This window comes from Flavobacterium panacagri (assembly GCF_030378165.1).
Taxonomy (GTDB): Bacteria; Bacteroidota; Bacteroidia; order Flavobacteriales; family Flavobacteriaceae; genus Flavobacterium; species Flavobacterium panacagri.
Map to the genome: position 1 here is coordinate 1,095,756 of NZ_CP119766.1, position 115,343 is coordinate 1,211,098.

Below are 115,343 nucleotides of genomic sequence, written 5' to 3' on the forward strand. Positions count from 1 at the left end.
GAAGGGTCTTTAATTTCTTCTTTTTTAAGAGAAAAACTTCTCCGAGAGAATAAAAGTTTTTGTTTTGAAACAGTTATGAGTCATGTTTCAAAATTAGATGACATCAAAGAAGCAAATTTTCTAGGATACACTACATACTTATATTTTGTTTGTATTGATGATCCCGAAGTGAATATCTCTCGTGTAGAAAATAGAGTACAAAAAGGTGGGCACACTGTTGATGCTGAAATCATAAAAAATAGATACACAAGAACTTTAAACAACTTATTTCCTGCTATAGAGATTTCAAACAAAGCTTATTTATTTGACAATTCTGGAGAAAAACTTACTTTAATAGCAGAAATTTACGATGCAAAAACTTTAAAACTTCATATCAATGAAGAAGAATTTCCAAACTGGTTTAAAGAATTTGTATTAAATCATTTCATTTAAAAATGAACTTCAATTACCCTAAAAACGAGCGTTTAAAAAGCAAAACTACTATTGGATTACTGTTTTCTGAAGGAAAATCGGTTTCCAAATATCCGCTTCGTTTGGTTTACCGTCAAGCGGAAGAAAATTCAGAAGAACAGACTAAAGTTGGTGTTTCAGTTTCTAAGAAGTATTTCAAAAAAGCCGTTGACCGCAATTATTTTAAAAGAGTGTTGAGAGAAACCTATCGTTTAAACAAACATTTGCTTTTGGATAATCTAAATGAAAAGTATTCGATTATGCTTTTTTATCAGACCAAAGACCGATTATCTTACGAAGAAATCAATACCAAAACGATTCAGTTATTTGAGAAGTTTACTGCTCAGATAAACAAAACACCGGATTCTGAACCGAAAACCGAATCGTAAATCCCAAAACGTAAGATTAATAATCAAATTAGACAAAAAAATCGTAGTTTTAGCTCTAAATTGAAATTTTATGCGTCGACTTTTCTTTTTATTGGTTTTGGTTTTAATTCTTTTAGGTTGTAGTAAATCTTCTGCTTCAGCAGAAGAAAATTATGCTATCGCAACAGTCCAGCTTCCTCCAAAAAGCAGTTCGGATTCTTATGAAAAAAATGCAGATCCAAAAGCTCCGCCAGTTCCAAAAGAGAAAGAACAAATCGAGCAAAAAATCATAAAAGAAGCAACTTTAAAATTTGAAACTGATAATTTAGAAAATTCATTCAGTCAAATTCAAAAAGCCGTTGCGAATAGTAAAGCAAGAATTATAAACGATTCTGAAGGAAAAGATTTTGCAACTCTTTTTAGAAATCTTACTATAAAAGTACCAAGTCAGAATTTTGACCGTTTTATAAATGATGTTTCTAAAGGTGTTTCGTATTTTGAAGTTAAAAATATCTCTGCACAAGATGTAACAGAAGAATATATCGATCTGACTTCACGATTAAAAACCAAGAAAAAACTCGAAGAACGTTACCTTGAAATTTTAAAGAAAGCCAATAAAGTAAGTGAGATTTTAGAAATCGAAGAACAAATTTCAACTATCCGTGAAGAAATAGAATCAAAAGAAGGTCAGCTGAAATATTTGGAAAGCCGAGTTTCTGAAAGCACGATCACCATAGAATTTTATAAAACAATTGCCGAAAAAGAAGGCATTAAAATATCATACGGTTCCAAACTTTGGACAGCCATAAAATCTGGATTTTTTAGTTTATCCGATTTTTTAATTTCATTACTCAGTGTTTGGCCGTTTGTCATTATATTTTGTGTATTTGCCTATTTTATTAGAAGAAGATTAAAAAGAAGAAAAAAAGAATAATCATGTATCCGTATTTCAAAAAGAAATTTATTATACCAGTCGCTGCGGCGGGAATGTTGTTTGTTGGAACCAGTTTTAAAGAAGATTTCTTTGAAATTGCCAAGCAGATTGAGATTTTCACAACCTTGTTCAAGGCCGTAAACACCAATTATGTAGACGACACCAATCCAGGCGATTTGATGGATAAAGCCATCAAAAGCATGCTGGCAAGTTTAGATCCTTACACCGTTTATTTTAACGAACAGGATGTTGTCAACTTCAAAATCAATAATACGGGAGAATATACAGGAATCGGGGCTTTGATTTCCAGAAAAAAAGATCGTTTGGTTGTTCGCGAACCTTATAAAAACTATCCTGCTGACAAAGCCGGACTAAAAGCAGGCGACGAAATTATCCAAATTGGAGATGTTTTAATTGCCGATTTTAAAGACGATGCTTCTCAGTTATTGAAAGGAACCAAAAACACTAAAATCAATATCAAATATCTACGTCAGGGAAAACCGAATACTACTGTTTTGGTTTTGGATGAAGTCGATATTAAATCGGTTCCTTTTTATGGGAAAATTGATGATAAAACAGGATATATTGTTTTGGCACATTTTAGCAGAAAAGCTTCCGCTGAAGTAAAAGAAGCTTTAGAGAAATTAAAAGCAGACGGCGCAACACAGATCGTTTTGGATTTAAGAGGAAATCCTGGAGGTTTATTAAACGAAGCCATTGATATCTGTAATTTATTTGTTCCGAAGAATGAAGTTATAGTAACCACTAAATCGAGAATCGAAAAACACAACAATACATACAAAACACAAAAAGAACCGATTGACACTCAAATTCCGTTAGCGATTTTAGTAAACGGAAGAAGTGCTTCGGCATCTGAAATTGTTTCGGGCGCTTTGCAGGATTTGGATCGTGCCGTGGTTTTAGGAAGCAGAAGTTTCGGAAAAGGTCTAGTACAGCGTTCTGTAGATTTGACTTATGGAACTCAGTTAAAAGTAACTATTTCGAGATATTACACTCCGTCTGGCAGATGTATTCAAGCTTTGGATTATGCGCATAAAGACAAAAACGGTGTAGCACAAAAAACAGATGCTAAAAATTATAATGCTTTTAAAACCAGAAAAGGCAGAACGGTTTATGACGGTGGCGGCGTTTTACCAGACATCGAATTGGAAGAAGCTAAAACCAGTGCAATTGCAACAGCTTTAATTAAAAACGATGGTGTATTCGATTATGCTACATCCTATTATTACAAAAATCCAAATCTTGGCAATAAAATCCCAACGATAACAGATGCAGATTATTCGGCTTTTAAACAATATTTGAAAACCAACAAAATTACATTTGACACTGAGACTGAAGTGGCTTTGAAAAATACTTTAGCTGCAGCTAAAAATGAAAAAATCGACGAAACTATTGCTCCAGAATATCAGCAATTATTGGCTGCTTTAGAAAAAAGCGAAACTACTTTGCTGGACAAAAACCAAAAAGAAATCAAAAACATGATTCAAGAAGAACTGATTAAAAGATATCAATATCAGGAAGGTTTGTATCAGTTTTACATCAAAAACAATTCAGAAATTAAAAGAGCAGTAAGTGTATTAAATAACCAGACAGAATATAAAACGATTTTAAAAATGTAGTGAATGAAGCTATCCCTAGCCATACTTCTTCTTTCATTTTATACAGTATCGGCGCAGCAAAAACCTGTTGAAACTATCTATTTTGAATTTGACAGATATGATTTAACAGATAAGCAAAAAACAGTTGTTTCGAGCTTTATAAAAAATATAGACACCTCTAAGGTCGAGTCTATACAGATTTATGGGTATTGCGATGACAGAGGGACAGATTCATACAATTTTAAATTATCTAATAAACGCGCATTTACAATACAAAACCTACTGGTTCGTTACGGTTTCAAAAAGAATAAAATTGTTATTCTGGAAGGACGCGGACGTATTAAAGTAAAAACAGATACAGTAAAAAATCTTCATGAAACCCGTCTTCTAAATCGGCGGGTTGATTTAATTGTTGTCAAAAAACATAATTTCGGAAAGGATGTCCATACTTCCTTTAAAGACAAACTAAAAGTTGGAGACCGAGTTTATCTCGAAACCATTCTCTTCAATATTGGAAGTGCCAAACTTACCAGCACTGCAAAAAAAGAGCTAGATAATATTGCTGCAACGCTTCAAAATCATTCAAATCTAAACTTTGAAATACGCGGCCATGTCTGCTGTACACCAGAAATTTACAGCGACGGCATTGACCGGGATACCAAAGAAAGAAGACTTTCGTGGAATCGCGCTAAAACGGTTTTTCATTATTTAATAAATAAAAAAATATCTAAAAGCCGTATGACTTACGTTGGATGCGGGAATAAATATCCGCTCCATCATGGAGATAAATACGATCGGCGGGTGGAGTTTTTAATTACTAAGATTTAAAGTTTTTTTTTGCCCGTTTTTTTGCCACGAAGGCGCTAAGGCACAAAGGTTTTTTCTTTTTTGTCTGGTGAAAACTAATCTCACAAAGTTGCGGAAAAATATAGTTTTAACCCCATTTTGTCATCCTTTGTTCCTCAGGATGACAAAAACATAACCTCTGCTCCTTTTTACAAAAAAAACCATAAAAAACCGCTAAAAAATACTTCCTAGCGGTATTAAAAATACAATGGTTTTGGTTAGAAAAATTAGCTTATTTAAAACTATTAGTGTTGAAAAATTACTTAATTCAAAGGAACATCGTATTGTCTAATATTTCCTCCCATATAAGTTTTAAAAATGATAGATGAAGACAAAATTTTTAAGTGCCCTTGTTCTTGAGCTCTAGTTCCAGATTCTCAATATACTTCTTTTGCAGTTCAATGGTATATTTCGCTTCTTCATACAAAACCTTATAATCCAGTTCCCGTTTTTCTGTAGAAGTAATTGGTTCTTCTGCCGCTTTAACGGGCACTTTTAGCATTTCTCCTTTTCCTGTTAGGAGCCATTCTGGATTCACATCAACAAATGTTTTAGTAATAGCAAATAACACTTCGAAGCTTGGATTACTCTTTCTCCCAGAAACAATATTTGAAATTACTTGTGCTGAATATCCAATACTTTTAGCAAATTTTCTTTTATTATCGTTGCTTTGATTTTCAATCAACAATAAAACTCTCTCGTTAATGGTTGACATTTTTATCATCATTGGTTGTTTTTTATAAACATTTGTTTATATATTTGTTGAGCTAAAGAATATTAAAACAAAGATATCCTTTTACAGCTATTAAAATATCCCCATCACTTTTTTTAGCAATCTCTTCCAAAAACTTTTAAAGTAGTAAATTATTCCATTCTTATGCGAAATATATTTGCATAAGAATGAATAAGAAAAAACTTACCCATGCAATAGTTTTGCATTTTTAATTTTAAAATGTTATGAGAAAGTATATCAGAGCAATTTTTTTATCTTATTGTTTTACAAGTTTAGGCATCTATGCACAAGTTGGCATGATTGGAAATAATCCGAACAAAAATGCCATACTAGATTTAAACAAAACTAATGGCACAAATGACAAAGGATTATTATTACCAAAAGTAACTTTAACTTCTACTACTGCTGCTTCGCCTATGAGTGCTCATGTCGCGGGGATGCATGTATATAATACAGCAACCGCAGGTACAGGTGTAGCCGCCGTAACACCTGGAGAATATTATAATGATGGATCAAAATGGATAAGACTAATAACCGATCTTGAACCTTGGTTTAATTCATCCACAAAAACAAGTGCTACTTCCAACACACAAAATATTTACCAAATGGGCAAAGTAGGTATCGGGATTAATTCACCTGCTGCGCCATTACATATAGATGGCAAACAAACTTTAGGAATTCTAGTAAATTATACAAATGCCGCCTTTACAGGAAATATATGGGATGGTACTGCATCTGCTGATGGTGTTGACATAAGTAACAACAGTGTAAGAATTCAAAAAGGAAGCGGAGGTTCCGGAACACCTCTAATGCTGAGTAAAGGAAAAGGTTACACTTCAGCAAATATGACTGAATATTATGTTGCTGGAAATCGTGTTGGAAGTGTTGTTACTACAGGTACGTCAGTTGTATACAATACGACAAGTGATAGTCGCCTTAAAGAAAATATTAAACCCACCCATTACGGTTTATCGGATATTATGAAAATAAAAGTAGATGATTACAACTACAAAGCTGACGAGAAAAAGACATTATGTACTGGTTTTTTGGCACAGGAACTTTATAAAGTTTATCCTCAAGCAGTAACCGTAGGTGGAGAAAATGAAAAGACAGATCCTTGGCAGGTAGATTACAGTAAACTGACTCCACTTTTATTAAAGGCTATCCAAGATCAGCAAATGCAGATTGAAGTGCTAAAAAATAAAATAGAAATACTTGAAACTAAAAGATAAAATCTGCGCTAAATGAAAATCTTATAACAAGAGATTGTTTTATTTAATTCATTAAAAACAAAACAAAGATGACTAAAACAAAACTCACCAATGCAAGGCTTGCCAAAGGCATTTCTCAAGAAGAACTCGCAGATTTAATTGGCATGACACAATCCAATTATAGCAGAAGGGAAAATGGTCACAAGAAAATCTCTGAAGTTGAATGGGTTAAAATTGCAAAAGTATTGGGAGTTGAAAAAGAAGTTATTTATGAACCTGATGAAGAAATAAACCTAAAAAATACAACAGTAAAAATGCTCCAGTTTAATATACCAAATTTTGTACTGGAGCATATTGAGCTGTTGAAAAAAGAAAATAAGATCCTGAAAGAAAAACTCAAACAGTTTAAAAATCAAAATCTTAATTCCTGAACTTTTAAATACTACGAATCTATTTATTTAACAACTGGTGGAGGTGGTCTGTTCGAAACTGTATGATCTGATTCCAGAATTTCTTTTCCTTCAAGAAACTTCGTAATTACAGTATCATTAATCGTATAAGGTACGCCAATCCATCTTACAATTCCTTTATTATCAATTAAAATAGTTTTTGGAAGAGCAATAGTTCCTTTGTCATCAATCACAAAATCGTTTAAAGCTTTTTTAGTCTGATCGCTTACTACAATAGAATTAAACTTTACTCTTTCTAAAGTTTTCTTTGTTTTTGCTGGAGACTCGTATGTAATAGAAACAAAAACTAAGTCCTTTTGATTCTTAAACCTTTCCTGCATTTGGTTTAATTTTGGAACTTCTTCTAAACAGGTTGTACACCAAGTTGCCCAAAATTCCAGTAACATAAACTTTTTATCAAAATTTTTATCTTCAGGAACATTTTGCAGATAATCTGTAATAGTGAGCTTTGGAGCTGTTTCACCAACTTTCAATTTGTTTTGACTGAAATTATACTGCGACAAAATCAATACAAAAATGGTTAGAAGAATCTTTTTCATAGTTTTTTTCTTCTAAAATTAAATAAATATCGAATTCAAAAAACAATCAAATAAAAAAACTTTCCTCAAAAAAACGAATAAATAACTGAAATCTAGACCTTTATTCTAATCATGAAATTCTCCTGATTTGTTTATGAAAAATACTTTACTCTCGAATCATCTCAATATGTGGGATATCATCTTCCAGATACATTTCGCTTGTCTGCACAAATCCGTGGCTTTCGTAGAACTTCTTTAAATATAATTGCGCGCCAATAGTAATTTTATCTTTTCCAAAGTTAGCTTTAATTCCGGCAATGGCTTCTCGCATTAATTCGTGTCCCCATTTTTTATCTCTGTAATTGGCATCTACCACTACTCTTCCTATCGAGGCATTATCAAAACTAATTCCAGCATCGAACAAACGAGAATAGGCTACAATTTTGCCTTCATATTCGCCAATTAGATGCAAGGCTTTCTTGTCTTTGCCATCAAGATCCAAATAAACGCAGTTTTGCTCGACTACAAAGATTTCACTTCTTAGTTTGAGTAAATCATATAGCTCATTTACATTTAATGCCTCAAAAGGCTTTATTTTCCATTTTAACATTTTTATCGTTTATTGTTTTTGGTTTGTTGTTTATTGTTCATGGAACAAAATTACATGAAATAGAAATCCCAATCGCAAAACTGCAATTGGGATTCTTAAAAACTGTACAGAATGAAGAAGCTATTTTTTCTTCATTAAAATTTCCATGCTTTTATATTCGGTACCATTTTTTATATCGTACATTTCCATTTTACGTGTTTTGGGATCTACGATAGTATATACTTCTCTGTACGGGTTCTTTTTTCCAGTAGCAGGATCTACAAATTCGCCTTTGAATTCTGCACTTTTGGTACTTTCGTCATATTTACCAATTCCAACCATCATTCCGGTTCCCATATTGTCAATAAAAGTAGAGGTATATTCTTTACTGGCATTATTGAAAGCTAAGGTACTTTTACCTTCAAATGGCGCACCCATTATTTTTCCAACATAATTTGCTTCCTGATAGCGTCCGCCTAAAATCATTTTGATGGTGGCTACTGACGATGCTTTTTCGGGTTTTCCATTTGGTTCGTACCAAAAGGTCATTTCACAATTCCATGTTCCTACTTCTTCGGCCATCCATTTATGTGGTTCACCTGGCGTTGCAAAATCTTGCCATGCTTTGGCTACTGCTGCAGAGTCTGCTGGTTTTTCGGCTACTGGCTCTTCTGTCTTAATGCTGTCTGAAACTTTTGGTTCGGTTACTGTTTCAGTTTTTACTTCTTTTTTACAAGAAATAAAACAGAGTACAAACAATACTAGTGTTGCTGTTAATTTTTTCATAACTATTTGTTTTTATGTTTGTTATAAAAACAAAAGTAAGAAATATATTAAAATGATTTGTTTCAGGTTTATGCGAATGTTTGTTTAACCGCAAAGGGCGCTAAGGTTTACGCAAAACACGCTAAGTTATTTGTTATACATTATTGGGTATAAAAGTAAAGTTCGCAAAGCTTTAAACATAACTCATGTATTTGGAAAAATGCCAATTGATGCAGAAATTTATTACCACAGATTAAAGGGATTTTCTTTTTTTCTTTTGCCACGAATTACACAAATTCGCACAAATTATTTTTTTTAAATTTAAGACTATAGATTAGCGTGAATTCGTGTAATTCGTGGCAAAAAAAACTTATATAATGCCAATAATCTCTGGCTAACTTTTTGAAAATGGCAGATGTACATAGATAAATTTATAACCACAAATTACACAGATTCGCACAAATTATTTTTTTAAAATTTAAGACTATAGATTAGCATTAATTCGTATAATTCGTGGAAAAAAAAACTCTTATAATGCCAATAATCTCTGGCTAACTTTTTGAAAATGGCGGATGTACATAGATAAATTTATAACCACAAATTACATAAATTCGCACAAATTATTTTTTAAAATTTAAGACTATAGATTAGCGTGAATTCGTGAATTTGTGGCGAAACAATAATCTTTATGTCCTTTGCGTAAAACCTTGCGTTCTTTGCGGTTAGGAAAAAACTACCTCTTCTCCACTTTAACCGATTTGATAATAGCTTCCAGCTCTAGCATTAAATCCCGTTCTTGATTGGAAGGAGAATAACAGAACCCTTCTATAACCAAAAGACGGTTATACATTTTATCTACAATAGCATAATTGATAAAAGGCCCAGCCATAAAATCATTCTTCAATTCCCAAGTTCCTTTGGTTTCAAAAGCATCTTTCTTGTCTAAAGTTACTTTAGAGAAATAAGGCGCATAAGCTTCACTGGTAATCATAGGCGTATTAGGTTCGCGACCTTTGATGTAACGACCAACGGAGTCACGCATGCGAACGATGGAATTGACAATGTCTTTTTTCTTCTCAAAATTACGAAGCGGTATTTGATAAAACAATAAACTGGTATTACCACTGATAATTTCTTTTTTCAGCCAAATAAAATTCTTCTTATGGAGCATGTATTCATAGCCTATCGGAATCTCAATATTGATGTGAAATTTATTTTTAAGTATTGCAGGGTTCAAAAGTGATTTTCTATTATCCTCTTGTAGCTTTTGGATTTCTGAATTTCGAATTTGTCTGATGATTTCTGCCGAATTATCTTCAATACTGCAGATAAGATCGTCGACAGATTTTTCGTAAATGCGGAAAGTGTTGTGTGGTAAATCTTTGCTGTGAATTATTTCGAATTTCTCAGCAGCCGTTTTTTTAACGACAATAATACTTCGGCTGTCTGTGACAAAACCTTCCAGTAATCGGGCAGGATATTGATTGATGGTAAAAAGCGGTTCTTCTTGTGTAAGTCCAAGAACCGGCGAAGCAAATTTATTTCGAATACTATCCCCAACTTCTCCATACCATAACTGATCATCGATAATGATCGAAATAGTATTGGTTTTTCCTGAAACTGGATCGTTCTGTTTTTCACCTTTAAAACAGGAAATCAGGAAAAATGGAAGTAATAGCAATAAAAAATGGGTTTTATTCATTTTCTTAATTTATGAAATAAAACCCAAATTTAAATAAGATTTTTCTTTTATCCGTTTATTTTAAGTTTCATTCCCGGTTTAATATCTTCATCTTTAATATCATTCCATTTTTTAATATCTGAAATAGTTACTCCAGGATATTTTTTAGAAATGCTGTATAAAGAATCTCCTTTTTTAACGTAATAATCTTCACTAACGTTTTTAGAAGGTGCTTTTTTCTTGAATGAATCAACCGAGTTTGATGCAATTGCTGTTGAAGCAGGTTCTTCTATCACTATCGCTGCTTTAGAAATAATCAATGTTTTTCCTAAACCAATGTTATTTGAAGTTAAATTGTTAAGTTCTTTTAACTCCGCAATAGTCGTACCGAATTTCTTTGCAATGCTTCCTAAATTGTCTCCAGCTGCTACAACATAGTCCATATCTACAGCTGTTTTCTCTTTATTTTCAACAGATGCAACAGCTTGTTCTTTTTCTACAGCTTGAATTGATTTAACAGGAGCTTCCTCTTCTGCTTTGATTTTCAAGCTTCTTCCAATTGCTACGGCATTTGTTTTTAAGTTATTCCATTTTTTAATATCAGAAATGCTAACATCATATTTAGATGCAATTGCTCCTAAATTATCTCCTTTTCTAACTTTATAAAATTCGAAATCCCCTTTTTCAATTGCTGCTGGTTTCGTTGCTGCTGGTTTTGCTTTTGGAGCGTATTTTACAGCAAGTCTAGAAGAAGTTGATCTAAACTCTGTATCATGTTTCACATAAGCATAAATCTGTTCTTCATTGGAAACAAAGGTTGCGATTTTATCTTTTGGAAGTCTAATAAAGTGCTGTTCTCCTTGATAATAAGGAACCACATTCATTTTATAAGATGGATTTAAAAGCTGAATTTGAGATTGTGGCATGTCTAACAAATCGGCAATCTGTTTGAAAGACATTTGATTTTTGATTGCTACCGTATCGGTTTCAAAGTTTTTAACGACAGCTCTTTCTGGGTTAATTCCATGTTCTTTATGATATTCAAAAAGATACATTGTTGCTAAGAAAGCAGGAACGTAACCTTGAGTTTCTTTTGGAAGATAATTACGAATGTCCCAATATTTTGTTTTTCCGCCAGAACGACGAATTGCTTTAGTAACATTTCCTGGACCTGAGTTGTAAGAAGCTAAAACCAGTTCCCAGTCACCAAAAATATTGAACATTTTGGTCATGTATTCAGAACAGGCTGCAGTGGCTTTAAGAGGATCGCTTCTTTCATCAATATAAGAATCAATTTTTAAAGCGTATTGTTTTCCGGTTCCGTACATGAACTGCCAAATTCCCGTGGCACCCATTTTAGAAACTGCTTTAGGGTTTAAAGCAGATTCTACAACGGCTAAATATTTTATTTCCAAAGGAACGTTTTGTTTGGCAAAAGCGTCCTCGAAGATTGGGAAATAATATTCTGATAAAGCCATTAATCGAGAAAACGATTTTTTACGGTTCTTAAGAAATGACTTTATTATATTTTCTAAACCTTGATTGTATTCAATCTCAAAAGGTGATTTCTCATTCATCGCTGCCAAACGCTGTTTAAGCAATTCGGTCGGCAGTTCTTCATCAACTGTAACATCTTTGTTGATGGTTTGAATGTCTTTAGTCAGGTCTTCATAAATATCGAGACTTACTAATTCATTCATCCACAAACTATCTACTTTTGTAGCAAGATCGTTTTTTTTGAATGTTCCCTTAATAGAGTCTAAATATGAAAGCTTAACTTCTGGCTTAACTTGTAATTCTGTCTTTGCCAATTCTTGAGCCGAGACCGCTAACGAAAAGAAAGCCGAAACCACTAATGATATTTTCCTTACAATCATATAACATTATTTTAAAATTCTGTAATTCAAACAATTACAACAAGTGTACTTTTGCAAAAATAAGCCCTTTATCGAAGAAAACTAATTAAAAAAATGTTAATTGTGATATTTTACTCCAAAATCGCCGCGATTCCAGGTAAAGTTCTTCCCTCTAACATTTCAAGCATAGCCCCGCCACCAGTAGAAACGTAGCTCATTTTATCTTCAAATCCGAACTGTTTTACAGCCGCAACAGAATCTCCACCTCCAACTAATGAAAATGCTCCATTTTCTGTAGCTTCTGCAATATAATCTCCCAAAGCGATTGTTCCTTTAGAGAAAGTTTCCATTTCAAAAACGCCTAATGGACCATTCCAAAGAATTGTTTTTGACTCTAAAATTACTTTTTTGAAGTTCTCCAAAGATTTTGGACCGGCATCTAAACCTTGCCATCCGTCTGGAATTGCAGTTACATCTACAATTTGAGTATTTGCTGTATTTGAGAAATCATCTGCAGCAACCACATCAACAGGAATATGAATCTGAACGTTTTTCTCTTTTGCTAGTCTTAAGATTTCTAAAGCTAAATCTAGTTTGTCATCTTCGCAGATTGACTCACCAATTTTTCCACCTTGCGCTTTAATGAAAGTAAATGTCATACCTCCACCAATAATCATGTGATCTACTTTATCTAAGATATTTTCGATAACCGTGATTTTAGAAGAAACTTTAGAACCTCCAAGAACCGCTGTTACGGGTTTTACGCTGTTATTTAAAACTTTATTTAAACTGTCAATTTCTTTTGCCAATAATGTTCCGAAACATTTTTTGTCTTCAAAGAATTGTGCAATAATTGTAGTCGATGCGTGTGCTCTGTGAGCTGTACCAAATGCATCGTTTACATAAATATCTCCAAGAGAAGCTAATTCTTTAGCAAAAACTACATTTCCTTCTTCTTCTTCAGCGTGGAAACGTAAATTTTCTAATAAAAGAACTTCACCTGGCTGTAAATTTTTAGCAGCTGTCTGAGCTGGCTCTCCAATACAGTTTTCAGCAAACTTAACTTCAACTCCTAAAATTTCAGAAGCTGTTTTTAAAATATGTTTTAAAGAGTATTTTTCTTCAGCACCTTTTGGTCTTCCTAAATGCGACATTAAGATTACACTCCCGCCTTGAGCTAAAATAGCATCAATAGTTGGTTTTGCAGCTTCAATACGTGTAGTATCCGTTACATTAAAATTCTCATCCAACGGCACATTAAAGTCTACACGGATAATTGCTTTTTTATTTTTAAAATCGAAATCGTTTAAAGTTTTCATCTTGATAATTTTTAGTTTTTTTTAGAAAGAAAAACAAATATAGGACTTTTAGACTTCTAAAAAATTGGAATAAACTAAAAAAGAAGCAAGAAAAAGAACGAAAACGTTATAAATTTACAAAAAAAATGGTTTATTTAAGAATAAAAACAATTTTAGGAAGTAATTCAATACTGTGTGTTTATAAAAAACCTTTCCTGTCAACAGAAAAACAGGAAAGGCAAAAAAAGAATTAGGATCTATTTTTTGTTTTTGGAGGATAACTTAGTCTTCTGTCTGAATATAACAAATAGACAAATTGTTCTGAACTGGAAACATGATGGTTTCGTATTCGTTTTGGCTTTCAACGTTTTTAGAAACCAAATAATTTCCTTCCATAATTCCGAAATAATTTAATAAAGGCGAATAAAAAGTAATTCCAATTTTATGTTTTGATGAATCGGTTATATCTGTATTTATAATATCCAACTGATAATTGATAAAAGGGAAATAGTTGTTGCCTAAAACATCTGCAACTCTATGAAAATTTCCTTTTAATTGCTCTACATAACCGTTTGCCGCAATTCCTGTTAAGAAATGCAGTTGATTGGCTTTCTCATTTTCACTCAATAATTCTCGAAAGGTATTCTTCGGATTGGTTCCTGAATTGAACTGCTGGCTCTGCATTTGATATTCTTTGAAGGTATCTTCAAAAACATATTTATCCCACAAAAAGGACGACGAATTATCAATTACAATTCGATATGCCAGTTTTATTTTAGTGATTTTCATAAATTAAGCGTTTTAAAGGGACTTCAATAACCATTAAAATAGCATTTTCTGAAAGAGCTTCCCATTCAATTTTTCCTGTTTCTTTTAAGGCTAATCCGTCTTTGGATTCCAAAAGTCGGTCTTCTACTTCAAAAGCGCCATTGAGTACAAATACAAAAACACCATTTTTGGAGTTTCTCAAAGTAAACGACCCGTGTTTTCTTCCATCGTATATTCCGATAAATCCAAGCGCTCTTTCTACTTCAAACAAAGAATAAAGTTTGTTGTGTAAACTAAAATCAAATTTGTACTGTTGGAAATAGTTCTTGAAATACTGTTTTCCCATATCAAATTCGATTTCCAGATAGCTCACATTCTCATTTTCATACGGATTAAAGATTTCGACATTTAATTCGTCATCAGCCGCCAGAACCCGAATTTGATCTACACGCAGAAACTCGGCATTGCCAATACTATCTTTATATTCGATTCCGCCAAACAAAGGCAGAATAATGACATTTGTTTTTAAGTTTATAAGTCGGGTAATCTGTTGTTTTGGTGCCAATATTACTTCATTAAAAATCTTTAAAGATCCAAATGCATTTCTAGATAAATCTTGATATTGTTCAAAATTAAAAGTCGCAAAACAATTGTGCTTTCCTGAATTGAAAACGCCTCTTAAATCTGACTTATAAATTTGGGCTGGAATCTGCGCTATCATGGTAAACTATTTTTAAAAACTAACTGGCAACGTTGATAGTATGTGTTAAAACATATCCTTCACTGATACTTCCTGTAACTGTTCCTAATTCATTTGCCACCGAATCTGAAAATACATTATCTGAAGCATTATAGGTATAACCCGACAATCCTTTGGTATAACCATTTGCCGTTGATGCGTTTACTGTAGCCACCGCACTATTTGTTCCTTCTGGAAAAGCAATTTGTGTTACCAAAAGAGAAGTCCCGCTTGCATTGTAAATATGAACGTGAATATGAGTGGCACGACCTGAATACCATCCTGGAAAAATTGAAGTAAAAGTCACTAACCCGTTTTCGTCTGTTGTTTGTCTTCCTCTTAAAAAATGGTAAGAAGTATAATTGACAGACTGCATTGATGTTCCTCCGTATTCTGAATAATATCCATCTTTATCACAATGCCAAATATCTACAATTGCATCTTTTAAAACAGCACAATTAGCTTTGGTGTTTTTAATTGTAATTTTAATAGTAAAAGCCACTCCAGTTCTATCCATCACAATATTTGATTTTACTAAAGATGATGGCGTAATGGTTGGAAACGGCCCTGCTGTTTCAGATAGTGTTACCGAACAGCTGCTTGAAGATGATCCAGACCCAGAACCTGAATCGGTTCCAGTAGATGACTCCGATGAGTCACCATCTTTACTGCATGCGTTTATGATTGGAATTGCCAAAGTACCAATTCCTACTAAACCCAAACCTCTTAAAAACTCTTTTCTTTCCATTTTTTTGTCTTTTTAAATGTTATTCAATGAAATGATTAACAGTTATTTTGAGGTAAAATTATTGGAAATTGAAGCGTAGTAAAAAGTTTGAGGTAAACGTTATTATTTATGAGGTAAACAGATGAAATATATTTTTTTGTAGTAAAATTTACCTATAAAAATTGTTCCATTTTATATTTATGTAATCAATGAAAAGCATTATCGCATAATGCCGATGTAGTATGAAAGAAGTAGTTTGAAAAGTACAATAGAAAAAATCTACTTCGGATACTATAACAATTAAAATAACCTGCTAGAATTTAAAGCTCTGACGGAGTGGCACAAAATCAAACATCCTCAAAAAGATATTCATTTTTGAAGTCAATATTGAATAATTTTAGAAATGCAATATATTCTTCTCTGAATGTTTTGGTTTTGTGATGTTCTTCCTGATTTTCAATATATTTTATAGCATTAGTTAATTGTGAATGTCCATATGAAAAAGCACCAAAACCATTCTGCCATTCAAATTTTCCATTTATCCATTTTTGTTCATTAATGAATTTGGATGAACACGATTTAATATCTCTTACTAAATCTGATAATGATATATTCGGTTTTATTCCAACTAAGATGTGAATATGATCCGGCATTCCGTTAATTGCAATCAATTTTTGTTTTTGATTGGTGACAATTCCAGTAATGTATTTGTAAATTTCGTCTTTCCGGTTTTTAGAAATTAGGTTTTTCCTTCCCTTAACAGCAAAAACAATTTGAACATAAAGTTGCGAATAAGTATCAGCCATGTTTTCATTAAATTTATTGAGTAGTAAATCTAATTAATAAATTTAATTGTAAGATAAATATTTCTTTTTTGTTTAAAATATTTATGTCACCCCTCCGGGGCTTTATGTGGAGGTTACTAAATTATACTATAAATATTGTGCTTCTCCGAAGCCATTTTAAGAGCTTTTGTAAAGTTTTGAAGAGATGAATATTTGTATCAAAATTTGACAAATGTTATTTAAAATCCCAATTGTACGAAATGAAAATTTTAGGAAACAAAAAAAGAGCTTCGGAGAAGCCCAATATTTATAGCAAAATTTTATAGATATGTTTCAAAAGCTCCAGCGGAGCGACATATTTTTTACAATGGTAGTAGATTTCGATCCGCTAGAGCTATTTTATATTGACGTAATTGAAGTTCTATAAATATTTTGCTCCTCTAGAAGCTTAGAAAAATAAATAGAGATAAAACAGAAAAGATTGTCTAATACTGGACAGTCTGACTTAATATATAATCGGTAGTATATTAATTCCCTTCGAAAAGAGTAAAAAATGCTTCTTCGTAACTTGCACTAATTGGAATTTCGACCTGATCAATGTATATGATTTTGTTTCTTATTTTAGAAACCTTAGAAATGGGAATAATAAAGGAACGATGCACACGCACAAATTCTGTCTCAGGCAATTTTTGAATGATTGCTTTTAAGGTCATCCGTGCAACAACCGTTTTTTGATCTTTGATATGAATCTTTACATAATCATCCAAACCTTCAATATACAAGATATCTGAAAATAATATTTTAATCAAACTGTAATCGGCACGAATGAAAAGATACTGTTGCTCGATGTTTTGGTTTTGCAGTTTCCATTGCGAATAGGCTTTTTCGGCTGCGAGTTGAAATCTTGAAAGGGAAATTGGTTTTAATAAATAGTCGGTTGCACTCAACGTGAAACCTTCAACAGCAAATTCGGAATAAGCTGTTGTAAAAATGACCATGGTTTTATGTGGGAGTTTTTTGTAGAAATCCAATCCAGAAATCGATGGCATGTTGATATCCAGAAAAAGTAAATCGACAGGATATTTTTTTAGATATTTAAATGCTTCATCCGATTTTGTAAAAGTCCGTTCCAAATCTATGTAATCAATAGTATCACATAAACTTTGAAGGATTTCTAATGCTAAAGGTTCATCATCTAAGGCTATTGCTTTTATCATCGTATTTTAACGCTCAAATTTACGACATACTTTTCTGCTGTATCTTCAATCATTAAAGCATGCTTGTTAGGATATACCAACTTTAATCTCTCAACGGTATTCTGAAGTCCAATACCGGAATCGGACTGAACTGAAAATGTTTTTTTATTCGAAACGTATAAAGTTAGTATTTCTTCTTCAATATCAATTTTTATATAAATTTCGGAAGTCTGATCGGGATTCACACCATATTTGAAAGCATTTTCTATGAAGGAAATTAAAATAAGCGGGGTTATTACTTTTCCGTGTGTACTTCCTATTACCGAATAATTAATATTTACGGTGTTTCCTAAACGTGTTTTTTGGAGCGAAATAAAATTGCTGATGTAATTGATTTCTTTGGTTAAGTCGATTACCTCATCATTAGAATTGACCATAATATAGCGCATGAGCTCGGATAACTGTACTACAGCATCTGGCGTTTTATCATCTTTTTTTAAGGCAAGTGCATAAATACTATTCAAAGTGTTAAATAGAAAATGAGGATTGATCTGTGCTTTTAAAAAAGCTAATTCGGATTTTACTTTTTCTTTTTCTACACTTTGCAGTCTTCCTGAAATAGCAAAAAGCAAACTAGAGATTACTCCAATCAAATAGACAAGAGTGGTGTGTCCGTATTGAGTTGGTGGCCCGCCATTAAGTCCAAAAGAAATTGGATGTCTGCCATGCGGTGGAGGCGGAAATCTAGCATCAAATGGTTTAGGATGACCTGCAAACTTTTCAGAATGGTATTCGAAATCTAAAAAGTTTCGGCTTGGATGATCCAAAACTGTTGAAATCCAAAGAAAGAATAAAAGAAAAACAATTATGAGTAAGTAGTATAAAACCTTTTTATCTGAAAAGTAAAGCTTCGGAATTAAGTAATAATAATTAAAGTAAAAGAAACAAAGAAGCGTGAAATAGATAAAAAAGTAAATCCTGTCATGCGCATCACTATACAAATGCGGTAATGAAAAAACTGTATGGGTTGACGTAAATGCATACGGCAAAAATAAAAAAGCGAGGCACAATACTATATGTTTCGCATAAACTGAAAATTTTGCTTTCATGGTTCAAATTTGGTTTATACCTTTTTGAAAAACAAAACGATAAAACTCAAATTTAATGTTATTGAAGCTTTCTTTCAAATTATTGCGGTAAAAACACCTAATGTTGCGACTCGCTTTAAAATGTTAGCCTTTTTCGGGCTTTTATTATAATCGTCATTATACGATTAATCGTGAACTGGACTCTGCGTACAAGGACAGTTACTAATAGATTGTAAGAAATCAAATCCGATGGTGATCGAATGTGTTCCTGTATTATAAGTACCAAGACCGTTAAACATGAATTGATACGAATAGGCAAAATAAAATTTAGATTTCATGAAACCTGCCATTGGCCCTGCAGCTAATGGTTTTGGAAACTGGTCGTTTAAGAAACGATACGAAACCCCGATCCAATAATAATCTTCATAACGATTGTAACGTCTGTATTTGAAGTTAAAATCGGTTGTAGAACGCTGGTCACTAGCAAAATACTGCAAGAAAACTGATGGTTCGTATTCGATACGTCTGTTTTCTCCGTCTCTAAAAGTAAATCCAGAATATACCTGAAAATTAGAAAGTAAATCTGGCTCTACTCCTCTGTACTTATCTGTATTTTTCTTTAAAACGTTGTTGGCATTAAAACTAAAATAAAATCCTTTATGACGGTACAAAGCACTAAGGTCAAAGTTATTATTTGAATTGTAACGATTGTCTGTAATCGAAGGATCTAAAGGTACTGGAACACCATTTACATCTCCAGTAAAGTTTCCTGTTTCTAAACGAAAACTATTGAAGTTGTATGAAATACCAAATGATAGATATTTTTCAGAATAATAATCTAAAATAAGGTGGTGAGCAAACGAAACTTTAGCTCCGGTTTGTCTTGTATTACCATTGCTATCATTATACAACGAAATACCCACCCCAGAACGATCTAGCACACGAAAATCTGCGTACAAAGATTGGTTGTCTGGTGCATCTTTAATTCCGACCCACTGTGTTAAGCCATTGGCTCTAATACGGAGGTTATCTCCAATACCGGCATAAGCAGGCGAAAGAATAAAAGGGTTATCAGCTAAATACTGCGTAAACACTGGTAGGTTTAACTCTTGGCTGTAACTTGTTGTTACAGCCATGAGTACTAAGGATAAAATAAGCTTTTTCATTGTAATAATTTTTTTAGATAACATCATTGGGGCTATAATTTTGTTATCTGTATAATGTGAAATGTCCAACAAACTCTCTAGGATCTTTAGGATCATTCAGTTTAAGAACATACCAATAATCTCCTGTTGGCAATTCATTTCCGTGGTATCTACCATCCCATTTTCCTCCAACTCTGTATTTACCAACTACTCTACCGTATCTGTCGTAAACATCGAATGTTAGATCTTTGTAAGCCAATGCACCACAATCAGGACCAATAGTATTATTAGAACCGATACCATCTGGTGTAAAGTAGTTTGGCATACAGAAGTCATAGAATTTACCTTCAACATCTATTGTAGCCTCACAACCATTTTTGTCTCTTACAATCACTTTATAAATACCTGATTTATAAATTCTATAAGTGTTTGATGATGAGAATGGCTCTCCATTGAAACTATACTCGTAAGGAGCAAAACCACCAGAAGCTTTCACTGATATCGTATTGATTTCATTACTTTGTTTAGTTATGTCTATTAGAGTTACTGGATCTACTGGTTTAACAGAGAAAACAACAGTTGGCACCTCACATCCATTAGTATGTCTTGCAACGATGAAGTGATCACCAGCAGGAACATTTGTAAAGATGTTACTTGGCTGATATACTCCATTGTTATCTAATGAGTAATCAACATCTGCAAGATTGTTAGATGAATCAACAGTTACTACTACTCTATTAGCTTGTGCATTATCGACACAGTCATATGTTACCTCAGCCGTTGGGTTAAGAATTACTGCACCTGGCATATTCTCAACGAACTCAACAGGACAACCTTTTGCATCTTTCACATAAACGGTATGTGTTCCACCTTTAAGATTTCTAAAATCGAAAATTGTTTGTGTGGCATCACCTTGAGTGAATGGTCCATTTGCATTATCTAAACTTACACTATATGGTAATGTACCACCTCTAACTTCGATACTAAACGCACCGTCATTATCTCCGTCACAAACTTCAGGAATCATAGAGTTTGGAACTTCTGTAACGATTACTGGTCTTGGTTCATGAATTGTAAAGTCATACAATACATAACATCCGTTTTCGTCTTGAGCAATAGCCTGATAATCTCCAGGAGCTAGTCTATCATATTTAACTTTTGTATCGAACTGGCTCATGTTAGGAGAGACTGCATATTTAATTACACCAGTTCCTCCAGATGCTACAATTTCTAATTTTCCGTTATTCTCACCAAAACAAGTAACATCTGTTGGGAAGAACTCCGCTTGTAGTGCTCTACTAGGTTCAGTTATAACAATTTCTTCCGAAGTGATATCACAATCAACGCTATTTACTATTACTCTGTAAGTACCAATTGCAAGATTTTCAAATATACCGTTATCCTGAGCTGGACGTGTCTCACTACCTGTAAGAGTATAAGTATAATTTCCTAATCCTCCGAAAGCCTCAACAATGATCGCTCCTGTTGCCTGACCCGTACATTTAACTACCGCGCTTTCTTTATCAATTTCAAGTCTTAACGGTTCTAAAGGATCAACCTCAACACTATTAGAAGCAAAACTGTTACATCCGTTAGCATCTCTTACAAAGTATTTATAAGATCCCACTGGAACTTCAAAAGAAACTGTTGAAGCAAATGGTGCGCTATAGTTTGTTCCGTCTGCACTATAAGTATATGGAGGAGTTCCTCCTTCTACAGTTAAAGTCAATTCAGTCAATGTTTGACATGTTTGCGCTCTTGACTGTTTCAACATAGGCGTAACCAAAGTTGGTTCTTCGATCAGAATTTCATTTGTTGTGCCTTGGCAAGTAAATCCATCAGTCACCGTAACACTATATCTTCCCGCTGCTAAACCACTGAAAACAGGAGATACCATTGGTCCAGAACTAATTACTGGATTTTCAGAAAGATAGTTTAAAGTGTATAGATAATTACTTCCTTGTCCACCTGTTGGAGGAGCAACTGTAATTACACCTGTTTTATCTCCATAACAAGCAAGCATAGTTAAATTCACTGTTGCTGTTGCTGTGATTGGATCTGGAATAACCAAAGTTTGTGTACTACTAGCAATACAACCATTAAAATCTCTAACATTAACTGTATATACACCTTCTGTTAAACCAGGGAATGTAGTCTGACTAGAGTAATCTACTACAATTGTAGATCCTTTCACTAATTGATATTCGTATGTAGTCCATCCACCTGTTGCAGTTGCATAAATTACACCATCGTTATTATCCGTTACACACGTAATATCATCTTTGGTTGTCGTTACAACTAATTCATTAACCGGCTGGTTAATAGTAAAGATGGTTGTAACAGTACAATATGGTTTTCCAAATAAAGTTGCTGTTACATTGTACACACCTGCTGCAAGATTAGAAATCAATACAGGTCCTGCATCTGCTGATCTAGCAGCAACCATAAATCCATTTGGACCAGTAATTACATAATCGAATACACCTGCTTCATTTAATGGCGTAGGCTGATTGTCAATAAAAGTCAATTCTACGCTTCCGTTTGTAGCTCCGTAACAAATTTCTCTATTAATAGCCACCGCTCTGATTTGGAAACTATTTGGATTGTTTACATAATGCGGCGTCACAATAGAACATCCTGTTGCTGGGTTTGTAACCGTTACAAGATAATTTCCAATTGGTAAATCTGTAAATATACCTGTTTGATTATTCGGATTACCTGGTACAGCATTTCCAGCTGCATCTGTAATTACGAAATCTAAAACTGGATTTACTCCTGGAGTTGTTGTAACTTCAACTAAGATGTCTTCATTATTTCTACAAGTAATCTCGTCTGTAACTCTAATTACTACCTTATCTAAATTAATGTATGGGTTTACTGGTACACTAACTACAGCTGTACCCACACAGTTATTTTCATCGTATACATTCACAACATAGTTACCTCCTAAAAGATCTCTTTCTGTGTATACATTACGAGGTCCTTTGTAAACCACAACACCGTCTCTCACAAATTCATAATTTGGATATGAATTTTCTGTACCACCTGTAACACCTGTAACTGTAATCGTTGCTGCATTACTATTGTTTCCAGCTGCACAGCCATACTGAACAACAACTGGATCTGGTACAACAATTAATGCAGGCTCTGTAACAACAACAGTAACTGAAGCAGGACAATTTCTTCCAGAAACAACAGATACGATGTAAGTTCCTTGCGTTAATCCTGTAAATACTGGACTATCCTGCGGAGTTCCTCCGTTGATGCTGTACATATATTTCGGATTATCATTTACGCCAGGACTTGTTGGATCCATACTAGCTGTAATGGTACCGTCGCTTCCTCCGTTACATGTTACTGGAGTAGGAACTGCTTTAAATCCTGTAACTTCAGTAGCTTTCTCTAATTCGAATGTTACTGTATCTGTACAGTTATTAGGTGTGCCTAGATCTGTCACAATAATTGTATGAGGACCTGATCCTACAGCATTAAATATTGCTGGAGTAGTCGTTAAAGTTGTTACTCCATCAAGAGTATAACTAAAGTTACCTGTTCCTCCTGTTGCAGTTGCAGTTACTTGACCATCACCATCTGTACAAGTTGGCTGCATGTCTTTTATTACATCTAAAACTACTGGCTGTAAAATAGTAACCGCAGCTGGGAATGTAGCTGTACAACCAAATGTATCTCTTACTACTAAATCGTAAGCTTTAGGTACATTTACAGTAAATGTAAGCTCTGATTGGAATCCTCCACCAATGCTGTAAGTAAATGGTCCTACTCCTATTGTACCTGGAGTTACTACAATTTCATAGTTTCCATTAGTATCAGAACAATTAGATGTTACTGCCGCTGTAAATCCTAATGGCAGTGGACTAGTTGTAATATTTACAAGTAAAGGATCAGAAGTACATCCGTTGATGTCTCTAGCATAAATATGCCATGCAGAAACTGTTGGATCTAACTCTCTTCTTGTTTCAGCATCAAATACACCTGGACCTGTTGCACTTGCATCTACAAATGAATAGGTATATCCTGGGTTTCCACCTTTACCAAGAACCTCTACTATTGCACCTCTGTTACAGTTTGCATCTAGGTTTTCTATTAAATCAACTTCAACAATAGTTGGTTGTTTTACTTCTGCAGAAGCTTTAATATCACAACCTGTAATATCATCTACAGCTGTTATTTCATAAACTCCAAAAGCTAAATTAGTTAACTCAATTGAAGCGTCTGATGTTACAGTTGATCCTGTAAAAGGAGCACCATCTTTGGTAATTGTATAAGTATAAGTTCCTGCGAAACCAGAAACTGTAAAGGTTACTTTTCCATCATTTGTAGTGTTACAAGACATATCTGCAACTGGCTGGCCATCTGCATTTATTCTAATAACATCTTTGATAGTTAATAACTCATCATAAGAACATGTGTTACTATCTGTAACTCTGAATAGATAATCTCCAAATGGTAAACCATTGAATACTGCAGCAATTGTATTATCTGCAACTACTTGCGGTGTATAAGCTACTGCTGGAGCAGCGCCATTAAATTCAATAATTTCAAATGTTAATTGTCCAACACCATTTGTTGCTCTAACTGTCACATCACTGCTGTTTCCTGTAATACAAGTAATAGCTGTTGGTGTGAATGCTAAGTCTGTTGGTTTGTTCAATGGTACGATTGGCACCGTTACTACAGGAGTTTCACATCCGTTAGCATCTTTTACTGTATAAGTAACATTGGCAACTGAACCATCATTTGCAACTGATATTTTATTAGCTCCTTCTACATAGCCTTTACCATTGAAATTATAGTAATAAGGCTGTGTTCCTCCTGCAGGGTTTACAACAATTTCTGTTGTAGTATAACAACCTGCATTTGGTGTAATAGCGTGAGGAGCTGTAAGCTCAACTGGCTCATCTATAATTACATTAACTGGCGCAGAAGTACATCCTTTAGAATCTGTAATTACTACAGAATATGAACCTGCCTCTAATCCAGTATAGATTCCTGTTGTATCTCCTGATGTATTTGCCGCACCAGAAAGAACAAAAGTATACGGACCAACTCCATCTGATGGTGTTATTGTTAAACTACCATCACTTAAACTTTCACAAGTTACATCAATATGAGCTTCTAAACCTGTTGGATTAATTGGAGTCGTTATCGTTACAGGCTCTGTTTGTACAGAACATGTTGGTGAATTACTATCTGTAATTACAAAATAGTAATCTCCAGCAGCAGTAACTGTTTCCGTAAAGTCTCCTGTTGCAGGTTTTACTGGTCCTTCTGGAGCACTATTGTGATACATTTGATAATTGTATGATCCTACACCACCAGTAATTGTAACGTCAATTACTGCATTAGCAGGAACACAATATAAATCTTGTGCAATAGTTGCATTTGCTATTAATTGCTCTTGAATGATATAATCTACATCATCGGTACATCCGTTACTATCTGTTAAGATAATTTTGTATGTTCCTGGTTTTGTAAATGTTGCTGTAGAACCTGTTGGCACTCCATCAATAGTAAATGTTTTAGTACTACCAGTATAAACTGTAGAAAGAGCATCAAGATCTACTGTTAAATCTGCTCCTACAAAACATTGCTGCGCAGGCATATTAAGATTTGGAGCAACATCGTGAGTAATATCAACACGAACTGGCTCAGAAATACATAAGTTACTATCCTGAACGTAAACATCCCAAGCTAGGTTTGTTAAGTCAGTGTCTACAGTAAGAACTGCATCATCACCAAAAACAGTTGGTCTTGGCGAACCAGCTAGCACTACTGCATATTTATAATTACCAGCACCACCTGCTACAGCACTAACTGTAATATCAGAAAGATCTTTAGTACAGAATACTTTAGTTGAAGCTGCTGTAAAAGTAATCGCCGTTGGTGCAACAAAAGTTACAGTGGCATTATCTGTACACTGTGTCGTTCTATCTGTAACAGAAACTGTATAGCTACCCGCTCTAAGACCTGTTAAAGTAATTACATCACCAGCATCAACTCTCGTGTAGGTCAATGTTGTTGGATTAGTTGTTATTACAACATCATAATTTTGTGTTGTGCTAAAACCTGTAACCGTAAATTTAGCACTTCCGTTATTGTCAGTACCGTTAAGTACGTTACAAGAAATCTCTGTTAATTTCTCTTCTGCAATTTCAATTGGCACTACATCTTTAACCGTATGGTAAGCTGTAATAGCACAATCATGAGCATCAGTTACTTTAAATAAATAAGTATTAGCTGTTAATCCAGTGAAAATATTATTGGTACCGTTATCTGTAGCTAAAGCTGCTGGTTCAATAATTTCATATTTTTTCATTGGCCCGTAACCACCTGTAACAATAAGTTCTACAGATTCTACATTAGTAGGACATACTGGAGCTGCTGTTACATTGATCACAAGACTTAATGGCTGATAAGCGCTTACTGCTTGAGAACCTGTGAACGTACAATCATTGCTGTCTTTCACAGTATAATTTATAGTTTGTGCATTTAAATTATTAACTACAAATGTGTTATCATCTGAATAGTCTGTATAACCTGGGAACAAATATTTATATGGTCCAGTACCAGTAGTGGTATCAACATTTACGACAACGGTTGCCATATGCTGTTCGTTAGTAACAGGATCACAAGCAAAATCAATTACTGAAGATGTCGCTGCTAACTCAGCTGGCTGTGTAATTTCTATAGCCGCAGTTGTGTATTCACATTCTTTAGAATCTTTAACTATAACTTGGTAATCATCCGCAGCTGGTAAACCAGTAAATTGGTTAGAACCAGGGAATGGTACAATTATAGTAGTCCCTCGCATTAATTGGTAAGTATAACCACCAACTCCACCAGAAACAGAAACAGAAATTGTTCCATCTGAATCACTATAACAGCTTACGTTAGTATTGCTTGGCGTAATTGTCGGTAATGGAATAGGATCTAATTTAAATTGTGCTGTTGCTTGACAAGTCGTTACATTGTTAGCGTCTGTTACTCTGAATGTATAGGTATCAATTGTATTACCAGTTGTTAATTGGTTTGTGGTCATTGTTGTCCAAGGTCCAGTTACACCAGTAGTAGAATACTCATATACATAATTTGGAGCTGGTAAAATATTTCCACCCGCAGCTGTTAATGTAATTATAGCATTTGGAATTGTTGCAGAACAAGTCAACTCTCTAGTCATCTCTGCTTTAAGCGTTAACTTAGGATATACGACAAAATCAAAGTCAGCTGTACATCCGTTACCATCTTTAATTACTAAGTTGTAAGTACCCGCTGCACTAATTTCAAATGTAGGATCTGTACCGAAAGTACTTCCGTTTACACTATAAGTCGCTCCTCCAATAATTGCAGGATCAACAGTTCCAGTTATTGTAATATTAAATGGTTGATCATCAAAACAAATAGACGCTATAGGATTGATCGTAGGATCATCATCTTTGTCTAATGTTACAGGGAAATCTTTAATACATCCGTAAGCATCTAATGCATAAGCAATGTAACTTCCCGCATCTTCAAAGAATGTATTAGGTGTATCCCATCTAGAATCTGTTTTAGTAGGAGCTGCATCTGTAGCCAACAATAACATATACTTGTAATATGCTGGTCCTGTTGCTGGTGCAACTGGGACAAAAGCAGTTCCGTCTTTTGCTGTAACCGTAATTACACCTGACTTAGCATTACAATTTGCATTTTTAGAAACAGATCCATCAAGCAACAACATTTTTGGTGACTCTTTTATATTAAAGTTGTCAGAAGATTTACCACAACCCGCATTAGCTCCAGAAGTTTCTCTTACTAAAACATAATAAGTTCCTACTGGTAATGGTGTAAATAATGCCGCTGGATCAATAGTAACTGACCCACCTGCTGGGATTGTTCTTGAACCTGTATTTCCAGTCTCAATATTAGTATATGCATTAATAATACTGTAAGTAACATCAACAGCATATCCATAAGAATTTGCAATTTCAAAACTTACATTTCCATCATTTGCTCCTTTACAAGAGATGTTCTGAGGAACAAAGTTGTTGATCTGTAAAGTCGAACTACTAGGAATTGGTCCATCTGAAGTTTGGAAATAATAACATTTTGTATCCTCATCATATATAATAAAAGTATATGTTTTTCCAGGAACAAGACCAGTAAATACGGTTGATTTACTGTTTGGCGGAATTTCACCAATCCATCCATTTGCTGTAGGATTAAGAGGATCCCAATTTTGAACAGTTCCATCATAAATATTGAAGTGGAATGGTCCATTTCCTGCAAAAGCAGATAAAATTGTTACTGTTGCTGAACCTCCTCCAGAACAAGTAGCCGAAGTATTTACTTCAATGTCAAGCTGATCTACTGGTGCTGCAATTAAAATATCATCAACCGTAGCAAAACAGCCGTTTTGATCCTCTACTCTAATTTGATAGAAACCAAAGTCCACAATATCAAATACTGCACTGATACCATTTCCTCCTGGTAAAGACTTGCTGTAATTATTAATACCTGTTACATGGTAAGTATAATTTGGAGTACCACCCGTTACACCATTAATAGTAATACGTCCTCTAGTAATTCCCCCTCCAACACATTGTAAAGATTCTGGAGTAAAAGTAATATGAATTGGATCTGGTTGAGTAATTCGAATTTCTTCAGTATCAAAACATGCTTTTGAATCTGTTACCGTAATTACATAATATCCTGCTGGAAGACCTGAAGTTTGAGTTCCGAAATCTTTTACAAGAGATGTATGAGCCAAATCATTATATTGTTTTACGTTGATTACAAATGGACCTACTCCTTTTGTATCATCGAATACTACACTAATTGCCGCTGTACTTTCACCATTACAACCAATTGATTGTGTTTGAGTAACAGAAGTAATTTCCGGATCAACCTTCGGAATAATATTTATTGCCTGTGTGGTTGATACCGTACAATTATTGGCATCTCTTACTGTAAAAGTATAAGAACCAGGGGTATCTGTAGTAAATACGCTACCTGTAAATGATCCCGTTGCTGGAGTACTTGTATAAGTATACCCTGTTCTTCCTCCGCCTGCTGTTAAAGTAATTACTGCATCCTCATTTCCTGGATCACAAGTAATGTTTTTGTCTAATTTAGCTGATAATGTTAGTACATTATAAACGGTAACTACACCACTATCTGCTGTACAGCCATTTCCATCTTTAATAGTTACTTTATAAGGTCCCGCAACAGTAACATCAAAAGTATTACCTGCTTGGAAATTACCTCCGTTAAGGCTATATGATAATGGCGTTACTAATCCAGTTCCTGGAGTAGCAGTAATGGTATACGTACCATTTCCTAAACATTGACCAGTTGCTGAAGCAGTAACTGATGGCGATACAGCATTATCAATTGTAATGTCTAATTTAACTTGACATCCATTAGCATCGACCACATATACATCCCAATCTCTGCTTACTGCTGGATTAAGGTTTGCTACTGGAGATGGTGTCAATGTACCAATTCCTGCACCATCTTGAACAAATGAATATTTGTATGAAGGTGTTCCGTTAGATGCTGTAATGGTAACCTCTGCTGTTGCAATTTTACAATTTGCATTAACAACTTTAGCTACTGCTGCTAAATCTGCCGCTGGCTCACCAATAATTACATCTTCATTAGCTGTACAACCTGTTGTTAAATCGGTTACCCTAACATTATAAGTTCCTTTTACAAGATCTGACAATGTAATAACATCGCCTAAAGCTGCTTGTGTAAAAGGTAATCCAGCTGGAGTAGAAGTAACAGCAACTGTATAATTTTGAGTCGTGCTAAATTTAGTTACAGTATATTTTGCAACACCACTATTACCTCCATGACATAAAACATTAGAGAATGTCTGTCCTTTAATTTCAATCTGAGTTGCTTTATTTATCTTATAATCTTCAGAATAATAACATCCATTAGCATCCGTTACTCTAAATACATAATCTCCAGGAAGTAATCCTGTAAATAATCCATTAGAAGCTCCTGTAGTATTAATAGTTGTACCAGAAACGATCGTATAAGTTAATGGCGCTACACCGTTTGTAGCTGTCAATTGAACAGATGTAGTTGTAGCCAAACATGTAATAGTCGCTGGTGTTCCAAAATCTAAATCACTTGGAGAATTCAGTGGTGCTATTACTACAGTTTGCGGTACTGAAAGACAGCCGTTTGCATCTTTTACAATAATAGTAAAACTTTGTGACACTCCAGTATTTGAAACAGGGATACTATTTCCTAAAACGTAAGTTGAACCATTATTAAAACTATAAGTATATCCTCCGATACCTCCACCAGCAGCAACTGAAATAGTAGTTCCTGTTGGATTATTAGTAGTAGGATTACAAGTTAATTTACCTGCCGTAACATTTGCAGTTACAACTGGATTTTCGTTGATCGTCACTTGTGCAGTACCGGTACATCCGATTGCATCAGTAACAACAATATCATAAACTCCCGCAGTTAAACCTGTAGTCGAAGCCGTTGTAGAAACTTCTACTGTTGCTTTACTTACACTGTAAGTATAAGGAGCTTTACCTGCTGTTGTTGTAATAGAAATAGCTCCTGTAGCGGCACCATTACATTTTACATCTGTTTTATTAGTATTAATTGCAAAAGTAGTTGCATTTAAAGTAACTGGAATATCAGCTGTGTAAGCATAACAAACTGGATTCGCAGTATCATTAACTCTAAATTTATAAGTTCCCGCTGCTGTTGCAGTATAAGGACTTGTAACTGCTGAATATCCACCTCCATTAAATGAAACCGCATATGCTCGAGTTCCAGTACCGCCTGTAGAAGATAAACTAATTGTTACGTTTGGTGTACAAGTAGTATTTGCTACAACTGTAGGCGTAATTGTTAATTGCTGTGGCACTATATAAACAACACTATCTTCACAACCAAATTTATCTTTTAAAGTTAAATTATAAGTTCCAGGAGTCAAACTAAAAGTTGGCGATGATACAAAAGTAGTACCATCTTTACTGAACGTTGCTGGCCCTTGATAAGTACCTGTGATAGTCACGCTAACTGGTGATCCTGTATAACATTGCGCTGCAGGAGTATCAATTTGTGGAGCATCTTCTGTTGCGATAGAAACTGTTTTCTTAACCACACAACCATTTATATCTTTTACATATACATCAACTGTTGTTGTTAAAGATGCCGTATCTACTGTTAAAACAGTTCCATAAGGGGTTGTTGGAGCAGTAGAACCACTTGCTGCATAAGCATAAGTATATCCTGGCGCACCACCTGTAATTCCTGTAATGCTTAATGTAGAAATTTTATTATTACAAGTAATTTTTGAAGCATTAACTGTAAAGTCAATTTGAGTCGCCGCATTAATAGTTACTGATTCTGTATTTGATGTACATCCAGTTGCATTATCTCTAACTACTAAAGTATAAGTACCAGCTGCTAAACCAGTAACTGTTATCGTATTATTATTTTTAGTTAAAGTTCCTGCAGTTGGAGAGAATGTATAAGTGTAAGCTCCTACAGTTCTTGCGCCAACAATATTAAATGTTGCAGTTCCATTGTGTGCATTATAACATAATTCATTTGTAAGGTCACCAGAAACTGTAATAGATGGTGCTGCATCAATAGTTTTAGAATCAGATATTGTACATCCGTTTGCATCTGTAACTCTAAAAGTATAAGTTCCAGGAACTAATCCTGTAAATGTACCTGAAGTAGTTTGAGTTGGTGAATTTGGACCAGCTGTTACTGCATAAGTAAATGGTGCCACACCTCCCACAGCTGTTACAGTAAGACTAGTTGTTGTAGCGTTACATGTAATACCTGCCGGTGTTGAAAAATTAAGTCCTGTAGGCGGATTGTATGCCGGAACTTCAATAGTTTTTGTATCAGTACAACCGTTACTATCTCTTACGTTAAACGTAATAGTCTGAGCACTGCTTGTATTTGTAACTGTTATTGTTCTTGTTCCGTTGTAAGTTGTATTTCCTGCTCCAAAACTGTACGTATATGTTCCTGTACCACCTGCAGCAGAAACAGTAATTACTGTTGTAGTGCTACAAGTTGTATTAGGTGTAAAGTTTGCAGAAGCCACAACTTCTGTTGGGTTTCCTAATGTAATATCATATACAGGAGAAAGACATCCTTTTGAGTCTTTTACTTGGTATTTATAAGCACCTGCACTTAAATTAGAAAGTGTAGCAGATGTACCAAAAGTTGTACTTCCATTAAAACTATACGTATAAGCCGCACCATTTCCTCCTGCTGGAGTTACAGTAAAACTTCCATCAGAACCATTATGACATTTAGGATCTGTTCCTTTAGCCGATGCAGTAGGTTCTAATTTTGCGCTTACAGTTACCGCAGTAGTAAGTGCTGTACAACCTTTAGAATCTGTTACTCTAAAGATATATGATCTAGCAGTATCTGCAGAATAAACATTAGATGCTATTGATGCAAAAGAAGTTCCTCCATTAGTTGATACTTCATAAGTATAATTAGGAGTTCCTTGAGATGCTGTAATTGTAATTTGCGCGTTTGGCGAATTAGTACAATCTAAAGTTTTAGTTACTTCTGCACTTGCAAGTAATTGTTCGGCAATAATAATATCTTTTATTTCAACCGTACAGCCATTTCCATCCGTAACTACAATTGTATGCGTTCCAGTACCAACACCAGTAAAGGTATTAGAGTTTTGTCCTTGACCACCATCTAAACTATAGCTATATGGTAATTTACCATCAGAAGCTGTTACAACCAAAGTTGCTTTATCTTTAGTATCATAACATAAATCTGAATTAGAAGCCAACACCGCTTTTGGTGGAACTGGTGCAATAACTGTTATTGGATCAGAAGCTGCAGACTCGCAACCTCCTGAATCTCTTACATAAACTCTATACGTTCCAACTGGAATGTTACTTCCGTCAGCTAATTTTGTAAATACATTATTAGCTTGATACGCAATTATAACATTAGTACCTTGACGTAATTCGTACTGGTAACCTGGTTTACCTCCACCTGCAGTTGCTGTAATAATAGCACCCTCAATACAAGTAGGCTGTTTTGTTACAGATGCAACAGATGTTACAGTTGCTGGAGCTGTAATATCTATATCGAATGACTCTGAACAAGCTCCAGTAGCATCGCTTCTGATAATAATCTTGTAGTTTCCAACAGTCAAGTTATTAAGTTCAAGTGTAGCTGCGGTAGAAGGAGTCCATGACCCGTTATTTATTTTATATTCATATCCACTAGCAAAATTCTTTACTTGGTAGATAATGCTTCCTGTATTTCCTCCAGTACAAGTAACATTGTTAATTTCTGGATCAGAAACATCAAAGCCTTTTCCGCTTTCAATCACAATAGGAAACTCTGTTATTCCACCGCAAGATTCAGGAATCTGACGTACCCAGATATCATCAATAAGAACGTCATTACCGTTAAACTCATTACTGTAAGATCTAATAACAAAACTTAAATTATTAAAAGCTTTAGGATCCAATGATAATTCTTTGTACTCCCATTGTTCTGTTTTTGGAACTACCCAAGGATTGTTAGTGTCAGTCGTAGCTACAATTGTCTCTGTTCCTCCAACACCATTTAAATTATTTACTAACTGAATTGTCAGTTTTGGGTCATCATGTGAAGTCGATGTTTTTACGATTAGGTTTTCTGCCCATAATGAAATAATTACAGGCTGATTTGGAATTACATCAGAAATAGGTTTACTGTATAAAATACCACCAATACCTGCTGTACCACCTACGTTAACGCATAAAAATCTTCCTAACGGATGTTGCGGAACCGTATGGTCTTTTGCAACAATCCAAGAGTTATCAAATCGTGTTCTGATTGAACTTGCAACTGCATATTCACCGTCATTGATCCATTCGTCTCTATTACATTTATAATCTGGAGCTAAGTGTGTAGAAGTTTCGTCTTCGAAACAATATCCTGGATTAATACCTGGCGTAGTAGTATAACCTCCTCTTCCAAAATCTTCAATTAACAAGTTACTGTAAGTTGGAACCTGAATTGCTTTATATTTAACTTTAACCGTATAACTTCCTGATTTAACACCAGTAAATACATTATTTGTAATTGGTACGTTTGGTTCATCGTCTAAATAATACTCATAGGTATATTGAGAGTCTCCAGTTGATACAGGAGTACTAACCACTACTGTACTCGTCGCTAAACCGTCACAGCCGTATACCGTATTTACAGTATTGATAATTGGGTTTGCTGGTATCGCATCTAATTTGACAACATAAGGAATAGTAAAGGTACAACCATTATCGTCCCTCACAATCAGTTGGTATTCTCCTGGTCTAGCATCTATTTCTCTTGCTGGTCCAAAATGGCCTCCATTATCAAAACTAAATTCATATGGTTCTTTACCTCCTTCAACATTATTAAATCTGATTATTCCACCATCTTTAATTCCGTCTCCATCAGGATCTGTACAACCAGCTAATGCTGCAACACCAGCCGAAGCTGTCAATGCAGCTGTTGGTCCTGTAATTATTACGTTTTCTGTATCGCTATAACAATGTTTTGTATCTGTATAAGGCCAGTTTGTTATAGCATAAGTAATTGAATATCTAACTTTAACTTTATAAGTACCTGGCTCTAAATTTAAAAAGTTAGGATTGGTCTGATAAGTTGCTCCGTCATTAATACTGTAAGCCATAGTATTCCCATTTGGAACTACATTTTCAATTTTAATTGAAGAAGTACCATCATAACATAAACTGCTTGTAGCATTTACTGTATAAGTTGGTTTTGAAACTACAGGAACATTAATAGAAGTTTCTGCTTTACAACCTGCATCGTCAATAACAACAATATTATATTGCCCACCTTCTGTTACAGCGAAAGGATTTTCACTAATATAACTGCTAGCACCATTTACAAAATAATGATAAGGAGCTCTTCCGTTTGATGCAGATAAAAAAATCTGACCAGGACTACAAGCCGTTAGTGGCTCTCTCAAAGTTGCTGTAACTCTTAATTGATTATTTGGTGGATTTATCCTGAAATAAACAGATCTATCACAACTTGGCTGCGGGTTATTGCCTCCTATTGGACTACTGGTAACTCTCACCCTGTAATCAATACCATTTGTACCATAACTTAATGACGCAAAAGTGTATTCAGGATCTGAAATAGGCCCTGCACTTCTTTCTATTGTATTGCCATTATATAAATAAATATAATACTGAGCATTATAATCTCTAACTCCAATTTTAATACTTCCTGTATCTCCAACACAAACTGGCTGAGTTTGCTCATTACGCAAATTCATGTCCCTATTTCTTATCTGAATGTTATCTATTCTAAAAATACAAGGAATTGAAGTTACACCTTGTTGCTTAATAAAAACCGTATAAGAGCCTGCATTGTAAATTGGAAAAGTATTACTAGTCTGCCACTCCCAATTCTCGATAGTTGCATTTGGATCTGTTTTAATAGCGTATACGTAACCACTCGGAACATCAAGTATCTTTATACTTCCACTTTGTCCACAAAGACGATCAACATGCTCTTCTCTAGGATTTAGTGGGTTTGTAAATACGTTAAAGTAAAATCTGCTAAAACAACCGCCTGCATAATTAATGGTTAAACGGTACTGTCCTGCATCTTTTACATCATAATCTGGTCCAGAAGCTACAGGCTGCCATCCACATGCTTCATTTTCATTAGCACATCTCTCATTGCTCACCGCAGGACAACTAGCTGTATCTAATCTTTCCCAAACAATATTAGAACTATCTGTTATTCCTGTCTTAATTAATTTTGAAGCATTTGCCCCGCATAAAAATATTTTAGGCAATTGCTTTCCATCATTAGGACAAGTAACGATTTCACTAGCAAAATCATTAACAGGATTATTGACTGTCGTTCCAAATCTTGTAACAGTAAAGGCTTCATAAATAGATCTACATGGTGCAGGAGCAAGATTATAAACATAATAGGTTCCTGGCTCTTTAGCCACAAAAGTCTGACCTCTTCCTATTTCTCTTGTTCTGGCTTCATCACTATACCAGGTGTAAGTAGAATAACCATCAGCTGCAACTAAGTTAACACTTGCAGTACACAATGTAACATTTCTATTATATCTACACCCTTGAACACCAACTAAAAAGTTAGTTGCTTTAGGAACTAAAATACATCCTGTGTTGGTATTCACACTCGGATCATCAGAAATCGTAAATGTAGTATTCTGTGTTCCTTTGTAGGTAGCATAGGCAGAGTTATCAATACTATCAGAGCAAGCCTCATCAAGCATGGTACAATCAGGAATTACTCGAACTTTTAATTCAATTTCTGTTTCTGTTAGACGTCCCGCTTTAAGAAGAGCTGGGTCTGTAACTTCAAAAACAATATTACGTGTTGCCGGAGTCCAAGATTTAACTCGCACACCTGCTGGCAGCACTACGTCTCCAGGATAATTAAAAATTACGTTTATTGGCAATTGATCACGAATCGTAAACTCTGTCGCATCATCATTACCTGTATTTCTAAAACCAATAACATAATTTAAATACTGTCCTAATGTTACATTTTGACCACCAATATTATCTCCCTTGTCATTCTCAACAATTTTAGTAAGAACAATTTTTGGCTCGATAATTTCAACATTAAATGCATTAAAGAATAGACCATATCCATCACCACTGGTCTTTAACTTTAATGTTGCCTTAGTGTCACCATTTTTAATAATGACATTATTAACCGTATTCTCTAATTTAATAATCCCAGAATCATAACCAAGAGTATTTGAACTATTAGGTCTTCTATCATTTACACCATCAAAAGCGCCATCAACATTATTAATTGAACTATTAAAGAAATTGTTTATTGGTCTTTGATTTGTAAAAAGATCTGTACCATTTAGAGAGTAACGGTCTCCTGTAGTCTTTTGATCCCCTTCTATAGCTGCAAAAGCTAGCTTTACTTTAACCTCTCCATTTGGTATGGTTTTAAATCCAGAAATGTCATAATTAACATCAGGACTATTTGCTTTAATAAAACGGAAACCATCAAACGATGTAATATACTTAGCGCTTAATTTAGGGTCTTCATAAATCACAAATAAAGACCATCCTGCAGCAAATCCACCATCAATTTGACCATTAGTAGCTATAACATTTGCAAGCGTATAACTCCCCTCAGGATTATCTAAATCCTGTATTAATTTTGTTACATTAGAATAGTAAGCATAGATGACCTGTGATCCATTAGCCGTATTTGGAGTATTTTCATAATAATCATAGATCTTCTGACCTTCTATTTTTTCGTAAGTATTGGTATTGGCAAGTTTGAACTCCACAGATCCGAGCTTTGTACGATCCACAACTCTGTTTCTAACATCTGCTACACTGTAAATACCTGTCCAATAAAGACCTGCATAAGCAATCTTATAACATTCTTTACTTACATCTGGTATTCTTAATGTTGCAGAACTTGAACTAAATCGTCCTCCTCCTGGATCAACATTAATATATTCCATAGTGAAATTATTATTGTCGTCTCCGCCAGTGTATGCAGTATTTGGACGATCATTGTTTTTATTTCGATTCAAAATATTATTACCAATCAAAAGCATATCTCCTTTTAAACTCGTATCGTAACGAGGAGTAAAATCCTTTTGAGCAAAAGCAATAAAAGTTTGTATAAAAAATAATACAACTAAAACTGATTTTAAAGTAGTAGGTTTCTTCATATGTTTAGGGTTTCAGTTTAACTAATTGTCTCTTGAAGGGGCTTTCAAAAAACAACATGTAATCTTATTTATTTTTAATTCTCTTGAATATATTTTTATTAATTCTCCACTTTTACAATGGCCATTTTGCCGTTGTATGGTTTATTTCCTTTTGCCTCTAATGCTTTTGTTGCGTCTTGTAAACCATCATATTTCTCGTAATAGATATAATATTTACTTGTTGCTACATTATAAAAGAAATTAATATCTGTACGTCCTGCTGCAACTGCTTTAGTCAAGAACTCATCACGTTTCTCTACACTGCTGTGAACAGCGACGATTAAATAATAACCGTTGTCAGAATTTTTAATATTCTTGATAATCTGCATATTTGACTGCTCTTCTCCAAAATCAAAATCATTTGCTGTCATTGGCGCATTGCTCAATTTTGTGGTTTCCTTAATACGTTTAAGAGCGGCAACGTCTTGTGCATATCTTCCTTGATCATTTTCATAAGCCGCACGTTTAATTCTACGTTTGCGCTCAATTTCAGTCTCTGCTTTGATACGCTCTAAATCGGCTATTAAAGCTGCTCCTTCACTTTCCATTTTCAATTGAGCCGCTTTCAATTCGTTGATCTTATCCAGATACGCTTTATTTAACGGATCGTTTTTAGGGAACTTTTTAAGTCTGTCATTATACAGAGCTGTTAATCTGTCAATCTCATTCTTCATGCTCTTATTTGCATCCGCAATCTGAAGTTTTAATGCTTCTATTTGACTGTTTTCTGCTGCTACACTCTTAAATGGTTTTGGCTCTCTGTAAATTCCTCTTTCACTTAAATCATTCTCTTCTTTTAAATCATTTAAGTCTTTTTGTTTATTCGCAACAGTCGCTTTAAACTGACTTAATAAATCGCTTTGGACTTTACTTGTATTTTCAACAGACTGAGTCAAACTTTCAATCGCTTTTCCTGTATCATCTTTTGCTTTCGCTGCAAGTGCTGCTGCTTCCGCGTCAGCTTTTGCTTTTTCTGCTGCTAATCTTGCTTGACGCTCTTCCTCTTCTTTCAATAAACGAGTTTCTTCTTCAGCTCTTAATTTTTCCGTTGCTTCTGCATCGGCTTTCGCTTTCGCATCAGCTAAAAGTTTCGCCTGAAGCGCTTCCATATCTGCTTTAGCTTTTGCATCAGCTGCCAATTTTGCTTGAAGCGCCTCTGCATCCGCTTTTGCTTTTGCGTCTGCTGCTAATTTTGCCAAACGAGCTTCTTCTTCAACTTTTGCTTTTGCGTCTGCAGCTTGTTTTTCTTTTAGTGCTTCTGCATCCGCTTTTGCTTTAGCATCGGCAGCAAGTTTAGCCTGACGTTCTTCTTCAACTCTTGCTTTTTCGTCTGCAGCTTGTTTTGCTTGTAATGCTGCGGCATCTGCTTTCGCTTTTGCTTCTGCTGCTAATCTTGTTTTTTCGGCTTCTGCATCAGCCTTAGCTTTTGCATCAGCTGCCAATTTAGCTTGGCGAGCATCTTCCTCTTCTTGTAATTTTTTCGCTTCTGCTTCCGCTTTTGCTTTTGCAGTAGCTTCAGCATCGGCTTTCACTTTTGCATCTGCTAATAGTTTTGCTTGTAAAGCGACCATATCAGCCTTAGCTTTTGCATCAGCTGCAAGTTTCGCTTCTAAAGCCTCTGCGTCCGCTTTTGCTTTCGCATCTGCAGCTAATTTCGCTTGACGAGCTTCTTCTTCCACTCGTGCTTTTTCATCAGCAGCTTGTTTTATTCTTAATGCTTCTGCATCCGCTTTTGCTTTTGCATCAGCCGCAAGTTTAGCCTGACGTTCCTCTTCAACTCTAGCTTTTTCGTCTGCTGCTTGTTTTATTCTTAATGCTTCTGCATCCGCTTTTGCTTTTGCATCGGCTGCTAATTTCGCCTGACGAGCCTCTTCTTCAACTCTAGCTTTCTCATCTGCTGCTTGTTTCGCTTGTAAAGCTGCAGCATCCACTTTTGCTTTTGCATCAGCTGCTAATCTTGCTTTTTCAGCTTCTGCATCCGCTTTCGCTTTGGCATCTGCAGCTAATTTCGCTTGACGAGCATCTTCAGCTTCTTGTAATTTTTTCGCTTCCGCTTCCGCTTTTGCTTTTGCCGTAGCTTCTGCATCGGCTTTAACTCTTGCATCAGCTATTAACTTCGCTTGTAAAGCTTCCATATCCGCTTTTGCTTTTGCATCGGCTGCTAGTCTTGCTTTTTCAGCTTCTGCATCGGCTTTCGCTTTAGCATCTGCAGCCAATCTTGCTTTTTCAGCTTCTGCATCCGCCTTCGCTTTATTTTCAGCCGCTAATTTGGCTTTTGCCGCAGCTTCTGCATCCGCTTTCGCTTTGGCATCTGCAACCAATTTAGCTTGAAGAGCTTCTGCATCCGCTTTTGCTTTTGCCTCAGCATCTAATTGCGCCTGACGAGCATCTTCTGCTTGTTTCAATTTCAATGCCTCAGCATCTGCTTTTGCTTTTGCTTCAGCAGCAATAATTGCTTGTCTTGCCTCTTCGTCTGCTTTAACTTTAGCTTCAGCCGCTAATTTTTCTTTAAGAGCCGCTTCTTCAGCCGCTTTTGCTTTCGCATCAGCTGCTAGTTTGGCTTTGTTAGCTGCATCAATAGAAACTTTTGTTTTTGTTTCTGCCGCCGCTTTAGCTTTAGCTTCAGCTGCTAATCTTGCTTGTAAAGCATCTGAATCTGCTTTTGCTTTTGCATCTGCCGCTAAAATAGATTGCATATCTGCCGCCTCAGCTTTTGCTTTTGCATCTGCTCTACGTTTTTCTTCTGCAGCATCTGCTTTCGCTTTATTGTCTGCAATTAATTTTATTCTGCGTTCCTCTGCATCAGCCTTAGCTTTCTCTGCTGCTGCAAGTCTTGCTTGTCTTGCCGCTTCAGCATCTGCTTTTGCTTTTTCTGCTGCTGCTAATCTAGCTTTCGCTGCAGCTTCAGAATTTGCTCTAGCTCTTTCTACCGCAAGCTGAGCCGCTGTTTTTTGCTGTGTAGGTGTAGCTGCATTTGCAGCAGCTGCTTTCGCTTTTGCAGCATCAGCATCCGCTTTCGCCTTATCTGCTGTCGCTACTTTTGCTTGTAAAGCTTCTGCATCTGCTTTTGCTTTTGCATCAGCAGCTAATTTTATTTTTAATGCTTCTGCATCAGCCTGTGCCTTATCTGCCGCTAACTGCTCTGGTGTTTTCTGTTCAACCGGTTCAGATTTATTTGCCGCCGCTTTTGCTCTCGCTGCTGCTGCCGCATCTACTCTAGCTTTATTGTCAGCAGCTAGTTTTATTCTGCGTTCCTCAGCATCTGCTCTTGCCTTATCAGCAGCTAACTGTGCTTGTGTTTTTTGTGTTTCAGCTACAGCTCTGTTTGCTGCTGCCGTTTGTGCTCTTGCCGCAGCTGCTGCATCTGCTTTCGCTTTTGTCTCTGCTGCTAATTTTATTTTGATAGCTTCGGCATCTGCCTTCGCTTTGTTATCTGCATCTAGTTTAGCTTTTGCTTTCGCTTCGGCATCTGCTTTCGCTTTATTATCTGCTTCTAATCTGGCTTTTGCTTTTGCTTCTGCATCCGCTTTTGCTCTGTTGTCAGCCTCTAATTTAGCTTTCGCTTTTGCCTCTGCATCTGCCTTCACTTTTTCTGCTGCCAAAAGTTTTGCTTGTTTTGCTTCAGCATCTGCTTGTGCTTTTGCTTCGGCAGCCAATCTGTTTTTTTCAGCAATTTCAGCTCTGTTTACTTGAGTTGCTTCTGAATTTGGTTTAGCTGGAACTCGTTTTGGCTTAGCCGGATCTATTAATGATCCCTCATCATCATCTCCGTAATAATAATTTCTATTTTTGAATTTGTAGGCAATAGCAAATTCATGAGAACCTCCTAAGTTCGTAAAATTGCCCATTCCTCTTTCGTAATTGTATTCAATAGCAATACTTGGAGAAATGTTAATTCCAAGTCCTGCCGAAACTCCATATAATGTATTATATCCTGCTTGAGCCCAAACTCCTTGCTGAAGAGTCAGCATAGCCAAACCAGAAATAACTGTTTTATCTTTTTTTAATTCTGTCCTTACAATTCCAGAGAATTTACTTCTGTCAAAAAAACCATAGCTGTCAATATACCCCGTGTACATTGCGTGAAGCTGAATGGCTCTTTCTGGATCTTCTTTAACCATTCCCGATCCGAAATTGTAAAGCACTAAGTTGTTAATCGCTAATCCAAAATCTAAAAATTCTGTACCGTAATTAATTCCAGGATTTACGGTAAGTAATGTACTTTTTGGAAAATCTCCCTGTCCGATAGTAGTATCATCAGAAATGATTTTTCCTGTGTTTAAACCACTTTGATAAGCACCTACATTTAAACCAAAAGTCAAATTACTATCCTGTTCTAAAACTATATTATGAGCAAAGTTTCCGATAACTCCGAACACAGTCATTAATCCGTAATTCTGCTGAAAAACACCTGCAGCAAAAGCCTCATTTTCTCTAAATCGTCCAGAATAATTAAACAAATAGGTTTGCGGTGCATTTTCAAACTGTACCCATTGCCTTTTATTATAAAAACTTACATATGGGTTCGATTCACGAACAAAACTAAATGCGGGGTTAATTATATATTTATTAAACTTTAAAGAATTTCTGATAGGTAATGAAAACGAAACAACTCCATCATCAGAACCGTTCTGAGCATAGAGTACACTTGATAAACCATAAAATAAAGTGATGAATAGTAGGATTTTCTTCATATTATTTTATAACAGTTATTGATCCTTTTTTTTCACCAGCATCGCCTTTAATGACATAGTAATAAACCGGATTTACATTCTTAAAATCTATATTGCTTTGAGGCCAATCGCCTTGATAATTTACTACGTCCAAAACTTTATCTCCATTTGAACTTATAATAATAACTTGGGTGCTTGCATTCTTGTATTCGTCAGGAATATTCCAATAGGGGTTCATTCCGCTTAATTTTATGATATTGGGAACAACGGTTGATGGCCCGGAATCTCCATTGATTCTAAATGAAAATTCTTTGGTGGCAACACAACCAGCCGTCTGAGATATTTTTACTTTATAATTACCTTTAACTGAAACCGTATAAGATCTTGAAGTCTCTCCAGAAATCAAATTATTGTTTAAGTACCATTCGTAAGAAGCGTTTGTAGCATCTGTAGTAACAGAAACATTTAAAGTTTCTCCTTCACTTAATTTATATCCATCTTCAACATCAATACTTGCATCAAAACCATTACTTTGAAGATTAATGCTTCCCGTTGCTTTACATCCTCCAAAATCAACTTCGACAGTATACAAACCAGATTCATTTGTTGAGTAAGTTCTATTTGTTGCTCCAGCTATTACGGTACCATCTTTTTTCCAAACATAGGCATTTCCTGAAGTAGCTGTTAAAACAGTTCCTGCACCACTTGCACAAAAAGGATTTCCTAAACTTGAATCTATCGTGGCTGCAGATCCACTGCTTGACGAAGTAACATTAACACGATTAGAACTAAAATTCACATCTGAACATTGTCCATAATCGATTTCAGCATAATATTTTCCTGTGCTGTTAACAACTATATCTTTAGAACTTTGTCCCGCAATAAGAACATCATCTTTATACCATTTGTATTTTATACCTGAAATAGTTAATGGTGATGGGGTTTCTGCGCTAATAGAAAGTGTTAAACTGCCGCCAGAACAAATCATGGCAACGTCGCTTTTGTTATTAATGAAAAAAGAGTTTTCGTATGGCTTAAAATAAGCTGGAAAAGAAGTATTGCCTAAAGAATTTCTAAATCTTGAACTAGTAACTCCTGTGGAGCTTTTCACTCTCAGACTATAAGTATCAGAACCTACTAGATTTGTTGGAACTGCGTATTTTATTGTTTTCTGTGTAGCAGAAACATCAGTTGTTTGAAGTAGTGTTGTAGCAATTGGAGAAGTAAAATTTCCCGCAGCGTCTGAAAGCTCAACTACGAAAGTAGTACCTGCGGGAAAATCTATATAACTAAAAGTTGCAAAAAATTCATTGAATGAATTACCAGCACAAAGTTTTTCTAATCCGTCGAATGTCTGTGGCACTATTGTTTGGGCATAGGCATTCGATCTAGCAAAAAACAAGATGCTAAATAAAAATAAAAATTTGGTAAAAGATAAAGTAATTTTTTGAATCATATAGTGCGTGTTCTGGCTAAATCTATACGCTCAAAAAACAGAATATCTATGAATGTTTCTGAAAAATCATATTTATAGTTTTCGATTATATCTTTTGCAAGAATCGAAGTTGCTGTAAGAGATGAATCTTCTTTACAATCGTTTAATACCGAATTTGATTCAGCGGCAATAGTAAGGCTATCCTTGGGGGTGGACATCCTTACTATTAACTGATTAAAATTATCTGTACTGCTGTTTTCAACTACAGCATTATTAGTATTGTTTTGGTTATTTGCCAACGTTACACAACTATCAGAACCAGAGGCCATAGTAGGTTTCCCTGCTGTATTCTGTGCATATAGAGTTAACGATATAGGCGAAACCAAAAATATTATATATAAAAAATATTTTTTCGTAGATACCATTATGTTTTGATCTTTATTTGGTCCGCTTAAGACGATACATAAATTGTGTCTGGGGACTTAATTAATAAAATTTACGCGTGGAAATAAAAATCGAAATCTATTTATCTATTGCCGCTTGAAGCCGTGATTTTTCCTAATTGTAATCTGTAATCTGGTTTTTTAGGATTTGCGATATCAATGAATGTTTCATTGTTACTGCTTTGAGAATAAACATTAAAGAATACACTGTTACCATACCAGCTCTCTAAATCTTCGTTGTTAGAATTGTACTCTGTAAAGATGTTTCCGTTACATAAGTTGAAGTACATTTCTTCAAATTTGATTTTTTTAAGATTAGCATCGTTGATCTCAATTTTACTGTCTAATAAAACAGCAGGATTAAATCCAGAGATTACACTGCGTTTCAATTCAAGAGAGGCAGCTTCAGCAACATAAACACATTCTTTTACTAATCCAGCTTGGATATCAGCTTTAATGTTTTCACTATCATTAAGCATAGTAATATTTGTAGCAGCTACAAGAGTTTGTTTTTTTGTAAAATCTGTTTCGTTCTTTTTCTCATAAGATTTCACCTCCATACAACGAGATCCATCTTTATTACTTGATAAGTAAGAAGATCTAACGGCTAAAGAGTTGAATAAACGACATTGAACACCTTGTGTAAATTTGAAGTCGTCGTTGATAGATTTATAAGAAACTAATTTAGATGCATTCACGTCACCTCCGAAGAAAGCAAATGAATCTCCTCCAGAGAAGCTTACCATTACATTGTCAATAACCGTTTTGCTACCAACTCCAGCAATAGTTAAACCATTGAAAGTATCTGCACCTTTAACTTTTTTACCTGCAAATTCGATTCTAACGAATCTTAAAATTCCAGAGTTTGAAGCTACGTTGTCTCCACCATAAGTAGTAAGGGTTGGATCTAAATCAAGGTTGTAAGAACCTACATTTCCAAATTTATTAATTGGAGCATCTCCAAGAATTACCACTCCACCCCAGTCTCCAGCTTTTTTCATGCTGCGGTTTGAAGTAAATACGATTGGATCTGTTTCTAAACCGTCTGCAATAATTTGAGCACCTTTTGTAACTACCAATGTTCCTTTTGTTTCGAAATCACCAATAATTAAAGTTCCTGGCTCAATTGTTAAAACGGCGTTGTTTGTAACATATACGTTTCCTTGCAAAACGTAGATATTTCTTTTCAGCAATTTAGTATTAACAGAAATGTTTCCTGCTAAAATTTGGTTTGCTTCTCCATAGTCCACTTTATTAGGCTTAAATTCGGTCCAATTATTTAACCAATTGTTGTAGCCCATAATTCCTTTCTCTTGTTGAGCACTCATACTCGTAACTGTCAAAAGAACGCAGATTAATTGAGTAATTTTTTTCATGATTAGGGGGTATTAGGGTTAATAATAAATTTGGGTATGCGTAAATGAAAAAACTCCTCTCGAATTTTCTGAAATGATCAGAACATTCGAGAATGAGTCTTTTTTTATTTTGTTTTTCAAAAGCATCCACTTAGATTTTATCCATCTACGTAAAGACTTCGAAAAAGGTTTTAAAAAAAATTAATCAATATTACATTTCGTTCAAATCGTTGAACTCGTGTAATGATTTCAATGTACTTTCGTAAAATAAAATAGCCGCAATTAGATTTCCTTTATCAGAGTAAGGCATCATCTTTCTTTGGAATTCTACTGTTGTATCCAAAAATGTTGATGTACCCACTGCTTGAGCATCTAATATTTTTTTGTGATCGCCATCGTCTGGAATACCAAGATCGGCCATAGTAACTCCAGGTTTTGTAACCAAAGCAATGTATGGAAGAGTTTTCACTAAAACTTTGATACGCTCAATGTATAGCTCCAAAAGTTCCCCTTTTTGCATACCACTCAATTCTTTTTGATCATGGTATTTACGAATAAGAGCTGTTGTACTAATAATACTTCTTGGCGCGTTTTTAGCCTGTGCCGAAACGGCTGCAGTAGTTAAGATAAAAAGTGCACTTAGCAGAGTAATTTTCCCTTTCATAGATTCTTATTTATAATTGGTTCTTGATAAAAACAAAAATATAGAAATTAACTTAAACTCCAAGAGTAATGATTTATTTTTTCAAAAAAAAACCTTAAAAAAACCTTAAAAATCAGTCTTATGTCGAGAAAATGTGCGTTTTAACGGGCTTTTTGTTAAATTCGTTAAATCTAAAACCGTAAGATTATAACTATAAAAAATGAAGTTTTTTTCTTTTAAATAATAAAAAAAAACTTACGTTTACGAACTTTCCTAAAAAAAATATTAACAAAAACATCTTGATATACACTCATATTGAGCCATTTATTAACAAAATTATTCTCGATAACGACCAAAAAAAATCTTAAAGAGCACCTCTTTTTTTAAAATTATGAGTATCAAATAATCTTTATCCTGAAAATTTTTGACTACATCATTTTCTTCTATCTTTGCTCCATGCAATTTTCTCAAATTTTAGGTCAAGATTACATCAAAAGCCACTTGACAAAAAGTGCTGCTTCTGGTAGAATTCCACATGCCCAATTATTCGTTGGTCCAGAAGGAAGTGGTACGTTAATAACTGCCATTGCTTATGCACAATATATTTTATGTGGCAATACAGGCGATGAAAATTCAAACGGAAACGATTCCTGCAATCTAAAGTTTGATAACATATCCCATCCTGATCTCCATTTTATTTATCCAACTGTTACTACCGAAGATGTAAAAACAAAACCAAAAAGTTTAGATTTTATACAAGACTGGCGCAGTTTCATTCAGGAAATGCCCTATGGCGGTTTGTTTGACTGGTATAAAATTCTGGGTGTTCAAAACAAACAGGGAGAAATTCGTGTTGAAGATGCACAGGAAGTTTTAAAGTCGCTTTCGCTGAAATCTTACGAAGGCGGTTATAAAATTATGATTATTTGGATGGCAGATAAAATGAATATCGCCGCTTCGAATAAACTGCTAAAACTTTTAGAAGAACCTTCAGATAAAACTATGTTTATTCTGATTTCTGAAAATGAGGAAGATATTATACAAACCATACGTTCTCGCTGTCAGGTAATTCATTTTAATGCACTTCCGGAAAAAATCATTGCAGAGGCTTTAGTAGCTCGTGAAAATACTGATCCCAATTTAGCCAAAAAAATTGCGCATCAGGCACAGGGCAATTTTAGCAAAGCTTTGCATTTGTTAAAAGAAGACGATGACGATTTACCGTTTGAACAATGGTTTGTTAACTGGGTTCGTGCTGCCTTTAGAGCAAAAGGAAATGCGGCCGCTATTCAAGACTTAATTTCTTGGAGCGAGCAAATAGCTGCGTTGGGACGCGAAAGTCAGAAAAAATTTATTCAGTACTGTATAGAAATGTTTCGTCAAGCTCTTATGCTGAATTATCAAGCTTCTAGCCTGGTGTACATTGAACCAAAAGTAGATAAATTTAAACTGGAAAATTTTGCACCGTTTGTCAACGGAAATAATATTCATGAAATATTCAAGGAACTTTCAGATGCTATGTATCATATTGAAAGAAACGGAAATGCAAAAATTATCCTAACCGATTTATCAATAAAATTAACTCGTTTAATTCATAAAAAATAGATTTCAAATGAACAATATTGCCTCAATTTTAATTTTAGCTTTTTTAGCTTTAACTTTCTTACAGTCAGGTTACGAAAAAATATTTTATTGGAATGATAATGTGACTTGGCTCAAAGAGCATTTTTCTAAAACGAGATTAAAAAACCATGTTCCACTGGCATTAGCACATTTGTTAATTGTAGAGTTAATTTCTGGAATTTTATGTGTTGTTGGCGGTATCCAATTATTCACAAATAACGGACGAGAATTTGGTTTATATGGAGCTATATTTTCATGCATCTCTTTGTTAATGATGCTTTTCGGACAAAGATTAGCAAAAGATTACGATGGCGCGAGAACTATTGTAATTTACTTTATACCAGCTGTAATGGCGGTTTACTGGTTGAATTAAGACAACCACAATTTTTAAATTTTTAGATCAAAAAAATGAATCCAAAACATCCTTCAGAATCTCTAACTATTTTAACTGATTTAGTTTTACCGAGCGAAACTAATCCTTTAAACAATCTTTTTGGTGGCGAATTATTAGCCCGAATGGATCGCGCTGCAAGTATTGCTGCCCGAAGACATTCGCGCCGAATTGTAGTTACAGCTTCTGTAAATCACGTTGCTTTTAATAGAGCTATTTCGCTTGGAAGCGTTGTAACAGTCGAAGCAAAAGTTTCAAGATCTTTCAAAAGTTCTATGGAAGTATTTATAGACGTTTGGGTAGAAGACCGCGAATCTGGAAACAGAACAAAAGCCAACGAAGCTATTTATACATTTGTCGCTGTAGATGATACTGGAAGACCAGTCGAAGTACCGCCAATTGTACCAGAAACTGAACTAGAAATCCAACGTTTTGATGCAGCTTTGCGCCGTAAACAACTTAGTTTGCTTTTGGCTGGCAAAATAAAACCTTCAGATGCCACAGAATTAAAGGCATTATTTTTATAGTCTAATTTTGTGACAATTTGGAACAATTGGAAATAATGAAACTTCAAAAAAAGAAGTAATTTTACAAATTATAAATCTGATTAATAAAATTAAGAAGGAATTTTCTTAATTTTATCCAGAAAGGCAAATAACAAATTAGATAATTTAAGATAAAGATGAGTTCAGACAAAGAAGCCAAATTAAAAGCATTACAGTTAACACTAGATAAACTTGACAAAACCTACGGAAAAGGAACCGTAATGAAAATGGGCGACAGAGCCATTGTGGAGGTAGAAACGATTTCTTCAGGTTCGCTTGGTGTTGATTTAGCTCTTGGAGTTAATGGTTATCCAAAAGGAAGAATTATTGAAATATATGGTCCAGAATCTTCTGGAAAAACTACTTTGACGCTTCACGCTATTGCAGAAGCTCAAAAAGCCGGAGGTATTGCTGCTTTTATTGATGCGGAGCACGCTTTTGATAGAAACTACGCTGAAAAATTAAATGTTGATATTGAGAATTTAATCATTTCTCAACCAGACAACGGAGAACAAGCTTTAGAAATTGCCGAAAACTTAATTCGCTCTGGAGCAATTGATATAGTAGTAATTGACTCGGTTGCTGCCTTGACCCCAAAAAGTGAAATCGAAGGTGAAATGGGAGATTCTAAAATGGGTCTTCACGCACGTTTGATGTCCCAGGCATTGAGAAAACTTACTGGAACTATCAGTAAAACAAATTGTACTGTATTCTTTATCAACCAGCTTCGTGAAAAAATCGGTGTAATGTTCGGAAATCCGGAGACTACAACGGGAGGTAACGCCTTAAAATTCTACGCTTCTGTACGTTTGGATATTCGTCGATCTGCTCAAATTAAAGACGGTGAAAACGTAATTGGTAATAGAACAAAAGTAAAAATTGTTAAAAACAAAGTGGCGCCGCCTTTTAAAACTGCCGAATTTGATATTATGTACGGAGAAGGTGTTTCTAAAACTGGTGAAATCTTAGATTTAGCAGTAGAATTTGACATCGTTAAAAAAGCAGGATCTTGGTTTAGCTATGGTGACACCAAATTAGGGCAAGGTCGTGATGCCGTTAAAGCTTTGATTAAAGACAATCCTGAACTTGCTGAAGAATTGGAAGTAAAAATTAAAGAACAAATAAAAGAATTAGCAGACGCTTAATTCATTTCCATAAATAAAAAATACTGATTTTGAGTCCGATAGATTCTAAAATTCTATCGGACTTTTTATTTTTTAGAAAAATTTAAAATCTACGCGCAACCATTTCAGTAAATCATAATCTTATAAAAAAGCAAGTTTCCAAAATTGATATGCCATACATCAATTTGGATTTTTTTAGAATTTACATTGGTTGGTTATTTGAACAAAAATCCGTTAGTTATTGGGTACTAACGGATTTTTTATCATTTTTTTACTTTTTTGACGCAACCTTTTCCGCTTTTCCGTATCTATACTAATGTGACGTTAACTTGAGTTATGATTAAACTCTTTATTATCAACCATTAATATTTTTAACCATGAAAGAAAAAATAGAATTGTTGTACAGTAAAAACCGAAGAAAAACCAAATTGAAATTTAAAAAAGTATTACGTTTTATTTCCGAAAAGATAATTCACAGATAATAACTTTTGAATAAAAATAGGGGGTTTTTAATTCAAAGAAAAGCCGGTAGATTTTAAGAAATCTACCGGCTTTTATATTTTAAATTATCTTGGTTAATTCTTTTTTTGAAAATCAATTAATCCATTATAAATCATAGTTCTAACTTGATCCCTCAACTCTTTTCTGTGATCGATTGTTAAATCTTTTGTTTCAATGAAAGGAAGAATTCTCGCTCTCATTTTCCCAGGACTTCCGCTCAAAAAGGTATACGAAAAACGTTCTTTATTATCTGGAAAAACAATTGGTACAATTGGAATCTGGTGATCGATTGCTAGTCTAAAAGCACCGTCTTTAAATTCGTCCAGCAAAATACTTTCATCATCTGGAACACCGCCTTCAGGGAAAATACAAATACTTAAACCTTGGTTTAAACGGCTTTGAGCTCTTTTAAAAACTTCATTTTTGCTTCTTGAAGAATTTCGGTCAACCAAAATACAAGTTCGTTTATAGAAAAATCCAAAAAGCGGAATCTTCACCAACTCTTTTTTTCCAACAAAAACAAACGGATTTTTAATTAGGGCCAACATAAGCATAATATCTGTCATCGAGGTATGATTAGCAACAATCATGTAACTTTTGCCTTTAATGAGCTTCTGTTCGCGTTTTACGGTATAGTAAAACCCCATTCCGAAAAGGATAAATTTCGCCCAAATTCGAGCCATTTTAAAAAAATAAGGATATCCTTTCTCTGAAGCAATAGAAATCAGTAAAAATGGCAACATAATCAAGATTGGAACCGCCATTACAACGTAAAACCAAACACGCCAAAGAATCCAAAAAGCAATTTTAAGTATTTTCATAGCTTCAAATGTAATAAAACGGAAATGAATTTTAAACAAGAATTTGACTGGTCTATTATTCAACGCAAAGAACACAAAGGATTTTCGCAAAGTTTTAAAGTTTTTTTGCTTTGCAATAAGTTCACAAAGCTATGTCGTTAAATTATTTGCAACTCTTCTAATGCCGTTCTTTAAAAGACTTTCGTTGAAATTTATAAGTAGACCGAGTTTAAAATTTCCAAGTTTTAAGTATGTTAATGTTTGAGCCAAATGGTTAACAGTGAGTGATTCTACGCTTTTTATTTCGACTAATAATTTGCTTTCTACAAGTATATCAATACGATATCCACAATCAAGCTTAACTTCTTCAAAAACCAATGGCAAAGCTTTTTCTTTTTCAACAAAAAGCCCACGTTGACTTATTTTATAAAACAAACATTCTTTATAGACATGCTCTAACAAACCCGGCCCAAGTTTTTTATGAATTTCAATGGCAAGTCCGATTACAATATTTGAAATTTCGTTTTCTGTCATACTAAAAAAAATATCAAATTTATAAATATTTTCCTATATTTAAAAAACGGTGAGTATTAAACATAAAAGTTTTCATTGAAGACCTCTTCATTAAAGATAAAGCTTTGTGAACTTCTAGCAAGGCTATCTGCTTCAAGAGAAACAACTTCTTTACTTTGCGAAAATCCTTTGCGCTCTTTGCGTTAGAATAAGCTCACAAAATCTGCTTAAACACCACGTTCCAAAGAAAAACATATCCAACTTTGCGGTTAGAAAAAACATCACGACATTTGCAATTCAGAAAAAATTGAGAATGGCAAAAATACTTACGGGTGTTCAAAGTACTGGAACGCCGCATTTAGGAAATTTATTAGGAGCAATTATTCCAGCAATCGAATTATCAAACGATCCGACTAACGAATCTTTTTTGTTTATTGCTGATTTACATTCAATCACTCAGATTAAAGACGGAAAAACTTTAAGAGAGAATACCTACAGCACTGCTGCAGCATGGCTTGCTTGTGGTTTAAATCCAGATAAAGTGACGTTTTACAGACAATCTGATGTGGTGCAGACTACTGAATTGACTTGGTATTTAAGCTGTTTTTTTCCTTTTCAGAGATTGACTTTGGCACATTCTTTCAAAGATAAAGCTGATCGTCTGGACGATGTTAATGCAGGACTTTTCACTTATCCAATGTTAATGGCAGCAGATATTTTATTGTATGATGCTGAATTTGTTCCTGTTGGAAAAGATCAGTTGCAGCATTTAGAAATTACACGTGATGTAGCTTCTCGTTTTAATCACCAAATGGGAGAAACATTTGTACTTCCAGAAGCAAAAATTCAGGAAAACATCATGTTGATTCCGGGAACAAATGGAGGAAAAATGAGTAAATCTGCCAATAACATTATCAATATTTTCTTGGATGATAAGACCTTACGCAAACAAGTAATGAGTATCGAAACAGATTCGACACCACTTGAAGATCCAAAAAATCCTGATACTTGCAACGCATTTGCAATCTATTCCCTTTTAGCAAATGAAGAGCAAATCGCTCAGATGAGAGCTAATTATCTTGGCGGAAATTATGGATACGGCCATGCAAAACAAGCTCTATTTGAATTGATTACAGAAAAATTCAAAACAGAAAGAGAGAAATATAATTACTACATCAACAACCTTGAAGAAGTAGATGCCTTATTGAAAAAAGGCGCAACTAAAGCTTCTGTAATTGCTGATGGTGTTTTGGCAAAAGTTAGAGAAGTTTTAGGGTTTTCGAAATAATTTTCTAACTCTTGACATATTTTAAAATCAAACGTTGATTGGTTTCAAAACTGATCAACGTTTTTTTTAATTCAACAATTATATATAGGATTTTCTGCGTTAAATTGATTCAAAAAGTTTTCCAGGAAGTGGTCTTATTAAGCCTTTTAATTCCATATTTAAGAGAATTCCAGACATTTTGAAAATCGGAAAATCACATTCAATGGCAATAATATCAAGTAATTCCTTTCCGTTAACTTGGAGAAAATCATATACTTTTTGTTCTTCTGGTTCCAAGTCAACAAAAAGTAGTTTCTGGATTGGCTTTTGTTTTTCTTTAATATCCCAATTCAGCATATAAATCAAATCTGCGGCATTGGTTAATACGCTAGCTTTTTGAGTTTTAATCAAATTATTACAGCCTTGACTATATTTATCTGTTACTCTACCCGGCACTGCAAAAACATCACGATTGTATTCATTGGCCATGTTCGCTGTGATTAATGAGCCACCTTTGTCAGCAGATTCAATTACAATTGTAGCTTCACTCATTCCAGCAACAATGCGATTTCTGCGTACAAATTTTTCTTTATCAGGATTAGAATCACTCCAAAATTCAGTAATAAAACCCCCATTCTCTTCGATCTTTGCCATATACTTTTTATGTGTTTTCGGATATATCTGATTTAATCCGTGAGCCAAAACACCAATGGTCTGCAAATTATGATCTATAGCGGCTTGATTCGCCACGATATCTACGCCATAAGCAAATCCGCTTACGATTACAGGATCTAGTGGAGCTAAATCTTCAATCAATTTTCTGCAGAATTCTGTTCCATAAGAGGTAATCTGTCTAGTTCCGACAATGCTGATTATTTTCCTGTTTTTAAAATCTAATTTTCCAGCCGTAAAAATTAAAATAGGCCCATCAAGACAATGTTTTAGCCTTTCAGGATAACTTTCGTCTTGAAAAAAAGAAGTTTGAAGGGTATTATTTTTAATAAAAAACAATTCTTTTTCAGCTTTATCAAAAACGCTTTTATCTTTTAGGTTTTTCAATAAGACACTTCCAATTCCGTCAACTGTTGCGAGTTGGCTATTTTTTGCCTTAAAAATAGATTCGGCATCACCAAAAGAATGCAATAACTTCTTTCCCATAATATCTCCTACTCCATCGACTTTTAGAAGCGCAAGCAAATAAAACAACTCTTGATCATTCATCTTTTATAATATTATGTAAAATAGAATTTTTATTTTATCATTTTAAAAGCGCAAATATCAATAAAACAAAGTAAATTCTTAATAATTTTTACTGTTAAATTTTAAAATCATTTCTAGAATTACATAAACACTGGCATATATATTTGAAAATGAATTATCTAAAAATAAAACTCAATTGTTAATAAAAATTGTGAATAAAATTTTGATAACTATAAGCGATGCATAACTTTGTGACTATGAAAATCGAAGTATACATCTCACAGTTATTGTATCGTTATCAGTGTGTAACGGTTCCAGGATTTGGTGCGTTTTTAACCGAAACACATTCGGCGCAGCTTAATCCAAACACTAATTCGTTTTTTCCTCCTAAAAAAACCGTTTCTTTCAACAGTCGTATCAAAAATAACGACGGATTGTTAGCAAATCATATCGCGCAAGCTGAAAAAACCTCTTATGGTTTTGCTGTAAGTGCAATTGCTTTTGAAGTTTTAAGCTGGAAAAAAACATTAGAAGAAAATGGCGTAATTCTTTTGAAAAATATTGGAGAACTACGTTTAAACTCTGAAAGTAATATCGTTTTCACACCAAACGATCAAAGCAATTATCAAGCAAATTCTTTTGGATTAAGTCCTTTTGTTTCTCCAATTGTGAAAAAAGAGATTTTCGAGAAAAAAATCGAAAAAATCGCTGCAAAAGAAAAAGATGCTGTTTTGTTATATGAAAATGAAGAACAGGCAAAATCCTCAAATCCATTCTTGAAATATGCAGCGATAATTGTTCTTGGACTTGGAATTACAGGAAGTATTGGTTATCCATTATATCAAAATCAGATTGACAACCAAACTCTTATGGTTGAAAAATCCGTTCAGAAAAAAGTGCAGAACAAAATACAAGAGGCCACTTTCTTTATCAAAAGTCCGCTTCCAGCAGTAACGCTTTCTGTAGATTCTGCTAAAGTTGAAACTGTTGAGCCAACTATGCCTTATCACATTATAGCTGGCGCATTCAGAAGTGAAGCAAATGCAAGAAAAGCTTACAATCAACTCATTAAAGATGGTTTCAAAGCTAGAATGCTGAAAGAAAACAAACACGGATTATTTCCGGTTTTATACGGAAGCTACGCTACAATGCAAGAAGCTGAACAAGCGAAAAGAGAAATACAAAAAGGCGAAAATCCAGACGCTTGGATATTAGTCGAAAATCTATAAAACTATTGAAAATCCTATTCTTCTGAATAGGATTTTTTTTTGCTTTTTACTGATTATAAACATCCTATAAAAATTATATTTTTGAGCTTATTTAACTGTACCGATAGCAATTGAAGAAAAATCAACTTCACAAAAAATCTGAAATAAATCGTAAAAAGGAAATATGCTTTTGTTAATTCATTTTCTTCCGTTTCACGTGGAAAAGATTCATTGTTAAATCAACAAGAACGAAATCGTATTAGATTCTTAAAAAGAGAAAAATCGATGAGCTATAAAGAAATAAAGCCAACTGAAATTCTAAGCAATTTTGTGCAATCCTTCTGGTATTATGAAACTTCAGAAACAGCAATAAACCACACTATTCTGCCCGATGGTTATTTTGATCTTATTGCCGAATTTGAAAACCAAGCCTTATCCAAAGTAAAACTGACTGGAATTTGGACAACACCAAAAGATATCCAAATACCCAAGAATACTACTTTTTTTGCCATCAGATTTAAACTCCTAGCACTCGAGTATTTTTTTAAAACAGAAATCAAATCTATTTTAGATACCACACAAAATTTACCGTTATCGTTCTGGAATATAGACTCTTTCGCCTTTGATGAATTCGAAAAATTTGCAACCGTCGTTTCTGAAAACCTGAACTTCAAAATCAGCAGATTTAATGCGATTGACAACCGAAAACTAAAACTATTCGATTTTGTATACCAACATCAGGTAAAAACAGTTTCAGAAATTTCTACTCAAATTTTCTGGAGTAGCCGGCAGATCAATCGCTATTTTAATTCGCAGTTTGGAATTCCGCTTAAAGAATTCCTGAAAATTATTCGTTGCAATGCTGCTTATCAAGAGATATCAAATGGAAATCTTAAACCGCAGATTGATTTCTTTGATCAAGCACATTTCATAAAAGAAATTAAAAAATACACTGGCGCTACACCAAAGGAACTTCACAAAAATAAAAACGACCGATTTTTACAATTATCAACACGGGAAGAAAAATAATTTTGAGGCTTAATTTTTAATTTCATTCAAATGAAAATAAGCAAACTATCTCCCAATTTTGAAGTAAGAGACATCAGAAAAAGTGTCGAATTTTACATCCAGCATTTTGGCTTTAAATTAATTATGGCGGTTCCCGAAAGTCAAGACGGCGTTGACAATGTAATTCATTCCGATAAAGAATATGTCTATGCCATGATACAGCAAGATGCTGTCGAAATTATGCTCCAGCGCTCGGATACTTTTAAGACAGATGTTCCTTTTTCTTCGGGAATGAAGATTGGAGCTACTGTATCTTTTTATATGGAAGTCAAAGGCATACAAAATTTGCATCAAAGCCTTAAAAATGAAAAACTTGAAATTACAGAACTCCAAAAAACCTGGTACGGAATGCGGGAGTTTTACGTAAAAGATCTGGATGGCTACATCTTGGCTTTTGCTGAAAAAGCGGCATAAATAAAAAACACTTTCTCTATCAACTCAAGAGAAAGTGTTTTTTAAGTTTGGATTTTACTGCCTCACAATCTTTGCATCCTGAGACAAAATTTTTTTTCCAGATTGATAAACCGTTAGAATTGCAGGCGGTGAATCTGATCGGCCCAAAACAATGATATAACAATTGTATGTGAAATTTCCTTTTTTAAATTCATAGTAATGATTTCCTCCAGTTCCATCCGCTTGATGAACTCCTTTTTCAATCACCAAATCTGGTTTGTCTGTCATTTTCTGTCTAACCGACCATGAAGCATATCTGTAATTGTCATTTCCGAGATCATCAATTCTGATTCTGAATTTTGAAGTTTCCAAAACAGCAACCGGTTCTTCAAATTTTGAAAGAGAAACGTTTACTTCTTTTTTCTGCGCCGCAATCAATTCTTTTTTTAATTTCAGTTCTTCATCAGATTGATGAAGAATACTCGTAATTCTTCCATCGGTATCAATCCACAAATCGCCTCTGTTCAGCATAATTCCTCTCCACCCTACTTCTGACCAATCTTTTGCCGGATCTGATTTCGTTATTTTTTCAATCAAAACTTTATCAAAAATCTGGTTGTATCTTTTTATAAAATCTTGTTTATCTTTCACAAAAGGAATTGGATATACTCGTTTAAACGGAAACTTAAAATGTTTTGAAACGGCTTTTTTATCTCCTTTTTTCACTTCCAAAATAAACTTCGAAATGAATTTCTGGTATTCGGGTTTCAAATCTTGTGCATTTACAAATGACGAACAAAAGATTAAAAACGCTAGAAAAAATTTATATGTTTTCATGCCAAAATTGATTTAATATATTATAAACTATAATTTTAAGAAACACAAACAATGTTTCACGTGGGACGTTCAAATACAATTAATTAATGCTCGCTTTGAACATTTTTAATTCGTCCCAAGTAAATTCATCACCGTGTTTTTCTTTCAGACCGCTTAACGATTCTTCCTGATAAAACTGAAACGCTTCTCTTAGTGCTAAAATTTTATCGTATGGTAAAACATCCGTAATTTCGATTTTTTTAGATTGAATCAGTCTGATCAAATGTCCTTCGATAGTTTGAACATTCAATTTACGCATTCTTGCAATATCTTCTACAGAATTTTTCTCGATCCACAAATCGTACGTTTCTTCAATTGTCGTTTTTTTAGCCGTTTTAAGCTCGGTTTTCTCCACTTTAGTTGATTTGTATCGAACAACGGGTTCTTCTGTCCTGAAAATGTCTGTATTTACTGTTTTCAGCTCTTCTCGGATTCTTTCCGCTTTGTTGATTTTATAATTTCGAATAACTGGCGATGATAATTTTTCTTTAGAGATTGCTTCGCCCGAAACCACAACTTCAATCAGTAATTTGGCTTTCATCAATCGCAAAACGGCTTTTGTTTGGAGATCTTCCAAAAAGTTTAGTTCTTCATAGAATTCCTTGACTTTTTTAAATTTCTGAATTTCATTTATTTTATAAATCAAATCATCAACCAACTTGTCCATTGGTTTAAAGAAATAATCATACGCAGCTTCTACCCTTTCTTTCACAAAAAACAAATCAACTGTTTCTTTGATGAAAATTTTATTGAGCTGTGCAATGAATTTCTGCGAAGGGTCCAAAAGCTGCTCGATGATTTCCATTCGCTTATTCGCCCAAGCCGCGTGTTTCGATTTTTCTGATCCAGTAGCATTTTCGTTATAACTAAAACGATGATTTCGCCATTCTTGCGCCAATTCTCCCCAATTAAAACTGTTAATCAAATAGTTATGAATAAAATTTTTGGTTTCAAAGTGAAGTGAAGTTTTCAAAACTTCTTCCGTTGCTCTGTTCAGAGCGTAATCCATCACATCTTGGTCGTTCGAAATACCATTCATCTGCATCGGAGAAAGCAAAATAAGCCCGTTTAAGGAACGCAAACGCGAAAGTGCTACATAGGCCTGCCCGGGCAGAAAAACTTGCGATACATCAAGCGCTGCTTTGTCAAAAGTCAAACCTTGGCTTTTGTGCACCGTAATCGCCCATGCGAGCTTGATTGGATAATGCGCAAAGGTTCCTAAAACCTCTTCCTCGATATCTTTGGTTTGTTCGTTGACTTTGTAACGGATATTCTTCCATTCGTACTTTTCTACTTCCAGAGTCATGTTCTCTTCAGGGAAGTGAACAAAAATTTCTTCATCCGAAAGCGATTTGATTACACCCATCTTTCCATTGAAATATCTCTTTTCAAAAGATAAGTCATTCTTAACGAACATGATCTGCGCCCCGACCTTCAATTTCAGTTCTTCTTCAACTGGGAAAATCTTCTCTGGAAAGTCTCCAACTACAAATGGTGTATAAATGTATTCTTTACCATCTAAATCATTGATTGACTGATTGTTAATAGAATCAGCTTTGGCATTATGCGTTGTAAGCGTTATATAACCTTTGTTTTCCTTGAAGTCAAAATCAGGCTTAACATAATGATTTAGAATGGCTATATCTTCTGGGGTGATCTGATTATTTCGAAGATTGTTCAAAACCGAGATAAAAGCATCATCGGTCTGACGATAGATTTTTGACAATTCAATATAAATCGGCGGATATGTTTGAAGAACATGGGAATGGAAAAAAAACTTTCCGCGGTAATAGTTTTTTAGCGTTCGCCATTCTTCATCCCGAATAACCGGTGGCAACTGAAGCAAATCTCCAATAAACAAAACTTGAACTCCACCAAAAGGCTGCGTGTTTCTTCGAACAGTCTGCATCATAAAATCGACAGCATCCAGCAAATCAGCTCGCATCATACTCACTTCATCAATAACTAGAAGCTCCATGTTTTTGATTACATTTCGCTTGACGTTATTCATTTTGAAATGGCGTCGCAGCGATTCCTTGTTTTCGAACTTAACCGTATCGGTAAATTGTGCACTTGCTTCATATGACGGAATAAATGCAGAAAACGGAAGCTGGAACATAGAGTGAATCGTAACACCGCCTGCATTCAAAGCCGCAATTCCAGTTGGCGCGACAACCACAGTATTTTTGTGAGTAGTTGCAATGATTTCGCGCAAAAGCGTAGTTTTTCCTGTTCCCGCTTTACCAGTAAGGAAAATAGATTTTTGCGTCTGATTGATGAATTGTAAAGTGTAAGCTGCCGCTTCTGAAACGTTTTGCATTGGGCTTGTATTAAAAACTAAAATTACCGCATTTTTATAAAAAGAAAAAACCTAAATCTTAGTGGATTTAGGTTTTTAGTAATTTAGTTAGTTTGGTAGTTTTTATTTTTTTGCTTCGCCTTCTTTTGCTTCAGCTGCTGGTTTTGCATCTGCTTTAGGAGAAGCTTTGTATTTTTCGTTCAATTCTTTGATAATCTCTTTTGTGATATCATATTTGTCTTCAGCATATAAAACAGTTGCAGCATCTCCTGTACCGTAGATGTAAGAGTAACCGTTTTTCTTTCCGTAGTCTTTGATGAATTTTTTAACTCCACTAACAAGAGAATCCATTTCAACTCCACTTTCTTGCTGTAATTGTTGAGCCAATGCTTGTTGAGCATATCCTAATTGCTGCTCTCTTTTTTGTAATTCTGCACCTCTTTGCTGTGCCCAAGCTTGACCATTTGCTTGTGCTTGACTTTGGAAGCTAGCAGCATCTTGTTTAAAACGTGAAATTTCAGCTTGTAATTGTCTCCCTTTTTCTTCCGCTTGAGCTTTATACTTTGCCTCTAGATCTTTTGCCTCAGTGTACTCTTTCATCAAAACCGAAGTATCCACGTAAGCTGTTTTTACTTCCTTTACCTCTGCTGTTTTGTTACAAGAAACTGCGAAAACTGAAAGTGCGATAATAACTAATGCTTTTTTCATTTTTTTTAATTCTAATTTTTTTAAGTGATTGAAGACAAAAATATAAAAAAATCAATAGCATCAGCATAAACTTTAAAAAATGCGTAAATTTTATCATATTGTTTTTATTTATAGAAAGAAAAATAACTATAAATCAACACTATTACTATAAAATCGATGTTTTTTGATCTTTTTCTAATACAAAAAGCCATTTCATCCTTTTTGGAAAAAATAGCTTTTAGATATTTTTATTTATTTTTTAAAACGTAAATATGTGACGAATATTCTTTTGTTGCTTTAGCTTTCCAATTTGATTTTAATCCAACAAAAAAAGCTTTGATATAATTCATTTTTCCCGTTTTATATTTTTCTGATAAAAGGCTAACATAAAACGAATCAAATTTCATTGGAAGTATTTTTTCCAATTTCATCTCTACTTTTTCAAAAAGCAGCTGAATTGATTTTTTAGAGAAATGCCAAAAATGAATTGGTACATCATAGGCTGCCCAAAAAGTTTCATAATGATTGGCATCAAACGATTTGTAATTTGGAACCGCAACAATTAATGTTCCAGTTGGTTTTAACAAACGCTTCAATTCTTGGATTTGATGTTCTAAATCTGGAACGTGTTCCAAAACATGCCACATCGTAATTACATCCAAAGAATTATTTTCTAAAGAGCTAATTTCTTCAACAAAAGAAATTCCTTTTTGTTTGGCACTATTTTTTGCTCTTTCACTTGGTTCAACTCCAATGGTCTCCCAACCGTTGTTTTTTGCTGTTAATAGAAAATCTCCAGTTCCAGCTCCAATATCCAGTAATTTACCTTTTTGTGGTTGTTCGCTATTAATTAAATTCAATTTATTCTGAAGCGCTATATTTTTTACAAAATGATAAGCTTTTTCAAATAAGGAACGTTTGTTGTCTGTATGCGAAATATAATCTTCACTTTCGTAGTATTTACCTAAATTTTGAAGTTCAGGTTGTGGAGAAGTAATCAGCATATCTAATTCTTCATCATAATACAAATCGAAAATTTCTTTTGAAACAGAATGGTCTTTTACCGTAAGAAAGTGTTTTTTGTTTAAAACGTCCATTTTTAAAATTATAGATATTTGGGTTTAATTTATAGCAAATCCTAAAAACGAAATTTCATCATTTTTAGGATTTTTAGTTTTTATTATTTGTTATTTTTCCAATTGATCTTCACAGCCGATATCTTTTCATTTTCTAATCTGATATCTGCTAAAACATCAAAACCATTTAGAACATAAAATTCTAATGGCGATTTGTATTTTTTATTATTTCGTTTGATATCATTTTCATGATCGATTACCCAGCCATTCAAATCTTCATTATTCTTTTTGATTTCTTCCAATAAAATTCTGCCGTATCCTTTTCCCTGAATTTGATAATTCAACATTATTGCAAACCAAACTTCGCTATCTCGTAAAAAAGTATAAGCCCAACCTTGAATAACATTTCCAGAGTCAATTAGAACGTAATTTTCTGTTTTTACTAAAGCATTGCAATACGACTCAAATTCCTGAAAAGTTTCATGACCAAATTGAACTGGATATTCATTATTTCGAAGTTGCCACAATGTTTCTTTTTCCTTTTCTGAAAAACTATTTTGATGTACAACTTTCATTTTTTGATCATTTTTTATTAAAACGTTTCACGTGGAACATTTGTTTAGTGATCAGTGTTCAGTTTTAAAGTGTTCAGTATAACTGCTAACTAAAAAACTGAACACTGATCTCTACAAATCTATCTTCCCATATAAATTAAAAGCACGGAAATATCACTTGGTGATACTCCACTTATTCTTGAAGCCTGTGAAATGGTTACAGGACGAATCTTGCTTAATTTTTGTTTTGCTTCAATCGACATTGATTTGATTTTGTTATAATCGAAATTGTCTGGAATTTTTACTTCTTCCAAACGATTTAATTTATCTGCATTATTTCGTTCCTTTTCGATATAACCCGAATATTTTACTTGAATTACCGCTTGTTCTACAATTTCTTCATCCAATTTATTTTCTTCGATATAAGAAGAAACTTTTTCAAATTTCAACATATCTTCTAGTTCAATCTGCGGACGAGAAAAAATCTTAAACATTTTATCTCCCTGCGAAATTGGTGCAGATTCTTTTGCTTCCAAAATCGGATTTGTTTCTCCAATCGTTACACTAGTTTCTTTAAAGAATTGAACCATCTTTTCAGATTCATTTAATTTCTTTTCCATTCTTCGTAGACGATCTTCAGAAGCTAAACCAATTTCGTATGACATTGGCGTCAATCTGAAATCAGCGTTATCTTGTCGCAACAAAGTTCTATACTCTGCTCTTGATGTAAACATACGATAAGGTTCTTCTGTTCCTTTGGTAATCAAATCATCAATTAGAACTCCAATGTACGCTTCATCACGTTTTAAAATCAATGGCTCTTTTTCGTGCACTTTTAAATGCGCATTGATTCCGGCCATCAAACCTTGAGAAGCTGCTTCTTCATATCCTGTTGTTCCGTTAATCTGTCCAGCGAAATATAATCCTTCAACTAATTTAGTTTCCAACGTATGTTTCAATTGTGTCGGTGGAAAGAAATCATATTCGATTGCATAACCAGGTCTAAAGAATTTTACATTTTCAAAACCTGCTACCGAACGAAGCGCTTTGAATTGAATATCCTCAGGAAGTGAAGTTGAAAATCCGTTTACATAAACTTCACAAGTATTCCATCCTTCCGGCTCCACAAATAATTGATGACGCTCTTTATCTGCAAAACGATTAATCTTATCTTCGATAGAAGGGCAATATCTTGGACCTAAACTTTTGATCCTTCCGTTAAACATTGGAGAACGATCAAAACCTTCTCTCAAAATATCATGAACATCCAAAGACGTATACGTCATATGACAAGAACGCTGATGAATTAATGGAGAAGTCACATCTGAATAAGAAAACTTAGCTGGTTTCGCATCTCCTTTTTCTTCGTTCATTTTAGAATAATCTAAAGAACGTCCATCTACTCGAGGTGGCGTTCCTGTTTTCATTCTTCCTGCTTCAAAACCTGCTTTGATCAAATCTTCGGTAATTCCGGTTGCAGCACTTTCGCCTGCTCTTCCTCCACCAAATTGTTTTTCTCCGATATGAATTAAACCATTCAAAAAAGTACCATTTGTCAAAACCACAGATTTGGAACGAATCTCCACACCAAGCGAAGTTCTAATTCCCTTTATCTTTCCATCTTCGATTATCAGTCCTTTTACCATCTCTTGATAAAAATCAAGATTTGGAGTTGCCTCCAACATCATTCTCCATTCTTCTGCAAAACGCATTCTATCACTTTGAACCCTCGGCGACCACATTGCAGGTCCTTTTGATTTATTCAGCATTTTGAACTGGATCGCAGTTTTATCTGAAACGATTCCTGAATATCCACCAAGTGCATCAATTTCACGAACGATCTGTCCTTTTGCAATTCCACCCATCGCAGGATTACAAGACATCTGTGCTATGTTTTGCAAACTCATTGTAACCAATAAAGTTTTCGATCCCAAATTTGCAGCCGCAGCTGCAGCTTCTGATCCAGCATGGCCAGCACCAACCACAATAACATCGTATTCTTCTAAAAACATTTTGTTTTATTATTCTCCAAAAGCCGCTAACGCAGTTTCTAGAATTACTTTTACATTTTCCTTGTTCCACGTGGAACGTATTTATTTTGTTTCAAGTTTCAGGTTTCAAGTTTCAGGTTTCAGGTTTCAGGTTCAAACTGGAATTTTCAAACTGGAATTTTCAAACTGGAATTTTCAAACTGGAATCTTTAAAATAAAATTGTTTCACGTGAAACAATTTTATTTAACTTCAAACAGAACTTCAAACAGAACTTCAAACAGAACTTCAAACAGAACTTCAAACAGAACTTCAAACAGAACTTCCAAATCAGAACTTCCAAATCAGAACTTCCAAATCAGAACTTCCAAATCAGAACTTCCAAATCAGAACTTTCAAATCAGAACTTTCAAATCAGAACTTTCAAATCAGAACTTTCAAATCAGAACTTTCAAATCAGAACTTTCAAATCAGAACTTTCAAATCAGAACTTTCAAATCAGAACTTTCAAATCAGAACTTTCAAACTAGAACTTTCAAAACAAAACGTTTCACGTGAAACATTTGTAAACTTCCATTCTAAACTTCCATTCTAAACTTCCATTCTAAACTTCCATTCTAAACTTCCATTCTAAACTTCCATTCTAAACTTCCATTCTAAACTTCCATTCTAAACTTCCATTCTAAACTTCCATTCTAAACTTCCATTCTAAACTTCCATTCTAAACTTCCATTCTAAACTTCCATTCTAAACTTCCATTCTAAACTTCCATTCTAAACTTCCATTCTAAACTTCCATTCTAAACTTCCATTATAAACTTCCATTATAAACTTCCATTATAAACTTCCATTATAAACTTCCATTATAAACTTCCATTATAAACTTCCATTATAAACTTCCATTATAAACTTCCATTATAAACTTCCATTCTAAACTTTCGAAGAACATTTTAAAATCATGTTCCACGTGAAACATCTTATGCTTTTCTTTTAAATTCAAACTTAAAAAATCGTTCCACGTGGAACGATTTAATCTTTTATTCAAACTCTTTACATTAACGTTCCACGTGGAACGTTGTAAATTCTTTTACTTTTTTTTTAAATATGTTTCACGTGGAACGTTATAAAAATTTTAAACAAAAATAAAAAACGTTTCACGTGGAACATATACATTCAAAAGTTATTTAATTACTGTTCCACGTGAAACATCTTCATCTTCTCTTCTTCCTTAGCTCTCATTAATTGAGCATCTTCATCGGTCTTATCTTTATATCCACAGTAATGTAGTATACCATGAGATAACACTCTCTTAAGTTCTTCAGCAAATGAAACATTGAAGTCTTTTGCATTGTCTGCAACTCGCTCTACAGAAACAAAAATATCTCCATTTAACTCGTTACCAACTGAATAATCAAAACTAATTATATCAGTTAAAGTGTCGTGATCTAAATATTCTACATTGATTTTATGAAGATACTCATCATCACAAAATATATAATTGATTTCACCTTCATTCTTGTTTTCAGAAACAATTACAGCACTAAGCCAGTCACTAAAAACCTGCTCGTCTCCTAAAGTAAAATCTGTTTCGTAATTAAAATTTATCATTTTGTATTAAAGTATTCTTGAACTTTTTGATTAAAATTCGAGCGCAAAGGTAGTGATTGTCTGTTTAATATCTCCACACTGTTTAAATATTCCAACAACGAACTTGGTAAAGCATTGGATCGATTCGTAAATTCAGCCTTATTTGTTTCAGATTGTCTTTGCGTATCTTGACCTTGTTGCTGTACTGCATTGTTTAATTTCCATAATTCTTGCTGAATATTTAAGATACGCTGCAAGTTCTCATTCTTAAAACCTTTATTCAAAATCTGCTTCTCAGATTGTTTCATTTGGTCAATAACAGATTTCCCTTGAGAGTCTAAACCTTTCTTTGCTAACTCTTTTTGTAGTGCTTCACGAAGCTTAACTTGCTCTTTATAAATTTCCATTATTGCTTCTGCATCGCCTTCTCCATCTTCTCCTTCATTACCGTTCTTCTCTCCTTTTCCATTCTTTCCATCTTTACCCGAAGAACCTTTATCTCCACTTTTGTTACCTTGTCCTTCCTTACCCTGACCATCTTTACCTTGACCATTTTGTCCTTGTCCAGACTTTCCATCTTTGCCATCACCAGCTTTATCTCCGGGTTGCTGACCTGGTTTCATTCCTTCTTTCATTTTATCAGCAAGACCTTTTTGTTTCTGAATAATATCTGGCAATTGCATTCCCTGCCCGTCACCCGGTTTAGGTTTTCCCATGCCTGGTTTAGACATAGACATCTGCATATTGTTTAATAAATCACTTAAAAAATCGGCTAACTTATTAGCAGATGAAACTGCATATTGTTGGTGTGAAACTCCTCTTGGAATTTGAACATCGGTTAAAGTTTCTATAGCCTTGTCCATATTGTATTGCACATTTCCAATTTCTTTGGTTACTTCTTCAGCTACTTTTGGATTACGCAATGAAAGTGCAAACAAACTATCATCAACATGTCGGAACTGCTGTTTCAAATTCTGCTGAATCTTGATGTTTTTTGTGAATGCAGAAGAACCTAATTTCATTGCTTTGAACTGTTTCATCACATCTTCTTGTGACAATGAATAAGCCAAAAGATTATCTAGAATCTGACGAAGCATTGCTACATCTTCTTCTAATTGCTCTTGTTCTCCACCTTCCATTTCACTCTGCATTTCCTGAGCCATAGACTTCATTTTCTTTGCAGCACTTTTCTGTTTTGGTTTAGCTCCAGAAGTATTCTTTTTACTCAATTCTTCAGAAGCTTTATTCAAATCATTATCTACTTCTTTCTCTTTTGAAGCATCAGATGGAATGTCTAAAGGCTTCTTTAAAGTCTTGTTTTCCTCTTTCAAGTCTTTTAAATCTTCTTGAATCTTATCAAAAGATTTATTGATTTCATCCTGCTTCTCTTTAGTGTTTTCTTTTTCTTTATTTGATAACTGTTCCTGTTGTTCTGACAGTTTATTTAGTTTCTCTGCAACCTGTTCTGCTTTCTTAGAAACATAAAAACGCTTGGTCAACTCAACCAATTGTTCTAAATTACGAGATTGATTTTTACTGATTTGTTTGAACTTTTCCATCTTATCAAACAGTTCCTCACTGTTTAATTTATCATTCAGGTTCTTCAATTCATCTAATAATTTCTGATTCTTTTCTAAATCTTTCTGTGCATTATCTAAACGCTTTTGTAAATCATCAGCAGTTTTATCCTTCTTATCATCTTTGAATTTGTCTAAATTCTGATTCATTTTCTCAGAGAATTGTTTCATCATTTCGTCTTGTTGTTTCTGACGTTTGATAAAATCATTGATCTTCTGCTGATCTTTAAACTCTAAATTATCCTTTTCTTTTCCTGTATTCTGAAGTTTATCCATTTCTGAAATCTGCTTCGTTTGGTTCTTCAAAGACTTAGATAAACTATTGATGTTTTGATTTTGTTGTTGTAATTCCTGATCCTGAATTTCATCTGTCGTAGCTACACGATCTGAAAATGTAGAAGACTTTGTGCTCTTAAATCCGTGTGGCGCATCGTTATCAAAAACTTCAAAATAGTATTCGTATGAAACACCTTCTTCTACTGGAAGGTTACTTGGAAAATTAAAAACAAACTGATCGAATACTCCAGCCTTCACAGGAATGTTTCCACGCTTAGCAGATTGTGGTTTGTTACGTTCATAGTATACAATTTGTAATTTCGAAAGCCCGTAATCATCACCCAATCTTCCAAGAATATAGTTCTTATCCAACTTCAAACTATCAGGTGCAGGACCAACATTGATCGTTGGAAACTGATCTTTAATCACAGACAGCTGATAATCTAGTTTTTCATAGTTTTTCACCTTATCATTAGACGTAAGTATTTGATATTCGGTATTTTGACTTATATTTTTAGCTAATTTAAACTCATTTTCTTCCTTATTGAACTTAAATACTTCATTATCTCTTTTCCACACCACTTCTTGTGTAGATTTGGTATTCATTTTCCAGGTTACAGTCGTTCCTTCTGGTACAATTGCATTTCCAGTTCCCTGAATTGTTTCTGATTTTTTCTTTAGATAAGAAGGGAAATTCAAAACCATTTCGAAGTTAGCAATTGATGGAACAGTGATTACTTTTAATTCATATTCTTCTGAAACAACTGAATTTCCTTCAAAAGAAAATTGAATATTTTCGGAAGGTTTTTCAATTTTAAATTCAAACTTTCCGGCTTGAGGAGATTCCATAAAATAGCTTTCATTACCAATATGAATCATCACATTTTCAGGAACAACGTTTCCAACAGATTCCATTTTGATCACAAAATCTTTGTTCTGTTCTGCCTGCAAATTCGAATTTAAAACCACAAACTTGAAAGGAGCTGGTGGTAAAAATGCAGCATTGAAATGCACTACTCTATTCAAACTCTGAGAAATAATATTACTATTTCCAGAAATATAAAACACAGCAAAAAGTAAAATTGGAACTAAAGCTAATGGCAGATATTTTTTGTTAGCTTTAAAATTGATGGCATTTCCAAAAGGAATTGGCTGCAAAGAATTTGCTTTTTGTTCTATCGAAGCCAAAACCAATTCTGAACTTTCATTATTATTTTCAGAAGACAATTGCAAAAAGTTAGTCAACTTATCGCTTACTTCTGTGAAATGACTTCCAATAATTTTTGAAGCCTGAGTATAATCAATTCCTTTTTGAAGTTTGAATAACTTAAATAATGGGAAAAGAATTAAACGGACTAAAAGGAAAACTTCAACTCCAATAAATAACCAAAACAGAAAAGTTCTTCCTAAAGGTTTTAGCCAAAGAAAGTACTCTACAAAAAGCGTAAATAGAAAATATAATAAACCAAAACCGGTAAAAAGTAATACGCCTTTTATCAATTCGTTGGTATAATATTTCTTAATGAAAGCCTCTAACTTTTGATATATTGCAGATGATGTTTTCAAAATAAATCTGTTTTAATTATAACCTATAAAAGTAGTAATTATAATAATACCTTTTTAAGATTCTAAGTTACTAAGACGCTAAGGTTCTAAGATTGAAAATCTAAAATCAACATTCTGAAATCTAAAATCATAAAACGTATCTTTGCATCAAAATTTTAAACAAATGTCAAAGCAAGTTCGTGTGCGTTTTGCACCAAGTCCAACTGGACCATTACATATTGGCGGAGTTCGTACTGCCCTATTTAATTATTTATTTGCAAAAAAACATAACGGTGTTTTTTATCTAAGAATTGAAGATACAGATCAGACTCGTTTTGTTCCAGGTGCAGAGGCTTACATTATGGAAGCTTTAGAATGGTTAGGAATTGCTCCTGAAGAAACAGTTGGAAAAAATGAAAAATTTGGTCCGTACAGACAAAGCGAACGCAAAGATTTATACCAGCAATATGCAGATCAACTGATCAATTCTGGTTGGGCATATTATGCTTTTGATACTCCCGAATCTTTGGATACTTTGAGAAAAGAACATGAAGCAGAAGGAAAAACATTTATTTACAATCACCACAATCGTGAAAAATTAGATACTTCTTTAGTAATTTCTGCTGATGAAGTTGCTAAAAGAATTGCAAATGGAGAAAATTATGTAATCCGTTTTAAAACTCCAGTTGATGAAACTTTACATTTAAAAGATATCATTCGTGGCGATGTGAAGTTTGAAACTAATCTTTTGGATGATAAAATTCTTTTCAAAAGTGACGGAATGCCAACGTATCATTTAGCTAATATTGTGGATGATCATTTGATGGAAACATCACATGTAATTCGTGGAGAAGAATGGTTGCCATCTATGCCTCTTCACGTTTTATTATACAAAGCATTTGGTTGGGAAGCTCCAGAATTTGCACACTTACCTTTGATTTTGAAACCAGTTGGAAATGGTAAATTATCAAAAAGAGATGGAGACAAAATGGGATTCCCAGTATTTCCTTTAGAATGGAAAACTAAAGAAGGTGTTTCATCTGGTTATAGAGAGAATGGATTTTTCCCAGAAGCAGTTGTAAACTTCCTTGCTTTACTAGGATGGAATGATGGAACTGAAAAAGAATTATTTTCTTTAGAAGAATTAGCAGAAGCTTTTGACTTGAATAGAGTTCACAAAGCTGGAGCTAAATTTGATCCAGAGAAAAACAAATGGTTCAACCACCAATATTTAGTAAAACAAAATGATGCTGATTTAGCCAAAACCTTCTCTCCTATTTTAGAAGAAAAAGGCTTCTCTACTCCTATCGAAGTAACAACTCGCATTGTATCACTTATCAAAGAAAGAGCTAATTTCGTATCTGAATTTTGGGAACTTACTGATTTCTTTTTCCAAGCTCCAACAGCTTACGATGAAAAAGCAAGTAAAAATTGGAAAGAAGAAACTCCAGCATTAATGAAGGAATTGATTTCTGTTTTAGAAAATATTGAAGATTTTACTTCTGCAAATATTGAGACATTTGTAAAGGATTGGTTAACTAAAAACGAAATCGGAATGGGTAAAGTAATGCAACCTTTCCGTTTAAGTTTGGTTGGAGCTTTAAAAGGGCCTCACCTATTTGACATTGTTGAAATCATTGGAAAAGAAGAAACTATCTCTAGAATCCACAAAGCAATTGAAACATTGTAATTAAAATTTCACTTAAAAATAGAAACGCTAAGTAACATCTCTAAAATGTTCTTAGCGTTTTTTTAATATTTAATAATTTTATTTTAGAAGAATTTTCGTAATTTACCAAAATCATAAATATAAATTAAATAACCATGGGTACAGCATTTATTATCTTATTAGTATTCGCATTCTTCATTTTAATGTCTTCATTTTTTACAGTGAAGCAGCAAACTTCTATCGTGATCGAAAGATTTGGAAAATTTCTTAGTGTTAGAAATTCAGGATTACAATTAAAAATTCCTATTGTTGATAGAATTGCAGGACGTGTAAATCTTAAAATTCAACAGCTAGATGTTATCATCGAAACCAAAACAAGAGACAACGTTTTTATCAAAATGAAAGTTTCAGTACAGTTCAAAGTAATTCAGGAAAAAGTATACGAAGCTTTTTATAAATTAGAATATCCACACGATCAAATTACTTCTTATGTTTTTGATGTCGTTCGCGCTGAAGTACCGAAACTAAAATTGGATGATGTTTTTGAAAGAAAAGACGATATTGCAGTTGCAGTAAAACGTGAATTGAACGAAGCAATGTCAACTTACGGATATGATATCATCAATACTTTGGTTACTGATATTGATCCGGACATCCAGGTAAAAAATGCCATGAACAGAATCAACGCTGCTGACAGAGAAAAAACAGCAGCAGAATTTGAAGCAGAAAGTTCAAGAATTAGAATCGTTGCAAAAGCAAAAGCTGAAGCAGAAAGTAAACGTTTACAAGGACAAGGTATTGCAGATCAACGTCGTGAAATTGCAAGAGGTTTGGTTGAAAGTGTTGAAGTTTTGAACAATGTTGGAATTAATTCTCAAGAAGCTTCTGCCTTAATTGTCGTTACGCAGCATTATGACACTTTACAATCTATTGGATCTGATTCAAACTCAAACTTAATTCTTCTTCCAAATTCTCCACAAGCTGGAAGTGATATGTTAAACAATATGGTGGCATCATTCTCAGCTTCAAATCAAGTTGGAGAAATGATGAAGAAAAACAATAAAAAAGTGGAAAAACCAAAACAAGCACCAAGACAATCTGGTTATGAAGATGACATTCAACCAGATGTTCAATAATAATTACAAATAAAAAAGAGGCTTAACTGCCTCTTTTTTTATTCATAAACCAATTGATTACAAATGGAATAATTGATTGTAAAATTTGTGGATATGATTTTTTAAAATAATCTGTGTACGAAGAAACAAATCCGTTTACTATATTTTGTGGTGTAATGCTTTCTTTAGTTCTCTGAAAACTCAAAACTAATTTCTGATAATTGATCTCTTTTTCTAATTTCAAGATTTCTAAATCTCTGTCGATTTCAGCATAAGAAGAGTATTTTTTCTTTTCCATAAGTCTTAGTCATTAAAAAATATTTCTGAAAATTTCTCCAATATTGGCCCTTCCACCATTTTGTCTTTTATGAAGAAAAGTAAAATAGTAAATAAAAGATAGATCCCTCCTACTGTTAAAAATCCTAAAGCATTACTTTCGAATAAAGATCCAAAAGCGTACGCTGCTGCAAAAGATCCAAAAATTAAAACCATCGTGAAACACAACAAGATCAAAGTAAATTTGAAAATCAAGGTTGTAGATTTCATTGCCACTTTAAATCCCCAAAGTTTATAGTAAGCCAAATGACTGTCAATATAAATCTTAGTTTGATCCTGAATTTTCTCACTGTTTTCTTTTAACTCTTCAAAAGCCATAATTATAAATTTAAAATAAAAAAAAAGCACAAAACTTTCCTATAAAAATAAGCAAGTTATGTGCTTTTAAAAAATTATTATTTCTGAAGTTTAGCGTTCTGTGCTTTCAATTCAGCCAATTTAGTTTCTAAAAAAGTAATTACTTCTTCTGTTTTATGGCTTACATTAGAAAGTAAATCATTCAAAGTTCCATCAAAATTTTGAGTAGCACTTGTAAATTTTTCACGAAGAACTTCCGAGCTGGCATCAAAAGAATCTTTGATATTATGTTTGGCATCATCGATACCTTCTTTAATTTTTGCTCGAGTTTTGGATCCTTTATCCGGAGCAAACAAAATTCCGATTGCTGCTCCTGCCGCTGCAGCCGCTAAAATTGCAGCCGCTGTATTTAAATTCTTAGACATGATGTTACAATTTTTAAATTATTATTAAAGATACTCATTTTTAAAATGATAAAACTTTGATTAATTGTTATTTACTATAAATTAACAATCTTATTAATACACATAAGTTGTAGCTTCATATTTACCATCACCTTTGTCTACAATACTAACAAAAGGAGATCCGTTTGAAGCCGACTTCGTTTTGATTCTCATAGCAGTCTGTTTTTGATTTGCAATTGGCGGTTCTCCTTTTGTCCTTGTCGAGACACCTGTAAAACTTGCTGCTTGTTTCAGTCCAATTGTTTTTTCCTGAGGCAAAACAGTTACCATTTTGAAATCGTCTTTTGAATCTACTACTATTTTATCAGAAACTTTTTGAGTTGTTTTTGTTTGTTTGTTCGTAATAGATGAAACAGCATGTTTGCTAATTTTTACTTCTTCAGAACTTCCGTTCAATGAATAGTAAATTAAACCATTTTCGTTTTTTATGAAATTAACATCAAGTTGTTCACCATTGTGTTTTGTAATTTGATGTGTTTGTGAAATTGCAACATTTGCAAATAACATCGCTAGCGTAAAATATAAAATTTTCATGATTATTAGATTTAAATTAAAAATGATCAGATTTGAAATTTTAAACTAAAGCTTCACACAAATTCAATGTTATGGAATTTTGTACATTATGAAATAATTTGAAAAATACCTTTTACGCGAAATATTATCAAAATTACATCACAATAAAAATGAGAACATAAAATTGTCTTTTCGGGAAATCAATTTTGAAAATTCACTGCTATAAAAATTACGAGTTTTTAAAAACAGTAAAATCCAGTTTAGTTTCCGTCACGGCAAATTTTAATTTTTCTTAAATCATCTCTGATTTCTGGTATTGAGTTAAAAATAGCAACTTTATAAACAATTGTGTGTTAACAAGCCGTTAAACTGACTAAAATAACAGCCAAAAGTTAAATAAAAGCTTCAAATAAACAATTATTTAAAAAATGAGTAATCTATCAACTACCTTTTAAAAACGCCTTAAAATCGATTTATGAAGGTTAAAATTAATATATTAAAACTATTATTTTATAAATTACTATCAATTTTACAAATAATAAATAAAAACTAAAATTTTAAAAAATCAATAATAATAATTTATAAACATAAAATTAAAATCAAGACCTTAAAAAAATAACAAAAAACTATAGATATAAATTTTATAGTAATTTTTATAAATAATAATTACAAACTAAATTTAAATCTATAACAATAATAAAAACTTATAATTGTAAAAATTGAAGTCAAAAAAATAAAAAATAAGAAAAAACTTTAATTTAAGTTTTTTTAGAAGAAAATTGGAAACAAAAAAGCTAAAAATTAAAATAAAGAGTTATAATGAATGAAAAATAAAAAAAGGTCTTCTCTATTCAACTATTTTTTATTCGCCTTTAAAATTAAATTATAAAAGTCACTTTTAATATATAAAATAAATAAAAATAACAAATTTAATAGATTTTATAAATAATAGATAAAATATTTAAAATAATAAATTTAAAATAAATAAAATTTATTATTAAGGTTTTAAAATAAACACTGAATCAAAAAAAAGTAAAAAATTAAAATAAAGCTTTCTAATAGATTTAAATTAAAAAAATGAATTCCTTATCCAATAAAATTTTATTTTCGATTAAATTAAACTTATGAAAGTTACTTTTGATTTATAAAAATTATAAAATTTAAATTTTTAATAGTTAATCTATATAATAAAAAAAAGCGCTTATAAAAGCGCTTTTAATAAATTTATCTGATATTACTTCTTCACCATTTCAGAAAGAATTTCAATTTCTCTTTCAGAAGCATTTTTTGGAGGATTTGAATATAATTTCAAAATTTCATCATCAAACTGATTTTTGAAACTTTCACTTTCAATATCTCTTAAATTTAAAAGTGCTTTTGATCTTACATAAGTCGATTCACTTTTTAAAGACATTGAATATAATTTCTTAATATCTTCTTCTTCAAAATCTGTAGATTTCCAGTTTGAATATTTCAAAATAAACTGAGAAAACAACAGCGAAGCCTTATTATTGTTGATATTCTTCTTTAAAGAATTCTGTAAAAGAGAAAAAGTAGAGATATTTTTGATGTTCTCCCCTATTGCACTTTCAATTGCAATTCTTTCTGGTTTAGTCTCAACTTTGAAATATTTGTTGATATCTTTCAAAGAATTATTGATACTGTTTTCTTCTTTTTTACCCTTTTCTTCCCAGGCATCTTTTAGTCCAACAGTTTTGTTAAATACTAATTTTGAAGGAGTTGAGTCTTTATCAACAGTAAAATAACCTAAACGTTGAAACTGAAATTTATCTTCATTTTGAGCTGTTGATAAACTTGGTTCAACATATCCAGTTACAATTTCTAATGAATTTGGATTCACAAAATCTAAGAAATTTTTGTCTTTATAACTGTCCGGAGCTTCATCTGTAAACAAACGATCGTACAAACGAACTTCAGCTTCCAATGCATGTGAAATAGAAACCCAATGTAATGTTCCTGACACTTTTCTTTGGCTTGCTTCTGTTCCGCTTCCGCTTAAAGAATCAGTATCATAAGTTACATGAATTTCTGTAATATTCCCATTTTCATCTTTTACAACTGATTCACCTTTAATGATATAAGCATTTTTAAGACGAACTTCTTTTCCTAAAGTCAAACGAAAAAATTTAGCCGGAGCTTCTTCTAAAAAGTCTTCTCTTTCAATGTATAATTCACGTGAAAAAGGCACTTTTCTGAAACCAGCACTTTCATCTTCCTGATTGTTTTCAGCTTCTAACCACTCTTCTTTTCCTTCTGGATAATTGGTAATTACCAATTTAACTGGATCTAAAACAGCCATTACACGAGGTGCAATTTTGTTCAAATCTTCACGAATACAGAATTCCAAAACCGATACATTGATCAAATTATCACGTTTTGCAATACCAATTGTGTTAGCAAAATTACGTAAAGAAGCAGCTGTATAACCACGTCTTCTTAACCCAGAAATAGTTGACATTCTAGGATCATCCCAACCGTTAACATGCTTTTCTTTAACTAGTTGCTGTAATTTTCTTTTACTCACAACAGTATGTGATAAGTTACGTCTGGCAAATTCTCTTTGTTTTGGACGAAGCTTATTATCATCAAAAATCTGATCTAAAAACCAATCGTATAATTCACGGTGAGGCAAAAATTCAAGTGTACAAAATGAGTGTGAAATTTGTTCTAAATAATCACTTTGTCCATGCGCCCAGTCGTACATTGGATAGATTTTCCAAGCATCTCCAGTTCTATGGTGATGTTTGTGTAAAATTCTGTACATAATTGGATCACGCATTAACATGTTTGTTGATTTCATGTCAATTTTAGCACGAAGAATATGCGTACCAGCCTCAAATTCACCGTTTTTCATTCTTTCGAATAAATCTAAGTTTTCTTCAACAGAACGATTTCTGTATGGACTATCAGTTCCTGGAGTTGTTGGAGTTCCTTTCTGGATCGCCATTTCTTCAGAAGATTGACTGTCAACATACGCTTTATCTTTTTTAATTAAGAAAACGGCCCAATCATACAATTGTTGGAAATAATCTGATGCATAACATTCTTCAGCCCATTTGTAACCCAGCCATTCTACATCTTTTTTAATAGCATCCACAAATTCCTGCTCTTCTTTTTCAGGGTTTGTATCATCAAAACGTAAATTCACAGGAGATTGATAATCAATTCCTAAACCAAAATTTAGCGCAATAGAACTCGCGTGCCCAATGTGCAAATAACCATTTGGTTCTGGTGGAAAACGAAAGCGAAGTTTAGTATTTGAAAGACCTGATTTTACGTCTTCCTCTATGATTTGTTCAATAAAATTGAGTGATTTCTCTTCTGATGCCATTATTTTATAGTAATTTTAGCAAAGATAAAAAAGTTTATAGTTTATAGTTTATGGTTTATAGTTTTCTTTGGAAACTTACTGAAAACATGAAACGTTAAACTCAAAATCTTTAATTAATTTATTTAGTATTTTTGTCTAAATATTCAGAATTATGAGACAATTAACTGTTACAATCCCAGACGATTTCTACGAGACTTTTATTAGTTTTTTCAAACATGTTCCAGACGTTACTATAGATGAAAATGTTGAGAATGAAATTCCATTATGGCAACAAGAAATGGTTTTGGATCGTATAAAAAATGCTAAACCAGAGGATTTTATTAGTTGGGAAGAATCTAAAAAAAGACTCAATGCTAAATGGAATAAGAAGTAATGTTCAAAATAAATATTCTTTTAAGAGCTGAATTAGAAGTAGATGAAATTGTTGAATATTATGAATCTCTTTCTGATGGTTTAGGAACAAAATTTTTTAATGAATATCAAAAGTATGTAGATACTTTAAATACATTTCCATTTTTTGAAGAAAAGTATAATATAATTAGAACCTTACCTTTGAAAAAATTCCCATACACTATTCATTTTACAGTTGATTAAATTAACAAAATAGTTACAGTATATGCTGTAACATCCAATTATCAAAATCCAAACACTACAAGAATAAAATTATAAAAATGGGAGTCATTAAACTTAAAAACATACGCACTTTTTCGTACCACGGATGTTTAATTGAAGAAGGAAAAATTGGATCTGATTACACAGTAGATCTAAAAATTAAAACCAATTTACAGAAATCAGCCGAAACAGATCATCTTTTAGATACTGTTGACTACGTACATTTGAACAAAATTGTGACAGAAGAAATGGCAATTCGTTCGCATTTATTGGAACATGTAGCCAAAAGAATCAATATTCGAGTGCTGGCAGAGATAGAAACAGTAGAAAAAACAACAGTTTGGGTTTCTAAAATTAATCCGCCTATTGGTGGTGATGTTGAGTCAGTTACTATAAAAATGACGGAAATTAGGAAGTAATGTTTAAAATTAAAACCCTAAAATTTTAAAATAGTTTGTGTGAAACTTTTGAAATTTAAAGATTTTAGTTACTTTTGCCAACCGTTCAAGTAATGGCGTCGTGGCCGAGCGGCTAGGCTGGGCTCTGCAAAAGCTCCTACTCCGGTTCGAATCCGGACGATGCCTCAAAAAGAGATACAGAAATGTGTCTCTTTTTTTTATGTTTAATTTTTAGGATTTCATAAGCAAACCCGACAGGTTTTTAAAACCTGTCGAATTTATATATTTACATTATAAACATAAAAAAACCTCTGAAATTCAGAGGTTTAATTTTATATATTTGAGTTATTAACAATTACTTTTCAATCTTCTCAAAAGCGTTTCTAACCATTTCTTTTTCTTTTGGAAACCATCCTTGAACCATTAAAGCAACTCCAAAAACCATTAAAACAATACTTATTCCTTTTTTAATTTTTAGAATATTAGTTGGTGTCATTTTCGATTTTAACTGCTTAGCTAATACTATTTTAAGACAATCAACCAATAAATAAGTTATGATTACGGCCGTAAAAAATGTAAACATTCTAGAATTTTGCATTTCTAATTTTGGTCCGATAGAAATAATTACTGCAAGCCAGAAACCTAAAACACCAATGTTAATAACGTTAAGTAAAAAGCCTTTTACAAATAAACTTCCATAGTTTCTTTTGATAATATCGCGGTCGATTTCTTCATCATTTATTTTTTCTTCTTTTTTTAATCTCACAAAAGAAATTATACCATAGGCCAGCATTATGATTCCACCAAAAATAAAGAGTGCAGGTTTATCTTTTAAACTGGAAATCAATCTATAACTTCCCAAATAGGCGATTGCTATAAAAAATATATCACCTAAAACTACACCAAAATCAAAAACAATTGCTGCTCTGAATCCTTTAGTAATACTGGTTTCTAATAGTATAAAAAATACCGGACCTACCATAAAACTTAGAAAAAGTCCCCATGGCAGTCCAGCCAGAATATCATTTATCATCAAAATACGACTTGATTATTTTACTTCTTCGATTTTACCTCCAAAAACGGTTTTCTGATTAATCTGCTTTGGTTTTCCATAAATGTAAATAGAGCCTCCTGCGCTTACTTTTGCATCGACAAGGGTAGAAGCATTAACATCGGCTTTTCCGCCCGCAGAAACGCTTACTTTCGTCTGAGAAGTGGCTAATTTACTTCCAAGGAAATAACCACCGGCTCCTAAACTTGCATCAAGGTTATCTGCCTTACCAGTTGCTGTGATTTCTCCGCCCGAAACTGAACTTACTTTAAGTTTATCAACATTCAAATCTACATTAATTTTTCCGCCTTCTTGTGCGCTTACTTTAAATGAAGTTGCTTTTAAAGTTTCTTTACTTACTACTTCTGCTCCTTCATTAACATCAATCAGTTCTAAATGTTTATAGTACAAAGTAACTTCAAGATCATTTCCTGATAACAATTTAGGAAAAGGCATTCTTAATTTTAAAACACCGTTTTTATTAACAGCTTCTAATTCTGTTTCTCTTGTTCCTTTTATAACTACTTTATTTTCAGAAGACTGAACTAATTTTACACTTAATTTATCGTAAACTTTTACGGTATCAAAATCTCCTAATTCTTTGGTAACCTGACCAAAAGACATTTGTACAAATAAAATTGCTGCTCCAATAATTAGCTTTTTCATACTTTTATTTTTTTAATTAATACTTTATTCTGCTCGTCGCAAAAAATGAAAATCTAGTTGTTTCTTCACTAAATCGGCATTTTTTACTTTAACATAAATTTCGTCTCCCAATTGCAAAATACTGTTTGAAGTAGCTCCAACCAAGGCATATTGTTTTTCATCGAAAGTATAATAATCATCTTTTATTTCTCTGATTCTTACCATTCCTTCGCATTTATTAGAAACGATTTCAACATAAATTCCCCATTCGGTAACACCAGAAATAACGCCAAGGAATTCTTCGTCTTGATGATCCTGCATGTATTTAACCTGCATGTATTTGATACTATCACGTTCAGCATTAGTTGCTAAACTTTCCATGTTAGAACAATGCAGACATTTGGTTTCATAAGTTTCTTCGTCTACAGAAGCTCCTCCGTCTAAATAAAATTGTAACAAACGGTGTACCATAACGTCTGGATAACGACGAATTGGCGATGTAAAATGGCTGTAATAATCAAAAGCTAAACCATAATGACCAATATTATCTGTTGAATATTTGGCTTTACTCATACTTCTAATTGCAAGGGTATCAATCAAGTTTTGCTCTTTTTTACCGTTTACTTCTTCCATCAATGCATTTAAAGACTTAGAAATATCGCCTTTGTTACGGAAATCAATTTTATAACCAAATTTAGCAATTACAGTCTGCATTGCAATTAATTTATCTTCATTTGGTTCGTCGTGAATACGATACACAAAGGTTTTCTTTTGTTTTCCAATGTATTCCGCCACTTTTCTGTTAGCCAAAAGCATAAATTCTTCAATCAAATGATTGGCATCTTTTGATATTTTAAAATACACTCCTTCCGGTTCTCCTTCAGCATCGAGATTGAACTTCACTTCTACTTTATCAAAAGAAATAGCACCTTGCTGCATTCTTTTCTTTCTTAAAATCTTCGCTAATTCATCTAGTTTTAAAGTCGCTTCAGTAATTTCATCTGAAACAACATACGATTCTCCAGTAATAGAAACATCAACTGGAATGGTATTATCTTTTGTTTCAATGATATATTGCGCTTCTTCATAAGCAAAACGCTGATCGGAATAAATTACAGTTCTTCCAAACCATTGGTTAATAACTTGAGCTGTTGGAGAAACTTCGAATATTGCAGAGAATGTATATTTCTCCTCATTCGGACGTAATGAACAAGCAAAGTTAGACAATACTTCTGGGAGCATTGGCACTACTCTATCTACCAAATAAACCGAAGTAGCTCTTTGATACGCTTCATCATCCAGAATTGTACCTTCTTCAAGATAATAGGAAACATCGGCAATGTGAATACCTATTTCAAAGTTTCCATTTTCTAATTTTTTGAAAGACAACGCATCATCAAAATCTTTTGCATCTTTTGGATCGATTGTAAACGTAAGCGTATCACGCATATCACGACGTTTTGCAATCTCAGATTCCTGAATTGAAGTATCCAGCTTTTGTGCAAATACCTCTACTTCTACCGGAAACTCTGAAGGCAAACCGTATTCAGCCAAAATAGCGTGAATCTCAGTATTATGTTCACCAGGTTTTCCTAAAACCCGAATTACAGATCCAAACGGACTATCAGCTCTTTTTGGCCAGTCTTCAATCTTAACCAAAACAACATCACCGTTTTCTGCTTCTCCCAATTTATCTTTTGGAATAAAAATATCAGTATACATTTTAGGATTTGCAGTAGAAACAAAAGCAAAGTTGGGCTGCATATCAATTACACCTACAAACTCTGTTTTATCTCTTTCAAGAACTTCAATTACTTCTCCTTCAGGTCTTTTTCCTTTTCTTCTGTTATAAACATAAACCTTTACTTTGTCTTTGTCTAAAGCACGATTCAAATTATTGGTTGGGATAAAAACATCTTCTTCAAATTCGTCACAAATAAAATATGCCGTTTTTCTACTCGTCATATCTATCGTTCCTTCGTAATAATCCTGACTAACCGCTTTAACTAAATATTTTCCAGGTTCTGTTTCAACTATTTTCTTCTGAGCTGCCAGAATCTTTAGATCTTTTATAATCTGGTTTCTGCTTTTTGTATCGTCAAGTTCTAACTTTGCTCCTATCTGTTTGTAATTAAATGGCTTATTGGCATTTTGCGATAAAATCTTAAGGATCTTCCCAGAGAAATCTTTCTCTTTTTTTATCGGCTTTCTAATTTTCTTACTCATATATCTTTTCTTATAAGGTTTAAAATTACAAATAAGAAATCAGATAATACTTTTTAACAAATAGAATTATTAAAAATATAACTTTTCGTACATTTACAAAAACACCTCATATGGAAAGCTTTAAGACGATCGCCGTATTCAATTATCAGCACGAAACAGTGGTTCTCAAACACTTACTAGAGCAAGAAGAAATACCCTATTTTTTTGAAAACGAAATGACCCTTTCAGTCGCTCCCATGTACTCGGCAGCTCTTGGAGGCATCAGACTTAAAGTTCATCCAAACGATTTCGAGCAAGTTCAAGAAATTCTGGACAATCTCAACAATCCACTTAAAATCGTCTGAAACAAAACTTGAAAAACAAATTCAAATCAGAATAAAATTCAAACTCAAAAAGAATTTTTTCAATTTCAACTTTTTTAGTTTTCAACATATATTAAATACAACAAAAAAGATTTTTAAAAATTTAAAAAAATTTGGTTGTTATTATAGCTTGTTAATATGTCGAATAAATTTTTTTCTGAAGTCATTGAAATCTCGTTTTACTTATTTATTCTGAGTTATCAACATAGTTATTTTTAGTTAAATTGCTTATTTATAAGACTTTTTGTATTTTAATTAACAACGGTTGACAACCAAAAGTGAATTGATTTTGTAGATAAGTTAACATGTTGATAGTTGTTGAAAATGGTATTTTTGATATTGATAACTTTTCCAAAAATTCCCGAAACTTTTCTTGCATATTTAATTCCGGTTTTGGATTAAGGTTTTTTTTGACACAACCAAAAAAAAGTTCTAATTTTCTTTTCGAACTTATTAACATTTTCTATTAACTTAAAGTTAATTGAATATCAAGCAATTACAAACTGCTATCAACACCTCAAAATTTTAACAAAAATTATGTTTATTATTTATTGATTATGAGATACTTATAGAGTTATTAAAATTGTTAATAACTGATAAGGTTTTGATAGTAAGTTAGTTGTAAAATGAAGATTTTTACCTCGGATTATGCTAATGTACATGAATTTATATTGGAATGTTTATATAGTATTGAAAAAGAAAAAAATTTGTGAAAATTAGTGTAATTCGTGGCGACCATTTATTAATTGAGTAAATTTGCATAACACAACTTAATAGTATAGAAAAATGAAAATTTCGATAGGAAACGACCACGCAGGCCCAGAATATAAAAAAGCAATTGTTGCTATGCTTGAAGCAAAAGGTTATGAGGTAACGAATTACGGAACGGATACAGATGCTTCTGTAGATTATCCTGATTTTGGACATCCGGTTGCCAATGATGTATCTGAAGGAAAAGCTGATTTTGGTATCGTAATCTGCGGAAGCGGTAATGGAATTGCAATGACTGTTAATAAACACCCGAAAGTGAGAGCTGGCTTATGCTGGACTAAAGAAATAGCTTATTTAACGCGTTTACACAACGATGCTAATATTGTGAGTATTCCGGCACGCTTTACCTCTATTCATCAGGCAGTTGAAATTGTTGAAACCTTCTTAGAAACTGCTTTTGAAGGCGGAAGACACCAAAACAGAGTGAATAAGATTGCTTGTTCCTAAAAAGTCAAAAAAATCGGGTGCTTCGCACCAATAGCATAAAAACACACCGGGCGGATTTTTAAATTCATCCGGTTTTTTATTTTAAGTATTTGAAAATTAATGGTTTAAAAATATAGAATGCAGCTTATTAACAATGTTAATATCTATATATTATGAGTTAATTTCAAATAAATCACCACTGTTTGTACTATAATAATATATAAGAATTTCATAATAAATGTAGTTTTACTTATTTTATGTCTGAAGAAAAACATACCCACTAATAAACCAATTGAACCACCAATAAAAGCGAGAATGAATAATACGCTTTCTGGTATTCTTTGGTTGTGTCTCCTAGCTTGAAATTTATCATAACCCGTAAGGAGAAATGTTAGGCTATTTACAAATAAAAAATAGAGTAATAAAACTTTCATGGGCTGGAAATTAAAAACAAAGATATTATTTTAGCAAAATTATTGATCTATGTACTTTGGTTTTTAACAAGTAAAGTATATCATTTTAAAATTAAGAATTTATTTCATTAAATGTATGACTAATATTCAATTCATTGCCAAATCTGTTCAGGCACCTGCTGTAAGTATTCAAAATACAGTAAAATTATTAGAAGAAGATTGTACAATTCCGTTTATTTCGCGTTACCGAAAAGATGCAACGGGAAATCTTGATGAAACTGTAATTGAGCAGATTGCAAAACTTCAAAAAGATTACGATACGCTTATAAAGCGTAAAGAAGCGGTTCTAAAATCTATCGAAGAGCAAAAAGCACTTACACCTGATTTGAAGAAAAAAATAGAGGACAGCTTTGATTTGCAAGAGATTGAAGATTTCTATCTTCCATACAAAAAGAAGAAAAAAACAAAGGCAGATGTGGCGCGCGAATTTGGTTTAGAACCATTAGCAAAATTGATTATATCGGAAAGTGATGCTGATATCGATTTTATTTCGACGCAGTACATTAATGAAAATGTTATTAACGAAGAAGCCGCTATTCAAGGTGCAAGAGATATTGTGGCAGAATGGATTAACGAAAACATCTATGTTCGTAAACAGCTTCGTAGATTATATCAGCGAAAAGCGACCATTACTACAAAAGTGGTTAAAAAGAAAGCGGAAGAAGAAGGAGCACAGAAATTCAATCAGTATTTTGATTGGGAAGAACCTTTGACAAAAGCGCCAGCACACCGTTTATTGGCAATGCTTCGCGCAGAAAATGAAGGTTTTATAAAAATGAAAATTGATGTTGATATTGATGATGCTTACGATGTTATCGATGAAATTATCATTAAAAAGCAAAATAATACAACAGCTCATTTGCAATTAGCAATTGAAGATAGTTATAAACGTTTGTTGAATCCCGCAATTGGAAACGAGACTTTACAAGAAGCAAAAGCAAAAGCAGATGCTAATTCGATTCAGGTTTTTGCTAACAATTTAGGACAGTTGTTATTGGCTCCGCCATTGGGAGAAAAACGAATTTTGGCAATCGATCCAGGATTTAGAAGCGGTTGTAAAGTAGTTTGTCTGGACGAAAAAGGCGATTTATTATACAACGAAACCATTTATCCGCACGCGCCTCAAAATGAGGAAACAATGGCAATCAAGAAAATCCGTTCGATGGTAAATGCCTATCAGATTGATGCGATTTCTATTGGAAACGGAACAGCTTCTCGTGAAACAGAATTTTTCATCAAAAAAATCGCTTTTGATAAACCAATTCAAGTTTTTGTAGTTTCTGAAGCAGGAGCTTCAGTTTATTCAGCTTCAAAAATTGCAAGAGAAGAATTTCCAAATTACGATGTAACGGTTCGTGGTTCAGTTTCTATTGGGCGACGACTTTCAGATCCTTTGGCCGAATTGGTAAAAATTGACCCAAAAGCAATTGGAGTAGGACAGTACCAACATGATGTTGACCAAACGAAACTTAAAGAAGAATTGGACAGTACCGTAATTCGCTGCGTAAACTCGGTTGGAATCAATATCAACACAGCAAGTAAACATTTGCTGAGTTATGTGAGTGGAATAGGAGAGAAGCTGGCGGAAAACATTGTACAATATCGTTCTGAAAACGGCCCTTTTGAAGATAGAAAACAGCTGAAAAAAGTGCCTCGTTTAGGAGACAAAGCGTATCAGCAGGGCGTAGCATTTATTAGAATTACTAATGCTAAGAATCCGCTGGATAATTCGGCCGTGCATCCAGAAGCTTATCCAGTTGTGGAAAAGATGGCGAAGGATTTGAATATTTCCCTAAATGAGTTAATTGCAAATAAAGAGAAAACAGCGCTTATTAAGCCTGAAAAGTATGTAACACCTGAAATTGGTTTATTGACGCTGAAAGATATCATAAAAGAGCTTGAAAAGCCTGGATTAGATCCAAGAAAGTCGGCTAAGGTTTTTGAATTTGATGCGAATGTAAAATCAATCAAAGATTTGAAAACGGGAATGATATTACCAGGAATTGTGAATAACATTACCAACTTTGGCTGTTTTGTTGACATCGGAATCAAAGAAAGCGGTTTGGTTCATATTTCGCAGTTAAAAGCTGGGTTTGTAAGCGATGTAAATGAGGTGGTAAAATTGCATCAGCATGTTGATGTGAAAGTTACTGAAGTTGATGAGGATAGAAAGAGAATACAGTTGACGATGATACTTTAAAATAAATTCCAAAACTGGAATTATAAAAAAACTCCCAAATTATAAATTATAATTTGGGAGTTTTTATGTTTAAGATTATTTCAAAATCACTTTTTTAGTAACACTTTTAAAATCATCATTGGATATTTTTACGAAATAAACGCCAGAGGCTTGATTGGTCAGATTAATTTCGGTGTTTTCAGAGATTGTTTTTTGTTGATGAATAACACTTCCAGAAGGAGAAATTACTGAAATAGTCGATTGCTGAGGCGCACTAATTGTGATTCGATCAGCGCTCGGATTTGGGAAAAGCGTAACAGTAGATTTTTCAATATCAAAATTTTCATTGGACAAATTAGCAGTTGAAGGCAGATAAAAATTACCAGTTAATAAAAAGGAGTATAAAGTTTTTAGAGTATGATTAAAATAGCTGTTTGGCTCGTTGAGGTTTTTTAAATCGGTGTAAGAAGCATCTAAATGCGATTGATTTTCACCCGCCATTGCAGCACAAGCAAATGCGCCGACAAAAGTAGCGTTGTGCCATTGTCCGCTTACAGTTCCGTTTTGGTTGTAACCATCCTTAATGTTGGTAGTTCCGCCAAGATTAATACGAACAAAATCGGATGATTTTTTAGCATACGTTTTGGCTTCGGCAGTTCCGTACCAAACATAATCCACAGCAATTCGCCAAGGAGTTCTGGCTGCATCGTAAGTGTACAATTTTCCTGCATTGGCATAACCTCCAGCTTGAGAAGAATACGCTCCAGAAGCTTCACACCAATCCGATACTAGTCCGCCAACAGCATTATTTTGTGCCAAATTGTTATTGATAACTGTATAAGCTTTACTAGCTACTTGATTCCAAAAGGCTGTATCGTTTGTAAAAGCTCCGAAGGCACGGTAATAAGCAGGAGAGAAGTAGGATATGTTTGTAATTGAACTTCCGCCGAATTGATCGCCGGGCTTCAAAACATAAGTATTGGCTTCAACTTCATAATTTTTAATAGCAGAAATTAAAGCCGTTGCATCACTTTTGTAATTGATAGTTCCAGTACTTTTCCATTGATAATCGGCAACAATAAGAGCGAAAGCTGCATCTAGTTCGGCATCCGTTGCTCCGTTATAACCAATGGTTGCAGAACATCCGCTGATTTTCCAGTTCATTACTTTATTGCCGTTTACATTGTCTTTGTAATACAACCAGAAACCATCAAACAACGTTTTATCTGCCATATAAGCAGAAAGGAGCATTCCGTAAGCAATACCTTCAGAAACGGTCTCAGAAGAGTTGTCAAATTTCACACGATAACGTCCGTTAGAACAGGGTTCGACAAAATTAGTTTTCCAGGTTTCATAATTGCTTTGAGCATCTTGACTACTTCTGGGGGTAGCCATAAGTCCGTTTCCGTGCACCTTATTGGCAGGAAAAGGCTGTGTTTGCGATTGACTTTCTAAAGCAAGAAGAAAGACGATCACGAAAAATAGGTTTTTCATATCTTAAAAAATTTAGGGTGCCTAAAAGTAAGATTTTTTAGATATAAAAAAAATCCCAAACTACAATTTGTAGTTTGGGATTGTTAATAAGTTCGAATTTCTTATTTAGTTTCTTCCTCTTGTTTTTTAGAAGCAGCAGGTTGATCGTCTTTAGCAGCGTTTTTAAATTCCTTAATTCCGCTTCCTAAACCTTTCATTAATTCTGGAATTTTTTTACCTCCAAAAAGTAATATCACAATACCTACGATAACAAGGATTTCTGTAAGACCTAATCTTCCCATGACTATTATATTTAATGCCGAAGCAAATTGTTTTTCTTAGATTATTCCGCAAAGGTATATAGAAATATACGAAATAAAAGTATTTTTAGTTTAAAATATTTGTGTCAGACCACGTTAAATATTTTATAAAATCCTGAATTTAGCCCATTCATAAAATAATCCCGAGCTTTAGCAATACGATAAATTGTTATATTTGCTCTAATTAAAAGAGTTTATGTCAAAGAAAAAAAAGAGTTTCAGAAGAAAATTATTCACCAAAAACAGATTAGTAATTTTGAATGAAGATACTTTTGAAGAACTATTTTCTTTCAAACTCAATTTAATGAATGTCTTTGTAACGTTTACTTTAGGAGGCATTTTTTTAATTCTCATTACAACTTTTATAATCGCTTTTACGCCTCTTCGCGAGTTTATTCCGGGATATTCTTCAACAGAACTAAAAAGAAATGCAACCAAACTGGCCATAAAATCTGATTCACTTGAAACAGCATTACGACAGAATGAAGCTTATATTAAAGGTGTTCAGAAAGTCTTAAAAGGAGAATTAGAATATTCAAAATTCAATAAAGATTCTATTTTAGCTGAAACAGTCGAAAACCCCTCAGACGTAAATATGAAAGCTTCTGATGCTGAAATAAAATTAAGAGATGAGGTTGCAAAGACTGAAAAGGAACAGCAGACTAAATCTCAGGAAAAAAAGAAAAATGGCAAAAAATAATACCATAAAAATGTCAATTAAAGCCGTAGCAGCAAAATTATTTGCAACTAAGATATATTCCGAAACTCAAACTTGGGCTAAAAAACCAGTCGAAACGCAACAAAAAGTCTTTAATAACCTCATAAAAAACGCCAAGGCAACCAGTTTTGGCAAAGACCATCATTTTAATCAAATACAAACAATTGAAGATTTTCAAAAAAACGTTCCAGTACGAGATTATGAAGATTTAAAACCTTATGTTGATAAGGTTGTAAAAGGAGAAGAAAATGTTCTCTGGAAAGGAAAACCATTGTATTTTGCTAAAACTTCTGGAACAACTTCCGGCGCAAAGTTTATTCCGCTGACCAAAGAATCAATGCCGTTTCACATTACTGCAGCAAGAAACGCTATTTTACATTACGTTCATGAAACAGGAAATGCAGATTTTGTAGATGGAAAGATGATTTTCCTTCAGGGAAGTCCAATCTTAACGGAAAAATACGGAATTAAATTTGGAAGACTTTCTGGAATTGTGGCGCATTTTGTACCAAAATATCTTCAGAAAAACAGAATGCCTTCGTGGGAAACCAACTGTATTGAAGACTGGGAAACTAAAGTTGATGCGATTGTAGATGAAACTATAGTAGAAGATATGTCTATTATTTCAGGAATTCCGTCCTGGGTACAGATGTATTTTGAACGTTTGCAGCAAAAAAGCGGTGGAAAAAAAATAGGAGAGATTTTCAAAAATTTTAATCTCTTTATTTATGGAGGTGTGAATTATGAGCCTTATCGAGCCAAATTCGAAAACATGATTGGCAGAAAAGTAGACAGCATTGAATTGTTTCCAGCTTCTGAAGGCTTCTTTGCTTATCAGGATTCGCAGAAAGAAAAGGGAATGCTATTGTTATTGAATTCGGGTATTTTCTACGAGTTTATTAAAGCAGATGAATTCTTTAACGAAAATCCAAAAGCGCTGACAATCGGCGAAGTGGAAATAGGCGTAAACTACGTTTTAATTATTTCTACAAATGCAGGACTTTGGCGTTATAATATTGGCGATACTGTTCAGTTTACTTCTTTGGCTCCATATCGTGTTATAGTCTCTGGACGTATCAAACATTATATTTCGGCTTTCGGAGAACATGTTATTGCCAATGAAGTGGAGAATGCGATGAAAGAAGCAGTAGCCTCAACCAATATTGTAATCAATGAATTTACAGTTGCACCTCAGATCAATCCATCAAACGGACTTCCATATCACGAATGGCTGGTTGAATTTGAGAAGGAACCTGAAAACATGGAGATTTTCGCTGAAACTATTGACAATTCAATGCGTAAGCAAAACATTTATTACGATGATTTGATTACCGGAAATGTTTTAAGAAAAGTGGTTGTAACCAAAGTTTCTAAAAATGGATTTCAGGATTATATGAAATCGCAGGGAAAATTGGGCGGACAAAATAAGATTCCGAGACTATCAAATAATAGAGATATTGCGGATAATTTAAGATAGAAATTATCTAACAAGTTGATATTAAATAAACTTTAAATTTAAAGTGTTTTTTTGAAAACATACCAAGAATTGGTATATTTGATAAAAAATGAGTAATCATGGCAAAGAATACATCAATATTGTTAGGAGATTATTTTGATAATTTTATTAATTCACAAGTAAAAACAGGTCGATTTACATCTGCAAGTGAGGTAATTCGGGCTGCATTGAGAATGTTTGAAGAAGAACAAACCAAAAGTGAAGAACTAATAAAAGAATTAAAAAAAGGAGAAAAATCAGGATTTGTAAAAGATTTTGATCGTGAATCTTTTATAAAAAACCTTCACGAAAAACATATTAAAAATGAATTATAAGATTAGTATAGAAGCATCTTATGATTTAGAAAAAATTTGGCTTTATACTTTTGATACTTGGTCTGCCGAACAAGCAGACAGGTATTTAAAATTGATATTGGATGAAATAGAATACTTGTGTTTAAAACCTAATTCAGGAAAAGATTTCAGCCATATCAGAAAAGGTTATTTTAGAACTAAAGTAAAGTCACATTTAATATTTTATAAAATAAACATCAAACAAAACGAAATAGAGATTATTAGAGTTTTGCACCAAATGATGGATATTGAAAACCACCTTAAATAATAGATTATAAAAGAATTATCTTTTGATAAATTTTCCTAAAACGAAGATTTTAAAATAAAAAATTACATGAAAGAAACCAAACATATATCAAGATCAAGAGCTCAGGAATCATCTGCAGCGATAGAAAAAATGTACATTACAATGCGCCATTTATTTAACCGTGGTTTTTATAAACCAATGGGAGTTTCTGGCGACAGCTTACGAGAATCATTATTAGCATTAAGACCTGAAATCTATGGAAATATTGCTGAAGAAAAAGTAGAATTGAACGGACTTTTATATGTTATAGAACGTCTTCCGATTGGAATTGAGCAATGTCGTTTTATCAATTTAACTTCAGATGAAGGGTATTCTAAATCACATTTTCAGGCAATCGTTCCTCCAAAAAGAAGACGAAACTGCTATAGAATTGACGAAGAACAAATGAATGTCGAAATCACAAGAGGACGTTCTGACATTTATGATATTCTAACACATTTGACTTTCATTTTTATTGAATCTCATAAAATTAAAAACAGAGTTTTAATTGATGACGGTGGAGAAGTTTCCCGTGACTGGCAGAAATTGGAACAAGCGGTTATGCAGACCAAAAAGCTTTCTTTGGTAGAAAAAGAAAAAGCTATTTCGCATGTTGCTAATATTTTAGCACGAACTTTTGAGGAAGTTTTAGATATTTACGACGCTTTTGGTTCAGAAACGGCACCAGATCGTTTCTTGCATGTAATTTACTGGTTAGGAAAATTAGCTATTGAAGAAATTGTTGAAAACAATAAAAGAACTATAACATTCAGTCCTGTTTTACGTGAACGTTTAGGACACCACATCCATGGAGAAATCTGGGCTACAAATATCAAAGAAGTTTTAAAAGCAAATGATCTTTTAAAACGTCCAATTCACGTAATAAGTGCCAATATGCACAGTGTGATGAACTCGATTTTTGCGACGCCTTTGTTGAAAACAAAGTACAAAGGCAAAACAGATTTCTTTATTTATGAAGAACTGAGCGGTTCGGGTTCAAAAGAAATAAGAGGTCAGGTAGAAGAACTGGCGCTGAAAAACGGAATGATTTCATTACCAGATTGCTCAGGAACTAATATCGATGTTCAGATTTTTGATACAGCTAAAATTGACTGGTCAAAAACAGCCTTTTCACATGCGAATGTAGGTGAAGATAAACCGGTTATAATCGTAATGGATTATGCGTTTGGAGAACAGGCTTATGAAACAATAGATGAGCTTTTGAAACCCTATAAAAAAGAAACTTTACTAAATGTAAAATCGGTTTCTATTATGGGTAAAGCGGGAATTCTGGAAGGCGGAAAAGGAGATATCATGATTCCGACAGCGCATATCAACGAAGGAACAGCGGATAATTATTTCTTCGAAAATGAATTAACAGGTGCGATGTTCGAAGGAAATGAGATTGATATTTATGAAGGTGCAATGGTAACGGTTTTAGGAACTTCATTACAAAACAGAGATTTATTGAAATTTTTCCACGAATCGACCTGGGGTGTAATTGGTTTGGAAATGGAAGGATCTTATTATCAAAAAGCGATTCAATCGGCATCAAAAATTAGAAAAAGTGTGCCTCACGATATTAAAGTTCGTTATGCTTATTACGCCTCAGATAATCCACTGGAAACAGGAAGTACATTGGCTTCAGGAGGATTAGGAACAACAGGTGTTAAGCCGACTTATTTGATTACAATTAAGATTTTAGAACAGATTTTCAATATTAAATAGAACTTTCAGATGAGTACAAAAGTACCACAGAATAATACAGATCAGGAAATTGATATTTTTCAGCTTTCAAAAAGCATTGGCAGTTTTTTCGATAGAATAAATACTGCTATTTTTCGATCAATCCAGTTTTTTATCAGAAACTGGATTATTGTTTTAATATTAGTAATTCTGGGATTTGGATTAGGATGGTTCTTAGATTCAAATAAAAAGTCATTTCAAAATCAGATTATTGTAACTCCAAATTTTGGCAGTGTCGATTATCTTTATTCTAAAATTGATTTAATAGAATCTAAAATTATTAGTGGAGATACAGTTTTTCTGAAGAATGTGGTTGGAATTCAACACCCAAAAACAATCAAAAGGATAGAAATAAAGCCAATTGCTGATGTCTATAAATTTATAGAAGACCAAGAGAAGAATTTTGAATTGATCAAATTAATGGCTGAGGTTGGTGAGATCAAAAAAGTATTGGAAGATAATGTAACAAGTAAAAACTATACATTTCATTCTATTTCTTTTGTAACGAACAAAATTACAAACGAAAAAGATATCGTTGAGCCGTTGTTAAAATACTTAAACAGTTCGGAGTATTTTAATGCACTGCAAAAAATAGGGTATAAAAATCTTGAAGAGCAAATTGTTAAAAATGATACTATTATAGCTCAAATTGACCAAGTTTTAAGCGGTTTTTCTAATACGGCAAAAAACGGATCAAAAAACGATAAACTGGTTTATTATAATGAGAATACTCAACTAAATGATATTATTAAAACAAAACAATATTTAATTATTGATCAGGGAAAATATAGACTAAAGCTTGTTAGTTATGATAAAGTAATTAAGGAAACAAATTCGACCTTAAACATTAACAACAATAAAATAACGAATGGCAATTTTAAATTTTTCTTACCTTTCATTTTCCTATTTATTTTTGTTTTGATTTATATATTCAGAAAGTTTTATCGCAACCAGCTTTTGAAAGCTCAGGTTAAATAATATAGCCTTGAAAACGTTTAAGATCTTTGAAAGTATTTCAAAAAACTCCTTCATAAAACAAAGTTTAGGAACTTTGGCTTTGCGAATTTTTGGAGTTGTTTTGTTATTCGGTTTCACAGTATTTTTAACAAAATCTTACAGTCCAAAATTAATTGGACAGTATGATTTTGTGCGTTCTTATCTTTTGGCAGTTGGGAGTATCTGTCTGTTGGGCTTTGATCAGTCCATTTTATATTTTAAAGGACGACTTGCAAGTCAGAATGAACAACGACAATTGAAAAAAGTGTATTTAAAAATGGTAGGAATGCTATTTTTAACTTCACTGTTAATTTTAGTTGTTTTTCTTCTAATTGACAAAAAGAGAATCAACGCTTATTTTCTAGATGATGAGGTTTATGTGATTCTTTTAAAAAGTTCAATCCTATTATTTTTTCATGGATTGTCACTTTTAAATACCGAAGTTTTCAGGGCGTTGGACAAATTGTATGTTGCTGAATTATTCAGAAATATTATCAAATATGTTCCATTGATAATGGGTTCTATGTTGTTATTTTATTTGCATTTAGAAACCTATTTGGTAGATGTTTTTCTAATTGGATTTGTTTTTTTGGCATTAATAAGCTCCATTTTAGTATTTATTTATTTTAATAAAACAGAGACTGTTTCAGAAGAGATTTTTAATTCAAAACACATTTTTGTAAAATCATATCCAATGGCCATAAGCGGAATGGCCATGTTTTTATTAATGTCTTTTGATATTATGTTTTTGAAAAAATATCAAAATGACGAAACAGTTGCTTTTTATTCTATTGGAGTTAAAATAATGACGATTGTTTCTGTTATAATTTTGACAATAAACATAACTGTTTCGGCAAAAATTGCTGAGTTTTTTTCAAATAAGAATTGGATAGAATTGAAAAAAACATTGAGAAACAGTGCGCGTTTAATTTTTTGCATTGGATTTCCAGTGATTTTTCTTATTTGCGTATTTTCGGAACATGTATTGTCGTTGTTTGGACAACAATATATTATAGCTCAGAAATCCTTTCTAATTTTAATAATTGGCCAGGGAATTTGTTCTTTATTCGGTTCAGCGCCAGTATATTTGAATATGACTGGAAGACAACACATATTTCAGATAATTTTAATTGGAGCAGTTATTATTAACTTTATATTAAATCGATTTTTGATTCCAGTTTACGGAATGACTGGTGCAGCCTTTGCTTTTTTTAGCAGTTCTTTTTTCTGGAATTTTGTTTCGGCAGTTGTTATATATAAAAAAGACAAAATCAAGATTTTTTTACATTAGAAAAAATCAATTCCAATATGCAAAATAAGATTAAAAAAAGTACAGCAGCATTTTTACTTATAGCGATAGCCAATTTGGCGGTTGCTTTTAGTACTTTTTTTGTTTTGCCACCCAAGTTCTTTTATGATTCAGCGATTATAATTTATGATAAATACAATGAAATTGGCTATTTAGGCAGTTATCCATTGACAATTTTATTTTACAAAGTTACAGGGCTTCGTTATCTTCCTTTTCCTCTAATAGCAATTATACAATTTCCTATTCTAATGTATATTTTGTACAAAATAGGTATTCCTGATTTTTTTGAAAAAATAAATATAAAAAATGCTATTGTCTATTTGGGAATTTTTATGATTGCTATTTTTATAGCAATGCCTTCAAAAGAGTTTATTACTTTTTTATACATTTCTTCATTTGTTTTCTTATCTAAAAACAAACCATATTCCTTTCAAAAAACGATTCTTTTATCCATATTTCTTTTAATACTTTTCGGAGCTTTATATAGGCCTTATTTTGCTTTGATTCCAATAATTGCTGGAGGAATGTATTTAATTAGTTTTATTAATTTTAAAAATAAGACTGTATCGACAATTTTTTACGGATTATTGATTGTCTTTTTTTTGTCACTGAGTTATGGTATTTTAAAAGGAGAATATTTTTCTGAAATGAGCCGGGAAATGGTTAATAAAGAGCGTATGGGTTCTCCAGATGCAAATTCGATGATTACACCGCCTTTAAAACCAGATACGTGGTATGGAGAAATTACGGCAATTTTTTACGGTTTTTTTACAGTTAATATTCCAATAAATGGCTTAAAACACTTTTTATCGCCTCAAATTCTATTATTTATAATTTGGCAACTTTTACTTTTTTATATTTTACTAATTCGTTTTGCTAAATGTTTAAAAAACAGGCAATATTATAAATATGAGCTTTTGATTTTTTTTATACTATTTTCATTTTTCATTACTCAAGGAGTCTTTGAACCTGATTTGGGTTCAGCAATCAGACATAAAATAGGGGTTTTTCCATTAATTTATTTTGCATTATACTATGAGCATTTCCGAAAAGAACTTCAATAAAATCTTTAATGTTTTTTTGTATTTGATTGCCATTTTGATCATCTTTAGAAAACCCTGTTCTATATTGATTGTAATATTTGTAATATTTAATTTAGTTTTTTTAAAAAAGTTACAGTACACAAAGAGAACCTTTATTTTAATGATCTGTATTGCATCTCCGCTAATACTTGAATTATTACTTTTTTGGAATAATGATTCTTTTTCAAAAGGTTTAAAAGCAATAGAAAAAAGTACTTCATTAATAATTTTTCCATTATTTATAATTGGAAATTTTCAGCGGGTAAATTTTTTGAAGTTACTGCAAATCTATGTATTTGGCACAACTTTGGTTTTACTCTTTTTTTTCATTCGATTTAATGTTTTGTATCCAGAATTGATGAACAAATACCTGAACGCTATACATTTGTGGGAAATGGGATATCAATTTGGAAATAGTGTAGGAATTCATGCTCCGGCATTAAATATGCATTTGGCCTTTGCTACCGTTTCTGCTTTTTATTTTGTGATTAAGAGTTTTAAAGATCATGAAAAATCTAAACTTAAAGTTGTAAGAATAATAATCTTTATACTTTCATTTTTCTTTGTATTGTTTGTTAATACAAGGATGGCATTAGTAAACGTTTTTATCGGATTTTTGATAGTTCTTTTTTATGCTGTTAAACAGGATAATTTTAGAAAAATAGCTTTAAAAGGTGCGCCTATATTAGTTTTACTAATGGCTGTTTTGTTCTTGTTTGTACAAAAAGATCCATACATGAAAGAAAAATATTCAAGCGTTAGTTTTGCCTATATGGATAAAGTTGGAAAGCTTGATGAAATTGATCATCCAGAAGTTAAAGTTTTTAATTCTTTGGTAACAAGAGTTTCAATCTGGAAATCAGCTTGGGAATTGTCTTTAAAAAATCTGCCTTTTGGAGTAGGAGCTTCAGATGGAAAACCGGAATTAAATAAATATTATAAAGAAACAAATCAGAAGTTTTTGGCTAAATATGAATTCCCAACACATAATCAGTTTTTGGATTTTTTATTAAAATTCGGAATTCTCGGGCCAATTGTAGTTGCATTCTATATTTTTACAATTGGCTATTTAGGTTACGATTTGAAAAATGCCATTGTACTTTCATTTTTTCTAATCTTTTTCACATCAAATTTAGTAGATGACTTTTTACTTCGTTTTGATGGAATTGCCTTCAGCGGATTTTGGTTTTCTATTTTTGGAAGTTATTGGCTTCAAAGCAAATCATTCATTGTAAATGGTCAATAATTCTTTGAAATTTTTGTCTTTATCAAATAAATCAGAGCATCTTACATAAGCATTTTCTCCGAAAACAACCCTAACAGTTGGATCTTTTAAAATTTCGAAATATTCGTTGAGTTCGCTAATATCATCAAAAAGAAATCCTGTTTTGTTATGTAAAACAGCATCTTTATTACCAATAATATTGGTGGCAATTACCGGTTTTTGTAAAGTCATTGCCTCCAAAACTGCAATAGGCAAACCTTCCCAGAGAGAGATTTGCATGTATATATCAATATTATTAAGTTCTTTCAAAACCTTTTTTCTGTTTAAGATCCATCCTGTGATTTTTATATTTGGAGAAGTAAGAGATGATTTTAAATCTCCATCGCCAATCCAGATAAAATTAAAATCAGGGAATCTTTGGGCTATTTGGTTAAGAAACAAAGGGTTCTTTTGATAAGTAATTCGTCCCATTAAACCAATAGTTAGTTTTTCGTTTTCATGCGGATCAAATTGCTGGTGAACGGCCGACATATTAATACCATTTCTAACCAATCTTGATTTACCAATTTGTTTCGCAATTTCAAATTCGGTATCTCCACAGGCTATAGTAGTGCCTCCAAATAGTGCCTGAAAACTCTTTTCGATCATCCAGTATAATTTTCGAACATTTTTCGAAATATCTTCTCTTAAAAAAGAATATCCGTGTGGTGTGTAATAAAGCTTCTTTTTTTTGAATAGGAAAGCACAAGCAATTCTTCCGAGTACTCCTGCTTTTGATGAATGAAGATGAACAACATCAGGATTTATTTTTTTGAGTTCTTGAATCAGTTTATAGACAGATTTCAGATCCTGAAGAGGAGATAATTCACGAACCATATTAACCTGAACTAGATTTACTCCGTTAGAAAATTCAGATTTTATTTTGTGAGGATCAATTTCTTTTCGATTACCGCTATATATTATTGTAGTCTGAAGATCTTTAGCAATTTCTTTGTCTCCAAAGTAGGTTGACAAATCTCTAAAATAAGTATAAACGCCGCCACCGAGCGCTTCAATTACGTGTACAACTTTCAAAATCGTGGATTTATTTGTAGGTAAAAATAGATAAATGAGTTTAATAATTATCTGAAATCGTAAAACTTCTTTTTATATATGATTTAAGTGTAATTTGAAAGGACAGATATTTTAGTACATTTGTGCGTCTATCTGGGATTTTATTGCCAAATAAAATTCGAAAAAGTTCAATTAAATCAATTATGAAAAGAATACTTATTACTGGAGCTGCAGGATTTTTAGGATCACATTTATGTGACAGATTTATCAAAGAAGGATATTTTGTTATTGGAATGGATAACCTGATTACAGGTGATCTTAAAAATATTGAGCATTTATTTAAGTTAGAAAACTTCGAATTCTATCATCATGATATTACTAAGTTTGTGCATATTCCAGGTGAGTTAGATTATATTTTGCATTTTGCTTCACCAGCAAGTCCAATAGATTATTTAAAAATTCCGATTCAGACTTTAAAAGTTGGATCTTTAGGAACACATAATTTATTAGGATTGGCGAGAGTTAAAAAAGCCAGAATTTTGATTGCTTCAACTTCTGAAGTTTACGGAGATCCTTTAGTACACCCACAAACAGAAGAATACTACGGAAACGTAAATACAATTGGACCTCGTGGCGTTTATGATGAAGCAAAACGTTTTCAGGAATCCATTACAATGGCTTACCATACTTTTCATGGCGTAGAAACCAGAATTGTTCGTATTTTTAATACTTACGGACCAAGAATGCGATTAAACGACGGACGTGTAATTCCGGCTTTTATTGGTCAGGCTTTGCGCGGAGAAGATTTAACGATTTTTGGAGACGGAATGCAGACGCGTTCTTTCTGTTATGTTGATGATCAGGTAGAAGGTATTTATAGATTACTGCATTCTGATTACGTTTATCCAGTAAATATTGGAAATCCAGACGAAATTACGATTAAAGATTTTGCCGAAGAAATCATAAAACTTACGGGAACAAATCAAAAAGTAGTCTACCATCCGTTGCCCATAAACGATCCTTTACAGCGCCAGCCGGATACTACAAAAGCAAAAGAATTGTTAGGCTGGGAAGCTAAAGTTAACCGAGCGGAAGGAATGAAAATTACCTACGAGTATTTTAAATCATTATCTCCTGAAGAACTGGCAAAAGAAGAACACAAAGACTTTTCTAGTTATATAAAATAATCTGAATCCTGAAAGTATTAAACTCTAATGAGCGATTTAGTATCTATTCTAACACCGACATACAATACTGAAAAGTTCATTAGAGCAACTATAGAATCAGTTCAAAATCAAACCTATAAATACTGGGAAATGATTTTGGTTGATGATGGCTCGACAGATCAGACAGTTTCTGTTATAGAAGAGTTTGCACAAAATGATTCTAGAATAAAACTTTTCAAATTAGAAAAAAATTCAGGAAATGGTTTTGCCAGAAATGTGGCTTTAGATAAAGCTTCTGGAAAATATATCGCTTATCTGGATTCGGATGATTTATGGTCTTTTGATAAATTAGAAAAGCAGGTTCAGTTCTTAAAAACGAATAATCTGCATTTTACTTTTAGTTATTACAATTGTATTGATGAAGAAGGGAATACTTTAAACCGAAGAGTCGAAAATCCACAACCGTTAACTTATAATCAGTTGTTTTTCTGCAATTATGTAGGTAATCTTACGACAATTTATGATGCAGAATACTTCGGAAAAATCAAATTAGAATCCTCCCAAAAAAGACAAGACTGGAGAATATGGCTGACGATCTTGAAACAGATAAAAACTGCAGAAGTCATTCCAGAACCTTTAGCTTTTTATAGGATAAGAAAAGATTCTATTTCATCGTCAAAATTCAAATTGATTAAACACAATTTTGGCGTTTATAGAGAATTCCATGGATATAATCTCGTTTTTTCTGTTTTCTTGATGATAAGGTTTTTATTTACTCAGTTGATAATCAAACGAAAATATATAAAGAGAGTTTAAATATTCTTTAAGGTCGCAATTTGCGACCTTAAAGAATTATGTTTTATATCCAATCTTCACTCTTTCAGTTTCATTTTCTTTTTTTTCTGTCAATTCATCTAAATAAGAGAACACCAATTCAATATTTTTATCATGATTTTCCAGCTTCTTCTGAATTTGCAGAATATCAACCTTGATTTCGGTTGTGTCCAAAAGCATTTGTCTCACTTTCGTGAAAATCCTCATAATTTGAATATTGGTTTGGATTGCTTTGTCGCTTTTTAGAACTGTTGAAAGCATAAGAATACCATGTTCTGTGAATGCATACGGTAATGTTCTGCTACCGCCCCAACTTGAAGTCGCAATTTGCGACTTCAAGTTTTCAAATTCACTTTCGGAGAGTTGAAACATGAAATCTTCAGGAAATCGTGATGAATTTCTTTTTACTTGCTCATTTAATCTTTTTGTTTCTACATCATAAAGAGCTGCTAAATCAAATGCAAACATCACTTTTTGGCCACGGATAAAGTATATTTTATTAGAAATTGTTTCTTCAGAAAGTAAAGAGTTGTCGTCCATAAGTTTTTATTTTAAAAAAAAACAAATGTAAGATTTTATTTATTTTATAGATAAGATTTAAATTGTTTTAGCTTTCCTCGATTGGTTCTTTCTAAAACAGTTTTTCTTGTAAATGTGAAGTTTAAATTGGGTTCCAAATACAAATCGATAGCTTCTTTTATTTTTTGAGTTTGTTCTGAAACTAATGCTTTTTCAGCTACATATTCAATTTCAAAAGTATCAATTTTGGTTTGCTTGATGATAAATTCTTTAACATTTCCGTCGTCTTCGATTATGCTTTTGGTTACATAATAGAATGTCAAACCAGGAGATTTTTTTCCACTTGGTAAAATAGCAACATCATTTGTTCTGCCAATCAGTTTTTTTAGAATTGGTTTTTGTGGCGTACTTTTTTCATCCAAAATTCCGATGTCGCCAATTTCATATCGGATAAAAGGATTGGCTTTATTAAAAAGTGATGTTATCACAATTTTCCCTTCTGTTCCATGTGGAACAGGATTATTGTTTTCATCTAAAATTTCTACGAAAAGGGTTTCAGCATTTACCTGCCATTCTCCTTGCGGATTTTCGAAAGCAATCAAATCCAATTCTGAAGCTCCATATTCACTAATAATTGAAATGCCGAACTGTTTTTCTAAGAGTTTTTTATCAGACTCAAAAAGCATTTCTGAAGTAACAAAACAAGCTTTCAGCGTTGGACAGATTTCTTTTAAAATGACGTTATTCTGTTCCAAAAATTTGGCAAATAATACAATCGAACTTGTATAACCATTGATGTAATCGAACTTTTTGGTTCTGAATTTCTGCAGAAACTTTTCAAGAATTTCATCAGATAAGTCAAAAACAGGAAAACGAAAACGATGTGTCAGGAAATCCTTGAAACGTTCTTTTTTGTATCCAATAAAATCCATTGGAATTCCATAAAAACGCGCCTGATACGAATGATTAAAATCAATTCCGAACCAGCCAAATCGCATCATATTGGATGCCCAAGTCAAAGCATGAGAATATTTATCTTTTGCAAAAACAAAGGGAGTTCCGCTCGACCCAGATGTTTTGTTGAGGTAAATGTTTTTTCTAGAATATCCCTTGGAAAGTCTTTCTTCAAGCGGTTTTTGAAGATTTTGTTTGTTTAAAATCGGCAGATTTTCCCAATTTTCGGCAGTTGCATTTCTAGCTAATTCTGCATAAAAGGTATTGTTTTTAAGATGAAAATCAACGATTTCCTTCTTTTTATTTTCAAGAAATGAAGCGTATTCTTCTTCTGAAAAATGAACAATTTTATCCAATTCGGCTTTGGCTTTCTTTATCGGAAAACCATTTAATTGAAGGGAAAGATCAAAAAGACGAATCATTTTTCAGAATAATTTTCGTCAAAAATAATGTTTAGGAATTACTAACAGGGCAGAACCAACAATTTTTTGAAGATTTAATTATTTTTTAAGTTCAAAAGCAAGTATTTTTGCACCACAACTAAATACAACAACACCATGACAATTTTATTATTGGGATCAGGCGGAAGAGAGCATGCATTTGCATGGAAAATGACTCAGAGTCCGCTTTGCGAAAAACTTTTTGTAGTACCTGGAAATGCAGGAACTGCTGCAATTGCTGAAAACGTGGCAATTTCTGCGACAGATTTTGAAGCCGTAAAAGCTTTAGTACTTAAAGAAAATATAAGTTTAGTAGTTGTAGGGCCTGAAGATCCATTGGTAAAAGGTATTTACGACTATTTTAAAAACGACGAAAGTTTAAAACATATTCCAGTAATTGGCCCATCTAAAATTGGTGCTCAATTAGAAGGAAGTAAAGAATTTGCAAAAGAATTCTTGATGAAACACAACATCCCAACTGCTGCTTATGACAGTTTTACTGCCGAAACAGTTGAAGAAGGATGTAAATTTCTGGAAACATTACAGCCTCCTTATGTTTTAAAAGCAGATGGTTTAGCCGCTGGAAAAGGAGTGTTGATTATTCAGGATCTTGAAGAAGCAAAAACAGAATTGAGAAATATGCTGGTTCATGCTAAATTTGGAACAGCAAGTGCAAAAGTTGTAATTGAAGAATTCTTGGACGGAATTGAATTAAGCTGTTTCGTTTTAACTGACGGAAAAAGCTATAAAATACTTCCAACGGCAAAAGATTACAAGCGAATTGGAGAAGGAGATACAGGTTTAAACACAGGTGGAATGGGAGCAGTTTCTCCAGTTCCTTATGTAGACGCTGTTTTAATGGAAAAAATTGAAACACGTATCGTAAAACCAACAATCGAAGGTTTCCAAAAAGACGGAATTGAATATAAAGGATTTGTATTTATTGGATTAATCAATGTAAAGGGAGAACCAATCGTTATTGAATACAATGTAAGAATGGGAGATCCTGAAACTGAAGTTGTAGTTCCAAGATTAAAATCTGATTTGGTTGAATTATTTTTATCTGTTGCAGATCAGAAATTAGGAGATTTTAATTTAGAAGTTGATCCAAGAAGTGCTACAACTGTAATGGTTGTTTCTGGCGGATATCCTGAAGATTTCGAAAAAGGAAAAGTTATTTCTGGTTTAGAAAATATTGAAGATTCTATAGTTTTTCACGCAGGTACAAAATTAGATAACGGAAATGTCGTTACTAATGGAGGACGTGTAATTGCTATAACTTCTTATGGGGATAATTTCCAAGAAGCCATAAAAAAATCTTACCAAAACATAGATAAACTAAGCTTTGATAAGATGTATTTTAGAAAAGATATTGGCTTCGATCTAATTTAAAAGATAAAAGTGACCAGCCCTTAATTAATTTAAGGGTTTGGTTTTTATTTTAAAAATGAGTGAGCTGTTGTATCTTGGTTTTCTGTTCCAGCATCATCAAAAATGCGTAATTGTTTAATCCAGTAAACGATTGCTGCAGCACAAATGATCATGAAAATCCAGTTAATAGTGTTTGCACCAAACCATGTAATTAATTCCAAACGACGTAAAAAGTCAAGAGGAGCAAACAAAATGTTAACGAATAAGTATTGTATTCCTTCAAAAAAAGCTGTCATAATTCTTTAAAATTATATGTTATTTATTGTTGTGTAATGCTTTGAAGATAAAATTCGGTTAATCGAATCTTTTTTCAACTTGTTCGGTTTTTCATTTTAAACAAGTATTATCTTTACAATCACAAAAGTATAAAATATCCTTATGATAACAAGTGTTTTTAAAAAATCTACGCCATTAAATTATTCATTGGTTGTAATTTTAATACTGGTTTTCTTTTTTATGTTCCAAATTAAAGACCCGTCTTGGGTTACTTCTTATTTTTTGGCTTTCCAAAAAGTGAGTTTGTTATGCTTTATTTTGGCTTCTTTTTTTATGGTAAATTTTATCGTAAAAAAGAACGGACTTAGTAAAGACAATGGCTACGCGATATTTTTTTACTTATTGTTTCTTTTATTTTTTCCAACCCTATTTAACAATCCAAATGTTATTTACGCCAACTTTTTTATTTTGTTGGCAGTTCGAAGATTGATTTCGCTTCAATCACTTAAAGCTTCAAAAGAAAAAATATTTGATGCCTCTTTTTGGATTTTTGTAGCTGCTTTATTTCAATTTTGGAGTGTACTTTTCTTAGTATTAGTATTTATTTCGATTATTTTCCACGTTTCAAGAGATTACAGAAACTGGGTTTTACCTTTTATTGCACTCTTAGCAGTAGCAATATTATTTTATATGACTTCTTTAATTTTAAATATTGATGCTGTAGCTTTTTTCCAAGAGAGAGCTGTAGTTGATTTTAGAATTGATTATTTCAAGAATAATTATGAAAACGGAGCACTTTCAATTTATACTGCTGTAGCTCTATTTTTTGTAACATCAATGTTGATGACGTTGTCAAACAGACCGCAGATTGTACATTCTTCTTATAAGAAAATTGTAGCTTACTTTTTTATTGCGGCGTTTGTTTATATTATTTCACCAAATAAAAGCAACGATTTATTGCTGTTCAGCATTGCGCCACTAGCCATTATGGCAACAAGTCATGTAGAATATATGCAGCAAAAATTGAATAACGAAATTGTGTTTTATATATTGATTGCCTGCAGTTTATTTACATTCTTTTCGCAATTATAATTTGCTTCCATAAGCAAGATCACCAGCATCACCAAGACCTGGAACAATGTAGTTTTTCTCGTTTAGTTTTTCGTCTAAAGAAGCAACCCACAAATGACAATTTTCGGGTAGATTTTTTTCTAAGTGAGCAATTCCTTCTGGAGCAGCGATAACGACCACTATATGAAATTCTGTTGGAGCTGCATTTTCAAGTAATTTTTTATGAACAGCCACTATAGATTGTCCTGTTGCCAGCATAGGATCCAGAAGCAGAACCGTCTTATTATTTAGGTTCGAAATAGCTTGATATTCCACTAAAATTTCAAAATCATCACCACCATTTGGATGATGTCTGCAGGCCGAAACAAAACTATTTTCAGCATGATCAAAGTAATTCAGAAAACCGTTATGCAGCGGTAAACCAGCTCTTAAAATAGGACACAGAACTAAGTCAGTTTCTATTTCTGTTGTTTTTTTAATGCCCAACGGAGTCTGAATTTCCACATTTTTATAAGGTAAAATTTTGCTTAATTCATACGCCATAATCTCACCAATGCGTTCAATATTTCGTCTAAAACGCATGCTGTCATTCTGAACATTGACATTTCTAATCTGTCCAAGAAAATGATTTAAAACACTGTTATTTTCAGAGATATAATGAATTTTCATGATGAAATTTTAATTTATTAACGGATAAAAAATAGAAAACGAAAAATAATTGCTTTTCTTCGCAGCATAAAAGTATAAAAAGTATCTTTGTATATCTAAAAAAATAAAGGCATGTTTTCAAAATTAGCATATTCGGTTTTCGAACAAAGCATTATAGATTATCACAAATTTGATAATGTAGATCAACCGATCAATAATCCATATCCAAAAGATAAATTTGAACATTTATTATATCTAAAAAATTGGATTGATACCGTTCAATGGCATTTTGAAGATATTATTCGTGATCCGCAGATTGATCCTGTTGCCGCTTTAACTTTGAAAAGAAGAATCGATGCTTCAAACCAAGAGCGTACTGATATGGTGGAGTATATCGATAGCTATTTTTTACAAAAATACAGTAATGTAAAGGTAAAAGACGGGGCAAAAATTAATTCTGAAAGTCCAGCTTGGGCATTTGACAGATTGTCTATTTTAGCTTTAAAAATTTATCATATGCATGAAGAAGCTACACGTGTAGAAGCTTCACAAGAACACAGAGATAAATGCCAAGAAAAATTAAATGTACTTTTAGAACAAAGAACAGATTTATCTACAGCAATTGAAGAATTATTGACAGATATCGAAAACGGAGATAAATTCATGAAAGTGTACAAACAAATGAAAATGTACAACGATGATGAATTGAACCCAGTTTTATATCAAAATAAGAAATAATTTGGCAGAGTTGTCCAACAACAAAATCAAACATATAGCCGTCATGAGACTATCCGCAATGGGAGATGTCGCCATGACGGTTCCTGTTTTACGTGCTTTTGTAAAACAATATCCGACAGTAAAACTGACGATTATTTCCCGTCCTTTTTTCAAACCATTTTTTGATGGAATTCCTAATCTGGAGTTTTTTGCTTTTGATGAAAAAGAAAGACACAAAGGATTTTCTGGACTTTTACGATTATTTAGCGATGTGAAAAAATTGAAGATTGATGCTTTTGGAGATCTTCACAATGTTTTACGATCTAAGGTTGTGAGTTTACTTTTTGCTTTAAGCGGCAAAAAAAGAGCAACTGTTGATAAAGGAAGAGACGGAAAAAAAGAACTGACAAGAGCTGAAAATAAAGCTTTTAAACAGTTGCCAACGATGTTCGAAAGACATGTAAAAGTGTTTTCAGAACTTGGTTTTCCGTTAAATTTATCTAATCCAGTATTTCCTGAAAAGGCAGTTTTAAATGCTGATATTCTAGAAATCATTGGAAATCAAAATCAAAAATTAATTGGAATTGCTCCTTTCGCACAATACGATTCTAAAGTTTATCCTTTGGATTTAATGCAAGAAGTGATTGCAAAATTAGCTGAAAATCAGACATATAAAATTTTACTTTTTGGAGGAGGAAAAAAAGAAATTGAAATTTTAGATTCACTTGCACAGCCTTTTGAAAATGTAATCAATATGGCTGGAAAAATTAAGTTTCAGCAGGAATTGCAGTTAATCAGCAATCTTGATGTGATGCTTTCTATGGATTCTGGAAATGCACATATCGCGGCTATGCTTGGAGTAAAAGTAGTTACGCTTTGGGGAGCTACTCATCCATATGCTGGATTTTTACCTTTCAACCAAAGTTTAGAAAATACGTTAACTTCAGATCGAAGTCAATATCCAAAACTGCCAACTTCTGTTTATGGAAACAAAATTGTTGAAGGTTATGAGAATGCTATGAGGACAATTTTGCCACAGAAGGTTGTTGACAAGGTTGAAGAACAGTTTTCATAAAAATCAAAAAACTTCTCTTTATGGAGAAGTTTTTTTTTAATTGTTAAGCAATATTTTTACTTAAATCGTATTGTTCATTAGAATCAAGGAAAGAATATCCTAGTGTTTTTTTTCTTTTTTTGTTTACTATAATGGTCACAAAGTTATTTTTGTCTTCGGTAGACAATAGAATATGTTCAAATTTTTCAGACGAATCTCTGTAAATTTTATAAATTAAATCGTGGTCTTTAATTTTCTTAGATAAAACTTTAGCCGATTTAAGTCTGCTTACATAAGGCCAGATATTAAAAATATTTGAATCTGTTTTTTTTACTTCTACCATTTTTTCGGTCAAAGTTGAATTGTATTTTTCTCTTTCAAGCAACTTTGGGCCTTTTCTGTTTTTCATTTTTAGAATAACTGCCAGAACGCATAGCGCAGCAGTTACAACGAGCATAATAGATAGGTATAGATGAAAGTGTTGTACGTGAGCTGTCATGATATTTAAGGTTTAAATGTTTGACAAATTTTGATTGAGCTCTACAAATTCTCAAACTAGTGAGATTGAGATTACCATAATTACACCTCTAATTTAATGAAAATTTGGCAATATTTTGATAAAATTTTGCTTTTATTTCAATTAGAGCCAAATTTTTTCATCACGACAGCGACGGTAAATATAACTTTTTAGATTTGCAATTGTTTGCTGATAATCGGGTGCATCATAACCATATCGTTCATGTTCCATTTGTTTTCTCTCAATGGCATCACATCCTTTTATTACTTCTTTAATCATATCGAGCAAGGCAAGTTCTTTATTGTCAGTCTTTTGAAATTTAAATTCAACAATCTCATCCTGAAGCTCTTCACAATAATCAACCAATTTCACAACTTCTGGTTCATCCAAAAGATATTCTTTGTTCCTAAAAATTTCTCGTACTGATTTCATTTATAAATATTAAAAATTCCAAATTCCAAATTTGGCAAATTTAAATTAAATAAAAAAAATCCAAATTCCGGTTTAATTTGGAATTTGGATTTTTATATTTTGGAATTTCTCAAAGATTAAACATCGTCGTAATCTACATAGATAGTATCTGATGTTGGATGTGCCTGACAAGTTAAAATTAAACCTTCGGCAATTTCACTATCAGTTAAAATAGAGTTTTTCGTCATTTCGGCAGTTCCTGTTGTAACACGTCCTAAACAGCTGCTGCAGATACCGCCTTGACAAGAGTAAGGAGCGTCAACGCCTTGTTTTAGAGCAGCATCAAGAATAGTCTGTTTTTTAGACATTTCAAAAGTAGTTTCTTCATCATCTACTAAAACTGTAATTTTTGTATGTCCTTCCTGAGAACCTTGAATTACATGTTCTTCAGAAGAAGAGGTGAAAAGCTCAAACTTAATTGCAGATTCTTTTACATTTTTTTCTTTCAGAATATCAGAAACAGTGTTGATCATTTCTTCTGGTCCGCACAAGTAGAATTTATCAAACTGTAATTCTTTATGTTTGTTGTTTAAAACAAAATTCACAGCCGATTTCTCAATTCTTCCAAACAAAGCATTTTCAGCTTTTGCCTGACTAAATACATAATGTACAAAAAATCTGCCTACATATTGTAATTGTAAGTCATGAAGTTCTTGATGAAAGATGGTGTTTTCAGGTGTTTTGTTTCCGTAAACCAATACAAATGAACTCTTTGGTTCATTTTTTAAAACCGATTTTATAATAGAAAGAACTGGAGTAATTCCGCTTCCTGCAACAAAAGCCGCATAATTTCTTTGTCTTTCGGCATCTGGTTCAAAAGTAAATTTACCTTCTGGTTGTCCTACTTCAAGAACATCTCCAGCTTTTAGTTTTGTATTGGCAAACTGAGAAAAAAGACCATTTTTTACTGCTTTGACAGCAATTCTTAATTCACCGCTCTCTGGTGCTGAACAAATAGAATAAGCTCGTCTAATTTCTTGGTTATCAATAGTAAGTTTGAGATTTATATATTGACCAGCTATAAATTTATAATCTGGTTTAAGTTCTTCAGGAACATTAAACAATATAGAAACAGCATCGGCAGTCTCGCGTTTAACTTCTTTTATTATTAATTTTAAAAATGAAGGCATGATCTAATTTTTCTGCAAAAGTAGCAAACCACTATTAAATGTTTGGTACTAAATTATTTTTTTTAACTTTTTTTGTAACGTTTTCCTACATTTGGTCTCTTACTACAAAAATACTAAAACTATAAACCATGATTAAGAAGTTTATTTACCTGGAATGGAAAGCGTTCATTAGATCTGCCTCATTTGGTAAAAACCTGACAATGAAAATTATAATAGGTTTTTTTATGATCTATTTTTCCTTAATTTTTATTGGAATGGGAGTTGGAGCATTTTATATGCTTAAAGAAATGAAATTAGAACCATTGGCAACAGTTAACAAATTTTTGATCTATTATTTTCTTTTTGACTTAATAATTAGATTGTTAATGCAATCAATACCAGTTCTAAACATTAAGCCATTGCTGGTTTTACCGTTTAAAAAGCCGACAATAGTTCATTTCTCTTTAGGAAAAACAGCGTTATCTTTTTTCAATTGGATTCATGCTTTATTTTTTATTCCATTTTCTGTTGTGCTGATTTTAAATGGATATGATGTTGTAGAAATTGTTTTCTGGCATTTAGGAATTATGGCGATGATCTATATCAATAATTTTTTGAATATAATTCTAAGTAATATTGATAAACTGTTTGTTGTTTTTGCTGCGATAGTTCTTGTTTTAGGTGGAGCTCATTATTACAAGATATTTGATGTTACACTATTTACAACACCATTTTTTCAAAGTTTTTATGATATCGACGGTGTATTTTTAATTCCGATTTTGGTATTAGCAGGATTGTATGTTTTTACTTTTAAATATTTTAAAAAGAATTTATACTTGGATGCTGGACTTTCAGTAAAACATGATATTGCGGCTACAGAAAACCTTTCGTGGCTAAATCAATTTGGAACTTTAGGAACCTTCCTTAAAAATGACATTAAATTGATTAAAAGAAATAAGAGATCCAAAACAACCATTTTTATGAGTATTCTCTTTTTGTTCTACGGTCTTATCTTTTTTGGAAATTCACATCAGCCGGCTGTGATGCATATTTTTGCAGGGATATTTGTTTCGGGAGGATTTCTATTTGTCTTCGGCCAGTTTGTACCAAGCTGGGATAGTTCTTATTATCAGCTGTTAATGACGCAAAATGTTCCTTACAGAGGTTACATTACTTCAAAATGGTGGCTTATTGTTATTGCTACTTTTGCTTCTACAATTCTAGCCTCATTTTATATTTTTTATGGATGGGAAGTTTATCTTACAATTGTCGCTGGAGCAATTTATAATATTGGAGTGAATTCGCATTTAGTACTTTTAGGAGGAGCATTCACAAAAACGCCAATTGATTTGAGCAATGCTGGAGGGGCATTTGGGGATAAAAAAGCGTTTAATGTTAATGCGATGTTGCTGACATTGCCAAAAATTGTTTTGCCAGTATTGTTATATTGGCTTGGACTTCATTTTGGAAGCAAACCAATCGGACTTGCTTTGGTTGCTGGTGCCGGCGTTTTAGGATTTATATTTAAAGAGAAAGTGTTTTCATTAATAGAAAAAAGATACAAAATAGAGAAGTACAGTACAATAAGTGCTTATAAACAAAAGAATTAATTAGAAAATGTATTTGATAATTAATCTAAAATGAACAATCTAAAATCAACAATTACCATGATACAAGTAAATCAACTTACAAAAAAATATAACGGAACGACAGTTTTAAATATAGAAAATCTTGAAATCCCAAAAGGACAAAGCTTTGGATTAGTGGGAAATAACGGAGCAGGAAAAACAACTTTTTTTAGTTTGCTTCTAGATTTAATTCAGCCATCAAATGGAAAAATTCTAAATCAAAATATTCAAGTGAATACCAGCGAAAACTGGAAATCTTTTACTGGTTCATTTTTGGATGAAAGCTTTTTGATTGGTTATTTAACACCAGAAGAATATTTTTATTTTATCGGAGATCTTCGCAATCAAAACAAAGCTGATGTTGATGCTTTATTGGCACAGCACGAAGAATTTTTCAATGGAGAAATTTTGAAGAATAAAAAGTACTTAAGAGATTTATCAAAAGGAAATCAGAAAAAAGTTGGGATTATTGCTACTCTTATTGGAAATCCAGAAGTTGTCATTTTAGACGAACCATTCGCAAATTTAGATCCAACAACCGTTAGCCGATTAAAAAAAATAATCAAAGATTTGGCAGATAATCCAAATGTAACTGTTTTAGTTTCAAGCCATGATTTACAACATACGGTAGAGGTATGCGACCGAATAGTTGCGCTTAATAAAGGAGAAATTGTTAAAGATATTCAGACCTCAAATGAAACCTTGCAGGAACTGGAATTGTTTTTTGCAGTTTAAATTTCTGTCATTAGAAAAAGAAGCGTATTTTTACGAGTCAATTATACTAAAATTGAATTTTAGCAGTTATCAGTTTTAAAATCTTTTCTATTGAAAAAGAATACTTTTAAATATAGTTTTATTTTCCTTTTTTTATTCTTTTTGATAGCTTGTTCTACCAAAAAAAATACTTTTTTGGCTAGAAGTTCTCACTCTATTGGTACCAAGTATAATATTTTGTACAACGGAGGAATTGGCTTAGACAAAGGACTGCAGTCAATTCAGGCCAATAATGAAGACAATTTTTGGAAAATGCTGCCAATAGAGAAAATGCAATTTGATGAAAATTTTTCTGAAGGTGAAAAAGCCAAAAATCCTGATTTTGAAAAAGCAGAGACAAAGGCAACAAAAGCCATTCAGAAACACTCTATGAATATTGGCGGAAGAGAGAGAAACTGGCAGATTGATGAAGCATATCTGATGTTGGGAAAAGCAAGATATTACGATCAGCGTTTTATTCCTGCAATTGAGGCATTCAATTATATTTTGTATAAATATCCGGAAAGTAATAATATCTACACCGCAAAAATCTGGCGTGAAAAGACCAATATGCGTTTAGGCAACGATGCAATTGCGCTTAAAAACATTAAACTTTTACTTAAAAAAACAGATTTAGACAAACAGACTTTTGCTGATGCAAATGCGCTTTTGGCTGAAGCATTTCTGAATTTAGAACAAAAAGACAGTGCGGTTGCTAAATTAAGAATCGCAGAACAGTTTACCAGAAAAAATGAAGAACGTGCTAGATACCGTTTTATTCTTGGTCAGATGTATCAGGAAGAAGAAAAACGTGACAGTGCAATATATTTTTATGATGGCGTAATTGATTTAAACAGAAAAGCAGATCGTAAATATATGATGCATGCTTACGCAAGAAAAGCACAGCTGTTTGATTATGGAAAAGATAACGATACCATTTTTTTGAAAACATTTAATAAATTGGTAACGGATCGTGAAAACCGACCTTATTATGATTTTCTTTTTTATGAAATGGGAGTTTACTATGATAAAAAGAAAGATCAGGAAAACGCCTTGAAATTTTATAATAAATCTTTGGGAAGAAAATCTAAAGATTCTTACTTAATGGCTTCGGCATACCGTAACATTGGAAATATGTATTTTAAAAATACAGATTATTCAATGGCGGCCAAATATTATGATAGTACTCTTGTCAAACTTGATTCAAAAACAAGAGAATATGCTTTTATAGAAAAAAACAGAAAAAATCTGGATAACGTTATTAAATATGAAGCAGTTGCAAAACGTAATGACAGTATTATTAAGGTATACAATCTACCAGCAGCTGACAAAAAGGTTTACTTCGAAAATTATATTGCAGAGCTGAAAAAGAAAGATGAAGCTAAACGTATCTCAGAAGAAAAAGAGAAAGAACGATTGGCTAATATTGACTTAAATTCTCGAGCAGAAAATCCAGGAATCGGAACGGTAAGTTCTAGTTCATTAGGGAAACCTACAGATCTAGATGGAGGGGGAATAGGAATGCCTCCAGGAATGAATGAATCGGCAAGTACGTTTTATTTTTATAATCCCACCACAGTTGCTTATGGAAAACTCCAATTTAAAAAAATGTGGGGTAACAGAACTTTGGGCGGAAATTGGAGATTGGCAGGAGTAAAATCGGCTAATGATTTGGCAATGAATGATACTATTGCTGATAAAGAAGTTGCTAATGCAGTAAAAGATACTATTGTACCAGAAAAATATACTGTTGCATTTTATACCAAACAGCTTCCAACTTCAGAAGTTGCAATGGATAGTATTGGTAAAGAACGCAATTTTGCTTACTACCAACTAGGACTTATATATAAGGAGAAGTTTAAAGAGTATAAATTGGCAAGTGATAAACTGGAACAATTGTTACGTAACAATCCGGAAGAAAAATTGGTATTGCCATCCATGTATAATTTGTATAAAATTTATCAAATTACAGATCCACAAAAAGCAGAGGCAATAAAATCAGAGATTTCAACAAAGTATCCTACTTCAAGGTATGCTCAGATTTTAAATAATAAATCTGACGATCCGAGCTCCAGTCCAGATGCCGAATATAAAAAGTGGTATAAGCTTTTTGAAGAAGAAAAATTTGAAGAAGTCTTGGCCAATATTGATAATCTGATCAATCAATATTCTGGAGAAGATATTGTTTCGAAGTATGAATTGTTAAAAGCCAATACCTTAGGAAAAGTAAATGGTTTAGAAGCTTATAAAAAAGGAATGGAAAATGTGGCAGATAATTATCCGAATAGTGAAGAGGGTAAAAATGCTAGAGAAATTTTAGAAAAACAAATTCCTGTCCTAGAAAGATTAAACTTTACAACAGCCGACAATAAAAGCTGGAAAATTTTATATGCTGTTTCGAATAATGACACCAAAACCGTTAAGCAAATTGAAGAAGCAATCAGAGTGTTTTTATTAGTTGAAAACTTTGAGCGATTAACAACTTCTTTCGATAAATACAATTTAACGGAAAGTTTTGTAGTTATTAATGGTTTAAAATCTGAGGCTTATGCCAGAGATGTTGCGGGAGTTTTTAGAGATGATAAAAAATACAAAATTGCACATCCTGCAATTATTATATCTACAGATAATTATAAAGTGGTTCAAATTAAAAAGAACCTAGACGCCTATTTGACCCCAAAAACCCCATAATAATGTTTGAAAAAGTAAAGAAAAACGGAACAGAACAATTAGGAAAAACGAACCGAATAGTAGAAGGAACATCCATAGTTGGTGACATAGTATCGAAAGCCGATTTTAGATTAGACGGCGAATTGATTGGAAATTTTACTTCGGAAGGCAAAATTGTAATAGGTGCCAAAGGAGCAGTCAAAGGAGAAATTATCTGTAACAATGCTGATATAGAAGGAGTATTTCATGGAAAAATAAAAGTCCTAGAAATTCTTAATATTAAATCTACGGCACAAATTCATGGAGAAGTAGCAGTAGGAAAACTTTCAATAGAACCAGGAGCTGACTTCACAGCAACCTGCACCATGCTGGCACATTCAAACCCAGTAATCATGTTAGAAGATGGAAAAGGAACCGAATAATAATAAAAGAAATAAATGGTTGGCATTTATTAATATTCCCTTTCAAATGGGAGTTATTATTTTTGTATTCTCTTATTTTGGAACTTGGCTTGACGAAAATCATCCAAGTCCAAAAGTATATTTCAACACCATTTTTGTATTATTTGGTGTTGGAATTGCATTATATAATGTTATTCGACAAGTAAATGATATCAATAAAACAAAATAATTGTTGGTAAAAGAGCTTGAGATAAAAGTTGCATCTTTGCAAAAAAAAATATTTCAAATGCTTTCAACAAATTACAAACCTTTTTTTTATTTGTTATGTCTTGCTTTAGGAACATATATTCTACATAAAGCAGTTTTTTTCTTTACCGAAATTAATACAGAGAACTTTCATTACTGTTTAGAATTACTGTATTTATCTTTCTTCATAATTTCGTCTTTATTATACCTTATATTATTAATAGTAAAAAAGAAGAATTTTGAAATCGTCGGGATGGCATTTTTGTTTGGAACTGTAACACAAATGTTATTAGCATACTTAATCCTCCAGCCTATTTTAAAAAACAAAACAGGAGAAACAGAAGTCG

At 33.1% G+C, this 115,343-nt stretch carries 94 protein-coding genes and 1 tRNA gene (1 of these 95 only partly in view); 45 read left to right on the plus strand and 50 right to left on the minus strand.

What is annotated here, in order from left to right; all coding sequences use genetic code 11:
* The 5 genes from P2W65_RS05045 to P2W65_RS05065 form a co-directional block, all read left to right on the plus strand.
* Positions 1 to 432, plus strand: partial view of an ATPase gene (locus tag P2W65_RS05045; protein WP_289663904.1) — the 3' portion only. The gene continues 321 nt to the left of window position 1, outside the view; only the last 432 of its 753 coding nucleotides appear in the window; its start codon lies off the left edge, out of view; its stop codon occupies positions 430 to 432.
* Between the two features lie 2 nt (positions 433 to 434).
* Positions 435 to 839 carry a ribonuclease P protein component gene (rnpA, locus tag P2W65_RS05050; protein WP_289663905.1) on the plus strand — a complete coding sequence of 135 codons (405 nt, stop codon included), beginning with the start codon at positions 435 to 437 and terminating at the stop codon, positions 837 to 839.
* A gap of 70 nt (positions 840 to 909) precedes the next feature.
* On the plus strand, positions 910 to 1,752 hold the full coding sequence (locus P2W65_RS05055; RefSeq protein ID WP_289663907.1) for a DUF4349 domain-containing protein: 843 nt from the start codon (positions 910 to 912) through the stop codon (positions 1,750 to 1,752).
* A gap of 2 nt (positions 1,753 to 1,754) precedes the next feature.
* The gene (locus P2W65_RS05060) at positions 1,755 to 3,392 is read left to right on the plus strand and encodes a S41 family peptidase (RefSeq protein ID WP_289663909.1); all 1,638 of its coding nucleotides are present in this window, start codon (positions 1,755 to 1,757) and stop codon (positions 3,390 to 3,392) included.
* Between the two features lie 3 nt (positions 3,393 to 3,395).
* Complete coding sequence (locus tag P2W65_RS05065; RefSeq protein ID WP_289663911.1) at positions 3,396 to 4,199, plus strand: OmpA family protein; 804 nt, start codon at positions 3,396 to 3,398, stop codon at positions 4,197 to 4,199.
* 358 nt (positions 4,200 to 4,557) lie between these two features.
* Here P2W65_RS05065 and P2W65_RS05070 read toward each other — a convergent pair whose 3' ends face one another.
* On the minus strand, positions 4,558 to 4,932 hold the full coding sequence (locus P2W65_RS05070; protein ID WP_289663912.1) for a helix-turn-helix domain-containing protein: 375 nt from the start codon (positions 4,930 to 4,932) through the stop codon (positions 4,558 to 4,560).
* Positions 4,933 to 5,174: 242 nt separating this feature from the next.
* On the opposite strand from P2W65_RS05070, the gene P2W65_RS05075 reads away from it, so the two are divergent.
* Complete coding sequence (locus P2W65_RS05075) at positions 5,175 to 6,182, plus strand: tail fiber domain-containing protein (protein ID WP_289663913.1); 1,008 nt, start codon at positions 5,175 to 5,177, stop codon at positions 6,180 to 6,182.
* Positions 6,183 to 6,250: 68 nt separating this feature from the next.
* The gene (locus P2W65_RS05080) at positions 6,251 to 6,592 is read left to right on the plus strand and encodes a helix-turn-helix domain-containing protein (RefSeq protein WP_289663914.1); all 342 of its coding nucleotides are present in this window, start codon (positions 6,251 to 6,253) and stop codon (positions 6,590 to 6,592) included.
* A gap of 23 nt (positions 6,593 to 6,615) precedes the next feature.
* On the opposite strand, the gene P2W65_RS05085 is transcribed toward P2W65_RS05080, so the two are convergent.
* The 19 genes from P2W65_RS05085 to P2W65_RS05175 all read right to left on the minus strand — a co-directional run bounded on the left by P2W65_RS05085 (position 6,616) and on the right by P2W65_RS05175 (position 46,129).
* A complete protein-coding gene (locus tag P2W65_RS05085; protein ID WP_289663916.1) occupies positions 6,616 to 7,170 on the minus strand; it encodes a TlpA family protein disulfide reductase in 555 nt (184 codons plus the stop codon).
* Between the two features lie 145 nt (positions 7,171 to 7,315).
* A complete protein-coding gene (locus tag P2W65_RS05090) occupies positions 7,316 to 7,759 on the minus strand; it encodes a GNAT family N-acetyltransferase (RefSeq protein ID WP_289663917.1) in 444 nt (147 codons plus the stop codon).
* Between the two features lie 120 nt (positions 7,760 to 7,879).
* The gene (locus P2W65_RS05095; protein ID WP_289663919.1) at positions 7,880 to 8,524 is read right to left on the minus strand and encodes a DUF1579 domain-containing protein; all 645 of its coding nucleotides are present in this window, start codon (positions 8,522 to 8,524) and stop codon (positions 7,880 to 7,882) included.
* A 712-nt stretch (positions 8,525 to 9,236) separates the two neighbouring features.
* Positions 9,237 to 10,205, minus strand: a complete 969-nt coding sequence (locus P2W65_RS05100) for a DUF4837 family protein (protein ID WP_289663920.1) — start codon at positions 10,203 to 10,205, stop codon at positions 9,237 to 9,239.
* Between the two features lie 47 nt (positions 10,206 to 10,252).
* Positions 10,253 to 12,061 (minus strand): LysM peptidoglycan-binding domain-containing protein, encoded by a 1,809-nt coding sequence (locus tag P2W65_RS05105; RefSeq protein WP_289663921.1) that lies wholly within the window; start codon positions 12,059 to 12,061, stop codon positions 10,253 to 10,255.
* A gap of 110 nt (positions 12,062 to 12,171) precedes the next feature.
* A complete protein-coding gene (locus P2W65_RS05110; RefSeq protein WP_289663922.1) occupies positions 12,172 to 13,359 on the minus strand; it encodes a phosphoglycerate kinase in 1,188 nt (395 codons plus the stop codon).
* 261 nt (positions 13,360 to 13,620) lie between these two features.
* The gene (locus tag P2W65_RS05115) at positions 13,621 to 14,127 is read right to left on the minus strand and encodes a hypothetical protein (protein ID WP_289663923.1); all 507 of its coding nucleotides are present in this window, start codon (positions 14,125 to 14,127) and stop codon (positions 13,621 to 13,623) included.
* Complete coding sequence (locus P2W65_RS05120; protein ID WP_289663925.1) at positions 14,114 to 14,827, minus strand: pirin family protein; 714 nt, start codon at positions 14,825 to 14,827, stop codon at positions 14,114 to 14,116. Before P2W65_RS05120 ends, P2W65_RS05115 begins: the two co-directional genes overlap by 14 nt.
* Positions 14,828 to 14,846: 19 nt before the next feature.
* Positions 14,847 to 15,593 (minus strand): dioxygenase family protein, encoded by a 747-nt coding sequence (locus P2W65_RS05125; RefSeq protein ID WP_289663926.1) that lies wholly within the window; start codon positions 15,591 to 15,593, stop codon positions 14,847 to 14,849.
* A 326-nt stretch (positions 15,594 to 15,919) separates the two neighbouring features.
* Positions 15,920 to 16,378: an IS200/IS605 family transposase gene (gene tnpA, locus P2W65_RS05130; RefSeq protein WP_289663927.1), complete on the minus strand. Its 459-nt coding sequence runs from the start codon at positions 16,376 to 16,378 to the stop codon at positions 15,920 to 15,922.
* 506 nt (positions 16,379 to 16,884) lie between these two features.
* The gene (locus P2W65_RS05135; RefSeq protein ID WP_289663929.1) at positions 16,885 to 17,574 is read right to left on the minus strand and encodes a LytR/AlgR family response regulator transcription factor; all 690 of its coding nucleotides are present in this window, start codon (positions 17,572 to 17,574) and stop codon (positions 16,885 to 16,887) included.
* Positions 17,571 to 18,662: a sensor histidine kinase gene (locus P2W65_RS05140; RefSeq protein ID WP_289663930.1), complete on the minus strand. Its 1,092-nt coding sequence runs from the start codon at positions 18,660 to 18,662 to the stop codon at positions 17,571 to 17,573. The genes P2W65_RS05135 and P2W65_RS05140 overlap by 4 nt, the downstream gene beginning before the upstream one ends.
* A gap of 164 nt (positions 18,663 to 18,826) precedes the next feature.
* Positions 18,827 to 19,807 carry a PorP/SprF family type IX secretion system membrane protein gene (locus P2W65_RS05145; RefSeq protein WP_289663931.1) on the minus strand — a complete coding sequence of 327 codons (981 nt, stop codon included), beginning with the start codon at positions 19,805 to 19,807 and terminating at the stop codon, positions 18,827 to 18,829.
* A gap of 43 nt (positions 19,808 to 19,850) precedes the next feature.
* On the minus strand, positions 19,851 to 37,520 hold the full coding sequence (locus tag P2W65_RS05150; RefSeq protein ID WP_289663932.1) for a T9SS type B sorting domain-containing protein: 17,670 nt from the start codon (positions 37,518 to 37,520) through the stop codon (positions 19,851 to 19,853).
* Positions 37,521 to 37,618: 98 nt separating this feature from the next.
* A complete protein-coding gene (locus P2W65_RS05155) occupies positions 37,619 to 42,253 on the minus strand; it encodes a PorP/SprF family type IX secretion system membrane protein (RefSeq protein ID WP_289663933.1) in 4,635 nt (1,544 codons plus the stop codon).
* Position 42,254: 1 nt separating this feature from the next.
* Complete coding sequence (gene sprC, locus P2W65_RS05160) at positions 42,255 to 43,688, minus strand: gliding motility protein SprC (protein ID WP_289663935.1); 1,434 nt, start codon at positions 43,686 to 43,688, stop codon at positions 42,255 to 42,257.
* A complete protein-coding gene (locus P2W65_RS05165; RefSeq protein ID WP_289663937.1) occupies positions 43,685 to 44,092 on the minus strand; it encodes a hypothetical protein in 408 nt (135 codons plus the stop codon). The genes sprC and P2W65_RS05165 overlap by 4 nt, the downstream gene beginning before the upstream one ends.
* Before the next feature lie 101 nt (positions 44,093 to 44,193).
* Complete coding sequence (locus tag P2W65_RS05170) at positions 44,194 to 45,486, minus strand: beta-helix domain-containing protein (RefSeq protein WP_289663939.1); 1,293 nt, start codon at positions 45,484 to 45,486, stop codon at positions 44,194 to 44,196.
* A gap of 190 nt (positions 45,487 to 45,676) precedes the next feature.
* Complete coding sequence (locus tag P2W65_RS05175) at positions 45,677 to 46,129, minus strand: hypothetical protein (RefSeq protein ID WP_091490044.1); 453 nt, start codon at positions 46,127 to 46,129, stop codon at positions 45,677 to 45,679.
* Positions 46,130 to 46,564: 435 nt separating this feature from the next.
* Between P2W65_RS05175 and P2W65_RS05180 the strand changes: the two genes are divergently transcribed.
* The 4 genes from P2W65_RS05180 (at position 46,565) to recA (ending at position 49,812) form a co-directional block, all read left to right on the plus strand.
* The gene (locus P2W65_RS05180; RefSeq protein ID WP_289663941.1) at positions 46,565 to 47,713 is read left to right on the plus strand and encodes a DNA polymerase III subunit; all 1,149 of its coding nucleotides are present in this window, start codon (positions 46,565 to 46,567) and stop codon (positions 47,711 to 47,713) included.
* A 7-nt stretch (positions 47,714 to 47,720) separates the two neighbouring features.
* The gene (locus P2W65_RS05185; protein ID WP_289663942.1) at positions 47,721 to 48,104 is read left to right on the plus strand and encodes a DoxX family protein; all 384 of its coding nucleotides are present in this window, start codon (positions 47,721 to 47,723) and stop codon (positions 48,102 to 48,104) included.
* A gap of 35 nt (positions 48,105 to 48,139) precedes the next feature.
* On the plus strand, positions 48,140 to 48,649 hold the full coding sequence (locus tag P2W65_RS05190) for an acyl-CoA thioesterase (RefSeq protein WP_091490696.1): 510 nt from the start codon (positions 48,140 to 48,142) through the stop codon (positions 48,647 to 48,649).
* 155 nt (positions 48,650 to 48,804) lie between these two features.
* Positions 48,805 to 49,812 carry a recombinase RecA gene (gene recA, locus P2W65_RS05195; protein WP_289663944.1) on the plus strand — a complete coding sequence of 336 codons (1,008 nt, stop codon included), beginning with the start codon at positions 48,805 to 48,807 and terminating at the stop codon, positions 49,810 to 49,812.
* A 554-nt stretch (positions 49,813 to 50,366) separates the two neighbouring features.
* Here the strand turns inward: recA and P2W65_RS05200 are convergent.
* Together P2W65_RS05200 and P2W65_RS05205 are read right to left on the minus strand one after the other, a co-directional pair.
* Complete coding sequence (locus tag P2W65_RS05200) at positions 50,367 to 51,113, minus strand: lysophospholipid acyltransferase family protein (RefSeq protein ID WP_289663946.1); 747 nt, start codon at positions 51,111 to 51,113, stop codon at positions 50,367 to 50,369.
* A 129-nt stretch (positions 51,114 to 51,242) separates the two neighbouring features.
* Positions 51,243 to 51,626: a GxxExxY protein gene (locus P2W65_RS05205; protein WP_289663948.1), complete on the minus strand. Its 384-nt coding sequence runs from the start codon at positions 51,624 to 51,626 to the stop codon at positions 51,243 to 51,245.
* A gap of 292 nt (positions 51,627 to 51,918) precedes the next feature.
* Here P2W65_RS05205 and trpS point away from each other — a divergent pair, with 292 nt between their 5' ends.
* Entirely contained in the window at positions 51,919 to 52,893 is a 975-nt protein-coding gene (gene trpS, locus P2W65_RS05210; RefSeq protein ID WP_289663950.1) for a tryptophan--tRNA ligase, read from the plus strand.
* A 99-nt stretch (positions 52,894 to 52,992) separates the two neighbouring features.
* Here the strand turns inward: trpS and dprA are convergent, their stop codons facing one another.
* Positions 52,993 to 54,093: a DNA-processing protein DprA gene (gene dprA, locus P2W65_RS05215; RefSeq protein ID WP_289663952.1), complete on the minus strand. Its 1,101-nt coding sequence runs from the start codon at positions 54,091 to 54,093 to the stop codon at positions 52,993 to 52,995.
* A gap of 236 nt (positions 54,094 to 54,329) precedes the next feature.
* On the opposite strand from dprA, the gene P2W65_RS05220 reads away from it, so the two are divergent.
* The 3 genes from P2W65_RS05220 to P2W65_RS05230 all read left to right on the plus strand — a co-directional run bounded on the left by P2W65_RS05220 (position 54,330) and on the right by P2W65_RS05230 (position 56,762).
* Complete coding sequence (locus P2W65_RS05220; RefSeq protein WP_289663954.1) at positions 54,330 to 55,301, plus strand: HU domain-containing protein; 972 nt, start codon at positions 54,330 to 54,332, stop codon at positions 55,299 to 55,301.
* A 264-nt stretch (positions 55,302 to 55,565) separates the two neighbouring features.
* Positions 55,566 to 56,309 carry a helix-turn-helix domain-containing protein gene (locus P2W65_RS05225; protein WP_289663955.1) on the plus strand — a complete coding sequence of 248 codons (744 nt, stop codon included), beginning with the start codon at positions 55,566 to 55,568 and terminating at the stop codon, positions 56,307 to 56,309.
* Positions 56,310 to 56,339: 30 nt separating this feature from the next.
* Positions 56,340 to 56,762, plus strand: coding sequence for a VOC family protein (locus P2W65_RS05230; RefSeq protein WP_289663957.1), 423 nt, complete (start codon positions 56,340 to 56,342; stop codon positions 56,760 to 56,762).
* A gap of 54 nt (positions 56,763 to 56,816) precedes the next feature.
* On the opposite strand, the gene P2W65_RS05235 is transcribed toward P2W65_RS05230, so the two are convergent.
* The 6 genes from P2W65_RS05235 to mnmG form a co-directional block, all read right to left on the minus strand.
* Positions 56,817 to 57,578: a hypothetical protein gene (locus tag P2W65_RS05235; protein ID WP_289663959.1), complete on the minus strand. Its 762-nt coding sequence runs from the start codon at positions 57,576 to 57,578 to the stop codon at positions 56,817 to 56,819.
* 79 nt (positions 57,579 to 57,657) lie between these two features.
* On the minus strand, positions 57,658 to 59,937 hold the full coding sequence (locus tag P2W65_RS05240) for a helix-turn-helix domain-containing protein (protein WP_289663961.1): 2,280 nt from the start codon (positions 59,935 to 59,937) through the stop codon (positions 57,658 to 57,660).
* A 102-nt stretch (positions 59,938 to 60,039) separates the two neighbouring features.
* Positions 60,040 to 60,624 (minus strand): OmpH/Skp family outer membrane protein, encoded by a 585-nt coding sequence (locus P2W65_RS05245; RefSeq protein ID WP_289663962.1) that lies wholly within the window; start codon positions 60,622 to 60,624, stop codon positions 60,040 to 60,042.
* A gap of 227 nt (positions 60,625 to 60,851) precedes the next feature.
* A complete protein-coding gene (locus P2W65_RS05250) occupies positions 60,852 to 61,700 on the minus strand; it encodes a class I SAM-dependent methyltransferase (RefSeq protein WP_289663963.1) in 849 nt (282 codons plus the stop codon).
* 83 nt (positions 61,701 to 61,783) lie between these two features.
* Positions 61,784 to 62,254 (minus strand): hypothetical protein, encoded by a 471-nt coding sequence (locus P2W65_RS05255; RefSeq protein WP_289663965.1) that lies wholly within the window; start codon positions 62,252 to 62,254, stop codon positions 61,784 to 61,786.
* Positions 62,255 to 62,373: 119 nt separating this feature from the next.
* Positions 62,374 to 64,218: a tRNA uridine-5-carboxymethylaminomethyl(34) synthesis enzyme MnmG gene (gene mnmG, locus P2W65_RS05260; protein ID WP_289666158.1), complete on the minus strand. Its 1,845-nt coding sequence runs from the start codon at positions 64,216 to 64,218 to the stop codon at positions 62,374 to 62,376.
* Here mnmG and P2W65_RS05265 point away from each other — a divergent pair.
* The gene (locus P2W65_RS05265) at positions 64,124 to 64,780 is read left to right on the plus strand and encodes a hypothetical protein (protein WP_289666222.1); all 657 of its coding nucleotides are present in this window, start codon (positions 64,124 to 64,126) and stop codon (positions 64,778 to 64,780) included. The two genes, mnmG and P2W65_RS05265, sit on opposite strands and share 95 nt — an antisense overlap.
* A 629-nt stretch (positions 64,781 to 65,409) precedes the next feature.
* Here the strand turns inward: P2W65_RS05265 and ybeY are convergent.
* Both ybeY and P2W65_RS05275 read right to left on the minus strand, forming a co-directional pair.
* A complete protein-coding gene (gene ybeY / locus P2W65_RS05270; protein WP_289663966.1) occupies positions 65,410 to 65,829 on the minus strand; it encodes an rRNA maturation RNase YbeY in 420 nt (139 codons plus the stop codon).
* The gene (locus P2W65_RS05275) at positions 65,826 to 69,227 is read right to left on the minus strand and encodes a collagen-like domain-containing protein (protein WP_289663969.1); all 3,402 of its coding nucleotides are present in this window, start codon (positions 69,225 to 69,227) and stop codon (positions 65,826 to 65,828) included. The genes ybeY and P2W65_RS05275 overlap by 4 nt, the downstream gene beginning before the upstream one ends.
* A gap of 163 nt (positions 69,228 to 69,390) precedes the next feature.
* Between P2W65_RS05275 and gltX the strand changes: the two genes are divergently transcribed.
* Both gltX and P2W65_RS05285 read left to right on the plus strand, forming a co-directional pair.
* Positions 69,391 to 70,896 (plus strand): glutamate--tRNA ligase, encoded by a 1,506-nt coding sequence (gltX, locus tag P2W65_RS05280; RefSeq protein ID WP_289663970.1) that lies wholly within the window; start codon positions 69,391 to 69,393, stop codon positions 70,894 to 70,896.
* Between the two features lie 134 nt (positions 70,897 to 71,030).
* Positions 71,031 to 72,011: an SPFH domain-containing protein gene (locus tag P2W65_RS05285; protein WP_289663972.1), complete on the plus strand. Its 981-nt coding sequence runs from the start codon at positions 71,031 to 71,033 to the stop codon at positions 72,009 to 72,011.
* A 22-nt stretch (positions 72,012 to 72,033) separates the two neighbouring features.
* Here P2W65_RS05285 and P2W65_RS05290 read toward each other — a convergent pair whose 3' ends face one another.
* The 5 genes from P2W65_RS05290 to P2W65_RS05310 form a co-directional block, all read right to left on the minus strand.
* Positions 72,034 to 72,288, minus strand: coding sequence for a DUF6327 family protein (locus P2W65_RS05290; protein ID WP_289663973.1), 255 nt, complete (start codon positions 72,286 to 72,288; stop codon positions 72,034 to 72,036).
* 5 nt (positions 72,289 to 72,293) lie between these two features.
* Positions 72,294 to 72,644 (minus strand): competence protein, encoded by a 351-nt coding sequence (locus P2W65_RS05295; RefSeq protein WP_289663975.1) that lies wholly within the window; start codon positions 72,642 to 72,644, stop codon positions 72,294 to 72,296.
* A gap of 77 nt (positions 72,645 to 72,721) precedes the next feature.
* Positions 72,722 to 73,048, minus strand: a complete 327-nt coding sequence (locus P2W65_RS05300; protein WP_289663976.1) for a YtxH domain-containing protein — start codon at positions 73,046 to 73,048, stop codon at positions 72,722 to 72,724.
* A gap of 93 nt (positions 73,049 to 73,141) precedes the next feature.
* Positions 73,142 to 73,621, minus strand: a complete 480-nt coding sequence (locus P2W65_RS05305; protein WP_289663978.1) for a hypothetical protein — start codon at positions 73,619 to 73,621, stop codon at positions 73,142 to 73,144.
* A gap of 1,213 nt (positions 73,622 to 74,834) precedes the next feature.
* Complete coding sequence (locus tag P2W65_RS05310; RefSeq protein ID WP_289663979.1) at positions 74,835 to 76,952, minus strand: glutamine--tRNA ligase/YqeY domain fusion protein; 2,118 nt, start codon at positions 76,950 to 76,952, stop codon at positions 74,835 to 74,837.
* A 151-nt stretch (positions 76,953 to 77,103) separates the two neighbouring features.
* Between P2W65_RS05310 and P2W65_RS05315 the strand changes: the two genes are divergently transcribed.
* From P2W65_RS05315 to P2W65_RS05330, 4 genes are all read left to right on the plus strand, one after another.
* Positions 77,104 to 77,325 carry a hypothetical protein gene (locus tag P2W65_RS05315; RefSeq protein WP_289663981.1) on the plus strand — a complete coding sequence of 74 codons (222 nt, stop codon included), beginning with the start codon at positions 77,104 to 77,106 and terminating at the stop codon, positions 77,323 to 77,325.
* Positions 77,325 to 77,546, plus strand: coding sequence for a type II toxin-antitoxin system RelE/ParE family toxin (locus tag P2W65_RS05320; RefSeq protein ID WP_289663982.1), 222 nt, complete (start codon positions 77,325 to 77,327; stop codon positions 77,544 to 77,546). The genes P2W65_RS05315 and P2W65_RS05320 overlap by 1 nt, the downstream gene beginning before the upstream one ends.
* Positions 77,547 to 77,623: 77 nt before the next feature.
* Entirely contained in the window at positions 77,624 to 77,983 is a 360-nt protein-coding gene (gene folB / locus P2W65_RS05325) for a dihydroneopterin aldolase (RefSeq protein ID WP_057115457.1), read from the plus strand.
* A 94-nt stretch (positions 77,984 to 78,077) separates the two neighbouring features.
* A tRNA-Cys gene (locus P2W65_RS05330) sits at positions 78,078 to 78,148 on the plus strand.
* Positions 78,149 to 78,317: 169 nt separating this feature from the next.
* Here the strand turns inward: P2W65_RS05330 and P2W65_RS05335 are convergent.
* Genes P2W65_RS05335 through rnr form a run of 3 tightly spaced genes read right to left on the minus strand, consistent with a single transcriptional unit; the run spans position 78,318 to position 81,884 of the window.
* Positions 78,318 to 78,995: a LysE family translocator gene (locus P2W65_RS05335; protein WP_289663984.1), complete on the minus strand. Its 678-nt coding sequence runs from the start codon at positions 78,993 to 78,995 to the stop codon at positions 78,318 to 78,320.
* A gap of 15 nt (positions 78,996 to 79,010) precedes the next feature.
* Positions 79,011 to 79,679: a head GIN domain-containing protein gene (locus tag P2W65_RS05340; protein WP_289663985.1), complete on the minus strand. Its 669-nt coding sequence runs from the start codon at positions 79,677 to 79,679 to the stop codon at positions 79,011 to 79,013.
* A gap of 24 nt (positions 79,680 to 79,703) precedes the next feature.
* Positions 79,704 to 81,884, minus strand: a complete 2,181-nt coding sequence (gene rnr / locus P2W65_RS05345) for a ribonuclease R (protein ID WP_289663986.1) — start codon at positions 81,882 to 81,884, stop codon at positions 79,704 to 79,706.
* A gap of 110 nt (positions 81,885 to 81,994) precedes the next feature.
* On the opposite strand from rnr, the gene P2W65_RS05350 reads away from it, so the two are divergent.
* Both P2W65_RS05350 and rpiB read left to right on the plus strand, forming a co-directional pair.
* Positions 81,995 to 82,228: a putative signal transducing protein gene (locus tag P2W65_RS05350; RefSeq protein ID WP_179001007.1), complete on the plus strand. Its 234-nt coding sequence runs from the start codon at positions 81,995 to 81,997 to the stop codon at positions 82,226 to 82,228.
* A gap of 804 nt (positions 82,229 to 83,032) precedes the next feature.
* Positions 83,033 to 83,464 (plus strand): ribose 5-phosphate isomerase B, encoded by a 432-nt coding sequence (gene rpiB / locus P2W65_RS05355; protein WP_091490132.1) that lies wholly within the window; start codon positions 83,033 to 83,035, stop codon positions 83,462 to 83,464.
* Positions 83,465 to 83,607: 143 nt separating this feature from the next.
* Here the strand turns inward: rpiB and P2W65_RS05360 are convergent, their stop codons facing one another.
* Complete coding sequence (locus P2W65_RS05360) at positions 83,608 to 83,877, minus strand: DUF1294 domain-containing protein (protein ID WP_179001005.1); 270 nt, start codon at positions 83,875 to 83,877, stop codon at positions 83,608 to 83,610.
* Between the two features lie 115 nt (positions 83,878 to 83,992).
* Here P2W65_RS05360 and P2W65_RS05365 point away from each other — a divergent pair, with 115 nt between their 5' ends.
* Positions 83,993 to 86,116 (plus strand): Tex family protein, encoded by a 2,124-nt coding sequence (locus P2W65_RS05365; protein ID WP_289663991.1) that lies wholly within the window; start codon positions 83,993 to 83,995, stop codon positions 86,114 to 86,116.
* A 75-nt stretch (positions 86,117 to 86,191) separates the two neighbouring features.
* Here the strand turns inward: P2W65_RS05365 and P2W65_RS05370 are convergent, their stop codons facing one another.
* The gene (locus P2W65_RS05370) at positions 86,192 to 87,589 is read right to left on the minus strand and encodes a glycosyl hydrolase family 8 (protein ID WP_289663992.1); all 1,398 of its coding nucleotides are present in this window, start codon (positions 87,587 to 87,589) and stop codon (positions 86,192 to 86,194) included.
* A 101-nt stretch (positions 87,590 to 87,690) separates the two neighbouring features.
* Complete coding sequence (locus P2W65_RS05375; protein ID WP_008465789.1) at positions 87,691 to 87,870, minus strand: Sec-independent protein translocase subunit TatA/TatB; 180 nt, start codon at positions 87,868 to 87,870, stop codon at positions 87,691 to 87,693.
* A gap of 214 nt (positions 87,871 to 88,084) precedes the next feature.
* Here P2W65_RS05375 and P2W65_RS05380 point away from each other — a divergent pair, with 214 nt between their 5' ends.
* The 9 genes from P2W65_RS05380 to P2W65_RS05420 all read left to right on the plus strand — a co-directional run bounded on the left by P2W65_RS05380 (position 88,085) and on the right by P2W65_RS05420 (position 97,119).
* The gene (locus P2W65_RS05380) at positions 88,085 to 88,588 is read left to right on the plus strand and encodes a peptidase (RefSeq protein WP_289663997.1); all 504 of its coding nucleotides are present in this window, start codon (positions 88,085 to 88,087) and stop codon (positions 88,586 to 88,588) included.
* A 10-nt stretch (positions 88,589 to 88,598) separates the two neighbouring features.
* A complete protein-coding gene (locus P2W65_RS05385) occupies positions 88,599 to 90,083 on the plus strand; it encodes a GH3 auxin-responsive promoter family protein (protein ID WP_289663999.1) in 1,485 nt (494 codons plus the stop codon).
* A 98-nt stretch (positions 90,084 to 90,181) separates the two neighbouring features.
* Entirely contained in the window at positions 90,182 to 90,436 is a 255-nt protein-coding gene (locus P2W65_RS05390; RefSeq protein WP_289664001.1) for a type II toxin-antitoxin system ParD family antitoxin, read from the plus strand.
* Positions 90,426 to 90,722, plus strand: coding sequence for a type II toxin-antitoxin system RelE/ParE family toxin (locus tag P2W65_RS05395; RefSeq protein ID WP_289664003.1), 297 nt, complete (start codon positions 90,426 to 90,428; stop codon positions 90,720 to 90,722). Before P2W65_RS05390 ends, P2W65_RS05395 begins: the two co-directional genes overlap by 11 nt.
* Before the next feature lie 66 nt (positions 90,723 to 90,788).
* The gene (locus tag P2W65_RS05400; protein ID WP_289664004.1) at positions 90,789 to 92,468 is read left to right on the plus strand and encodes a DUF6909 family protein; all 1,680 of its coding nucleotides are present in this window, start codon (positions 90,789 to 90,791) and stop codon (positions 92,466 to 92,468) included.
* A gap of 9 nt (positions 92,469 to 92,477) precedes the next feature.
* The gene (locus tag P2W65_RS05405) at positions 92,478 to 93,464 is read left to right on the plus strand and encodes a hypothetical protein (RefSeq protein ID WP_289664006.1); all 987 of its coding nucleotides are present in this window, start codon (positions 92,478 to 92,480) and stop codon (positions 93,462 to 93,464) included.
* A gap of 7 nt (positions 93,465 to 93,471) precedes the next feature.
* The gene (locus tag P2W65_RS05410) at positions 93,472 to 94,773 is read left to right on the plus strand and encodes a lipopolysaccharide biosynthesis protein (protein WP_289664007.1); all 1,302 of its coding nucleotides are present in this window, start codon (positions 93,472 to 93,474) and stop codon (positions 94,771 to 94,773) included.
* A gap of 17 nt (positions 94,774 to 94,790) precedes the next feature.
* Entirely contained in the window at positions 94,791 to 95,855 is a 1,065-nt protein-coding gene (locus P2W65_RS05415; protein ID WP_289664008.1) for a hypothetical protein, read from the plus strand.
* A gap of 376 nt (positions 95,856 to 96,231) precedes the next feature.
* Complete coding sequence (locus P2W65_RS05420; protein WP_289664010.1) at positions 96,232 to 97,119, plus strand: O-antigen ligase family protein; 888 nt, start codon at positions 96,232 to 96,234, stop codon at positions 97,117 to 97,119.
* Here the strand turns inward: P2W65_RS05420 and P2W65_RS05425 are convergent.
* Positions 97,096 to 98,172, minus strand: a complete 1,077-nt coding sequence (locus tag P2W65_RS05425; protein ID WP_289664011.1) for a glycosyltransferase — start codon at positions 98,170 to 98,172, stop codon at positions 97,096 to 97,098. The genes P2W65_RS05420 and P2W65_RS05425 overlap by 24 nt on opposite strands.
* Positions 98,173 to 98,354: 182 nt before the next feature.
* Here P2W65_RS05425 and P2W65_RS05430 point away from each other — a divergent pair, with 182 nt between their 5' ends.
* Positions 98,355 to 99,338, plus strand: coding sequence for a UDP-glucuronic acid decarboxylase family protein (locus P2W65_RS05430; RefSeq protein ID WP_142449893.1), 984 nt, complete (start codon positions 98,355 to 98,357; stop codon positions 99,336 to 99,338).
* Between the two features lie 27 nt (positions 99,339 to 99,365).
* Entirely contained in the window at positions 99,366 to 100,133 is a 768-nt protein-coding gene (locus tag P2W65_RS05435; RefSeq protein WP_289664015.1) for a glycosyltransferase family 2 protein, read from the plus strand.
* Between the two features lie 36 nt (positions 100,134 to 100,169).
* Here P2W65_RS05435 and P2W65_RS05440 read toward each other — a convergent pair whose 3' ends face one another.
* Together P2W65_RS05440 and P2W65_RS05445 are read right to left on the minus strand one after the other, a co-directional pair.
* Positions 100,170 to 100,691, minus strand: coding sequence for an ORF6N domain-containing protein (locus P2W65_RS05440; RefSeq protein ID WP_289664017.1), 522 nt, complete (start codon positions 100,689 to 100,691; stop codon positions 100,170 to 100,172).
* A gap of 44 nt (positions 100,692 to 100,735) precedes the next feature.
* A complete protein-coding gene (locus P2W65_RS05445; protein WP_289664019.1) occupies positions 100,736 to 102,046 on the minus strand; it encodes a phenylacetate--CoA ligase family protein in 1,311 nt (436 codons plus the stop codon).
* Positions 102,047 to 102,181: 135 nt separating this feature from the next.
* Between P2W65_RS05445 and purD the strand changes: the two genes are divergently transcribed.
* Entirely contained in the window at positions 102,182 to 103,456 is a 1,275-nt protein-coding gene (gene purD / locus P2W65_RS05450; protein ID WP_289664020.1) for a phosphoribosylamine--glycine ligase, read from the plus strand.
* 44 nt (positions 103,457 to 103,500) lie between these two features.
* On the opposite strand, the gene P2W65_RS05455 is transcribed toward purD, so the two are convergent.
* Positions 103,501 to 103,731 (minus strand): DUF6341 family protein, encoded by a 231-nt coding sequence (locus tag P2W65_RS05455; RefSeq protein ID WP_091490198.1) that lies wholly within the window; start codon positions 103,729 to 103,731, stop codon positions 103,501 to 103,503.
* 142 nt (positions 103,732 to 103,873) lie between these two features.
* Here P2W65_RS05455 and P2W65_RS05460 point away from each other — a divergent pair, with 142 nt between their 5' ends.
* Entirely contained in the window at positions 103,874 to 104,803 is a 930-nt protein-coding gene (locus P2W65_RS05460; protein ID WP_289664022.1) for a DUF6427 family protein, read from the plus strand.
* Here the strand turns inward: P2W65_RS05460 and upp are convergent.
* A complete protein-coding gene (gene upp / locus P2W65_RS05465) occupies positions 104,798 to 105,451 on the minus strand; it encodes a uracil phosphoribosyltransferase (protein WP_289664023.1) in 654 nt (217 codons plus the stop codon). The genes P2W65_RS05460 and upp overlap by 6 nt on opposite strands.
* Before the next feature lie 111 nt (positions 105,452 to 105,562).
* Between upp and P2W65_RS05470 the strand changes: the two genes are divergently transcribed.
* Both P2W65_RS05470 and P2W65_RS05475 read left to right on the plus strand, forming a co-directional pair.
* Complete coding sequence (locus tag P2W65_RS05470) at positions 105,563 to 106,168, plus strand: DUF4254 domain-containing protein (RefSeq protein ID WP_289664024.1); 606 nt, start codon at positions 105,563 to 105,565, stop codon at positions 106,166 to 106,168.
* A 43-nt stretch (positions 106,169 to 106,211) separates the two neighbouring features.
* Positions 106,212 to 107,222 carry a glycosyltransferase family 9 protein gene (locus P2W65_RS05475; RefSeq protein WP_289664025.1) on the plus strand — a complete coding sequence of 337 codons (1,011 nt, stop codon included), beginning with the start codon at positions 106,212 to 106,214 and terminating at the stop codon, positions 107,220 to 107,222.
* A 43-nt stretch (positions 107,223 to 107,265) separates the two neighbouring features.
* On the opposite strand, the gene P2W65_RS05480 is transcribed toward P2W65_RS05475, so the two are convergent.
* The 3 genes from P2W65_RS05480 to P2W65_RS05490 form a co-directional block, all read right to left on the minus strand.
* A complete protein-coding gene (locus P2W65_RS05480) occupies positions 107,266 to 107,610 on the minus strand; it encodes a hypothetical protein (protein ID WP_289664027.1) in 345 nt (114 codons plus the stop codon).
* A gap of 231 nt (positions 107,611 to 107,841) precedes the next feature.
* On the minus strand, positions 107,842 to 108,150 hold the full coding sequence (locus tag P2W65_RS05485; protein WP_289664028.1) for a hypothetical protein: 309 nt from the start codon (positions 108,148 to 108,150) through the stop codon (positions 107,842 to 107,844).
* Positions 108,151 to 108,266: 116 nt separating this feature from the next.
* The gene (locus P2W65_RS05490) at positions 108,267 to 109,319 is read right to left on the minus strand and encodes a 2Fe-2S iron-sulfur cluster-binding protein (protein ID WP_289664030.1); all 1,053 of its coding nucleotides are present in this window, start codon (positions 109,317 to 109,319) and stop codon (positions 108,267 to 108,269) included.
* A gap of 128 nt (positions 109,320 to 109,447) precedes the next feature.
* Here P2W65_RS05490 and P2W65_RS05495 point away from each other — a divergent pair, with 128 nt between their 5' ends.
* The 5 genes from P2W65_RS05495 (at position 109,448) to P2W65_RS05515 (ending at position 114,979) form a co-directional block, all read left to right on the plus strand.
* Positions 109,448 to 110,908: a DUF5687 family protein gene (locus P2W65_RS05495; protein ID WP_289664032.1), complete on the plus strand. Its 1,461-nt coding sequence runs from the start codon at positions 109,448 to 109,450 to the stop codon at positions 110,906 to 110,908.
* 57 nt (positions 110,909 to 110,965) lie between these two features.
* Positions 110,966 to 111,661 (plus strand): ABC transporter ATP-binding protein, encoded by a 696-nt coding sequence (locus tag P2W65_RS05500; protein WP_289664033.1) that lies wholly within the window; start codon positions 110,966 to 110,968, stop codon positions 111,659 to 111,661.
* A 90-nt stretch (positions 111,662 to 111,751) separates the two neighbouring features.
* Positions 111,752 to 114,370 carry a type IX secretion system periplasmic lipoprotein PorW/SprE gene (gene porW / locus P2W65_RS05505; RefSeq protein ID WP_289664034.1) on the plus strand — a complete coding sequence of 873 codons (2,619 nt, stop codon included), beginning with the start codon at positions 111,752 to 111,754 and terminating at the stop codon, positions 114,368 to 114,370.
* Between the two features lie 2 nt (positions 114,371 to 114,372).
* Positions 114,373 to 114,771: a bactofilin family protein gene (locus tag P2W65_RS05510; protein WP_289664035.1), complete on the plus strand. Its 399-nt coding sequence runs from the start codon at positions 114,373 to 114,375 to the stop codon at positions 114,769 to 114,771.
* Positions 114,752 to 114,979, plus strand: a complete 228-nt coding sequence (locus P2W65_RS05515; protein WP_289664036.1) for an AtpZ/AtpI family protein — start codon at positions 114,752 to 114,754, stop codon at positions 114,977 to 114,979. Before P2W65_RS05510 ends, P2W65_RS05515 begins: the two co-directional genes overlap by 20 nt.
* The last annotated feature ends 364 nt before the right edge of the window (positions 114,980 to 115,343 follow it).

Bases quoted from the DNA above. Each gene is read 5' to 3' on its own strand.
- rnpA (WP_289663905.1), top strand. From the start codon at position 435: ATGAACTTCAATTACCCTAAAAACGAGCGTTTAAAAAGCAAAACTACT.
- P2W65_RS05055 (WP_289663907.1), top strand. From the start codon at position 910: ATGCGTCGACTTTTCTTTTTATTGGTTTTGGTTTTAATTCTTTTAGGT.
- P2W65_RS05060 (WP_289663909.1), top strand. From the start codon at position 1,755: ATGTATCCGTATTTCAAAAAGAAATTTATTATACCAGTCGCTGCGGCG.
- P2W65_RS05065 (WP_289663911.1), top strand. From the start codon at position 3,396: ATGAAGCTATCCCTAGCCATACTTCTTCTTTCATTTTATACAGTATCG.
- P2W65_RS05070 (WP_289663912.1), bottom strand. From the start codon at position 4,932: ATGTCAACCATTAACGAGAGAGTTTTATTGTTGATTGAAAATCAAAGC.
- P2W65_RS05075 (WP_289663913.1), top strand. From the start codon at position 5,175: ATGAGAAAGTATATCAGAGCAATTTTTTTATCTTATTGTTTTACAAGT.
- P2W65_RS05080 (WP_289663914.1), top strand. From the start codon at position 6,251: ATGACTAAAACAAAACTCACCAATGCAAGGCTTGCCAAAGGCATTTCT.
- P2W65_RS05085 (WP_289663916.1), bottom strand. From the start codon at position 7,170: ATGAAAAAGATTCTTCTAACCATTTTTGTATTGATTTTGTCGCAGTAT.
- P2W65_RS05090 (WP_289663917.1), bottom strand. From the start codon at position 7,759: ATGTTAAAATGGAAAATAAAGCCTTTTGAGGCATTAAATGTAAATGAG.
- P2W65_RS05095 (WP_289663919.1), bottom strand. From the start codon at position 8,524: ATGAAAAAATTAACAGCAACACTAGTATTGTTTGTACTCTGTTTTATT.
- P2W65_RS05100 (WP_289663920.1), bottom strand. From the start codon at position 10,205: ATGAATAAAACCCATTTTTTATTGCTATTACTTCCATTTTTCCTGATT.
- P2W65_RS05105 (WP_289663921.1), bottom strand. From the start codon at position 12,061: ATGATTGTAAGGAAAATATCATTAGTGGTTTCGGCTTTCTTTTCGTTA.
- P2W65_RS05110 (WP_289663922.1), bottom strand. From the start codon at position 13,359: ATGAAAACTTTAAACGATTTCGATTTTAAAAATAAAAAAGCAATTATC.
- P2W65_RS05115 (WP_289663923.1), bottom strand. From the start codon at position 14,127: ATGAAAATCACTAAAATAAAACTGGCATATCGAATTGTAATTGATAAT.
- P2W65_RS05120 (WP_289663925.1), bottom strand. From the start codon at position 14,827: ATGATAGCGCAGATTCCAGCCCAAATTTATAAGTCAGATTTAAGAGGC.
- P2W65_RS05125 (WP_289663926.1), bottom strand. From the start codon at position 15,593: ATGGAAAGAAAAGAGTTTTTAAGAGGTTTGGGTTTAGTAGGAATTGGT.
- tnpA (WP_289663927.1), bottom strand. From the start codon at position 16,378: ATGGCTGATACTTATTCGCAACTTTATGTTCAAATTGTTTTTGCTGTT.
- P2W65_RS05135 (WP_289663929.1), bottom strand. From the start codon at position 17,574: ATGATAAAAGCAATAGCCTTAGATGATGAACCTTTAGCATTAGAAATC.
- P2W65_RS05140 (WP_289663930.1), bottom strand. From the start codon at position 18,662: ATGAAAGCAAAATTTTCAGTTTATGCGAAACATATAGTATTGTGCCTC.
- P2W65_RS05145 (WP_289663931.1), bottom strand. From the start codon at position 19,807: ATGAAAAAGCTTATTTTATCCTTAGTACTCATGGCTGTAACAACAAGT.
- P2W65_RS05150 (WP_289663932.1), bottom strand. From the start codon at position 37,520: ATGAAGAAACCTACTACTTTAAAATCAGTTTTAGTTGTATTATTTTTT.
- P2W65_RS05155 (WP_289663933.1), bottom strand. From the start codon at position 42,253: ATGAAGAAAATCCTACTATTCATCACTTTATTTTATGGTTTATCAAGT.
- sprC (WP_289663935.1), bottom strand. From the start codon at position 43,688: ATGATTCAAAAAATTACTTTATCTTTTACCAAATTTTTATTTTTATTT.
- P2W65_RS05165 (WP_289663937.1), bottom strand. From the start codon at position 44,092: ATGGTATCTACGAAAAAATATTTTTTATATATAATATTTTTGGTTTCG.
- P2W65_RS05170 (WP_289663939.1), bottom strand. From the start codon at position 45,486: ATGAAAAAAATTACTCAATTAATCTGCGTTCTTTTGACAGTTACGAGT.
- P2W65_RS05175 (WP_091490044.1), bottom strand. From the start codon at position 46,129: ATGAAAGGGAAAATTACTCTGCTAAGTGCACTTTTTATCTTAACTACT.
- P2W65_RS05180 (WP_289663941.1), top strand. From the start codon at position 46,565: ATGCAATTTTCTCAAATTTTAGGTCAAGATTACATCAAAAGCCACTTG.
- P2W65_RS05185 (WP_289663942.1), top strand. From the start codon at position 47,721: ATGAACAATATTGCCTCAATTTTAATTTTAGCTTTTTTAGCTTTAACT.
- P2W65_RS05190 (WP_091490696.1), top strand. From the start codon at position 48,140: ATGAATCCAAAACATCCTTCAGAATCTCTAACTATTTTAACTGATTTA.
- recA (WP_289663944.1), top strand. From the start codon at position 48,805: ATGAGTTCAGACAAAGAAGCCAAATTAAAAGCATTACAGTTAACACTA.
- P2W65_RS05200 (WP_289663946.1), bottom strand. From the start codon at position 51,113: ATGAAAATACTTAAAATTGCTTTTTGGATTCTTTGGCGTGTTTGGTTT.
- P2W65_RS05205 (WP_289663948.1), bottom strand. From the start codon at position 51,626: ATGACAGAAAACGAAATTTCAAATATTGTAATCGGACTTGCCATTGAA.
- trpS (WP_289663950.1), top strand. From the start codon at position 51,919: ATGGCAAAAATACTTACGGGTGTTCAAAGTACTGGAACGCCGCATTTA.
- dprA (WP_289663952.1), bottom strand. From the start codon at position 54,093: ATGAATGATCAAGAGTTGTTTTATTTGCTTGCGCTTCTAAAAGTCGAT.
- P2W65_RS05220 (WP_289663954.1), top strand. From the start codon at position 54,330: ATGAAAATCGAAGTATACATCTCACAGTTATTGTATCGTTATCAGTGT.
- P2W65_RS05225 (WP_289663955.1), top strand. From the start codon at position 55,566: ATGAGCTATAAAGAAATAAAGCCAACTGAAATTCTAAGCAATTTTGTG.
- P2W65_RS05230 (WP_289663957.1), top strand. From the start codon at position 56,340: ATGAAAATAAGCAAACTATCTCCCAATTTTGAAGTAAGAGACATCAGA.
- P2W65_RS05235 (WP_289663959.1), bottom strand. From the start codon at position 57,578: ATGAAAACATATAAATTTTTTCTAGCGTTTTTAATCTTTTGTTCGTCA.
- P2W65_RS05240 (WP_289663961.1), bottom strand. From the start codon at position 59,937: ATGCAAAACGTTTCAGAAGCGGCAGCTTACACTTTACAATTCATCAAT.
- P2W65_RS05245 (WP_289663962.1), bottom strand. From the start codon at position 60,624: ATGAAAAAAGCATTAGTTATTATCGCACTTTCAGTTTTCGCAGTTTCT.
- P2W65_RS05250 (WP_289663963.1), bottom strand. From the start codon at position 61,700: ATGGACGTTTTAAACAAAAAACACTTTCTTACGGTAAAAGACCATTCT.
- P2W65_RS05255 (WP_289663965.1), bottom strand. From the start codon at position 62,254: ATGAAAGTTGTACATCAAAATAGTTTTTCAGAAAAGGAAAAAGAAACA.
- P2W65_RS05265 (WP_289666222.1), top strand. From the start codon at position 64,124: ATGTTTTGCAAACTCATTGTAACCAATAAAGTTTTCGATCCCAAATTT.
- ybeY (WP_289663966.1), bottom strand. From the start codon at position 65,829: ATGATAAATTTTAATTACGAAACAGATTTTACTTTAGGAGACGAGCAG.
- gltX (WP_289663970.1), top strand. From the start codon at position 69,391: ATGTCAAAGCAAGTTCGTGTGCGTTTTGCACCAAGTCCAACTGGACCA.
- P2W65_RS05285 (WP_289663972.1), top strand. From the start codon at position 71,031: ATGGGTACAGCATTTATTATCTTATTAGTATTCGCATTCTTCATTTTA.
- P2W65_RS05290 (WP_289663973.1), bottom strand. From the start codon at position 72,288: ATGGAAAAGAAAAAATACTCTTCTTATGCTGAAATCGACAGAGATTTA.
- P2W65_RS05295 (WP_289663975.1), bottom strand. From the start codon at position 72,644: ATGGCTTTTGAAGAGTTAAAAGAAAACAGTGAGAAAATTCAGGATCAA.
- P2W65_RS05300 (WP_289663976.1), bottom strand. From the start codon at position 73,048: ATGTCTAAGAATTTAAATACAGCGGCTGCAATTTTAGCGGCTGCAGCG.
- P2W65_RS05305 (WP_289663978.1), bottom strand. From the start codon at position 73,621: ATGAAAATTTTATATTTTACGCTAGCGATGTTATTTGCAAATGTTGCA.
- P2W65_RS05310 (WP_289663979.1), bottom strand. From the start codon at position 76,952: ATGGCATCAGAAGAGAAATCACTCAATTTTATTGAACAAATCATAGAG.
- P2W65_RS05315 (WP_289663981.1), top strand. From the start codon at position 77,104: ATGAGACAATTAACTGTTACAATCCCAGACGATTTCTACGAGACTTTT.
- P2W65_RS05320 (WP_289663982.1), top strand. From the start codon at position 77,325: ATGTTCAAAATAAATATTCTTTTAAGAGCTGAATTAGAAGTAGATGAA.
- folB (WP_057115457.1), top strand. From the start codon at position 77,624: ATGGGAGTCATTAAACTTAAAAACATACGCACTTTTTCGTACCACGGA.
- P2W65_RS05335 (WP_289663984.1), bottom strand. From the start codon at position 78,995: ATGATAAATGATATTCTGGCTGGACTGCCATGGGGACTTTTTCTAAGT.
- P2W65_RS05340 (WP_289663985.1), bottom strand. From the start codon at position 79,679: ATGAAAAAGCTAATTATTGGAGCAGCAATTTTATTTGTACAAATGTCT.
- rnr (WP_289663986.1), bottom strand. From the start codon at position 81,884: ATGAGTAAGAAAATTAGAAAGCCGATAAAAAAAGAGAAAGATTTCTCT.
- P2W65_RS05350 (WP_179001007.1), top strand. From the start codon at position 81,995: ATGGAAAGCTTTAAGACGATCGCCGTATTCAATTATCAGCACGAAACA.
- rpiB (WP_091490132.1), top strand. From the start codon at position 83,033: ATGAAAATTTCGATAGGAAACGACCACGCAGGCCCAGAATATAAAAAA.
- P2W65_RS05360 (WP_179001005.1), bottom strand. From the start codon at position 83,877: ATGAAAGTTTTATTACTCTATTTTTTATTTGTAAATAGCCTAACATTT.
- P2W65_RS05365 (WP_289663991.1), top strand. From the start codon at position 83,993: ATGACTAATATTCAATTCATTGCCAAATCTGTTCAGGCACCTGCTGTA.
- P2W65_RS05370 (WP_289663992.1), bottom strand. From the start codon at position 87,589: ATGAAAAACCTATTTTTCGTGATCGTCTTTCTTCTTGCTTTAGAAAGT.
- P2W65_RS05375 (WP_008465789.1), bottom strand. From the start codon at position 87,870: ATGGGAAGATTAGGTCTTACAGAAATCCTTGTTATCGTAGGTATTGTG.
- P2W65_RS05380 (WP_289663997.1), top strand. From the start codon at position 88,085: ATGTCAAAGAAAAAAAAGAGTTTCAGAAGAAAATTATTCACCAAAAAC.
- P2W65_RS05385 (WP_289663999.1), top strand. From the start codon at position 88,599: ATGTCAATTAAAGCCGTAGCAGCAAAATTATTTGCAACTAAGATATAT.
- P2W65_RS05390 (WP_289664001.1), top strand. From the start codon at position 90,182: ATGGCAAAGAATACATCAATATTGTTAGGAGATTATTTTGATAATTTT.
- P2W65_RS05395 (WP_289664003.1), top strand. From the start codon at position 90,426: ATGAATTATAAGATTAGTATAGAAGCATCTTATGATTTAGAAAAAATT.
- P2W65_RS05400 (WP_289664004.1), top strand. From the start codon at position 90,789: ATGAAAGAAACCAAACATATATCAAGATCAAGAGCTCAGGAATCATCT.
- P2W65_RS05405 (WP_289664006.1), top strand. From the start codon at position 92,478: ATGAGTACAAAAGTACCACAGAATAATACAGATCAGGAAATTGATATT.
- P2W65_RS05415 (WP_289664008.1), top strand. From the start codon at position 94,791: ATGCAAAATAAGATTAAAAAAAGTACAGCAGCATTTTTACTTATAGCG.
- P2W65_RS05420 (WP_289664010.1), top strand. From the start codon at position 96,232: ATGAACAAATACCTGAACGCTATACATTTGTGGGAAATGGGATATCAA.
- P2W65_RS05430 (WP_142449893.1), top strand. From the start codon at position 98,355: ATGAAAAGAATACTTATTACTGGAGCTGCAGGATTTTTAGGATCACAT.
- P2W65_RS05435 (WP_289664015.1), top strand. From the start codon at position 99,366: ATGAGCGATTTAGTATCTATTCTAACACCGACATACAATACTGAAAAG.
- P2W65_RS05440 (WP_289664017.1), bottom strand. From the start codon at position 100,691: ATGGACGACAACTCTTTACTTTCTGAAGAAACAATTTCTAATAAAATA.
- P2W65_RS05445 (WP_289664019.1), bottom strand. From the start codon at position 102,046: ATGATTCGTCTTTTTGATCTTTCCCTTCAATTAAATGGTTTTCCGATA.
- purD (WP_289664020.1), top strand. From the start codon at position 102,182: ATGACAATTTTATTATTGGGATCAGGCGGAAGAGAGCATGCATTTGCA.
- P2W65_RS05455 (WP_091490198.1), bottom strand. From the start codon at position 103,731: ATGACAGCTTTTTTTGAAGGAATACAATACTTATTCGTTAACATTTTG.
- P2W65_RS05460 (WP_289664022.1), top strand. From the start codon at position 103,874: ATGATAACAAGTGTTTTTAAAAAATCTACGCCATTAAATTATTCATTG.
- upp (WP_289664023.1), bottom strand. From the start codon at position 105,451: ATGAAAATTCATTATATCTCTGAAAATAACAGTGTTTTAAATCATTTT.
- P2W65_RS05470 (WP_289664024.1), top strand. From the start codon at position 105,563: ATGTTTTCAAAATTAGCATATTCGGTTTTCGAACAAAGCATTATAGAT.
- P2W65_RS05475 (WP_289664025.1), top strand. From the start codon at position 106,212: ATGAGACTATCCGCAATGGGAGATGTCGCCATGACGGTTCCTGTTTTA.
- P2W65_RS05480 (WP_289664027.1), bottom strand. From the start codon at position 107,610: ATGAAAAACAGAAAAGGCCCAAAGTTGCTTGAAAGAGAAAAATACAAT.
- P2W65_RS05485 (WP_289664028.1), bottom strand. From the start codon at position 108,150: ATGAAATCAGTACGAGAAATTTTTAGGAACAAAGAATATCTTTTGGAT.
- P2W65_RS05490 (WP_289664030.1), bottom strand. From the start codon at position 109,319: ATGCCTTCATTTTTAAAATTAATAATAAAAGAAGTTAAACGCGAGACT.
- P2W65_RS05495 (WP_289664032.1), top strand. From the start codon at position 109,448: ATGATTAAGAAGTTTATTTACCTGGAATGGAAAGCGTTCATTAGATCT.
- P2W65_RS05500 (WP_289664033.1), top strand. From the start codon at position 110,966: ATGATACAAGTAAATCAACTTACAAAAAAATATAACGGAACGACAGTT.
- P2W65_RS05510 (WP_289664035.1), top strand. From the start codon at position 114,373: ATGTTTGAAAAAGTAAAGAAAAACGGAACAGAACAATTAGGAAAAACG.
- P2W65_RS05515 (WP_289664036.1), top strand. From the start codon at position 114,752: ATGGAAAAGGAACCGAATAATAATAAAAGAAATAAATGGTTGGCATTT.